This window comes from Amycolatopsis sp. DSM 110486, assembly GCF_019468465.1.
GTDB lineage: Bacteria > Actinomycetota > Actinomycetes > Mycobacteriales > Pseudonocardiaceae > Amycolatopsis.
Genome location: NZ_CP080519.1, coordinates 8086028 through 8201370 on the forward strand (window position 1 = coordinate 8086028; position 115343 = coordinate 8201370).

General features: G+C 69.0%; 90 protein-coding genes and 4 pseudogenes (1 of these 94 cut by a window edge). 54 read left to right on the plus strand and 40 right to left on the minus strand.

Annotation, left to right across the window (positions count from 1 at the left end):
- Positions 1–117: 117 nt before the first annotated feature.
- From lnt to K1T34_RS39280, 4 genes are all read left to right on the plus strand, one after another.
- On the plus strand, positions 118–1581 hold the full coding sequence (gene lnt / locus K1T34_RS39265; RefSeq protein WP_255637880.1) for an apolipoprotein N-acyltransferase: 1464 nt from the start codon (positions 118–120) through the stop codon (positions 1579–1581).
- A 72-nt stretch (positions 1582–1653) separates the two neighbouring features.
- The gene (locus tag K1T34_RS39270) at positions 1654–1848 is read left to right on the plus strand and encodes a helix-turn-helix domain-containing protein (RefSeq protein WP_255637881.1); all 195 of its coding nucleotides are present in this window, start codon (positions 1654–1656) and stop codon (positions 1846–1848) included.
- Complete coding sequence (locus tag K1T34_RS53780; protein WP_255637882.1) at positions 1838–2299, plus strand: hypothetical protein; 462 nt, start codon at positions 1838–1840, stop codon at positions 2297–2299. Before K1T34_RS39270 ends, K1T34_RS53780 begins: the two co-directional genes overlap by 11 nt.
- Before the next feature lie 1113 nt (positions 2300–3412).
- The gene (locus tag K1T34_RS39280; protein ID WP_220239771.1) at positions 3413–3832 is read left to right on the plus strand and encodes an Lsr2 family protein; all 420 of its coding nucleotides are present in this window, start codon (positions 3413–3415) and stop codon (positions 3830–3832) included.
- A gap of 956 nt (positions 3833–4788) precedes the next feature.
- Here K1T34_RS39280 and K1T34_RS39285 read toward each other — a convergent pair.
- Positions 4789–5178, minus strand: coding sequence for an HAD hydrolase-like protein (locus K1T34_RS39285; protein WP_255637883.1), 390 nt, complete (start codon positions 5176–5178; stop codon positions 4789–4791).
- A 260-nt stretch (positions 5179–5438) separates the two neighbouring features.
- Here K1T34_RS39285 and K1T34_RS39290 point away from each other — a divergent pair, with 260 nt between their 5' ends.
- The 7 genes from K1T34_RS39290 (at position 5439) to allB (ending at position 11770) form a co-directional block, all read left to right on the plus strand.
- Positions 5439–6134 carry a GntR family transcriptional regulator gene (locus K1T34_RS39290; RefSeq protein WP_220239772.1) on the plus strand — a complete coding sequence of 232 codons (696 nt, stop codon included), beginning with the start codon at positions 5439–5441 and terminating at the stop codon, positions 6132–6134.
- Positions 6135–6344: 210 nt separating this feature from the next.
- Positions 6345–7145, plus strand: coding sequence for an ABC transporter substrate-binding protein (locus K1T34_RS39295; RefSeq protein WP_220239773.1), 801 nt, complete (start codon positions 6345–6347; stop codon positions 7143–7145).
- Positions 7142–7825, plus strand: coding sequence for an amino acid ABC transporter permease (locus K1T34_RS39300; RefSeq protein ID WP_255637884.1), 684 nt, complete (start codon positions 7142–7144; stop codon positions 7823–7825). Before K1T34_RS39295 ends, K1T34_RS39300 begins: the two co-directional genes overlap by 4 nt.
- A gap of 20 nt (positions 7826–7845) precedes the next feature.
- Entirely contained in the window at positions 7846–8640 is a 795-nt protein-coding gene (locus K1T34_RS39305; RefSeq protein WP_220239775.1) for an amino acid ABC transporter ATP-binding protein, read from the plus strand.
- Positions 8641–8642: 2 nt separating this feature from the next.
- Positions 8643–9548, plus strand: coding sequence for an NAD(P)-dependent oxidoreductase (locus K1T34_RS39310; protein ID WP_220239776.1), 906 nt, complete (start codon positions 8643–8645; stop codon positions 9546–9548).
- A 40-nt stretch (positions 9549–9588) separates the two neighbouring features.
- Positions 9589–10314 (plus strand): SDR family NAD(P)-dependent oxidoreductase, encoded by a 726-nt coding sequence (locus K1T34_RS39315; RefSeq protein WP_220239777.1) that lies wholly within the window; start codon positions 9589–9591, stop codon positions 10312–10314.
- Between the two features lie 49 nt (positions 10315–10363).
- Positions 10364–11770: an allantoinase AllB gene (gene allB / locus K1T34_RS39320; RefSeq protein ID WP_220239778.1), complete on the plus strand. Its 1407-nt coding sequence runs from the start codon at positions 10364–10366 to the stop codon at positions 11768–11770.
- 127 nt (positions 11771–11897) lie between these two features.
- Here allB and K1T34_RS39325 read toward each other — a convergent pair whose 3' ends face one another.
- The 3 genes from K1T34_RS39325 to K1T34_RS39335 are packed head-to-tail and all read right to left on the minus strand — an operon-like array spanning position 11898 to position 15807.
- Positions 11898–13913 (minus strand): ABC transporter ATP-binding protein, encoded by a 2016-nt coding sequence (locus K1T34_RS39325; RefSeq protein ID WP_220239779.1) that lies wholly within the window; start codon positions 13911–13913, stop codon positions 11898–11900.
- A 21-nt stretch (positions 13914–13934) separates the two neighbouring features.
- A complete protein-coding gene (locus K1T34_RS39330; protein ID WP_220239780.1) occupies positions 13935–14831 on the minus strand; it encodes an ABC transporter permease in 897 nt (298 codons plus the stop codon).
- Between the two features lie 28 nt (positions 14832–14859).
- The gene (locus K1T34_RS39335; protein WP_220239781.1) at positions 14860–15807 is read right to left on the minus strand and encodes an ABC transporter permease; all 948 of its coding nucleotides are present in this window, start codon (positions 15805–15807) and stop codon (positions 14860–14862) included.
- A gap of 349 nt (positions 15808–16156) precedes the next feature.
- Between K1T34_RS39335 and K1T34_RS39340 the strand changes: the two genes are divergently transcribed.
- Genes K1T34_RS39340 through K1T34_RS39365 form a run of 6 tightly spaced genes read left to right on the plus strand, consistent with a single transcriptional unit; the run spans position 16157 to position 22016 of the window.
- Positions 16157–17794, plus strand: coding sequence for an ABC transporter substrate-binding protein (locus tag K1T34_RS39340; protein WP_220239782.1), 1638 nt, complete (start codon positions 16157–16159; stop codon positions 17792–17794).
- Positions 17791–18771 (plus strand): Gfo/Idh/MocA family protein, encoded by a 981-nt coding sequence (locus K1T34_RS39345; RefSeq protein WP_220239783.1) that lies wholly within the window; start codon positions 17791–17793, stop codon positions 18769–18771. Before K1T34_RS39340 ends, K1T34_RS39345 begins: the two co-directional genes overlap by 4 nt.
- Entirely contained in the window at positions 18768–19505 is a 738-nt protein-coding gene (locus K1T34_RS39350) for an SDR family NAD(P)-dependent oxidoreductase (protein ID WP_220239784.1), read from the plus strand. The genes K1T34_RS39345 and K1T34_RS39350 overlap by 4 nt, the downstream gene beginning before the upstream one ends.
- Before the next feature lie 20 nt (positions 19506–19525).
- A complete protein-coding gene (locus K1T34_RS39355; RefSeq protein WP_220239785.1) occupies positions 19526–20455 on the plus strand; it encodes a polysaccharide deacetylase family protein in 930 nt (309 codons plus the stop codon).
- Positions 20452–21258, plus strand: coding sequence for a sugar phosphate isomerase/epimerase (locus K1T34_RS39360; protein WP_220239786.1), 807 nt, complete (start codon positions 20452–20454; stop codon positions 21256–21258). The genes K1T34_RS39355 and K1T34_RS39360 overlap by 4 nt, the downstream gene beginning before the upstream one ends.
- Complete coding sequence (locus K1T34_RS39365; RefSeq protein WP_220239787.1) at positions 21255–22016, plus strand: SDR family NAD(P)-dependent oxidoreductase; 762 nt, start codon at positions 21255–21257, stop codon at positions 22014–22016. Before K1T34_RS39360 ends, K1T34_RS39365 begins: the two co-directional genes overlap by 4 nt.
- Before the next feature lie 62 nt (positions 22017–22078).
- Here the strand turns inward: K1T34_RS39365 and K1T34_RS39370 are convergent, their stop codons facing one another.
- Both K1T34_RS39370 and K1T34_RS39375 read right to left on the minus strand, forming a co-directional pair.
- Complete coding sequence (locus tag K1T34_RS39370; protein ID WP_220239788.1) at positions 22079–22801, minus strand: GntR family transcriptional regulator; 723 nt, start codon at positions 22799–22801, stop codon at positions 22079–22081.
- Positions 22798–24120: a dihydroorotase family protein gene (locus tag K1T34_RS39375; RefSeq protein ID WP_220239789.1), complete on the minus strand. Its 1323-nt coding sequence runs from the start codon at positions 24118–24120 to the stop codon at positions 22798–22800. Before K1T34_RS39375 ends, K1T34_RS39370 begins: the two co-directional genes overlap by 4 nt.
- A 108-nt stretch (positions 24121–24228) precedes the next feature.
- Between K1T34_RS39375 and K1T34_RS39380 the strand changes: the two genes are divergently transcribed.
- Both K1T34_RS39380 and K1T34_RS39385 read left to right on the plus strand, forming a co-directional pair.
- A complete protein-coding gene (locus K1T34_RS39380) occupies positions 24229–24993 on the plus strand; it encodes an SDR family oxidoreductase (protein ID WP_220239790.1) in 765 nt (254 codons plus the stop codon).
- A 169-nt stretch (positions 24994–25162) separates the two neighbouring features.
- Complete coding sequence (locus K1T34_RS39385; protein ID WP_220239791.1) at positions 25163–25321, plus strand: hypothetical protein; 159 nt, start codon at positions 25163–25165, stop codon at positions 25319–25321.
- Between the two features lie 443 nt (positions 25322–25764).
- Here the strand turns inward: K1T34_RS39385 and K1T34_RS39390 are convergent, their stop codons facing one another.
- Together K1T34_RS39390 and K1T34_RS39395 are read right to left on the minus strand one after the other, a co-directional pair.
- Entirely contained in the window at positions 25765–27459 is a 1695-nt protein-coding gene (locus K1T34_RS39390; protein WP_220239792.1) for a GAF domain-containing sensor histidine kinase, read from the minus strand.
- 480 nt (positions 27460–27939) lie between these two features.
- Positions 27940–28695, minus strand: coding sequence for a DNA polymerase domain-containing protein (locus K1T34_RS39395; protein ID WP_220239793.1), 756 nt, complete (start codon positions 28693–28695; stop codon positions 27940–27942).
- Here K1T34_RS39395 and K1T34_RS39400 point away from each other — a divergent pair.
- Positions 28673–28837 carry a hypothetical protein gene (locus tag K1T34_RS39400; protein ID WP_220239794.1) on the plus strand — a complete coding sequence of 55 codons (165 nt, stop codon included), beginning with the start codon at positions 28673–28675 and terminating at the stop codon, positions 28835–28837. The genes K1T34_RS39395 and K1T34_RS39400 overlap by 23 nt on opposite strands.
- Before the next feature lie 31 nt (positions 28838–28868).
- On the opposite strand, the gene pip is transcribed toward K1T34_RS39400, so the two are convergent.
- The 6 genes and pseudogenes from pip to K1T34_RS39425 all read right to left on the minus strand — a co-directional run bounded on the left by pip (position 28869) and on the right by K1T34_RS39425 (position 35210).
- Positions 28869–29837 carry a prolyl aminopeptidase gene (pip, locus tag K1T34_RS39405; protein WP_220239795.1) on the minus strand — a complete coding sequence of 323 codons (969 nt, stop codon included), beginning with the start codon at positions 29835–29837 and terminating at the stop codon, positions 28869–28871.
- A gap of 79 nt (positions 29838–29916) precedes the next feature.
- A pseudogene (locus K1T34_RS54785) lies at positions 29917–30081 on the minus strand (hypothetical protein); the annotation flags it as partial.
- Positions 30082–30149: 68 nt separating this feature from the next.
- Positions 30150–30530: pseudogene (locus K1T34_RS53785) on the minus strand (GNAT family N-acetyltransferase); the annotation flags it as partial.
- Positions 30531–31107: 577 nt separating this feature from the next.
- Positions 31108–33429, minus strand: coding sequence for a site-specific integrase (locus K1T34_RS39415; protein ID WP_220239797.1), 2322 nt, complete (start codon positions 33427–33429; stop codon positions 31108–31110).
- A gap of 86 nt (positions 33430–33515) precedes the next feature.
- Entirely contained in the window at positions 33516–34478 is a 963-nt protein-coding gene (locus tag K1T34_RS39420; protein ID WP_220239798.1) for a site-specific integrase, read from the minus strand.
- A gap of 270 nt (positions 34479–34748) precedes the next feature.
- Positions 34749–35210, minus strand: a complete 462-nt coding sequence (locus K1T34_RS39425) for an IS3 family transposase (RefSeq protein ID WP_220239799.1) — start codon at positions 35208–35210, stop codon at positions 34749–34751.
- A 121-nt stretch (positions 35211–35331) separates the two neighbouring features.
- On the opposite strand from K1T34_RS39425, the pseudogene K1T34_RS54790 reads away from it, so the two are divergent.
- A pseudogene (locus K1T34_RS54790) lies at positions 35332–35541 on the plus strand (IS30 family transposase); the annotation flags it as partial.
- Here the strand turns inward: K1T34_RS54790 and K1T34_RS54795 are convergent.
- Together K1T34_RS54795 and K1T34_RS39440 are read right to left on the minus strand one after the other, a co-directional pair.
- On the minus strand, positions 35526–35735 hold the full coding sequence (locus tag K1T34_RS54795; protein ID WP_220247883.1) for a hypothetical protein: 210 nt from the start codon (positions 35733–35735) through the stop codon (positions 35526–35528). The pseudogene K1T34_RS54790 and the gene K1T34_RS54795 overlap by 16 nt on opposite strands.
- A gap of 220 nt (positions 35736–35955) precedes the next feature.
- Complete coding sequence (locus K1T34_RS39440; RefSeq protein WP_220247884.1) at positions 35956–36582, minus strand: hypothetical protein; 627 nt, start codon at positions 36580–36582, stop codon at positions 35956–35958.
- 614 nt (positions 36583–37196) lie between these two features.
- Here K1T34_RS39440 and K1T34_RS39445 point away from each other — a divergent pair.
- Together K1T34_RS39445 and K1T34_RS54800 are read left to right on the plus strand one after the other, a co-directional pair.
- Positions 37197–38630, plus strand: coding sequence for a nitrilase-related carbon-nitrogen hydrolase (locus K1T34_RS39445; RefSeq protein ID WP_220239800.1), 1434 nt, complete (start codon positions 37197–37199; stop codon positions 38628–38630).
- A gap of 368 nt (positions 38631–38998) precedes the next feature.
- Entirely contained in the window at positions 38999–39388 is a 390-nt protein-coding gene (locus tag K1T34_RS54800; RefSeq protein WP_220239801.1) for a hypothetical protein, read from the plus strand.
- 221 nt (positions 39389–39609) lie between these two features.
- Here the strand turns inward: K1T34_RS54800 and K1T34_RS39455 are convergent, their stop codons facing one another.
- Together K1T34_RS39455 and K1T34_RS39460 are read right to left on the minus strand one after the other, a co-directional pair.
- Positions 39610–40530 carry an NAD(P)H nitroreductase gene (locus K1T34_RS39455; protein ID WP_220239802.1) on the minus strand — a complete coding sequence of 307 codons (921 nt, stop codon included), beginning with the start codon at positions 40528–40530 and terminating at the stop codon, positions 39610–39612.
- A gap of 705 nt (positions 40531–41235) precedes the next feature.
- Positions 41236–42177: a S1C family serine protease gene (locus tag K1T34_RS39460; protein WP_220239803.1), complete on the minus strand. Its 942-nt coding sequence runs from the start codon at positions 42175–42177 to the stop codon at positions 41236–41238.
- Positions 42178–42528: 351 nt separating this feature from the next.
- Here K1T34_RS39460 and K1T34_RS39465 point away from each other — a divergent pair, with 351 nt between their 5' ends.
- Positions 42529–42816 carry a hypothetical protein gene (locus K1T34_RS39465; RefSeq protein ID WP_220239804.1) on the plus strand — a complete coding sequence of 96 codons (288 nt, stop codon included), beginning with the start codon at positions 42529–42531 and terminating at the stop codon, positions 42814–42816.
- Positions 42817–43183: 367 nt separating this feature from the next.
- Positions 43184–45910, plus strand: coding sequence for a bifunctional YncE family protein/alkaline phosphatase family protein (locus K1T34_RS39470; protein WP_220239805.1), 2727 nt, complete (start codon positions 43184–43186; stop codon positions 45908–45910).
- A gap of 431 nt (positions 45911–46341) precedes the next feature.
- Here K1T34_RS39470 and K1T34_RS39475 read toward each other — a convergent pair whose 3' ends face one another.
- The 3 genes from K1T34_RS39475 to K1T34_RS39485 all read right to left on the minus strand — a co-directional run bounded on the left by K1T34_RS39475 (position 46342) and on the right by K1T34_RS39485 (position 48061).
- Positions 46342–46857 (minus strand): hypothetical protein, encoded by a 516-nt coding sequence (locus tag K1T34_RS39475; protein ID WP_220239806.1) that lies wholly within the window; start codon positions 46855–46857, stop codon positions 46342–46344.
- A gap of 412 nt (positions 46858–47269) precedes the next feature.
- Positions 47270–47608, minus strand: a complete 339-nt coding sequence (locus K1T34_RS39480) for a hypothetical protein (RefSeq protein ID WP_220239807.1) — start codon at positions 47606–47608, stop codon at positions 47270–47272.
- 9 nt (positions 47609–47617) lie between these two features.
- Positions 47618–48061 (minus strand): VOC family protein, encoded by a 444-nt coding sequence (locus K1T34_RS39485; RefSeq protein WP_220239808.1) that lies wholly within the window; start codon positions 48059–48061, stop codon positions 47618–47620.
- Between the two features lie 690 nt (positions 48062–48751).
- On the opposite strand from K1T34_RS39485, the gene K1T34_RS39490 reads away from it, so the two are divergent.
- Positions 48752–49402 carry a hypothetical protein gene (locus K1T34_RS39490; protein ID WP_220239809.1) on the plus strand — a complete coding sequence of 217 codons (651 nt, stop codon included), beginning with the start codon at positions 48752–48754 and terminating at the stop codon, positions 49400–49402.
- Between the two features lie 533 nt (positions 49403–49935).
- On the opposite strand, the gene K1T34_RS39495 is transcribed toward K1T34_RS39490, so the two are convergent.
- Positions 49936–51075 (minus strand): LuxR C-terminal-related transcriptional regulator, encoded by a 1140-nt coding sequence (locus tag K1T34_RS39495; RefSeq protein WP_255637885.1) that lies wholly within the window; start codon positions 51073–51075, stop codon positions 49936–49938.
- On the opposite strand from K1T34_RS39495, the gene K1T34_RS39500 reads away from it, so the two are divergent.
- From K1T34_RS39500 to K1T34_RS39510, 3 genes are all read left to right on the plus strand, one after another.
- Entirely contained in the window at positions 51074–51493 is a 420-nt protein-coding gene (locus K1T34_RS39500) for an ester cyclase (protein WP_220239810.1), read from the plus strand. The genes K1T34_RS39495 and K1T34_RS39500 overlap by 2 nt on opposite strands.
- Positions 51494–51830: 337 nt before the next feature.
- Positions 51831–52070: a hypothetical protein gene (locus K1T34_RS39505; protein ID WP_220239811.1), complete on the plus strand. Its 240-nt coding sequence runs from the start codon at positions 51831–51833 to the stop codon at positions 52068–52070.
- Between the two features lie 496 nt (positions 52071–52566).
- Positions 52567–53841, plus strand: coding sequence for a flavin-dependent oxidoreductase (locus K1T34_RS39510; RefSeq protein ID WP_255637886.1), 1275 nt, complete (start codon positions 52567–52569; stop codon positions 53839–53841).
- Between the two features lie 4 nt (positions 53842–53845).
- On the opposite strand, the gene K1T34_RS39515 is transcribed toward K1T34_RS39510, so the two are convergent.
- From K1T34_RS39515 to K1T34_RS39535, 5 genes are all read right to left on the minus strand, one after another.
- Positions 53846–54322: a cupin domain-containing protein gene (locus K1T34_RS39515; RefSeq protein WP_220239812.1), complete on the minus strand. Its 477-nt coding sequence runs from the start codon at positions 54320–54322 to the stop codon at positions 53846–53848.
- Between the two features lie 76 nt (positions 54323–54398).
- Positions 54399–57122 (minus strand): BTAD domain-containing putative transcriptional regulator, encoded by a 2724-nt coding sequence (locus tag K1T34_RS39520; protein WP_220239813.1) that lies wholly within the window; start codon positions 57120–57122, stop codon positions 54399–54401.
- 204 nt (positions 57123–57326) lie between these two features.
- Positions 57327–60131, minus strand: a complete 2805-nt coding sequence (locus tag K1T34_RS39525; protein ID WP_220239814.1) for a glycoside hydrolase family 2 TIM barrel-domain containing protein — start codon at positions 60129–60131, stop codon at positions 57327–57329.
- Positions 60132–60691: 560 nt separating this feature from the next.
- Positions 60692–63184, minus strand: a complete 2493-nt coding sequence (locus K1T34_RS39530; protein ID WP_220239815.1) for an FtsX-like permease family protein — start codon at positions 63182–63184, stop codon at positions 60692–60694.
- Complete coding sequence (locus K1T34_RS39535; protein WP_220239816.1) at positions 63184–63930, minus strand: ABC transporter ATP-binding protein; 747 nt, start codon at positions 63928–63930, stop codon at positions 63184–63186. Before K1T34_RS39535 ends, K1T34_RS39530 begins: the two co-directional genes overlap by 1 nt.
- A gap of 134 nt (positions 63931–64064) precedes the next feature.
- Between K1T34_RS39535 and K1T34_RS39540 the strand changes: the two genes are divergently transcribed.
- The 3 genes from K1T34_RS39540 to K1T34_RS39550 all read left to right on the plus strand — a co-directional run bounded on the left by K1T34_RS39540 (position 64065) and on the right by K1T34_RS39550 (position 66641).
- Positions 64065–64757, plus strand: a complete 693-nt coding sequence (locus K1T34_RS39540; RefSeq protein WP_220239817.1) for a response regulator transcription factor — start codon at positions 64065–64067, stop codon at positions 64755–64757.
- Positions 64758–64773: 16 nt separating this feature from the next.
- Entirely contained in the window at positions 64774–66216 is a 1443-nt protein-coding gene (locus K1T34_RS39545) for an ATP-binding protein (protein WP_255637887.1), read from the plus strand.
- A 95-nt stretch (positions 66217–66311) separates the two neighbouring features.
- Positions 66312–66641, plus strand: a complete 330-nt coding sequence (locus K1T34_RS39550; protein ID WP_220239819.1) for a hypothetical protein — start codon at positions 66312–66314, stop codon at positions 66639–66641.
- An 18-nt stretch (positions 66642–66659) separates the two neighbouring features.
- Here the strand turns inward: K1T34_RS39550 and K1T34_RS39555 are convergent, their stop codons facing one another.
- The gene (locus tag K1T34_RS39555; RefSeq protein WP_220239820.1) at positions 66660–67739 is read right to left on the minus strand and encodes a hypothetical protein; all 1080 of its coding nucleotides are present in this window, start codon (positions 67737–67739) and stop codon (positions 66660–66662) included.
- 343 nt (positions 67740–68082) lie between these two features.
- Between K1T34_RS39555 and K1T34_RS39560 the strand changes: the two genes are divergently transcribed.
- Positions 68083–68283 (plus strand): hypothetical protein, encoded by a 201-nt coding sequence (locus K1T34_RS39560; protein WP_220239821.1) that lies wholly within the window; start codon positions 68083–68085, stop codon positions 68281–68283.
- Between the two features lie 14 nt (positions 68284–68297).
- On the opposite strand, the gene K1T34_RS39565 is transcribed toward K1T34_RS39560, so the two are convergent.
- Positions 68298–68513, minus strand: coding sequence for a hypothetical protein (locus tag K1T34_RS39565; RefSeq protein WP_220239822.1), 216 nt, complete (start codon positions 68511–68513; stop codon positions 68298–68300).
- 633 nt (positions 68514–69146) lie between these two features.
- On the opposite strand from K1T34_RS39565, the gene K1T34_RS39570 reads away from it, so the two are divergent.
- Positions 69147–70388: a serine hydrolase gene (locus K1T34_RS39570; protein WP_255637888.1), complete on the plus strand. Its 1242-nt coding sequence runs from the start codon at positions 69147–69149 to the stop codon at positions 70386–70388.
- Positions 70389–70804: 416 nt separating this feature from the next.
- Here K1T34_RS39570 and K1T34_RS39575 read toward each other — a convergent pair whose 3' ends face one another.
- Positions 70805–71185, minus strand: a complete 381-nt coding sequence (locus K1T34_RS39575) for a hypothetical protein (RefSeq protein ID WP_220239824.1) — start codon at positions 71183–71185, stop codon at positions 70805–70807.
- A 3-nt stretch (positions 71186–71188) separates the two neighbouring features.
- A complete protein-coding gene (locus K1T34_RS39580) occupies positions 71189–73051 on the minus strand; it encodes a SulP family inorganic anion transporter (RefSeq protein WP_220239825.1) in 1863 nt (620 codons plus the stop codon).
- 742 nt (positions 73052–73793) lie between these two features.
- On the opposite strand from K1T34_RS39580, the gene K1T34_RS39585 reads away from it, so the two are divergent.
- From K1T34_RS39585 to K1T34_RS39645, 13 genes are all read left to right on the plus strand, one after another.
- Entirely contained in the window at positions 73794–74297 is a 504-nt protein-coding gene (locus tag K1T34_RS39585) for a hypothetical protein (protein ID WP_220239826.1), read from the plus strand.
- 447 nt (positions 74298–74744) lie between these two features.
- Complete coding sequence (locus K1T34_RS39590) at positions 74745–77768, plus strand: DEAD/DEAH box helicase (protein ID WP_220239827.1); 3024 nt, start codon at positions 74745–74747, stop codon at positions 77766–77768.
- Entirely contained in the window at positions 77761–78498 is a 738-nt protein-coding gene (locus K1T34_RS39595) for a hypothetical protein (protein WP_220239828.1), read from the plus strand. The genes K1T34_RS39590 and K1T34_RS39595 overlap by 8 nt, the downstream gene beginning before the upstream one ends.
- 863 nt (positions 78499–79361) lie before the next feature.
- Positions 79362–80444, plus strand: a complete 1083-nt coding sequence (locus tag K1T34_RS39600; RefSeq protein WP_220239829.1) for a substrate-binding domain-containing protein — start codon at positions 79362–79364, stop codon at positions 80442–80444.
- 11 nt (positions 80445–80455) lie between these two features.
- The gene (locus tag K1T34_RS39605) at positions 80456–81289 is read left to right on the plus strand and encodes an ATP-binding cassette domain-containing protein (protein WP_255637889.1); all 834 of its coding nucleotides are present in this window, start codon (positions 80456–80458) and stop codon (positions 81287–81289) included.
- The gene (locus tag K1T34_RS39610) at positions 81286–82542 is read left to right on the plus strand and encodes a sugar ABC transporter permease (protein ID WP_220239830.1); all 1257 of its coding nucleotides are present in this window, start codon (positions 81286–81288) and stop codon (positions 82540–82542) included. The genes K1T34_RS39605 and K1T34_RS39610 overlap by 4 nt, the downstream gene beginning before the upstream one ends.
- A 44-nt stretch (positions 82543–82586) precedes the next feature.
- Complete coding sequence (locus tag K1T34_RS39615; RefSeq protein ID WP_220239831.1) at positions 82587–83723, plus strand: mandelate racemase/muconate lactonizing enzyme family protein; 1137 nt, start codon at positions 82587–82589, stop codon at positions 83721–83723.
- Positions 83710–84681 carry a substrate-binding domain-containing protein gene (locus K1T34_RS39620; protein WP_220239832.1) on the plus strand — a complete coding sequence of 324 codons (972 nt, stop codon included), beginning with the start codon at positions 83710–83712 and terminating at the stop codon, positions 84679–84681. Before K1T34_RS39615 ends, K1T34_RS39620 begins: the two co-directional genes overlap by 14 nt.
- A gap of 59 nt (positions 84682–84740) precedes the next feature.
- Positions 84741–85955 carry an ROK family protein gene (locus K1T34_RS39625; RefSeq protein WP_220239833.1) on the plus strand — a complete coding sequence of 405 codons (1215 nt, stop codon included), beginning with the start codon at positions 84741–84743 and terminating at the stop codon, positions 85953–85955.
- Between the two features lie 287 nt (positions 85956–86242).
- Positions 86243–86440, plus strand: coding sequence for a LuxR C-terminal-related transcriptional regulator (locus K1T34_RS39630; RefSeq protein WP_220239834.1), 198 nt, complete (start codon positions 86243–86245; stop codon positions 86438–86440).
- A 447-nt stretch (positions 86441–86887) separates the two neighbouring features.
- Complete coding sequence (locus K1T34_RS39635; RefSeq protein WP_220239835.1) at positions 86888–90370, plus strand: glycosyl hydrolase; 3483 nt, start codon at positions 86888–86890, stop codon at positions 90368–90370.
- A gap of 52 nt (positions 90371–90422) precedes the next feature.
- Positions 90423–93200 carry an alpha-L-rhamnosidase gene (locus K1T34_RS39640; RefSeq protein ID WP_220239836.1) on the plus strand — a complete coding sequence of 926 codons (2778 nt, stop codon included), beginning with the start codon at positions 90423–90425 and terminating at the stop codon, positions 93198–93200.
- Between the two features lie 78 nt (positions 93201–93278).
- On the plus strand, positions 93279–95843 hold the full coding sequence (locus tag K1T34_RS39645) for a glycoside hydrolase family 3 C-terminal domain-containing protein (protein ID WP_220239837.1): 2565 nt from the start codon (positions 93279–93281) through the stop codon (positions 95841–95843).
- Positions 95844–95904: 61 nt separating this feature from the next.
- Here K1T34_RS39645 and K1T34_RS53805 read toward each other — a convergent pair whose 3' ends face one another.
- Both K1T34_RS53805 and K1T34_RS39655 read right to left on the minus strand, forming a co-directional pair.
- Complete coding sequence (locus K1T34_RS53805) at positions 95905–98958, minus strand: glycosyl hydrolase (protein ID WP_255637890.1); 3054 nt, start codon at positions 98956–98958, stop codon at positions 95905–95907.
- 93 nt (positions 98959–99051) lie between these two features.
- Positions 99052–101133 carry an alpha-L-rhamnosidase C-terminal domain-containing protein gene (locus K1T34_RS39655; protein WP_255637891.1) on the minus strand — a complete coding sequence of 694 codons (2082 nt, stop codon included), beginning with the start codon at positions 101131–101133 and terminating at the stop codon, positions 99052–99054.
- Positions 101134–101574: 441 nt separating this feature from the next.
- On the opposite strand from K1T34_RS39655, the gene K1T34_RS39660 reads away from it, so the two are divergent.
- The 4 genes and pseudogenes from K1T34_RS39660 to K1T34_RS39675 all read left to right on the plus strand — a co-directional run.
- A complete protein-coding gene (locus K1T34_RS39660; RefSeq protein WP_255638827.1) occupies positions 101575–102594 on the plus strand; it encodes a LacI family DNA-binding transcriptional regulator in 1020 nt (339 codons plus the stop codon).
- Positions 102595–102755: 161 nt separating this feature from the next.
- Positions 102756–104066 (plus strand): MFS transporter, encoded by a 1311-nt coding sequence (locus tag K1T34_RS39665; RefSeq protein ID WP_220239840.1) that lies wholly within the window; start codon positions 102756–102758, stop codon positions 104064–104066.
- A complete protein-coding gene (locus tag K1T34_RS39670; RefSeq protein WP_220239841.1) occupies positions 104066–106879 on the plus strand; it encodes an alpha-L-rhamnosidase in 2814 nt (937 codons plus the stop codon). The genes K1T34_RS39665 and K1T34_RS39670 overlap by 1 nt, the downstream gene beginning before the upstream one ends.
- Before the next feature lie 25 nt (positions 106880–106904).
- Positions 106905–107132, plus strand: a pseudogene (locus K1T34_RS39675) (recombinase family protein); the annotation flags it as partial.
- Positions 107133–107178: 46 nt separating this feature from the next.
- Here the strand turns inward: K1T34_RS39675 and K1T34_RS53810 are convergent.
- From K1T34_RS53810 to K1T34_RS39695, 5 genes are all read right to left on the minus strand, one after another.
- A complete protein-coding gene (locus tag K1T34_RS53810) occupies positions 107179–107430 on the minus strand; it encodes a hypothetical protein (protein ID WP_255638880.1) in 252 nt (83 codons plus the stop codon).
- Positions 107431–107515: 85 nt separating this feature from the next.
- The gene (locus tag K1T34_RS39680) at positions 107516–108718 is read right to left on the minus strand and encodes an NAD(P)/FAD-dependent oxidoreductase (RefSeq protein ID WP_220239842.1); all 1203 of its coding nucleotides are present in this window, start codon (positions 108716–108718) and stop codon (positions 107516–107518) included.
- On the minus strand, positions 108715–108903 hold the full coding sequence (locus K1T34_RS39685) for a ferredoxin (RefSeq protein WP_220239843.1): 189 nt from the start codon (positions 108901–108903) through the stop codon (positions 108715–108717). Before K1T34_RS39685 ends, K1T34_RS39680 begins: the two co-directional genes overlap by 4 nt.
- Before the next feature lie 28 nt (positions 108904–108931).
- The gene (locus tag K1T34_RS39690; protein ID WP_220239844.1) at positions 108932–109855 is read right to left on the minus strand and encodes a pyridoxamine 5'-phosphate oxidase family protein; all 924 of its coding nucleotides are present in this window, start codon (positions 109853–109855) and stop codon (positions 108932–108934) included.
- Between the two features lie 30 nt (positions 109856–109885).
- The gene (locus K1T34_RS39695; protein ID WP_220239845.1) at positions 109886–110347 is read right to left on the minus strand and encodes a VOC family protein; all 462 of its coding nucleotides are present in this window, start codon (positions 110345–110347) and stop codon (positions 109886–109888) included.
- Positions 110348–110505: 158 nt separating this feature from the next.
- Between K1T34_RS39695 and K1T34_RS39700 the strand changes: the two genes are divergently transcribed.
- Positions 110506–111078 (plus strand): CGNR zinc finger domain-containing protein, encoded by a 573-nt coding sequence (locus K1T34_RS39700; RefSeq protein WP_255637892.1) that lies wholly within the window; start codon positions 110506–110508, stop codon positions 111076–111078.
- A 339-nt stretch (positions 111079–111417) separates the two neighbouring features.
- On the opposite strand, the gene K1T34_RS39705 is transcribed toward K1T34_RS39700, so the two are convergent.
- Both K1T34_RS39705 and K1T34_RS39710 read right to left on the minus strand, forming a co-directional pair.
- On the minus strand, positions 111418–112731 hold the full coding sequence (locus tag K1T34_RS39705; protein WP_220239846.1) for an MFS transporter: 1314 nt from the start codon (positions 112729–112731) through the stop codon (positions 111418–111420).
- A 34-nt stretch (positions 112732–112765) separates the two neighbouring features.
- Complete coding sequence (locus K1T34_RS39710) at positions 112766–113614, minus strand: sugar phosphate isomerase/epimerase (protein WP_220239847.1); 849 nt, start codon at positions 113612–113614, stop codon at positions 112766–112768.
- A gap of 154 nt (positions 113615–113768) precedes the next feature.
- Between K1T34_RS39710 and K1T34_RS39715 the strand changes: the two genes are divergently transcribed.
- Positions 113769–114644: a LysR family transcriptional regulator gene (locus tag K1T34_RS39715; RefSeq protein WP_220239848.1), complete on the plus strand. Its 876-nt coding sequence runs from the start codon at positions 113769–113771 to the stop codon at positions 114642–114644.
- Positions 114645–114735: 91 nt separating this feature from the next.
- Positions 114736–115343: the 5' portion of an alpha/beta hydrolase gene (locus tag K1T34_RS39720; protein ID WP_220239849.1), read on the plus strand. Its footprint extends 250 nt past the window's final position; only the first 608 of its 858 coding nucleotides appear in the window; it begins with the start codon at positions 114736–114738; its stop codon lies beyond the right edge, outside the window.

Genomic DNA, 115343 nt, shown 5'->3' on the forward strand with positions numbered 1-115343 from the left:
AGGTGCGGTGACCTGGCCCGACCCACGCCTGGCGGGGAGTAGCGTGCTTGTATGCCTGTTGCCGTGCGGGTGCGTCGGTGGGCGGTGCGTGGGCTGGCTTTGCCGTGTGGTGGCGTGGTGGCGCTGGCCTTCCCGGCTGCCGATGCGTGGTGGCTGGGGTGGGTCGGGCTGGTCCCGCTGGTGTTGTTGCTCGGGCGCGCGGGCTCGTACGGTGAGGCGGCTTGGCGGAGTTCACTTGCCGCGGTCGGGTTCTTTCTCGTTGCGCTGCAGTGGCTGCTGCCGAACATCGGAATGCTGGCGCTTGTGGTGGGCGTTGTGGTCGCCGCCCTCTGGGTGCCGTTCGGGCTGGCGACGTATGGGTTGCTGCGAGAACCTTCCGGTGCGCGGGTGGCCTTGGCGGTGGTGGTGCTGCCGTCGGTCTGGGTCAGCGTCGAGGCGCTGCGTTCCTGGGAAGGTCTGGGCGGTGCCTGGGGTCTTGTCGGTCTGACGCAGTGGCAGGTGCGGCCGGTGCTGGCCGTGGCGTCGCTGGGTGGGGTGTGGTTGCTGAGCTTCGTGCTGGTGGCGGTCAACGTCGGGCTTGCTGCCGTGTTCCTTCCCGGCGCCGGCCGGGCAGCGCGATTGCTCGGGGGAGGACTCGCTGTCGTGCTCGCCGCGCTCGCGATCGGCTATGGGCTGCTCCGGCCGGAACCGGTGGTGACCGGCAGCGTCCGCGTGGTGGGGGTGCAGCCTGGCGTCGTGTACGGAGGAGACGAGCGTTTGGCGGCGCATCTGGACTTGACCCACAGGGCCGCCGGTCTGGGGCAGGACATGGTGGTCTGGGGCCAGAGCAGCGTGCCGTTCGACCCGGCTCGCCGTCCCGATGTGTTGGGCCGGTTGCGCCAAGCCTCGGCGATCGCGGGAAGTGACGTACTGGTCAACGTCGACGCGCGAGCAGCGGACGGTCGGATCAGGAAGACGACTCAGCAGTATGGACCCGGTGGTTTGGTTGGTACGTATGAGAAGCGGCGGCTGGTGCCGTTCGGCGAGTACGTGCCGATGCGGCAGCTGCTGGGAAAGGTGCTTCAGGGCACCGCCATCGCCGAGGAAGATCGGGCCCCGGGCCGAGAGCCGGTGGTGCTGCGGGTCGGCGGGACACGGGTGGGCCCGCTGATCTCCTACGAGTCGATCTTTCCCGACCTGCGCCGGGAACTCGTTCGGCTGCACGCCGACGTCACGGTGGTGCAGGGCTCGCTCACGTCGTTCCACGGAACCTGGGTGCAACCGCAACAGGCGAGTGCCGAGGCGGTGCGGGCGGTGGAGTCCGGTCGGTCCGCCGTCCTGGTGGAGCTGAACGGAACGTCCGCGGCGTTCGACGCCCGGGGCAGGCAGCTGGCCTGGATGCCGCCGGACGAGCGCGGGATCTTCGTGGTCGATGTGCCGCTGTACGAGGAGATCACTCCCTACGTGCGGTGGGGCGACTGGGTTCCGCGCACGGCGGGAGCGATCACTGTGATCGGCATCGCCCTGCTGGTCGCGCGCTGGGCGTCGTCGAGAGCGACCGGGCGTCACGGACGACCTTCGTCGACCGGACAAGGGCGTTGACGACCGTTTCGGCCGGCTGCCAAGGTGTGCGCGTCGGCGTGTTCGACGTCGATGCGGCCATTGTGGCCAGGCGTGCTGGCAGAACGGATGTGGTCGCGCGTGCTGATCGGGGGGTTGCTGCAGCTGTCGCCGAGGACGTTGAAGGACCAGGCCGCCGCTGGCGTGCTGCCACATCACCGATTTGGCAAGCACTACCGGTTCACCCGAGGCGATGTTGCCGAGATCGTGCGACTCGGCGAAGCCGGCACGGCGGCGAATGTCCTTTGAGGACCTTGACCGGAAGGCTGCTGAGGGCTGGGGCGGGGAGCAGGAGGCTTTGATCCGGCGGAACCTGTGGCTGGATCCGCGTGATGGCGAGACCGGGTTTGAGGACTTGGCCGAGGAGCGGCTGGATGCTGTGTCTCCACGGCTGGAGCTGAACACGGTCGCCGGCAGCAGCGGCACGAGAACGAATCCGGCGGCCAGAACCGGATCCGGAAAGTCAGTCCATCGCCACCGCGACCCCCGACGGCAGCGCCACGAACCGCCACGGGACCGGGTCGATGTCGACGACTCCGGGGCGGGGGAGCGGCGCCCGGCGATTCTGCCGACGTTCACCTTCCACGAGAGCCGCCACAGAAACAGCACCTGCTTCGCCGAGGACGCGATCCCGGAGGTCACGCGGCGGGGGCGGCGGGGGCATAAGATGAAAGGCATCGCACGGTCTACGAACAGGTGACCCCAGGCGATGGTGAACCAGATCCTCGACGCGCTCGAAGAACGGTTGCAGCGGTAGCTGTACCCGGGGGAGCGGGCGAAGCCGGTGTCCCGCACCTGCGGTCTCGCCGGGGCTCAACCCCGGGTCTGGAGTCCTCGGCCCCGCACGTCTCCGCGGGCATTGTCCACTGCCGACGAACTTCGCAGCACCTACAGCGGCTACGGTAACCGGTTGAGTCCCCGTGGTGGCAGCACGAGACCGCGGGCGTCGCAGGGTCGGCTTCGTAGGCGGTCCGCTCGACTGACCAACCCGGTTTGAGTAGGAAGTCCGCCCCTCGCTGTTGTCCGGAGGGTTCTTGGTTCGAGTCCAAGCGGGGGAGCAAAGCCCAGGCCGGCGGCCTGGGCTTTTTTGTTACCCATGAGTAGGGGCGATTTAAGGGCGACAAAAGCTCCGCGGTCCAGTGCTGGTTTGCTGTTGGTCGCCGACTGGATGTTCGGGCCGACGGTAACGAATGAATACCCCTCTGTGGTCCGCTTGATCCTGGCCGGTGGATCATTCGGCGGGTGCGCCGGGCGGCTGCGTCGGCTGGCCGCCGAGTCAGGGGCGAGCTGAGCTGCCGAACCCGCGGGGGTCCGGTGCCGGCGCTCTTCGCGGCAGGTGTGCCGCGGTCGCCATCAGCGCGATCACGTGTCGGCATCCGGTGATGCAGGCGGTCGCACGGCTGGGTGGCCAAAGTTGGCGTCGTCCGACGCCTCGGCGGTAACGCCGACCGTGTCGTCGATGGCGCCGCCTGCGGCGTTGTCGACGCGGTTGCGTCGCGGACGCACTCCAAGGTGTGCGGGGGTCGGCGCGCCACGCACCTCTCGGGGCTTGGTGTCGGCGAATTGTCTTGAGTACGCCGGTGCGTCTGGGCCGGTGAGCTCGGCCGCCCTGGTGGGCTGCCGAGTGACTGTTGAGGCCTCGGTCTCCGGCGCCGGGCAAAAGTCACTTGGCCAGGTTTACGTTTGGAGTGGTCGAGTTACTGTTCCCTGCTAACGTGGCGCACTTAATGATATGGTGTGGCCCATTGTGGACAATTCTATTATCTAGCCCGGTAGTTCCGGTATTGATGATCTGATCTTCGAGGGGTGTGGTATGGCGCAGAAAGTCTTGATCGAGATGCTCGACGATATCGACGGCAGCGTGGCGAGTCAGACGGTCCCGTTCGATTTGGACGGGGTCGCGTATGAGATCGACCTCTCGGACCGAAACGCTGCTGCGTTGCGCGATGAACTCGCCGGCTACATCGCCGCGGGACGGCGAGCGGGTGGCAGGAAGACTCGCATCGTGGCCGAGCAGTCGACCGGCGTGACTGCGGCGGATCGTGAACGTTCGAGGGCAATTCGCGCGTGGGCTGTCGAGAATGGTTATGCGGTATCCGACCGCGGCCGGCTCTCGTCCGAGATCGTTGCCGCCTTCGAGGCGGCTCAGCAGGTGGCGAACGCGTCGGCTGAAAAGGGTGCGCGCAAGCGTGGTGCACAAAAGAAGGTCGCGGCTGCACGGAAACGAAGCTGAGGTTGGCGTCGAGTTCAGTCCTTGAGCGCCGAGGTTGGCCCGATGAACCGGCGGCTTCTGGTGTTGTGACAGAGCCAGGCTTGGTGGTCGCGCGGGGTCCGCTGAGTTGGCGACCTGAGTGGCTAGGCCGCGGATCATCGTGACTTTTCGAATGACGGGCACGTTTGCATGACGGCCGACCTCGGTGTCTCGGACCTGAATCAGGGCCAGGCAGGCAAGGCGCGGCGCTGGGCTGACGGTACTCCGGCGTAGCTGCCGCGCCATTGCCCCGGCCCTGCGTCGATGCGGCGGTTGACCCCCTCACTGCCAGTGAGGTGCGCTCAATTCGCTGACCTGCGGATACGGAGGAATGCCTGGTCAGCGAACGCAGTTGGCGACAGTTGGGCGCAGTTCGGCGGTGTTGATCGTCGCTGATCGCATGCTTTTGCTCCAGGGCTGTCGGCACTCATGGCAGCTACCTAGGCGGCCCTGCGGACTACTGGCTGTAAGTGCTCAGAGTTCTTGCGGCTCCGCTCCCCGACTTTCCGGGCCGCGACCGCTGGTCCACCTACAGGCCAGATCGGGAAAGTACCTCGTTCCGTCCGCCGGTCGTTATGGCTGTGTACCTTGAGCAACCAGGGATCCGACCTCCGCAATGGCTGATGGTGGGATTCCGCCCTGCATGAACTCCCAGTTCATCAAATGCTGCTCGAACGGAAGTTGGTGGCCTAGGCCACGGCGTGCCTGGGTCGCGAGATAGTTTGGGGAAACGCTATTCGACGGTGGCGTTGGTACAGGAAGCACGGATGTTGGGTACGAAGTGCGGCGATCGTAGTGAGCATCTCGGCGGGACGTCGCCGGCTAGCTTCGAATTGACCATTCGACACCGTGGCGATTATGCCGTGACCCTAGCTGGGGTGGTCACCGCGGATCTTGCGGCTGCCATCATTTTCACTCGTGCCCGTTTGAAGTCGGCTTCACAGCGAGGGAAACTCGCTCAGATTGTGAATGACGTGTGCCGCGCCGGCGGTCCGGAGCTCGTCCGGCGTGCTCTTTCCGGTCGCTACGGCGATGACGTTCACCTCCGCGGCGAGTCCGGCCTTCACGTCGTTGGGCGTGTCACCGACGAGCACCGTGTCGGCGTTCGCGAAGCGTGTTCCCGTGCGCTGTTCGGCCCGCTGCTGTGCAATCGTCACAAACTTGGGCCGCTCAGCGTTGTCATCTCCGAACGCGCTGGCCTCCAGGTCGAGGTACTGGGCGAGGCCGAAGACCTCCAGCTTGATCCGCGCTACCGAGTCGCCGCACTGTTTCCACCTCATGCAGCGGCGCGGCCGCGAGTCTCTTGCCGAACACCTCGCGATGGTCACCGCGACCTGCTCCAGCGAGCCTGGATACGGCTGCCGAGGTCACGCGGCACCACCTGCGTGGTGTCCTCGCCGCGTTGGAAGGAGGAGACGGGCCGACGAGGGCTGGTGGCCCGTTCGGCGTAGTCAAGTGGGTTGTCGGCCACTGCGCTCTCGCGGCCGAATACCACCATGACTGCTGAATATGCAGGTCAAGCTCTCTTGACGGCCGCAGTGGCCGACCTTATAGTCCCGTATCCATATACGAGATACGGATATGGAATATGGAGCCGGCGATGCTTGATCCACTCGATGTGCAGCGGGACAGCATCACCGACCGTGTCTTCGACGAGATCCGGCAGGCGATCGTCGAACGCAGGCTGCAGCCGGGGCAGCGGCTGTCCGAAGCCAGGCTCGCGACAATGCTCGGAGTCTCCAAGACTCCCGTGCGCGAAACGCTGATCCGCCTGCAGCACGTGGGGCTCGTGGAGCCGGCGTCAGGCAGCGGGCTCCGGGTTGTCCAGCCCTCGGCCACGATTGTGCAGGACGCCTACGAAGTGCGCCGCGGACTCGAGTCCTTCGCTGCCGGGCTCGCGGCCGAGCGCGCCAGTGGCGACGTGCGAAGGAAGATCAGCAAGGCCGCCGACGAAGGGCTCGCCTGCACTCTCGCCAGTGACGAACCCGGCCGCCGTGGGGCGGACCGGATCCTGCACACCTTGATCGCGACCGGATCGGGTAACGCCAAGCTCGCGGCCGACATCGAGGACTACTACGTGCTGACGTGGGCTCTGCGACAGCGCGACGTTCCGGAAATGTCTGAGAGTGCCCGCTGCGGCGAACAGCACCAGCGTGTCGCCGCCGCCATCTCCGACGGCGATGCGCCGGCCGCGCACGAAGCCATGGCGGAGCACTTGGACACCTTGCGAGAGCGCGTTCTCGCAGTGCTGGAGACCTCGCAGCCGGCGGCGATCTTCGGCTGAGACCGCGGGCAGCACGGCATCCGCGGTCCGAACCTCCCTGCGGCTCGGTGGCCCTTACCGCGCCGGCTCGGCACCACCCACCCGCGCTGAACCCTGGCGTCTCGAACCTGTCGTGCGCCTGGACGACGTCGGGTGTCCGACAGCTCGAACACTCTCGTTTCCGTTCCCCGTCCCGCTTTCCACCCCGATCCTCACGTCGAGGAGACGACCATGAAATCACGCCGCATTCTTCGGCTCAGCTTCTCGATTCTGACTGCGGGCCTGGCGTTCGCGTCGGTCGCCGGCTGTTCGCCCGGCGGATCGAGCCTTGACGACATCAAGTCCAACGGCGCCATCACCATCGGCACGTCGGGCAACAATGCGCCCACGATCTTCCGTGACCCCTCCGGCGGTTTCGTCGGAATCGACGCCGACTGGGCGAACATCATCGGCAAGAGCCTCGGGGCCAAGGTCGAGTGGAAGACGCTCGACTTCTCGGGGATCGTCCCGGGCCTGCAGGCGAAGAAGTTCGACATCGCCATGTCAGGTCTGCGAGTGACGCCCGACCGCCAGAAGGTCGTCGACTTCTCCGAACCGATCGGCTACGACGACGCCGTGGCGGTGTACCCGCAGAAGGAAACCGGCATCACCGGGCCGGAAAGCATCAAGGGCAAGAGCGTCTGCGTCGTCGCGGGCTCGTCCAACGGCGACGCACCGGTGCAGCGCATCGGCGGCGCGGCGAAGATGACGCGTTACCCCGGACAGGCAGAAGCGTTCTCCGACTTGAAGAACGGCCGCTGCGACCTGATGGTCACCGGCCGGATCCTCGCGCTGTACTGGATCAAGTCGGGTGACGGCGCCGGCTACGCGGTGTCGCAGAACGGCACGGACGGGACGGCGCTGGCCGTGGGCGTGCCCAAGGGCTCCGACGCGCTGCTGCAGGCCGTCAACAAGGCCATCGACGACGCCAAGAAGACCGGCGCGTACGAGAGCATCGCGCAGAAGTGGCTCGGCCAACCGTTCAAGCAGTGAGCGCGACGAAGGGGAAACCCCATGAATCTCGACTTCTCCGTTGTGGCACAGTACTTTCCCTGCTCCTGGACGGTTTGCTGGTCACCGTTGAGGTTTCGGCGATCACCCTGGTCCTCGCGACCGTGCTCGGCACCTTCATCGCCATGGCCCGGATCTCGCACCGCCAGTGGCTCCGGGTCCTCGCGGCGATCTACGTGTGGATCATGCGTGGCACGCCGGTGCTGCTGGTGCTGTTCTTCATCTACTACGCGGCACCGAGTTTCGGCCTGCAGCTGCCGGCGTTCGCCGCGGCCGTGATCGGCATGACGCTGAACTCCGCCGCGTACAAGGCGGAGATCATCCGATCCGGCATCGAAGCGATCCCCCGTACGCAGACAGAGGCCGCCTTCGCGGTGAACATGACCTACGTGCAGACGATGCACCGGATCGTGCTGCCGCAGGCGGTGCGGATCGTCATCCCGCCCTACATCAACAACGCGATCCTGCTGGTGAAGAACAGTGCGCTGGTCTCCGTGATCACTGTGCCGGACCTGATGCTCAACGCGCAGCAGACAGTGTCGAGCACCTACCGCGCCGTCGAGGTCCTCGGCACCGCGGGCTTGCTGTACTTGGTCGTGACCAGTCTGCTGATGCTGGCGCAGCGCTACAGCGAACGACGCTTCGCCCTCCCTGACCGATGAGCCGATCGACCGGAGCAGACATGTCCCAGCAGCCGACCACCGAGGCCGTGCTCCCGCTGTTGCGCATCAGCGGGCTGCGCAAGACGTTTGGTACCACCGAGGTCCTTCGCGGCATCGACCTCGAAGTGCGCGCCGGCGAGACGGTGGCGATCATCGGTCCGTCGGGCACTGGCAAGTCGACGCTGTTGCGAAGCGTCAACTGGCTGGAGAAACCCACCGGCGGTGAGGTCACGCTCGACGGGGTGCGCCTGCACGCCGAGATGACGGGCCGGGAAGAGCAACAGGCCATGCGCGCGCTGCGCAGCCGCGTCGGGATGGTCTTCCAGCAGTACAACCTCTGGCCCCACTTCAGCGTGCTGCGCAACGTGACCGAGGGACAGGTGCGTGTGCTCGGCACGGACCCGCGGGAAGCGGAGAAGAACGCGCGCGAATACCTGGCCCGCGTTCGGATGGAGACGTTCGCGGACCGCCACCCCAGCCAGCTGTCCGGCGGTCAGCAGCAGCGTGTGGCGATTGCGCGCGCGCTGGCGATGGAACCACGGCTGGTGTTGTTCGACGAAGTGACCTCGGCACTCGATCCCGAGCTCGTCGGCGAGGTTCTCGAGACGATGAAGCAGCTCGCCGACGACGGCCTGACCATGCTGGTCGTGACGCACGAAATGGGCTTCGCCCGGCGGGTGGCCGATCGCGTGGTGATGATGGACGGTGGGGTCATCGCCGAAGAAGGACCGGCCCGCGCGGTGTTCGAGAACCCGAGTCACGAACGCACGAAGGCATTTCTGGACCACGTCCGCCGTTCGTCGTGGACCGTGTGACCGTGGCCGGCACGATCGTGACGGGCAGCGCCGGGTTCCTCGGCGCACACCTCGTCCGGGCAGTCGCCGACCGAGGTGGCCGGGTGGTCGCCGCCGACCTGGCGGAGCCACCGGCCGACGTGCTGGCCCTGTGGGCGGGCCGGCCCGTCGAGTACCGGAAGCTCGACGTGCGTGATCCTGGCGCGGTGTTCGCCGAGGTTCGGCCCGAGGTGGTGATCCACGCGGCCGCGGTGACGAACGGGGATCGCGCGACTCTGCGTCAGGTCAATGTGGACGGTACCGCCGCGGTGCTGGCGGCCGCGGGACCGGCGCGGGTCGTGTACGTCTCCTCGGCCTCGGTCTACGCGGACAGCGCCGGTGTGCTCGACGAGGCGAGTCCCGTGCGGACGGACCCCGGCGACTACCCGGCCTCGAAACTCGCGGCCGAGCAGCTGGCGGCCGAAGCCGGAGCGGTGATCGCCCGGGTGGCCGCGTGTTACGGCCCGCTCGAACGGGACACCGGCACGAGGCAGGTCATGTCACTGCCTTACACCGCGGTCCGGGCCGCGCTGGGCGGCAGGCTGGTGCGCGTGGCCGCGGAGGCAGCGGGCCAGTCCTTCGATCCGACGTGGGTCGCAGATATCGCGGAAGGCGTCGCCGCCCTCGCCGGCGCCGAAGGCCCGCCGCACCGGCTGTACAACATCGGTTCCGGCACTGCCGTCACGCTCGCCGAGCTGGCCGACACGGTGAACTCGGTGGTGGGTGCGCCCCACGCCGGCGGGGACCCGTTGCTCCTCCGGCTGCCACCGGGGCACCGCACCGGTGCGCTGGACGTGACCAGACTGCGAGAGCTGTCGGTACGCGAACCGACGCCTCTGGCCGTCGGGCTGACCACCTACCTGGGATGGCTGCGTGAACACCACTACTGAACCGCCGAGGGCGGCCAGATTCGCCAGTCGTCGTGCCGTGGTGACCGGCGGCGCGGCCGGCATCGGCCGGGCCATCGCAGAACGCCTCGCGCTCGAGGGTGCCGCGGTCACCATCCTCGACCGGGACCCCGAAAACCTGCGGGAGACGGTACGAGCGCTGCCTGGCGACGGTCACCACGGCCGGCTGCTCGACCTGGCCGACGGAGCCGCGACGCGGGAGGCGGTGGCGGAAGCGGCCGCACCCGGCGGGCTGGACGTGCTCGTTCACAGCGCCGCGACCTCGGTCGGCGGGACGGCCCCGGAACTCACGGCGCACCAGTGGGCCAGCGTGCTGTCGGTGAACCTCACTGCCGCGTTCCACTTGGCGGCGGCCGCGATCCCGCACCTGGCTCGCGCCGAAGGCGGGGCGTTGCTGCTGATCGCGAGTCAGCTCGGTCTCGTCGGCACTCGCGGTTCCGTCGCTTACACGGCGAGCAAAGGTGGCGTGGTGAACCTGACGCGGTCCCTTGCGCTGGACCACGCGGGCGAAGGCGTGCGGGTCAACTGCCTGTGCCCTGGCCCGACGGACACCCCCTTTCTGCGCAGGAGCTTCGAACGCACCGGGAACGCGGATTCCGCGCGCGCCGCGGCGCTGGGCCGGGTGCCGCTCGGCCGGTTCGGGCAGCCGGAGGAGATCGCGGCCGCGGCCGCCTTCCTGTGCTCGTCCGATGCGTCGTTCATCACGGGCGCCACCCTCGTCGTCGACGGGGGCTATATCGCGCAGTGAGCGCGAGACCTCTTTGCTGGGGACGTTTGCCAAATCGACGAGGAGCATTGTGGATTACGACCTGGTCCTGCACGACGTGCAGTTGGTGAGTGCGCAGGGAGTGCGCCGGGCGACGGTGGCCGTCGCGGACGGAAAGGTGGCCGACGTCCTCGACGCGGGCACGCGGCCCTCCGCCGCCGAACACCTCGACGCCGGTGGGCTGCACCTGCTCCCCGGGCTCGTCGACACCCACGTGCACCTGCGCGCACCGGCTCGGCCCGACCGTGAGACCTTCCGCTCGGGAACCGCGGCCGCGGCGGCCGGGGGAGTCACCACGATCTGCGAGATGCCGACCTCGGAACCCCCGGTCAACTCGGGCCGGACACTCGCGGACCGAGCTGTGCGGCTGCAGCCCGACGCGTTGGTCGACTACGCCCTCTACGGCGGCGCGGCGTGGGAGAACCGCCACGAGATCGCCGCGATGGCCGAGGCCGGCGCGGTGGCGTTCAAAACCTGGCTGCACGCACCGGCGCTCGGCCGGGAGGCCGAGTTCACCGGACTGTCCTGCCCGGACACCGGGCGGCTCCACGAGGTGATGCGGGAGGTCGCGCGCACCGGGCTGGTGCACGCTCTGCACTGCGAACACGAACAGATCCTTGCTGTCGCAGGGGAAAATGCCCGGCACCAGCACGGCGTGCCCGGCGCCGTCCACGCGGCGGCTCGGCCGCAAGTCGCCGAAGACGCTTCCGTCGCGACCGTGCTGGCTCTCGCGGCAGCGACCGGTGCCCGGGTGCAGCCGGTGCACGTGTCCAGCGCCGAATCGGTCGTGCTCGCCGCCGAAGCACGGGCCCGTGGCGTTCAGGTCACCGTGGAGACTTGTCCGCACTACCTGCAGCTGGACGAGAAAACCCTGTTCGAGTTCGGATCCTGGGCCAAGTGCAACCCCCCGCTGCGCAGCGCCGCGACCGTCGAACGGCTCTGGGCCGAGGTGAGGGCCGGCCGGGTCGACGTGATCGGCACCGACCACTGCCCGTATCGGCCCGAGGAGATCGCGGCCGGCGAGCAGGACATCTTCGTGTCACCGCCCGGGCTGCCCGGTCTGGAAACCATGCTGCCGATCCTGCTCACCGCCGTGCACGACGGCCGCCTCACCCTGCCCGACGTTGTGCGGCTGACGTCGGCCCGCGCGGCCGAGATCTTCGACCTCCCGGCGAAGGGCCGGATCGCACCGGGAGCGGACGCGGACCTGGTGCTCGTCGACACCTGCCGGCAGTGGACCTTCCGCCCGGAGGGGTTCTCCAAGGCCGCCGCCAACGCCACGTTCCTCGAAGGAGCCCGGTTCACCGGAGGTGTGGTGACCACCTTCTCGCGCGGGCACCGGGTGTTCGACGGTGGCCACATCGTCGGCGAACCGGGGCACGGCCGCTTCGTACGGCCCGACCGGGCCCGGGTGGCCGGTCGTCGCACCACGACCTGACGCCTGCCACCGGGACGTCGCCGGGGGATCGAGGGTGATTCGGTGCTCCGGCTGGCCGGGATGGATGGCGGTTCTGGCCCGAGTGGGGGAGCTCCGGCCAGAACCGCCGGCTTGGTGGACGCGAGTCCTATTCGGACTTGATCCGCCGCAGCAGGTCTTGCGGGGCGATGTGGCAGCGGTAGGTGTTGCCCTTCCCAGTGTCCTGCCACGGTGGTTCCTGCGTGCGGCAGATCTCGCCCAGCTGACGCGGGCAGCGCGTGTGGAAGCGGCATCCGCTGGGCGGGGCCGACGCGCTGGGGTAGGTGCCGTCGAGGCGGATCCGTTCGCGCGTCTGCCCGGGGTCGAGGTCGGGTGCGGCCGACAGCAGTGCCTCGGTGTAGGGGTGGTGCGGTGGCTGGAAAACGGCGTCGGCCGTGCCGATCTCGACCAGCTGCCCGAGGTAGAGGACGCCGATCCGGTCGGCGAGGTAGCGCACCACGGACATGTCGTGCGAGATGAACAGGTACGCGACGTCCTTGGCCACCTGCAGTTCGACGAGCAGGTTGAGGATCGCCGCCTGCACCGAGACGTCGAGGGCGGAGACGGGTTCGTCGCACAGCACCAGGGACGGCTCTCCGGCGAAGGCCCGGGCGATCGCCACGCGCTGCTTGAGGCCACCGGACAACGCGCGCGGGCGGACGTCGAGGTGCCGCGGCTCGAGGCGGACCGCGGACGTCAGCTCCTCGACCCGGTCTTCGCGGGCCTGCCCGCGCAAGCGGCCGTTGAGGAGGGTGACCGCGCGGCTGATGATGCGGCGCACGGGATGGCGCGGGTTGAGCGCGTTGTCCGGGTTCTGGAACACCATCTGGATCTTCCGGCGCAATGTCCGCTCTTCGCGGCCCGGCCGCTTCGTGAGCGTGACGTCTTCGAAACGCAGCGCGCCCTCCGACGGCCGGGTCATGCCGGCGATGCACTTGGCGATGGTGGTCTTGCCGCTGCCGGATTCACCGACCAGGCCGAACACCTCGCCGCGGTGCAGTTCGAACGACACGTCGGACACCGCGGTGAACTCTCGGCCGCCGGTCCGGTACCGCTTGGTCAGGTTGCGGACCTCCAGCAGGACTTCGGTCTCTCGTGCACAATCCTGGAACCGCTCGACCGCGCGATCCTGCGCCACTTCGTCGTGGTGGAAGCAGCTCACGGCGTGCTCGCTGCCGACGGTCTCCACCGGAGGCGTTTCGGTGTGGCAGCGCTCGGTGGCGAGCTCGCACCTCGCGGCGTACGGACAGCCGCTCAACGCAGTGCCCGGTGCGGGCAGGGAACCGGGGATGGTGGCGAGCATGCCGGCCGTTTTGGTGACGCCGTGGCGAGGCACAGAACGCAGCAAGTCGCGCGTGTACGGGTGCTGCGGCGCGGCGAACAGTTCCGCGGCCGGTGCTTCCTCGACCAGCCGTCCGGCGTAGAGCACGCCGACGCGATCGCAGATCTGCGCGACGATGCCGAGGTTGTGGCTGATGAACAGCACGGCGGTGTGGAACTCCTCGCGCAGCTGCCGGATCAGCTCCAGCACCTCGGCCTCCACGGTGGCGTCGAGCCCGGTCGTGGGCTCGTCCAGCACCAGCAGGTCGGGGTTGCCCGACAGCGCCATCGCGATCATCACGCGCTGCTGTTGCCCGCCTGAGAGCTCGTGGGGGTAGCGGGCGGCGACGGCTTCCGGGTCGGGGATCCGTACCTTCGCGAGCATCTCCAGCGCCTTGCGCTTGCACTCCGAGCCGGACAGTCCACTGTGTACCCGGATGCCCTCGGCGACCTGGGCGCCGACACGCATCGACGGGTTCAGCGACGCGCCGGGGTTCTGGTACACCATCGCGATCCGGCCACCGCGCCACTGGCGCAGCGCCGTCTTGCCCGCTCCCAGCACGTCTTCGCCGGAGAAGCTGATGCCACTGCCGTCGCCGACCGTCGCGTTGTCCGGCAGGTAGCGCATGATCGACATCGCGACCGTGGTCTTTCCGCAGCCGGACTCGCCGACGAGGCCGTACGCTTCGCCGGGGCGGATCGTGAACGAAACGTCCCGCACCACCGGCGATTCCTGTGTGCCCCGGCGGTAGCTGATGTCCAGGTTGCGCACGGCCAGCGTCGGCTGTTCCAGTGTGGTGGTCATTTCGGTGCCTTCCGGGGGTGATCAGGCGTCCAGCACGCGCTGGAGGCCGTCGGCGACGAGGTTGACGGCGACGACCAGCGTCGCGAGCGCCAGCGCGGGGAAGAGGACGATCCATGGCGCGACCTGCAGGTAGACCTGGCCCAGCGAGATCGTCAGGCCCCAGTCGGGCGAAGGCTGCTGGATGCCGAGCGTGAGGAAGGACAGCGTCGCCGAGGTGAAGATGGCGTAGCCGAGCCGCACGGTGCCCTCGACGATGATCGGCCCGGTGACGTTCGGCAGGATCTCGGTGAACATGATCTTCGGGCCCGACGCACCAGCGAGCTTGGCTGCCGCGACGTATTCGAGTTCCCTCTGGGTGAGCACCGCGGCGCGAACCGTTCGGGCGACGCCGGGGACGAACGTGACCGCGATCAGGAGGATCACCGGCAGCTCACCGGAGCCCAGCACCGTCAGCACCAGAACGGCGATGATGACCAGCGGGAACGCCAGCACGGCATCGACGATCCGCATCGTGACGTCGTCGAGCACTCCGCGGTAGTACCCGGTGAACAGTCCGACCACGGCACCGCCGACGAGGCCGAGCGCGGTGGCCGCCGGGGCGACGGTGAGCACGGGCGAGGCGCCGGCCAGCAGCCGCGAGAACACGTCGCGGCCGAGGTTGTCGGTCCCGAACAGGTGCGAGCCCGACGGGCCTTTCAGCGTGTCGGGGAAAATCTGCTGCGGGTCATGCGGCACGAAGGCGTGCCAGAAGATGGCGTCGACGACCCAGAACAGCAGGATCACCGCGCCGATCAGGAAGGTGGGGGACCGCAGCAGTCCGCGGGCGACCTCGCTGCGGCGCGCTTTCGCGGCGGCGGACGCACCACCGGGCGCGGCGCCGCCGATCGCTTGCGTGGGTATCGTCTCCGTCGACGTCATGGGGAGTTCTCCTTCGCGTCCGGCCGGATCAGGCCGCAGCCAGGCGGATGCGGGGGTTGAGCACGCCGTAGAGCAGGTCGGCGCACAGGTTCGCCAGGGTGTAGATCACGGCGATCACGAGCACGGCCGCCTCGAGCACCGGCAGGTCGTGGCCCGTGGCCGAGGTGTAGATGAGCTGGCCGATGCCGGGGTAGTTGAAGAGCTTCTCCACGACGACGAGGCCGCCGACGGCGTAACCGACCTGCGCGCTCACCACGGTGATCGCGGGCAGTAGTGAGTTGCGCAGTACGTGTTTGCCGATGACGCGGCCGGGTTTCAGTCCTTTCAGGACGGCCGTGCGCACGTAGGCGGATTCGAGCACGTCGACCGTGCCCGCGCGCGCCATGCGCGAGATGTAGCCGAAGAGGACGAACATCAGGGGGATCGCCGGCAGCATGAACTGCCGGAACACGTCCACGACATTGGGCAGTGGCACCGAGGACGAGACCGGGAACCACTTGAGCGACACCCCGAACACGACCAGCAGCACGGTGCCGGCGACGAACTCCGGAAGGGCGATCAGCGACAGCCCGGTCACCGAGATCGCGCGGTCGGCGAACCGGTCGCGCCGCAGGGCCGCGATCACACCGAACCCGAGCGAGATCGGCACCGCGATGACGAGTGCGAACCCGCCGAGCATCAGCGAGTCGCCGAGGTGCCCGAGCACGAGACCGGTGACGGGTTCCTGCAGGAGATAGGACTTGCCCCAGTCTCCGTGGAGGAACCCCCACATGTAGTCGAAGTAGCGCACGGGCAGCGGCCGGTCGAGCCCGAGCGAGTGGTTGAGTTGCGCGACCTGGTCGCTGGTTGCGTACGGCCCGAGGATCGTGCGTCCCACATCGCCGGGGAGTACCTGCGAGACGGCGAACACGATGATCGACACGAGCAGGAGCGTCAGCACGCTCAGCCCGAGCCGTTTGGTGATGAATCCGATCATGTCTGAGCCCAGCCCTGTCGTCTGGTGGGGCGCATCCGGGAGAACGCCGGGGAGATGGTCTGCGGGCCGCTCATGCCGACGCCCGTAGATATTCGGTATAGCGTATCTGTCGCGCGAAGGGAAGTTACGTCCTCGCTTGATGTCGTCGTGTTACCGACCTGTCGCTGAGCGTGGAGATTGATGCTGATCAGCGCGTCTGGCAGGGACGAGGGCGATCCGAGGGCGAACGGGGATTGTGCTCGGCCCGTGAGGCGGGTTAGCGTATTTGGAATATCAAATCTCGGCCCAGCGTCTGAGGGTCGGAACCCGGCGGCACCCGTTCGGCGTGTCCCGTGTGGAGGAACTGCCGATGGACGACTACGAATACCACTTGTTCGAAGAGGTGCGAGCCCGGCGCCTGAGCAGGCGCGGGTTCCTGCGCCGGGCCAGTGTGCTCGGGCTCGGTCTGCCCGCCGCCTCGGTCATCCTCGCGGCCTGCGGACAGGGCGGTGGCATCAACTCCGTGCCGGCCTCGGGCCCGCCGCGGCGTGGTGGCACGGCGAACGTCGCGATCACCCGGCCGGCCTCGCTGGTGGACCCGGTGACCCTCTACAACCAGGGCGGTCAGACGACGGCGCAGATCGCCGGTGAGTACCTGTGTTTCCCGCGGGCGGACTACACACTCGACCCGCGGCTCGCGGTGTCCTGGTCGGCGGCCAAGCCGGACACCTGGACCTTCGTGCTGCGCCAAGGCGTGAAGTGGCACGACGGCAAGCCGTTCACCGCTGACGACGTCGTCTACACGATGAACCTGCTGACGGATCCGAAGGTGAACTCCTCGGCGCTGTCGGCGTTCAAGGGGATCTTCTCGCACGGCAACATCGAGAAGGTCGACGACCACACGGTCACGTTCCACCTCGACCAGCCGTTCGTGGACTTCCCGTACCTCGTGTCCGCCTTCAACTTCAACGCGATCATCCTGCCGGACAAGTACCAGATCGGCGATTTCGCGAAGGGCCGCGTCGGGACCGGTGCGTTCATCATGACCGGCTACCAGCCCGAGACCGGCGCCACCTTCGCCCGCAACCCGGATTACTGGGACAAGCGGTATCCGTACCTGGACAGCCTGCGGCTGACCTACTACGCCGACGACAGCACGATCGCGCTCAACATGCAGGGCGGGCGGGAGAACGTGTGGCCGATCGCGCCGCACCAGAGCGCGCAAGCCCTCCAGGAAACCCCGAACCTGAAGATCATCAAGAGCCCGTCCAGCGAGTACCGCGGGTTCCACATGCGAACCGACCAGGCGCCGTTCGACAGCCCGCTGGTCCGGCAGGCGGTCGCCGCCTGTTTCGACCGGCCGGCGTTGATGCAGGCATTGCTCGGGGGTGACGGCGAGATCGGCAACGACCACTCGTTCGCGCCGGTGTTCCCGGTGTCGAAGCAGGCGATCGCCCAAGTCCCGCAACGCAAGCAGGACTACGCGCTGGCCAAGTCGCTGCTCGCCCGCGCCGGGCACGCGGGCGGCTTTTCGGTCACGTTGACCACTGAGCAGTACCTGGAGATCCCGCAGTACGCGGTTCTCGCGCAGCAGGCACTGAAGCCGGCGGGAATCACCCTGCAGCTCAACGTGCAGCAGCAGAGCGCTTACTACGGCACGGGCAACAGCCAGCCGTGGCTCGAAGTGCCGATGGGCATCGTCGACTGGGGTGCTCGCGGGGTGCCGAGCCAGGCGATCCTGCCGGCCTACACCTCCGGCGGCATCTGGAACTCGGCCCACTGGAAGAACCCCGATTTCGACCACGCCTTCGCGGACCTCAACGGCTCGCTCGACGAGCAGACCCGGCTCAAGGCCGCTGCGAAGATGGCCGCCATCCAGCACGATCAGGTGCCCGGGATCATCAGCTACTGGATCAAGAACCTGCGTGTCACCGGCGTGTCCATCGGCGGGCTGGCCGAAGGCCCCGCCAACCACTTCGACCCTCGAACCCTGTGGAGCGCGGTATGAGCACGGCCGTCGGACTCATCGGCCTCGGCTGGATCGGCGAGAGCCACCTCACGGACCTCGCGGCCCGCCCCGACGTCGAGATCAGGGCGGTGCACGACCTGGACACCGGGCGCACGGCCGACTTCGCCAAGCGGTTCGGCGCACGCGGGTGCGCGAACGTCGACGAGGTGCTGGACCAGGGCCTCGACGCCGTCTGGATCTGCACGCCGCCCCAGCACCACCTCGCGCCGGCCCGGCAGGCGTTCGCCCGGGGAATCCCCGTGTACCTCGAAAAACCGGTGGCCCGCGACTTGGCCGAGGCGACGGAGCTGACGCGGCTGGCCGGGGAATCCGGTGTGGTGTGCGCGGTCGGGTACCAGTGGCGCGCGCTCGGGCTTCTCGACCCGTTGCGTGCCGAGCTGGAGAGCGAGAACGTGGTGAGCCTGTCGGGTTACAGCGTCGGCCCGACCGCGGCCCGGCCGTGGTTCCTCGACCAGGCTCAAGGCGGGGGCAACCTGCTGGAACGGGGCAGCCACCAGATCGACCTGGTTCGCGCGGTGGCCGGCGAGGTCGAGTCGGTCCTGGCGGTCGGCAGCACGGTTCGCGTCGATCGGCCCGGCGTCGCCGCCCGGGACATCGACGACGCGCTCACCCTGGTGCTGCGCATGACCAGCGGCGCCGTCGCGACCATCGTGATCGCCTGGACCCCGGCGGATGTCCCCGGCCGCTACGGCCTCGACGTGGTGTCCGGCGCCGGAGTGCTGAGGATGGCCCTCGACCCCGACTTCCGGCTCACGGGTCACCACCGCGGGCAGGAAGTGTCCGCGTCGGTGACCGAAGAACCGTTCAGCGCTTCAAACTCCCGTTTCCTCGCGGCCGTGGGGGCCGGGGACCGGGGTTTGGTGGCGTGCACACCGGCCGACGCGCTCGCCACCTTGCGAGTCGCGCTCGCGGGTGAGGAAGCGCTCGCGACCGGAAGCGCGGTCGTGGTGTCGTGATCGGACGGACGATCGTCGTGACCGGTGCCGGCTCGGGAATCGGGCAGGCGGTGACCGACCTGTGCCTCGCCACCGGTGCTCGCGTGGCCGGGATCGATCTCGACGTCGAGGGCGTGCCCGCCCGGGACGCCGGGAACTTCATCGCGGTGGCGGCCGACGTGGCGGACGAGAACTCGGTGCGCGCGGCCGTCGCCGAGATCGTCGAGAACTTCGCTGACGTCGACGCGCTGGTGAACTGCGCCGGCATCGGCGGCTACACCGGAGACGTCACCGAGACGTCTCCCGAGTCGTGGCGCCGCGTGCTGGACGTGAACCTGACCGGCGCGTACCTGGTCTCCCGCGAAGTCCTGCCGGTGATGCGGCGCGGGTCGAGCGGAGCCGTCGTCCACGTGAGCTCGCAGTACGGCATGGTCGGTGGCGCGGGATTTCCCGCGTACTGCGCGGCCAAGGCGGGCTTGATCGGCCTGACCCGGGCGATGGCGGTCGACCACGCACCGGACGGGATCCGGGTGAACTGCGTGTGCCCGGGACCGACGGACACGCCGATGCTCGCGCGCAGCGGCCGCGACGAGACCGGCGGCCGTGAGGCCGAGCGCGTGCGCGAACGAAACTTGTTCGGCACGCCGGCGCCGGCGCGGAAGGTGGCCGAGGTGATCGGTTTCCTGCTGGGCCCGGGTTCGGCTTCGATGACCGGGGCTGTCGTCCCCGTGGACGGCGGCTGGACCGCAGGGTGAAACACGAGAGGGAGCGGAAAGTGGCAGAGTCCACGCGGCGCGAGCGGGATTTCGTCGGGTACGGGCGGCACGCGCCGCGAGTGCGGTGGCCCGGCGAGGAGAAGCTCGTCGTCAACATCGTGGTGAACTACGAGGAGGGCTCGGAGTACTCCGTGCTCGACGGCGACGACCACAACGACGGCTGGGGTGAGTACGACTACGAAGTCGACCCGGCGATCCGGGACTTCGGCAGCGAGACCCATTACGAGTTCGGCAGCCGGGTCGGGATCTGGCGGCTGGCGCGGTTGTTCGACCGCTTCGAGGTGCCGGTCACGATCGGCGCGTGCGCCACGGCGCTCGAACGCAACCCCGAAGTGGCGCAATGGATCCGCGAAAGCCCGCACGACGTCGTGGGCCACGGTTACCGGTGGCTCGAATACAACCGCGTCGACCGTGAGGTGGAGCGCGAACACCTGCGGCTCGCGATCGCGTCGCTGGAACGCACGACGGGGGAGCGGCCGCTGGGCTGGTACCTGCGCTCGTTTCCCAGTGAGAACACGCTCGAGCTGCTGGTCGAAGAGGGCGGCTTCCTCTACGACTCGGACGCGTGCAACGACGAGTTGCCGTACTTCACGGACGTGTCGGGTCAACAGGTGTTGATGATTCCGTATTCGAAGGTCTACAACGACACTCGTTACCTGCTGAATCCCACGTACGGGTCGCCGGCGCAGTTCTTCGAGAGCATGCGGCTGGGCATCGACTACCTGTGCGACGAGATCGACCACGGGCTGGGTCCGCGGATGCTCACCGTCGGGCTGCACCCGCGCTGGAGCGGGCAGGCGAACCGGGCCAGCGCCGTGCGGGACCTGCTGGAGTACGTGTCGGAGAAGAAGGGGGTCTCGTTCATGCGGCGCCTCGACATCGCGCGCTGGTGGCTGGGCCACCACCACGAGTGGGCGGGGAGCCGATGACCACGGCGCCGCTCGCCGTGGCCAGCGCCGCCTTGCCGGGCCTCGATCCCGGCCAGGTGTGCGCACTCGCCGCGGAGCACGGCCTCGACGGCGTCGAGTGGGGCGTGGGCGTGGGGCAGGCGCTGCCGCTCACGGTTTCCGACGCGCAGCTCGACGACGTGGCCGCCGCGGCCGCGAGCCACGGCCTCGCCTGTGCGGGCCTGGCCGTGCACGAACCCGAGGCGCTGGCTTATCCGGCCGCGTTGTGGCAGCGAATCTGTGATCTGGCCGTGGTCCTGGGAGCTCCGCACGTGCGGGTGTACGCGACCGGGCACGACACCGATTTCGACAGTGGCTTCGCCGGCTTGCGCGAGCTGCTGGCGGACAAGGCGCGAGCCGCCGCGGAGCGGGGGGTGCGGCTGCTGCTCGAACCCGCGCCCGCCACCCTCGTACCGGATCCGGCACTGGCCCGGCGCGCTCTGTCCGGAGTGGACAGTGACCGCGTCGGTGTGGTCTACGACCCGGGCAGCCTGGCCCGCGAAGGCTGGCAGGATCCGTTCCTCGCCACCGGGGTTCTGGGCGTGCTGCTGCGGCACGTGCACGTCAAGAACGTCGCGCCGCGGCGCGACGAGGACGGTTCGTGGGTCTGGCAGCGTACGGGGCTGGACACGGGGATCGTCGACTGGTCGCGGGTGTCCGAGGCGCTGGACGCGGCGGGCTACGCGGGCTGGTTCGTGCTGGACCACCTCAGCTCGCACGAGCCCGGCAGCTTGGCGGCCGACCTCGTTCACCTGAGGAAACTGGCGGAGGTGAGTCGCGCGTGAGTGACCTCAAGGGGCGGGTGGCCGTGGTGACCGGCGCCGCATCGGGCATCGGCCGGGCCATCGCGTTGTGTTTCGCCGACGCGGGTGCCCAAGTCGTGGTGGCGGACCGGCAGCGCGACGCGTGGCACGGTGGTGCGCCGACCGACGAGCTAGCTGAAGGCGCCACGTTCGTCGAGTGCGATCTGGCCGACCCGGCTGCCGTCGCGGCGCTCATCCCGGCGGTGGCCGAGCGCCACGGCCGGCTGGACGTGCTCGTGAACAACGCCGCCACGAGCGTCGGACGGGAACTGCTCGAGACGACCGACGACGACTGGCACCAGGTGCTCGCGGTCAACCTCACCGCGCCGTTCGTGCTCAGCCGGGCCGCCGTGCGCCAGATGCTCACCCAGGAACCCCGTGGTGAGGTGCGCGGCCGCATCGTGAACGTGACCTCGCAGCACGGAATCGTGGCCGCCCGGGAGGACACCGCGTACGGCGTGTCGAAGGCCGCGCTGAGCCAGCTGACCCGGCAGATCGCGGCCGAGTACGCCGAGCGGGGTGTGGTCTGCAACGCCGTGGCACCGGGCAAGATCGAGACCGGCCCCAGCGCGCGCGCCGGAGAACCCGCCTGGTTGGAGTACTGGACCAGCCGCACCCCGTGGCCGAGGCTCGGGCGCCCCGAGGACGTCGCTCGCGCGGCGCTCTTCCTGGCCGGTGACGACGCCACCTACCTCACCGGGACGACTTTGATGGTCGATGGCGGCTGGACCGCCCGCTGAGGCGACGCGGTGGCGCGGCGATCAGCCCGTCGCGCCACCGGCCCACCTCATCCGGGACGCGCTCAGCCGCGCCGCGCGCTTCCCGGATCCGTCAGGTACGCCACCACGTTGTCCCCGACCGACCGCACGTGTTCCTCCATCAGACGGCTCGCCAGCGCGCCGTCGCCGTCCAGGAGTGCCTTCGAAATGGCCATGTGCTGGCTCGCGCACAGCGGCGACGCGTCGATTCCGGGGACATCCCGCTGCCGGAGCGCGACTATCATCGCGTTCGCGTCGTCGATCAGGCGGGCGAGCCGGGTGTTGCCCGTGGCCTTCGCGATGGTCGTGTGGAACGCCTCGTCAGCCGCGCGATACGCGCCGAAATCGCGCTGGTCCGCCGCCACCACGGTGCGCTCGGCTTCGTGGCGCGCGGCGAGGAGCACTTCACGGTCACCGCGTTCGGCCGCCAGGCGTGCGGACTTCATCTCGAGCGCTTCGCGGACCTCGTACGCGTCGCGCAGGCGATCCGCCGACGGCGTCACGATCCGGTCGGCGCGAGGGCCGTCGGACTCGACGAGGCCGACTTCTTTCAGCCGCAGCAGCGCCTCGCGCACCGGGGTCTTGCTGACCCCGAGTTCCTTGGCCAGACCGGCCTCGGTGACCCGGCTCGCCGCGGCGAGCTTGCCGTCGACGATGGCCTGCCGGATCGTGTTGTAAACCGACATCGCGAGGCTGTCCGGACGAGGCGCCAGGCCGAGCGAGGCGTCCGATCCGCTCGTCCCGGTTCTGTGCGTGGTCTCCGTCATCGCGCCTGCCCGTCCCTCTCCGGAATGACTTGCCGCCCCGGTTCACCGGTACCGGTGAACTCCCCTTCGCGTACCAATTCCCGCCCCCGCGCCCACACCGAGCGGATCACACCCCGCACGGGTGTGCCCGAGTACGGACTGATGCCCGTGCCGTCGGCGAACGAGCTCTCGTCCGCCACCCAGGTCTCAGCAGGATCCCACAAGACGAGATCCGCGTCGGCGCCCGGCGCGATCCGGCCCTTGCTCCGGTGGCCGAACGCGTCGGCCGGCCCCGTGCACAGCACGTGCACGAGCCGCTCCAGCGGGATGCCGTTGTCCAGGCCCCACGACAGCAGCAGCGGCAGCCGTGCCCCGATCCCGGGGATGCCGTAGTGGGTGTCGCCGCACGGCGAGATCCGCCGGTCGACCTCGGTGCGTTCCTGCGAGTGGTCGGAGCCGACGGTGTCGAGCGTGCCGTCGCGCAACGCCTCGCGGACCGCGGCCACGTGGTCCTGCGCTCGCAGCGGGGGTGCCACCAGCAGCGTGTCGGCGCGGGGACCGTCGTACTCGTCGTCGGTGAGCAGGAGGTGGTGCAGGCAAGCCTCGGCGGTCACCACGGTCTCGCCGGCCGCGCGGGCCATCCGGACGTGGTCGATCGCTTCGCGGCTCGACAGGTGCGTCACGTAGAGCCGCGCGCCGGCCAGCCCGGAGATGCCGAGCGCGCGGCGCACGGCGATCTCCTCGAGCACGGGCGGGCGCACCCCGCCGAACGTGCGCGCCCCCGTGCGCCCGCCGGCCGAAGCCTCCTCGACGAGCGCCTCCACGACTTCACCGTCTTCACAGTGCACCTGGACCGGCAGGCCGACGGCTTTCGCCGCCAGCATCGTGCGGTACAGCCCGTCGCCGGTCGCCATGATCCCCAGCTCCGGGTAGGCGAGGAACACCTTGACCGCGTCGGCGCCGAGCTCGGCCAGCTTTGTCAGGTCTTCGGTCGTGAGCTCGTTGGGGCGGTAACACATCGCGTGCAGGCCGACGTCCACCGCCGAGAGGCCCTGGGCGACGAGGTCCCGGGCACGTTCGAACGCCGCCACGGTTTCCTCGCCGTCGTCGGGCAGGGAGAACGACAGGGCGGTGGTGGTACCACCGAGCGCGGCGGCGCGCGTCGAATCGGCCAGACCGGCCATGAGGTGGCAGTGCGGGTCGACCCCGCCCGGCAGGACGTGGAGGCCGTCGGCGTCCACAACCTGCTCGGCGCTCACAGTGCCGGGCGCTTCGATTCCGACAATTCGCCCCTCGGCGACCGCGACGTCGGCCCGCAACGTGCCCGTGGGCGTAGTCACGAAACCTCCGCGAAACGCGAGCTTCACATCGTGCACCACCCAAGGCTAGCATGACGGAACTTCATACAGCGAATATGTTATCCGCTGTTCTCTACCTGAGAGGTGCCCATGGATCTCGGTCTTGCGGAACGCGTGTACCTGGTGACCGGCGGTACGAGCGGGCTGGGCTACGCCACCGCCGAAGCGCTCGTCCGGGACGGGGCGAAGGTCGTCGTGTCTTCTCGTGACGAGGAAAAGGTCGCGAAGGCCGCCGCATCGCTGGGGGAGGGCGCCACTGGCGTCGCGGTCGACAACGCCGATCCCGAGGCTCCGCGCCTGCTCGTGGAAGCCGCGCTGGCCGCGTTCGGCCGAGTCGACGGCGCGCTCGTGAGCGTGGGTGGCCCGAAGCCAGGCGTCACCACAGCGGTGTCCGACGAGGTGTGGCGGTCCTCGTTCGAGAGCATCTTCCTCGGCACTGTCCGGCTCGTGCGCCACCTCGCTCCGCTCCTGGCCAAGGGAGACAATCGCGCCGACGGCGGTGCGATCGCGTTCGTCCTGTCCAGCTCGGCGAAGACGCCACTGCCGCGGCTGTCGGTGTCCAACGGACTGCGCGCGGGACTCGGGATGCTGGTGAAGGACTTGGCCGACGAGCTCGGGCCGCAGGACACCAGGGTGCTCGGTCTCCTGCCGGGCAAGGTCCTCACGGATCGCACCCTCGCGCTCGAGAAGGGTGATCCGCAGGCGCGCTCCCGGGCGGAGGCGGCCATTCCGCTGCGCCGCCTCGGCGATCCGGCCGAGTTCGGCCGGATGGCCGCGGTCCTGCTGTCGCCGGCGGCGTCCTATGTGACCGGAAGCCTGGTCTCCATCGACGGCGGGGCGATCAGGGCCCTGTGACCAGCCGACGGCTGCGATGTCGCCGTCGAGGAGGGCTCGTGCTGTCGGTGGTGTCGTGGGCGGGGACGGATGAGTCGCGCTGAGCGGTCACGGCGTGGTGGGCGGCGCCGGCGGAAGGCGGCCTCTTGATCCAGCGCCTTTCCGCTGGTCCCGGATCATGTGAATCCTGATGATCGGCACGGCCAATGTCGGCCACTTCCGGTCGATGGTCGCCTATGCCTATGCCTATGCCTATGCCTATGCCTATGCCTACGCCGCGCCGAGCCGGTTACAAGGTCGCGTTCGCCATGCCGGAATCCTTCTGACAGAACCGCTTTCGTCAACATAAGCTGACGATCTTTGCGCGGCGCGATACCGGGCAAAAGCACGAGGCAGTAGAAAATCGCCCCGCGACGAAACACTCTTCGCGGTGCGCGACCCGGCTGGACGCGACGACTGATCGGGGACCGCAGCACGGCTTGGTGTTCGGCGGCCCGGAGACCTCGTTCACCGTGGTGCTCGGTGAGGCTCGTGCTCACCTGGCCCTTCACCGGGGCCGAGCGCCATGCGCCCGCGTGACTACGACGCGCCGAACACTGGCCTGTAGCCGGTACGCTCTTCGGCATGGCTGGACCGGCTGCAGGCCCGCCTGGCGGCCCTGGAGACGCAGGTCGCCGAGCTGGCCGATCGGGTGCGTCACAGCGAGCAGGACGCCGCCGCGGCGCGGGAGCTGGCCGGCGGAGCCGACCGCGACGTCGTACTCGACTGGCCCCGGCGATGTGCTTCTCCGGACTAAGATCGATCGTCCTTGATCGCTGACATGCTCACAGCTGGTCGGCTTCGCACGTGTTCCACCGGGAGCTGAACCTGAACGGTGGTGCCGTCTCCGGGCGGGCTGTGCAGCGTCAGGCGGCCGCCGAGCGCCTCGGCCCGATCCTTGAGGCCGGCGAGACCGGAGCCGTGGGTTATGTCGGCCCCGCCGCAGCCGTCGTCGCGGACGCGCACGTGCAGCACGCTTTTATCGGCGGCCACCTGGACCTCGGCGGTGGTGGCGTGCGCATGCTTGGCCGCGTTGGTCAGGGCCTCGGCCACCACGTAGTAGGCGGCGGTCTCGATCGGCTCGGCCAGCCGCCCCTCCACCCGGACATCCAGCCGGACGGGGACCGCGGAGCGGCGGGCCAGCGCCTTCAGCGCGGAGCGCAGTCCGCGCTCGGCCAGGGTGGCCGGGTGCAGGCCGTGGGCGATCTCGCGTAGCTCCTCCTGGACCTCGACCAGCCCAGTGGCCACCTCGTCCAGCTGCCGCATCAGCTCGCCGGTCCGGGGTGGCGCGGCCAGCTGCGCGGCTCGTAGCTGCAGGGCGAGCGAGATCAGGTGCTGCTGGGCGCCGTCGTGCAGGTTGCGCTCGATCCGGCGGCGGGTGGTGTCGGCGGTGGTCACGATCCGTGCCCGGGAGGCGGCTAGCTCTGCATGGGCCTCGGCGTTGGCGATGGCGGTGGCGGCGAGCTCGGTGAACTCGGCCAGCCGCGTCTCGGTGTCCGCCGGCAGCGGCTCCTCTTGCGTGCATGACACGACCATGACGCCCCACAGGCGGCCTTCGACGCTGACTGGCACGCCGACGGCCGAGCGGACGCCCAGCTCGCTGGCGATATCGCAGTCCGGGCCCGAGGTGCCGGTGGAGCTGTCGATGCGCGCGGGGCGGCCGGTCTGGAACACCAGCGTGTACGCGTTTCGCCCTCCGGGGGGCAGCCGGGTTCCGGCGGGGACGGCGGCGCCGGTGCTGCTCCACGTGGCGATCAATCTTGCCGCGCCCTCGGGTTCGTAGCGGGTCATCCACGCGTGGTGGGCGCCCAGCAGCCGCCCGGCTTCCTCAGTGACCGCGGCAAACACCTCCTGCGGCGGAGGCGCCCGGGCCACCAGTGTCGCCACCCGCCGCAGCGCCGCCTGCGCCTCGGCGAACCGGCGCAGCTCCACCCGCGCCTGCGAGTTGGCGATCGCGGTGGCCACCAGCTCGGTGAACCCGGCCAGCCGCGCCTCGGAGCCGGCCGGCAGGGGCTCCCCTTGCGAGGATGCGACGACCATGACGCCCCACAGGCGGCCTTCGACGCTGACCGGCACGCCCACGGCCGCGCCGTAATCGAACTTGCGGGCGAGGTCGTCGGCGGCGAGGCCCGGGGTGCCGGTGGAGTGGTCGATGCGCGCGGGACGGCCGGTCTGGAACACCAGCGTGCGCACGTTCCGCCCTCCGAGGCTCAATCGGGTCCCGGCGGGGACAGCGGCGCCGGTGCTGCTCCACGTGGCGACCACTCTTGCCGCGCCATCGGGGTCGTATCGGGTCATCCACGCGTGGTGGGCGCCCAGCAGCCGCCCGGCTTCCTCAGCGACCGCGGCGAACACCTCCTCCGGCGGTGTCGCGCGGGCCACCAGTGTCGCCACCCGCCGCAGCGCTGCCTGCTCCCTGGCGATCCGGTCGCTCCGCTGAGTAACCATCAGGCCTCCGCTCCGGCGGCAGCCACGCCGCTTCCTCACCAGACGCCCGCCAGCGCCCGCACGCTCACAGCCAGAAGGCTGGCCAGGAACCGTCCGGGTGGACATGCCCAGCCACCCACCGCCACTAGCCGGATCCGGCCGCGCCGATCACCTCGCCACAACCGGCCTGACCAGCGGTGATTACTCCAACATAACCCCGGACTGTCCGGGCGGGAAGTCCGCGGGAAGTTGCGGTCGCGAGCACCCGGTCCGCACGATGTGGAGGATCGCGTCCACCAGTGCGCGGCGGGATGCCTGTCCGGCTGGCACCCGGTCCTCACCTCCGGTAGCAGCGGCTCGGTCAGAGCCCGTTGTTCGGTCGCTGGTGTGCGAGGAGTACCACGCGTCGTGCAACTCCGGCGCTGTTGATCACCTGGCCGACAAGGCCACGCAGGCACGCCAAGCCTTCTCAAACACGCTCTAAGTCCGGTGAGTGCAGCTTCACCGGCTTGGCAGCGCGACGCGGGTGGCGTCGAGCTCGGCGAGCAGGTCGCCGTGGTCGTCGACGCGGTGCAGGACGTCGTCGGCGGTGAAGGTGAGCTCGGCAGGGGTGCGGCAGGCGCGGACTTCGTCCCAGGTGATCGGGGTGGAGACGGTGGGGGTGGCGCGGCCGCGCAGCGAGTACGGGGCGATCGTGGTCTTCGCGACGTGGTTCTGGCTCCAATCGATCAGCACGCGGCCCGTGCGCAGGTTCTTCGCCATCTTGAAGACCACGAGGTCGGGCATCTCGGCGGCGAGCTGTTCGGCGATCGCCTTGGCGTAGGCGGAGGTCCGCTCGGGCCGGCGGACACGGACACCGCAGGACACCTGCAGGCCTTTCGAACCGCTGGTCTTCGGCAGCGGAGTGAGCCCGTCTGCGGTGAGCACCTCGAGCAGGCGCTCGGCGACACGGCAGCACTCGACCACGCTGGCGCCCTCGCCAGGATCGAGGTCGAACACGAGCTGGTCCGGGGCCAGGCGTTTCGGGCCAGGCCCGACGGTCCACTGGCGCACGTGCAGCTCGAGCGCGGCGAGGTTGGCCGCCCACACCAGGCTCGGCAGATCCTCGATCAGCGCGTAGGTGATCGTGCCGGGGCCGCGGCCGCCGCGGGATCCAGAGCTGGGCAGCGTCACGGTCTGGACCCAGTCGGGGGCGCCGCGCGGGAGGTTCTTCTCGAAGAACGCTTCCCCGCCGGTGCCGTCGGGGAAGCGCACCATTATCCGAACTAGTGCAGGCCGCCTTCCAACCAGCGAGAACATCAACTTCTTCGGCGCCATCGAGGTCGACATCGAAGGCGAGCTGGCCCAGCTCGGCCCGACCGGCTACCGGCCGCTACGTGTGCGCGACACCTTGTTTTGACCTGACGGCGCGAGCAGGAACGCGGCACTCGTCAACGTGCCTCGATACGATCGGCGTGGCGGTCATTGGCCGAGCGCCACGCCGTCACCATGAGCTCGCCGCCATGGCCTTCGCTCTCTTCGATGATCAGCTCGCTGCCGGGCCAGGCACGGTGCAGCAACCAGGGGAAGGCCGCCGGGCCGCTGACGTCGCGCCGACCGTGGATGAGGGTGGCCGGGATGCCATGCAGGCGATCCATTCGCTGCAGAATCGGCGGATTCAGGAACGCGTCGTTGGCCCAGTAGTGCGTGACGAGCGTGGCGAAAACACGGAGATCATCGCTCCAGTCGGTGCGTGGCGGGACATGGCCAGAGCCGATCGAGATGTGGTGGTCTTCCCAGTCCATCCACGCTCGGCCCGTCGCGTCACGAACCTCGGGGTCGGCGTCGGTCATCAAACGGGCGTATGCCTCGATGAGACGGCCCTCGTGTCGGCGATAACCGATGCCCGCCTGCTCGGCATGCGTCGCCAGCCGGTCCCACGCTTCGGGGTAAACAGCCCCGACTGTCTCGGTGATCCAGTCCACCTGAAACCGGTCGGTCGTGGTGACTGCCATGAGAACAACGCCCAGCACCCTTTCCGGATGATCCTGGGCGTAGGCAAGGGCGAGCGTAGAACCCCACGAAACACCGTTGAGTAGCCACTCGGCGACGTGAAGGTGCTTCCTGACCCGTTCGATGTCGGCAACAAGATCGGACGTGGTGTTGTCTTCCAGCCGGTAGCCGGCCGCCGTGGCAAGAGGCGTCGAACGTCCGCAGCCTCGCTGGTCCAGACCGATGATGCGGAACCGCTTCGGATCGAGTTTGTTCCGGTATTTGCCGGTGCCGAGCCCGCCACCCGGGCCTCCGTGCAAGTACAGGGCAGGGATCCCGTCAGGGTTCCCCGACTCCTCCCAGTAGATCTCATGCCCGCCACCAACCGGAAGAAGCCCGGAGGACCGCACCTCCACGTCATCGATCACGAGCGACGACATTAGCCGAAACGACCGGCCAGCGACGCCAGACCGTCCATCGATCGCGCACTTCCCGGCGTCGGCAGCGTCACCAACTACAGCTACGGCGACGACACCACCACCAACGGCCACGCCACCACCTACATCTTGTTAGGCCTGCGCCGATGACGTCGAATCGGCCGGGTCGGTAGCCATCGGCGATGACGCCCCGGAGCAGGGCACCGGCGACGAAGACTCCCCCGTAGACGGCGACGTGGTGTAGAGCCATTTGTGCCATGGATCGGCGTGGGGGTCCGCGCCAGAGCGGAGCATCGCCGCCATCATCGGGTGGTTGTCCACATCGACCAGGGACAGCACCGCCGCGAAGCCGCGCGCGCGGGCGGCGCGGTAGGCCGCGAGCAGGAGTTGGTCCACGTAGCGGTGACCGCGCTGCTCAGGTAGGACACCGATGAGCACGATCATGCCCACCCCTGGATCACCTTCCCGTTGGGCCAGGCCCACGAACCCGACCGGCACACCGCCGGTCGTCTCGGCGTACAGCCACGACTGGGCGTCCGCGGCAGAAGCGTGGTGGTCCAGGAACGTGGTGACCCACTGCTGGGGCTGGTGCCGGCCGAACACCAGGGCGTCGGTTCGGTCCAGGGTCTGGACCACGCACCGCCCGATCACGGATATGAACGCCTCCTGCCCGATCCGCGACATCGGCTCCAGTCGCAGGCCGACGGGCTCGGGCAGCGCTTGGCCGGTATCGGCCCACCGGAAGCCCTCTTTCTCCTGGAACAACTCGAACCCGCACGCCTGCGCGACGTCGCGGCGAGCGGCGTGGTCGGAGCTCACCGCGACGGGCAGGTAGACCGAGACGCCCTGCGGAGCCGCGTCCACGGCTGCGGTCACCGCGGCCCGTGCGGCACCCAGCCCGCCCTCTGCCCAGGACAGCCGAGCCACCGCGTACTCGAGGGGCTCGCGCTCGAAGATCTCCGCCCGCCCCAACACCGCCGACGCCTGTTCCACACCGTCGCGCTCCACCACAAAACGCGCGATCGGCCTCAACGTCGATCCCGGACTGACCTGCGAGGGATCAAGTGTGACCCGACGAACCTCACCCACTGCACAACCCCCGTCTCCTCATGCGCCAACCGCGACTATTCAACACATGCGCAGTCAAGCGTCACAGTCTCCTTCGTCCCGGCGTCGGGTCCTTCTGGTACCGGCCACACGGAGATCTGGTAGTCCTCGACGGGGCCCCGACGTTAAGATCGGGGCGATGTCGCGGCCGTCGTCATTCCAGTGACGGCGAGCGTCCCAGGGCGGGCATGCCGATCGTCACCGGCTCGCTGTTGAGGTGGCGATTGCGGGTGCGGTCGAGGTCGGCCAGTTTCGCTGTGGCGGCAGTGAGGCTGGTGGTGAGGCCTTCGACCTCGCCGAGCCAGCCGTTGAGGCGCGCTTCAGCGATGCGGTCGCGCAGGTTCGCCACGATCTCCACAAGCCGGCCCCGCTGGCGGGGATCGACGTGCAGCATCGGGCAGCGAACGCAGGCGTGTTCGTGCTGGCAGGGTGTGCCATAGGGTCGGCCGCAGTCGCCCAGTTCAAGTTTGCGCAGCTGGAAGTGCTGCTGGAAATCTGCCCATTCCTGCTGCGTGGGTTCGCGGTACTCCGCCTGCGGCCTCGTCGCCCGGCGTTTGTCCAAATAGGATCGGTAGGAACGCACGATGTCGTCGTTGAAGACGGCGAGGTAGCCCTGGGTGGTCTGCAGGTTCGCGTGTCCGAGCACGCGTGAGGCAATGTGGACGGGCAGGCCGCCGGTGACCGCGTCGGTGGCGAAGATGCGGCGGAAGTCATGCGGCGTGTACTGCAGAGGCTGGCCGGTAGGATCTGCCAGCCCGGCGCGGTCGAGTGCGGCCTGCAGCAGCTCTTTGATGGTGGCTTCGGAGAAGGTGTGCCACTGCGATCCGATGCGGTGCTGGAACAGGTGCGGCAGTCGGGGCCCGACGGCGCGTTCCTTCTTGTCGTAGCGCGAAGTCAGGGGCACGGCGCCGTCGTTGTCGCGGCGGAGCCGCGTGATGATGGTGGCCAGCACTGACGCCAGCTCCGGGCTCACCAGCAGGAGACGCTCCTCGTTGCTTTTCGAGGGCACGATCTGCAGCATCGGCACCGTTTCGCCGGTGTCGGGCAAGGTGTAGGCGATCAGCGCCAGGTGGCTGATCTCGAGCAGCTCTTCGACGCGTACGCCCGTGTGCCGCAGGGTCTCGATCACCGCCCAGGCCCAGAACGCGTCGTGTTCAACGCGGTCGAGGTCGATCACGGTGTCGTCGCCGGTGCGCTGCACGCGGACACGAGGCACCAGCGAACGGTCGTGCCCGCCGATGTAGGACCGGGGAAGCACACGGCGATACGTACAGCCGAGGTGATCGAACAGCCCGTCGAGGGGCACGGACGTCGCCGCGTCGCGGAACGCGGTCTGAGCCAGGCGGTGCTGTTCGGCGGAGTCGACGAGGTCCGGCAGGCGCGGCAGCCGCTCCTGCACCCGCTGGTGCATCCGCGCTGTGGTCTGCTTTATCTGCTTGCCGAGCCCGGCAAGATCGCTGCGGCGGATCGGGCTGGGGACGCTGAACGCCACCCACGCCGGGTCGTCGTGGGCCCATTCCTGCAGGTCTCGGTAGAACGAGCGCACGTGGTTGAGCAGCGCAAAGTAGTCCTGGCGGGGCCGGCTACGGCCGTCGCGGCCGGTGACCGTCTTCAGACGGTGCTTCCACGCCGCGGCGACTTCGTTTGACAGCTTCAGTGAGTCGACCTGCGGACGGTGGCGTTCGATGTCGGCCCAGAACCGTCCCGCCAGGCTGCCGGTCAACATTCGGAAGCTGGCGTAGTCCAGCGCCGGGCGCCGCTCGTCGAGGTAGCGCACGAGCACATCCCGGACGGCGCGGGTGCGGATGCCGTAGCCGTCGACCAGCTCCGCGGTGGGGCGCTGCCCGGCTCGTAGCGCGTCCTTGAGCGTCAGGTGGTCTCCGAGGTCGGCCACCTCGCGCAGCAGCACCCAGCTCAACGCGAGCCCGCCGATCCCGCCGCTCGACCGGCCTTGAGCCTGGCCACGACGCCATGCCCGGTAGTTCAGGACGTCCTGCGCGGTCAACTGGTCGACCTCGCGGCCGGTGTGCAGAACGATCCAGCTGAGCACGGTCAGCGCGTTGGCCACCTCTTCGCTGCGGGTCGCCAGTTCGTTGCCGCGTTGTTGCAACTGTGCGAACAGCTCCGGGCGGCGTGACTGCCGGATCCAGCGCGGCAGGCTGGTGAGGCGGCAGGCGTGAATGAAGGCGTAGCTGGGTCGGATCAGCTGGCCCAGCAGCAGGCTGCTCAGCCCGCGGGTGAGTTCGTCCCGGGCGGTGTGCGGGCGGCGGCTATCGCGCGCGACCATCATCTCCACCCACGCGATGTCGCGGTCGGCACCGGACACGAGCCAGCGTTCCTGCCAGGTCTCTCCGGGATGCTCGGCGAGCCAGTTCAGGACCTTCCGGCCACCGTGGATGTGGCGGACACGAGCATCTTTGCTTGCGTCTGAGGGCCAGTTCGCCAACGTTGGGAACCGCGCGAGGATGTCGTTCACGAGCGCACGATCGTCCGGTCCTTCGCGGTGATCGGCAGGGGTGGGCACGGTGTCGGCGGTGGCTGGTGCGGTGGGAGCGGGTGTGGTCACGACAGCCCCGTCTCGAAGAGGATCTCCAGGTCGTTCGCGCGGTATTCGCAAGCCGGTGCGGGCGGCGCGGCCACCGACCGTTGCCGGCGTTCATCGAGGTGCTCGCGGACACGGTTGATCACCTGGGCTTCCTCCTGGATGAGGTAGACGTCCGCTGTGGTCGACAGGTGGGCGTGGCCGAGGATGGTTTGCACGTCGATCAACGACAGGCTGGTGTCGCCGGCCATCCGCAGGGCCGCGGTGTGGCGCAGGTCGTGCATGGTCCAGTTGGTGCCCAGCTCGGTGTTGACCCGCCGGAACACCGCGCGCAGCGCGTCGTAGCGCAGCGGTTGCCGTTGCAGGCCATCGCCGTGGTCACGGCGGCGCCGCGTCCACCACAGCGCATCCTGTGGGAGCAGCGGTGTCTGTAGCTCGGCGAGGTAGAGGCGCAACCAGACGAAAAACTCGGCGCTCGCCGGAAGCCACTGCTCCGCACGGGACCCCTTACGCACGACCCGGACCAACTGCTCACCCCAGTCGACGTCCACCCCTCGAAGACCCAGGGCCTCCTGCGCGCGGGCGGCGCAGCTGACCGCCAACGCGAGCAGCGCCCGGTCTCGATGCGAGCGCAGCGCGGTGAAGACCTGCCGCCACTGCTCGTCGGAGAGGGCCCGGGGTCTGTGCCGCGGCACCTTCGGGTTGTACCGCAGCCGCCCGCGCGGCTGCCCGAGCTCCGTCGGTCTCGGCCACGTTCCCGAGCGGCCCCGCTGGTCCAGCTGCACAGGGTTGATCAAAGGGCCTTCGCCAAGGTCGATCCAGTAGGTGTAGTAGCTGCGCACCACCGCGTTCGAGTGCCGGATCGTCCGCGGCTCGTACTGGGCACGAGGTGACGCTTCCGCGTGATCGGGTTGATCGTCCCCGCCGTCGCAGCAGATGCTGACCGGCGCGGCGCCGACGGCTTCGTCGCCTGCTTCAGCCACAGAACGAGGTCGCGCGCTTCGGCCGAGCCGGCTCGATCCCACGCCACATCGACCGCGTGTAACCACCGCCACCACCGCAACAACGCGTAGGCGTAGCTGCGCACAGATCCCGCGCTGTTGTCTCGCGCGACGAAGTCGAGCAAGAACAGCCGGACCGGTTCAACCGGCGCGCCTCCGTTATCGACCACCAGCCACGGCACGAGACCGTCGGCGGGAACCACCCGCCCCCACCGCGGCAGCCGGATCAACCCGACCTCCCGGTGTGCACCACTACCTTCGATCACCTGCACCGCCGGCGGCGGTGCGCACGTAGGTGATGTCCGCGACCCACATCTCGTTCACGCGCCTGGCCGTGAAGTCACGTTTCACCAGGTCAGCCGGTCTGCCTGTCTCCGGCGCCGGCCGTGTCGTGCGCGGGCCCTTGTCGCGGCGCAGGCCCCGCAGCCCGATCTCGCGCATGAGCCGCTCAACCGTGCACCTGGCCGCATCCACGCCATGGCGGTTCAGCTCGGCCCAGACCTTCCTGGCCCCGTAGACGCCGTAGTTGGCCTCGTGCACCTGCTCGATCTTCTCGGCCAGCACCTGGTCGGATGCCGCGCGGGCGGACTCCGGACGGGACTTGGCCGCGTAGTACGTCGACGGCGCGATCTCGGCAGGCGTCTGCTTGAGTGCCTCCAGGACCGGCTGGACACCGTGTTCCTCCGGCTGGGAGTCGACGAACTCGACCTTCATCGCGACGGACGGTCCAGCTCCGCTGCGAAGAAAGACGCCTTAGATTCAACCGGTCGGTGCATCGGGGCTGGTTGAGGAGGGGTTTGTGGCGCGTCTGGGTCGGCCGGGCATGTCGGATCCGATGAAGGAGGAGTTGTGGGGGCGGTGGAGGGCCGGAGAGTCGATCAGCGTGATCGGACGTGCACTGGACAAGCCGCCTGGGTCGGTGTTCACCGTGCTCAAGCATCATGGCGGGATCGCCCCCAAGCGGCCGGTTTCCCGAGCGGACCACCTCAGTGTCGATGAGCGCGAGGTGATTTCGCGTGGAATCAGCGCTCAGTTGTCATTCCGGGCGATCGCGGCGAGTCTCGGGCGGTCGGCATCGACGGTGAGCCGGGAGGTCCGGCGCAAGGTTTCAGCCTGCACAAGCATGAGAAGCGCATCGGCAGCGCGGCTCGAGTCCTGCGGCGTCCAGGCCTCAGAGGGGTCTACGTGTTCGGCCTGCCGTGAATACTCTCGGGCAAGTTCGATGGTGTCGTTCCACATCGGGTCAGATCCTTTAGGGAATCCAGTAGGTGGAAATATCATCAACGCAGGTCTGGTTCGCCGCTGCGCCAGGTGCCGGCGCCACTGCGCGTGCGCGGCCCTCGACGTGCTGGGGCTCATCGCCGACCTCGCCCAGCGGTCGCCGTGCGCGCCGCTCGGCCTCGCTGGCCTGGTACCGCTCGGTCACGCGCTCCCAGGTGGAGCCCCGCCAACCGGGTGGTCAGTACGACCATTCCCACCCGACGTTGCCGTTCGGGAAGTAGCCGGAGCTCTGGGTCACCTGGACCTTGCCGGTGTTGTATGGCGTGGCGAACGCGATCTGCCCCGTGTAGGCGTGGCCAGGCACGTAGGTCGACGGCAGCTTTTTCGGCGTCGTCACGCACTTGTCCGTCTCGATCACTCTCGTGCCGACAGTGCCAGTGGTCGACAACGAGAACGGGTTGATCCTGCCGGGCAGGACCGTGAACGGGCTTAAGCGCTGCCCCGCGACCTTGTCGGTGTAGGTCTTCACGGTGATGTCCAGGACGACCGTGTCCCTGTTCGCCGTGCGCTGGCTGTAGGGGTCGCACTTCGGGTCCACGCTGATCTTCGTGATCCAGAAGTCGACCGCTTTGCTGCCGTCCCTGTTGGTGATTCCGACTCGTTCCCCGACCTTCTTCGCCAGGTAGGTGGCCGCCGCCCCAGGCGCCGGTGCGGCCTCCGGCGGTGTGATGGGCACGATCTCAGCATGGGCGTGGGGCGTGGTGGCGGGCGGCGCGTGGGTGGCGGGCGTCGCGTTGGTGCCGCATGCGGTCAGGCCGAACGCGGCGACCGTCGTGGCGGTGAGCAGGAGGAAGCGCCTGGACAAGTCATAATCCCTTGGTCGAGTGTGCTGGTGGTAGCCGGGACTGCGGGCCAGACGCCCGCCCGTAGCCGATCCGCATGGTCCAGGCCGTGACCCCCCGAGAACGTGACATTGGCGCGGACACGGCAACCTTTACAGATCGCTCCTGCGGAAACGCCGATCAGCCGCGTGTGTCTCGCGAACGATCGTTTCTGAGACCCGCCCCGCCGCGAGGGTCGCAGCGGCCAGCAACGCGCTGGCGGTCACCATCGAAGACATGCCGTAGGTCGAGGGAACACCATCGCCCGCATCGTCGCTGGAAGCGTGCTCACCGGCTTGCTCGGCTACGGCAGCGTGAAAATGCACCGGTGCCGGGCCCGTCGAGCCGTTCACCCGCGATGCCGGTGTGACCGCGTCAACTGCGTTTGCCGCGCCCGACGTTGTTCACAATCACCGATCGGGCCTGGACCCGCGGCGTGCTCTCTGTCTCGCGGCGATCCTGCTGACGAGCGGTTCCTGGTCGTCGGCGCCTGGCAAGGCGCGGAGGTGGGGTTGGCCCTACCCCGATTCCTCCGGTCTGGCCCAGTGCCCAGCTGCCGGGCTGCTGGGAAAGTCAGCGGGAACTGAGAGGGGCAGGGATGAAGTCAGCTTTCGCCCTCCTGGCCGGATTGGCAGGCTCCGCGGCTCTGTTCTACTTTGGCACCGGGCTCGCCCCGGTTGCCGCGCTGACCTGGCTCGCGCCATTGCCGGTGCTGCTGCTCGCCCCGCGCGTGCGGCAGGCGAGCGCGCTGGGGGTGGCGTTCGGCGCGTACCTGCTCGGCACGAGCAACAGCTGGGGATTTCATTTGCATTCCCATGACGAACCGATGCTCCCGGTCGGCCTGATGATCATCTTAGGCATGTCGCTGACGTTTATGCTCGTCGTCTGTCTTTTCCGCGCGCTGGTGGTGCGTGGCCGTACTCTGCTGGCCGCAGTGGCCGCCCCCGCCGCGTGGACGGGTGTTTTGTACATCGTGTCCGTCACGAACCCGATGGGGCTGGTTGGCACCCGCGCCAACGATCAGGGCGACGTGCCGTTGGTACTGCAGACCGCGGCCATCGGTGGGATGTGGATGGTCGAGTTCCTGGTGATCTTCGTGCCCTGCGCGGTCGCGGTGCTGGCGGCACCCGGTGTGCTGAGAGGAGCCCGCCTGCGCACGGCGACCGTGGCCGTGGTGGTCGTCGTGGCCGCTCTCGGGTTCGGTGCACTGCGCCTGGCGGGCACGGGTGGCGCACCACAACGTGTTGCGGCCATCGCACCCAATCAATACTCCTGGGCGCCGCCGGTCAGCGAAGCGCTCGTAGCCGGTTATGTCCGCGAGGTCGAGAACCTGCCGGCGGGGGTGCGGACCGCGGTGCTGCCGGAAGGTGCGTTGGGCGTGGAAGGGGCTGCCCCCGCCCCGCTCATCGAGCCGATGCGCCAGGCCGCTCAGGCGCGCGACATCGACATCGTGCTCGGGTTCGTCCAGACCGAGGGGCACGCGCATGACAACTTCGCCCTGGTCTTTCCCGCGAATGGCGGGAACCCGGTGCGATACCTCAAGCAGCACGATCGCGTAAACCCGCACGGACATGATCTGATCTTCGCTCCGGGAACCCGAACAGGTATCGAGATCTGTGCCGACCTCGACTTCTCCCAGCCGAGTCGCGACTATGGCACGGCGGGCACCACGCTGCTCGCGGTTCCCGCCTCGGACAACAACGAGAACGGTTGGCAGCACAGCCGCACCGGCCTGCTGCGGGGCGTGGAGAACGGGATGCCCGTGGCATGGACGGGCCAAAATGGCTCGCTGATGATCACCGACGGTTGGGGACGGGTGCTGGCGCAAGCACACACCGGCGGGCCGGCCGCGTTCACCACCATCGTGGCTGACGTCGCAGGCCCGGCGGCGACGGCCTACAGCCGTCTCGGCGATTGGTTCGCCTGGCTCTGCCTCACCATCGCCCTCGGCGGCCTGATCGCCGCCCTGCCCATCACCGCGAAGCTCGGGCGCGCTCGCGATCATCGGCGAGGTGTTCGGTCGGCAGCTTGAGGTTGCGAGGGAGCTGGTCGGAGCGCGGAGCCGAGGTACGGGTCCCCGCAGTACCCGCCGAACCAGCAGTGATCAGTTGTCGGCGGCGGTGGTCTGCTAGGAGGTTGTGGACAGTGCCGACGGACACCGGGTTCTGCCCTGCGGATGCCGGCGACCAGCCAGCTCGCCGCGCTGTACGCGGTGGCGTTCGGCGGGTTCGTCGCGTTCAGCGTCTATTTGCCCACCTATCTGGTCACCTCGTTCGGTCTCGACCGTGGAGACGCAGCTCTGCGCACCGCCGGCTTCGTAGTGCTCGCCGTCGCGATGCGGCCGGTCGGCGGCTGGCTGTCCGATCGCGCGGATCCGGTGAAATCCTCGTCGCGGCCTTCGTGGTGGTCGGCATCCTGGCGCTCGCCGCCGCGTTCGAACCGCCTCTTATGCCGGTCGGCACGCTGCTCTTCCTCGGCATCGCCGGTGCCCTCGGCACCGGAACCGGCGCGGTGTTCGCGCTCTTGGCGCGATTGGTCGCACCGGGCGAGGTCGGTGCTGTGACCGGACTCGTCGGTGCAGCCGGCGGCCTGGGCGGCTTCTTCCCGCCTCTGGTCATGGGCGTCGTCTTCGGCGCCACCGGCTCCTACCTGCTCGGCTTTGTGTTGCTCGCCGCGACCGCTGCCGCAGCCGCAGCCTTCACTGCGACCGTCGTCCGGCGGCGAGCTCAGTGTCCGGCCGCCGAACACGCCTCGCCGGACACACCGCCACAGACCGGGCACAGAGCATGATGGCGTAGCCGCTTCTTGCAGCTCGCCTTGGTGCTGGGGATTTCCTGGACGCATATCCATGTCGTTGCTCCGCCGGTGAGCGCGACGCGGACCCCGGCCGGCGCGTCACTTGAGCCGGTTGATGCCACATTTCATTGTCTGCCGCTGCTGGTCGATCACAGGGGCGAACGACAGTGGGCGACCGCCCTTCAATCCTTCTTGTGGCGCGGTGGGCATCCTGGTCAGCACGGAGGCGCTTCGAGTGGTTGCAGGACGTCGGTCAGCGCGCGTCGTGATGTCTGTGGCAGCGCGGCGGCGGTGAGCGGCGCCCATCCGAGGCGCAGCAGTACCTGGGGACACAGGCTTCCGGTCACGCGGGCACTGACCTCGCTACGTGTTGCCGCATTGCGCAGCGGCTGGGTGAGGGCGCAGGAGGCGAGCCCGAGCGCGGTCGCGGCGAGCAGCGCAGCGCTGGTGGCTTCGCCGGCGCGTAAGCGCGACCTTCGATCGTCACCAGGAGTGCTCAGGACGAGCAGCACGGCGTTGTCGCGTTCGGTCCGAGCAGACAGCCGCGTTCCTGCGGCGGCACCCGCGACGTCGGAGCTGAGGGCGACGACGGGTCGTGGAGTTACACGCTCTGAAGGAGGGTCCGCCCAAGCCGTTTCGATCGCCTCGGCCAAGTGGCGCAGGGCCGCCGAGCGGGCCATCTTGAGCTGCGCGCCTTCCTTGGCCACCGTGGCCGCGAGCGTGTCGAGGTACCAGGGTGACAGGGCCGGTCCGGTGTGAGTTCGGCGATCGCTGCGCCGCTGGAGGATGGCTGCGGCCAGGGTGAGCTCGTTCGCAGTCGGATCACTCGGATGCGGAGTGACGACGGCCAGGTGGTCGGGTTGTGCTGGGTCGGGTATCCGGTCGACGTCGGTGGCCCAGCCGAGGGCTGCGAAGGCGACTCGGAGGTGGTGCAGGGCCGCGCCGCAGCTGAGCACCGTGTCGCGTTCGTCGGCGTCTGTGGTGGGGGAGTGTCGGTGCGGGTCGGCGAACAGGTGCAGTGTTCGGTACCCGATGCGCCAGGACCACGGCTGGGTGTTGCGCGCCGACGGTGCGCGGACGGCGGCGGCCACGGCGGTCTTGACCGTGACGGCGTCCGGAATTCGTCGCTCAGGCATGGCCCCCCTCACCCTCGTCTCGTTCCCTCGACTCGAGTGCACCCCGCCCGGACGGAAGAACGAAAGAGTCGAAAGACCATGCCATCGGTCACGACGGGGCTGGCGTCACGTATCGCTGGCTCGGCTGCGGAAGCCCAGGACACCGTGCTGGCTCGGGTCGGTCGTGTGGCCGGCAGGTGCGGGGCGCGGCCCCTGTCTGGGGTCCACGACGCGGCGCCTCACCCCCTGCCTGCGCGGGGAGGAGGTGGCCGCCCGCGCGGGCATCTGCACCGACTACTACACCCGCTGGAACGGGCCCGTGCTCCGAAACCGACGTCGTCGGTACTGCGCGGCCTGACCCGCGCGCTGCGCCTGAAACGCGCGCTGCGCCTGAAACGCGCGCTACTACAGGTCACGGGCTCGTGTTGCTCCCGTCGGGGCAGCTTTGGTGCTGTCGCCTTCGCTGGCTACGAGCAATCGGATTAGGCCCGGGTTCGTTTCCCAGAGCGCAAGGGCGTAACGGCCCTCGTCGGTCGTGCTGCTGATCTACTCGCGGTAGGTGAACGGGTAAAGGGTGCGTTCCGCTGGGGTCGCGCGCACGAGGTTGAGCCCCCTCGTGCCGGAGTAGATTCTCGGTGAATCGGCCGAGCCCGTCGCCAGAGGACGTTGTGCCGGTCTCCGTGTTGATCCGGCACCTCGTGAGTGGTCGTCCCGTGCTCCCCGGGGTCAGTCCGGGAGTTCGGCGGGTACGGCGATCACGTCGACGAGAGCGCCGTTGCGGAGGACGGTGACTTCCATCTGCCGGCCGATGGCGTCGGAGAACAGGCGTTTCTGGAGTGATTGGGCGTTGGGGAGCTGGGTGCCGTCGACGGCGAGGACCAGGTCGGCGGGCTTGAGTCCGCTGCGTGCGGCGGGGCTGTCTTCTACCACCTCGACGATGCGCAGGGCGGTGCGCTGTGCGAATCGTTCGGCTTGGGCCGGTGTCAGGGGTGCCGGGGCGGTGACCAGGCCAAGGTAGGCGCGGCGGACTCTGCCGTCGTGCATCAGTGCGTGGACGATGCGGTGGGTGGTGGCGTTGATGGGGACGGCCAGCCCGAGACCGAAGCCTGCGACGGCGGTGCTGATGCCGATGATCCGGGCGTGGCTGTCGGCCAGTGCGCCGCCGGAGTTGCCGGGGTTGAGCGCGGCGTCGGTTTGGATGACGTTTTCGATCAGCCGTGCGGCGGTGCGGGTGCGGGCCGGGATGCTGCGGCCGAGCGCGCTGACCACTCCGGCGGTGACGGTGCCGGCCAGGCCGAGAGGGTTGCCGACGGCGACGACGAGGGAGCCGACGAGAAGGTTGTCGGCGTCGCCGTATTCCGGTGGGGCGGGGATTTCCCGGTCGGCGCGGATCACGGCGATGTCGGAGAGCGGATCGCTGCCTACGACGTCGAAGCGTGCTTCGGTGCCGTCGGCGAATTCCGCGGTGCCGTGGTTGCCGCCGGAGATGACGTGGGAGTTGGTGATCAGGTGGGATTCGGTGGTCAGCACGACGGCCGACCCGGTGGACTCTCCGCTGCGAGAGCGGACGGTCAATGCCGCGACGCGCGGTGTGAGCTGCGCGGCGACGGAGGTGACGATGGCCGAGTAGGCGTCCAGTGGGTCGGGCTCCGCCTTGTCGTTGTTCATGCTCTACCAACGCGTCTCGCCGCGTGTCCGATTCCGTGGTTCACCGTCAGCGAACTGTGCCTCGCGGTCAGTGGAGGCCCGTGTCTCCTCCCTGCCGCAGCGCCGCGGGCGACACGGGCCACCGGCCTGGGTCGCCGTCCTGAGGGCCGACAGGGCCCAGCGCCGGCGATCAGACGGTGACCGGAGCATCTGCTGGCGGCCCGCGCAGTTGGGTTTTGGCGCCCACGAACCCCGCGACGTTCTGTGCGAACAGCGTCTGGATCGCCGAGAACGGCGCCTCGACCACGCGATTGTCGGTCGGGTGTCCTTGCGTACGAACAGGCGCACGGTCGCCCCGGGCAGCACGCTGATGTGGTCGGCGAAGCCTTCGATCGCGTGGGCGGGGCGGGGTGGGTGTTTCCCCAGCTTGGTGTGGCCTGCTGCAGGGCAACAGCGGGAGAGGTCGTCCCTGCGGTCGGCTTTGTGGTCGGCGACGGAGCCGAGGCAGGCGACGCGGTGAAGCCGGCCGTCAGCAGCAGCGCGGCCAGCATCGCGCCGCACGACACCTTGAACGCCTTCACCTGCTGCTGCGGCGGCAAGCCGAACACGATGCAGGCGATCAGGGAGGTCAGTTTCGCGATCGTCGTCCGGCGGGCCTGAAGCCGCCAGCGACCAATCGCCGAAAAGCAAAGTGATGAGTTAAACAGGTAATCCAGAAGTTAACCAGGTAAGCTATGGGCAAATTGCTAGCTCGTCGAAAAAGTTGTGGACGGGCACTGTGCTCGATCGGCGGTCGAGTTCACATGGGCAGCGGACATACCTAACGGGAATCGTCGATTTAACCGTATTGTTTGGTTCGTCGCCTTTGAATGTGACAGGTGCTCGTCTGACCCTGTTCTGATGGCATCCCGTAACCCGCTGGCCATCCCTTTACTCCGCCAGGGCAATCGCGCGTTCGGTGCGGCGCCGTCTTGGGGTTGTTTAGTTCCCGGAGTCCCCTCCGAACATTTGTTCTGTGAAAGGATCGATGGTGCAAGTTCAACGACGACGGTCTGCCGCGCGCAAGCGCTGGACGATCGCTGGCTCTGCCGTGGTCATGCTCACGGTCGGCGGCGTCGCGTCCGCCGCGGTGGCCCACGTCCCGGACAACCCGTTCGGTACGAGCATGCTCGGCCAGCACGACGCGGCCGGGCGGATCCTGACGTCGGACAACCACTGGATCTCCCCGTTCGGAGCGCGTGCGGCCACGTTCTCCGCGCAATCGATCGGTAGCGCCATCAGCCCGGACGGCTCGAAGGTGGCGGTGCAGACAGGCGGCACCAACTCCGGCACGCCGTCGATCACCATCCTTGACGCCGCAAGCGGTTCGGTGCTGCAGACGTTCGGGGGCACCGGTGTCGCGGCACCGGTGTACTCGCCCGACGGCTCAGCCCTGTATGCCGCCACGACTGCCAGCGTCCTGAAGTACGCAGTCGGCTCCAACGGCATGATCACCAACCCGACCGCGCCGGCGAAGCTCGCGCTGCCGGGCGGGTCGCTGCCGTACGGGCTGACGCTGTCGGCCGACGGCGGGAAGCTGTACCTCGCGCTGAGCGGCAGCAACAAGCTCGGCGTGGTCGACACCGCCACGAACACGCTCACGGCCCAGGTGGCGGTGGGGAATGCGCCGCAGGCCGTCACGATCGCCGGGAACAAGGCGTTCGTGTCGAACCGCGGTGGCCGTACCGCCGTCGCCGGCGACACGACCAACAAGTCCGACGGCACGAACATCGTGTCCGACCCGGTGACCGGCGCTTCGGCGACGGGTACGGTCTCGGTGGTGGACCTCGCGACCAACACGGTCGTCGACACCGTCAACGTCGGTCTCCAGCCGACGTCGCTGACCCAGCACGACGGCGCGGTGTTCGTGACCAACACCAACAGCGACACCGTCTCGGTGATCGACGCGGCCACGCACAAGGTGACGCAGACCGTCAACGTGGAACCGCTGCCGGGTATTCAGGTCGGTTCGTCGCCGAACTCGATCGCGTTCACCGACGCGAAGCACATGCTGGTGAGTGTCGGCCGCGACAACGCGCTCGCGCAGTTCGAATACGACGGCCCCCGCAGACCGGTGAAGTACCAGGGCCTGATCCCGACCGACTGGTACCCCAACCAGGTGCAGTTCGACGCCAGGCTGGGCAAGGTCATCGTCAGCAACCAGCAGGGCATCGGCACCGACGGCGCTCCGCAGAGCTATGCCTACAAGGGCACGCTGACCTCCTTCGCCATGCCGGACGGCCGGCAGCTCGCCGACACGACCCGGCAGGTGTTCAGCAACAACGCCTGGGACCGCCCGGCGCAGGCGGGGAACGAGCAGTCGGACGCCAACGGTCACGGCCGGCTGACAGCGATCCCGCGGCAGCACGGTGAGACGTCGCCGATCAAGCACGTGTTCATGATCATCAAGGAGAACCGGACCTACGACCAGATCCTCGGCGACCTGGGCAAGGGCAACGGCGACCCGTCGCGGACCAGCTTCGGCGCCGCTGTCACGCCGAACGAGCACAGCATGGCGAACACGTTCACGACGTTCGACAACTTCTACGACAACGGCATGCTGTCGGCGGACGGGCACAACTGGCTGACGCAGGCCGAGCCCAACGACTACCTGGCACAGGACGCGGCCAGCGCCTGGGCCCGGAGCTACCCCTACAACGCCCGGGACGCGCTGGCCTACCAGCGCGACGGGTTCATCTGGGACGCCGCCGCACGCGCCGGCAAGTCGGCGCGCAACTACGGCGAATACGAGGCCATCGCCAGCGGAACCCCCGGCTCGTGGCAGCAGTACTACGCGGACTCGCAGATCCTCGAGGGCAAGGCCACCGGCAGCCTCCCGGTGGCGATGGACGCGTACAAGTCGTACTCCGACGTGCCGTCGAACAACGCCATCAGCAACCCGAACTTCCCTCAGTTCAACCTGGCCATCCCCGACCAGTACAAGGTCGACGTCTGGGAGCAGGACTTCAAGAAGGCCGAACAGACTGGTGATCTGCCGGCTCTGACGACCATGTCGCTGCCCAACGACCACACCGGTGGACCCGCGACCCCGCGGGCCCAGGTCGCCGACAACGACCTGGCCGTCGGCCGGATGATCTCCGACATCTCGCACAGCCGGTTCTGGAAGGATTCGGCCGTGTTCGTGTTCGAGGACGACACCCAGGCCGGCACCGACCACGTCGACGGGCACCGTGCGCCGTTCTTCATCGCCAGCCCGTACGCCAAGCGCGGCGTCGTCAACAGCGAGTACTTCACGCAGGTCAACGCGGTGAAGACGATCGAACAAATCCTCGGGATGCAGCCGCTGAACCAGGAGGACCGCGCCGCGACGCCGATGTTCAGCGCGTTCACCGACACGCCGAACGTCACCCCCTACACCACGGTGGCCAACCAAATCCCGCTCACCGAGGGCGTGAGCAACCTGATCCCGGTGACTCCGGCCTCGGGTTCCCCGTCGGCTCAGGCGAGCGTGGCCCCGGCCGCTCCCGCCGACCAGCAGCAGACGGCGGATGCCTGGGCCCAGTGGCACCAGAACGTGGCGATGCCGAAGCTGACCGGAGAACACGCTCAGGTCGACGGAGTGAACCAGCCGCAGCTGGGCCGGTACGACTGGTACACCTCGACCGGGTGGATCAAGCCGTTCCCCGGCGACAACAAGATCCTGCGGCCTGACGAGGTTCCCGGCCGCTACCTGTTCAACGACGACAACCAGTAAATAGTCTGCCGTAACTGGGTGTCGGCCGGGGCCCGCAGGTGGGCCTCGGCCGACACCTCCGCGCACAACGAGCAGTGTGCGTGACGTCCCATCTCGCGAGGCGGCGCTCGATACGGCCGCCGAGACGATCGAAGCCCGGCCCGCAAGGGAAGGGGATCGAACGCACTGTGTGCGATTCTTCTGATGAGGCGGACGAGCAGGTTCCCTCGTCGCGGTCCCATGAGGGCCGTCCGGCACATCCCCGAGCTGGCGAACCGCCTGGCCGACCGGGCCGATCCGTTGGCGCGGCAGCTGACCGGCGTGTTCCGCGAAGAGATCCCGTTCTATCGGCCGGCATCAGTCAGTGGCATCCACAGCGCCGGCACCGGTTCGGGCGGCCGATGTTGCGGTTCGTACTGGCCACCACGCGGAGCGGTGCGGCCGCGTCTTGTTCAGCCAGGGATGGGAAGGCGCGGGTGTCGCTTGAGAACGTGGGGTTCGGCGACGGGGCCGGGCCAAAGGACGACGTGGTAAGTGTCGTCGCCGTGGATTCGGTCGTCGGAGATGGTGTCGAAGCCTTTGGCGTAGGTGTGGGCGGTGTAGTTGCCGGGTGGGACGGCGGTGCGGGGAGTGGTGGGTCGGTAGTCGAGTTTGGACACGACGATGCGGCCGCTGGTGATGCGGAGGCCGGCTTCGGTGACGTGGTCCCAGTCGTCAAGGTTGTCGTCGGGCGGGGTGGTGCGGACGTCGAGGATGACGGGCAGGGTGCGGCGGCGGGCGGTGCCGACGCCGATGGCGCCGTCGGTGGCGGCGACGAGGTTGTTCATCAGGTCAGTGATGAAGGCGCGGTTGGTGTCGGGGCGGGCGGTGTCGTCTTGGACGAGGAAGCTGCCGTAGTCGGCGAACACGTCGAGCTCGACATAAGCGAGCCACGTCTCGTCGGCGCTCGTGGGTGACTGGTCGGGCATGAGGTGGACCTGGGCTCCGTCGGGTAAGTGTTGGATGGTGCGGGCGAGGGGACCTCCGGCGCGCATGGCAGGTGACGGCGTCCTTGGCGATGAGATGCCAGGCGCCGGCGAAGGCCTGGGCGCCGCGGACGTCGGGGTCGGCGAGCAGCCAGGCGGTCCAGTGCTCGAGGCTGGTGCCGATCTGGGTGCGGTCGGCGGTTTCGGGTTGGGCCGGCCGCCGGCGAGCTCGGCGACCGCGGAGATGGTGGTGCGAACCGGGCCGAGGCTGTCGTGCAGCTGCGCCGCGGCCTCGGCGACGCGCGTGCGGGTCGCCAGCACATCGTCGTCACGTTGCCGCGGTCGTAGTTGCGCGGTCGCACTGCCTGCCGCCACGCGTAGGCCGGGGCATGCTGATTGCCCTGGCCGGGATCGTTCATGCGGGAAGGGCGTCTCCGGGGAATCCGTGGCACGGGAGAACCTCGCAGCGCATCATCCCGGCTCGCACGCAGGGGTCCTTGGCCATGATCTCCGTGGCTTCTTCGGCCGGCACGGTCATGATCGCGACGCCGGCCATGGTGTCGGAGGCGACCGGGCACAGGATCGCGATCACCCCCTCAGCGCGCAGCGACACCATCCGTCGCTGGTGTTCGAGTTCGATCGCGTCCGCGCCGTCCGTGGTCCGCTCCGGACCCCACTGAAGGAGCACCAAGCTGTAGGGCTTCGCGGTCGCGGCCAGAGCCTGGATCTGTTCGTCGGTCACGGTCGTGCTCATGATGTCTCCTTACTTCTCGATGCGCTCGGCCAACGAGACGATGATTCCTTCGGGCCCGCGGATGTAGGCCATCCGCCACACGCCCTCGTATTCGCCGATGCCGCCCACCAGGCCGTAGCCGTCGGCTGCGGCCTGGTCGACTGCGGCGTGCAGGTCGTGCACCTCAAAGGCGACGTTGCGCAGGCCCAGCTCGTTGGCCGGCGCGGCAGGCGAACCCGGCAGATGGTCCGGCCGTGTGAAGCTCGAGAGCTCCAAGGTCGTACCTCCGCCGGGCGGTCGCAGCATGACGATCTCGGTGCGGGCGGCGGTCATGCCGATCACCGTGTCCAGGAACTCGCCCTCGACGGCCATCTTCGGGTCGGCCTCCAGCCCGAGGCCGACGAAGAACGCGGTCACGGCGTCGAGGTCGGCGACGGTGATGCCGACATGGTCGAAGCGCCTTACGAAGGTCATGGGAGCCGATCGCGACGTCATGACCACCACCCTAACGAGGATTGAGGACTGGTGAGGGCACCTGCCACGATTTGTCCATTGGGGACGCCCGGTCGCCGTCGTTCATTCGCTCGACTCAGGTGAAACTCGCTTTGCGCGGTGGTGCGGCCACTTTGGTCGCGGGCGTGTGTGCGGAACGCGGCCTCGAGGACGCCGTCGCGACGGGCCGAACCGCCACTTCGGGGAGATCGCGGCGACCAGTTCGCTCGCGCCGACGACACGGAGGGCTCGCACGTGCACCCGCAGCCGGGGCGCCAGCTGCTCGACGGAGTCGGCCGCGGTATCGGCGGGACGCGTGCGCAGGGCTCCACTGTGGAGCAGCAGCTGGCGGAACAGGCCTTCCACCGGAGCCGATCACCCCGCGAAGACCGGCGGCGACTGTGCCTGCGGAGTCCCCACCCAGGGTGACACGGGCAGGGTCGCCACAAGCGACATACAACCGCGGCACTATGTCTGCTTTGTCGCGGTAGGCCGCTGACCTTCAGCAACACCGAGTCTGCCGAACGGACCAACGGCTGTTCCGGTTGGTTCAGACCGTCCACAAGACGTTACAAAGCCCCGGTAACGAACATCAGCCGTCCGTCGATTCAGTGATCGACATCGCCGTTGTCTCTTGAAGGATTGCTCGTGACCGAGGATGTACCGGAACTCGTGGAGACACCCATCGTCGCCGCACCACCGCGTCGCTCCCGCTGGAGTTTTCTGGCGATAGGCGCTGCGATCGGTCTCGTGGTCGGTGCGGCCGGCGTTGGCGTGCCGTGGTTCCTGAGCGCGCACGACTCCGGCGTGGTCAGCGGACTGCCGCTCAAGGCGCCAGACACGCTGGGCGGCGTCGACCGGGCAGATGTCTATCCGGTCAAGGTCAAAGACGACTACGCCCACCGCCAGTTCGCCCAGCGCAACGCCACCAACGACCGGGAGAACGGCAACCGCATTTCCGTCGCTTACGGTGCGCCGGCGCTGGTGCAGACCTACACCGCCGTGGACTTCACACACTCGTTTCAGATCACCGCGGTGCGGGCGCACGCCCCGGGACTCGCGATCCCGTACGAGGACAAGAACAGCGGCCTCGCCGGCCCCATCAACGAACTCCGCCAAGTAGGCGACGTGTCCTGCGTTCTGCACAACAACCTGGCGCCGTCCGAGCAGCTCTCGCCGGACAAGACGTCGGTCGTGGTGTGCCAACGAACGGATGCCGTCCTGACGATCCAGCTCAAGCCCCTCGGCGACGACACGAAGGAATACAACGACCCGGCGGCGTGCGCAGCGATGATCAACGAAGCGTGGGCCAAGCTGCACTGAGGGTGCCACGCATCGGCAATCGCTCGGTTACCACGGTGGTCAACGCCTCGAGCTGCTCCTCATGAACTCCAGCAGTCTTCAACGACTATCCACGCATTCGATATCTGCGGTCGGAGACGTCCGACCCACCGCGCGCCCTGCAGCTGCGATCGATCAGCATTGACCTCAGCCGCCCCTCGGGCAGCGAAAATGTTCCAATGCGCTGCGCAAGCTTGACCCGTCCCCCAGCACACCGCGGCGCCCATCAACACGTCGCTATTCCCGATTCATGATCAATATCGGTGAGAAGTGGTCGCGTTGGCGGTTCGGTGGGCGCCGATGTCAGTATCGGTCATGGCCGGTAATCCGTTGTGCTCGATTTCCTCAAAACCCGGGCTGCGGTCGCAGTGCCGATGGTGGTCGCCGTTGTGGGCCACCGACTGTCGCGGCGACTCGAGTTGTGGGAGGCCGGCGCGATGGCGAACTCAGGAGCTGATCAAGGCGCGTCGGACGGAGCGTGAGGGGTTCGTCGATGGATGCACGCGATGGCCCGGTCAGGGCGGTGGCGGGCTCAGCAGGAGGGCGACGAGGTCGCGTCGGCTGCGGACGCCGGTCTTGTCGAAGACGGCCTTGAGATGATCTTGCACGGTGTGCGCGGAGATGTGGAGGGTCGCGGAAATCGTGCGGGTCGGGTTGCCGCGCAGTACGAGGGTGGCAACCTCGGCCTCGCGTGCGGTGAGTCCGTGCGCAGAGAGCATGAGCGGCACGGCGGCGCGGGGCTCCACGGGTTCCGCGACGACGGTGATGTGCGCGGCGTCGGGCGGCCCGGCAAGGCGGGAGGCGTGCAGGTTGAGCCAGGGTCCGGCGCGGGTGCGGACCCGGGTGCTGGGTAGCGGGCCTGCGGGGTGCCGCTCGAGGCCGCGAAGGGCCGCCGCGACGCCGTAGACGGCCACGGGCAGCGGCAGCTGGCCGGGCTCGAGCAACGAGAGCAGGTGCTCGGCCTCCGGGGTCATAGCGATCGTGCTGAGGTCGTCGGCGAGTAGCACGACTCCGGGCCGTAATGCGGGGTCGGCGGCCGGGGAGCCCGGCAGCAGCATGGTGTTGCGCAGGGCCTGGGCGATGTGTGGGGAAACGCGGGCGAGGGTGGCCGCTTCTGCCGCGGTGAAGCCAAGTTCATGGTCTTCGCGATGCAGGCACAGGTAGCCCCAGCACTGGCCACCCGCGATCAACGCGGACCGCAACTCATCGCCGAGACCGAGCGGGCGCATGATCTCGCGGTAGCGTTCGCTGGCCGGCCGGTCGCGGCGGGTCGTCGAGTCCAAGCTGGCCACCGGCCGCGCGGCGGTGGCCAGGGTGGCGAACTTGTTCACGTCGTCCCGGCCGAACTCGTTATCCAGGAACAACTGCGTCACCGTGCCGAGCGGCTCGTCCGGCCATGCGCCTGTGAGCAGCAGCGTCTCCGGATCCGCCGTCGCCAGGAATGCCGCGTCGTTCGGGATCAGCCGGCGCAGCGCCCGGAGTACCTCGCGCCGCACGCCCTCGCGGTCCATGCCACCGTGACACAGCCGAAGGAGGTCCTGCTCGGCGCGGCCGGATCTCGCCATGTCCACAGTGTCACTCGCGAGCGGCGGAAATGGAAATCCCAGATCGTTGGGATGGTTTGGGTACCGGTTGGGCCAGACGATGAGCGGCATGACTACAGAACACAGCAAGCATCTTGTAGACGCGTTCATCCAGGAACTGTTCACCAAGGGCGACCTCAGCGCCGTCAATCGCTACCTGGACCCCAGCTTCGTCAACCACGACCCGCCGTTCCCCGGCGCCCCGGAGGGACCCGAGGGCATGCGCATGGCAGCCGCCATGTTCCGGCAGGCCCTGCCCGACTGGCACAGCGACCTGGACCGGCTGATCGCGGAGGGCGACATCGTGGTCGAGGTGTTCACCGCGAGCGGCACGCACCGTGGCGAGCTGATGGGTGTGCCCGGCTCCGGCAAAACCTTGACGCTGCGCGGCATCAACGTCTTCCGGATCTCGGGTGACCGGATCGTCGAGCGCTGGGGCCGGCTCGACGACCTCGGGCTTCTCCGGCAGCTCGGGCTGGCTGACGGGTAACAGACGAGGCCGAGCTGGTGAGCGGCGTTCCGAAGCTCAGACAGTTCGACAATGCGGAATGGCGCCGGGACCGCGCGAACAGTTCGCACCGTCGGCCGAACACGTTCGGCGTGGACGCGGTCGAGGTACCGGACGAGCTGGACGTCGCCGGCGACACGCAGCGGGCGTTCGCGGCGAAGCCCGGCCGGCTGAGTATCCGCTCGGTGTAGCACGCGCTGAGCCGGATCCGTTCCCATTCGGTCACCGAGAGCGGCCCCGGCTTTGTCGAGGCCGCTCGCCGGCACGCCGTGCAGGCCGATGTTGTGGAGGGGCCGGCCTTGCGCAGCGCCGTCACGTCGTGGGCCGGCAGCCCCATCGCCTGGGCGGCTCGGCCGGGTGGCTCGCCGACCGCGCGGGAGTGCCCGCCCCGCCGCCTGCTGCGCAGATCCGTGAAGTCGGCCGGGTGACGTTCAACCTCGATGCGCTAGAGCTGAACCAGGGCAGTTGCGGTGTACCCGGGGAGCAGGCGAAGCTGGTGTCGTGGTTCCCGCAGCGGCTCGACCGAGGCTGTGGCCATCGCCATTTGATCACCATCTGACGACAGAAACTCTGCCCCGCATGCAGGAACAGGGCTTCTGACCTTCGGTTTCAGTCGGCGCGCGGTAATGGGCTGGCACTAGTGACCGCTTCCGTGTCAGGGAAGTGCGGCACATCGCTTGACCTGGCCGAACGAGCGCCATCGCAGGTCATGGGTTCGGGTTCCTCCCGTAGGGGCGGGTTCGGCGCTGTTGCCTCGGGTTGCCGTCGCCGGGGGATCGCCACGTTTTCTGGCGGGCCGGGTGGTGCACGCCATCGACGGGCTGCTCCCGCCGCGGGTAAGCCGCCGGATGTCTTCCAGACCTGCACGGCATCACCATTTCCTGGCCGGACGGAGCTCCGGCGAGCCGCAGAGCCCCACTCGAATGGCCCAGCGATGCCCAATCTCCATCCAACGGCCCATTGATAGCCAAGATCGTTGAGATTTGGTCCCGGGAACTCGACCCGCCACCGCACCACCACCGCTCGGGGGGTGGTGCGGATCTCCCGTCTCCGTGATGCTGGCACTCGGGGTCGAACCAGGGGAGGTGGCCGTGAAGGTCGTCATCGTCGGAGCGGGGGTCGGGGGGCTGACCGCGGCGTTGCGGCTGCACCACGAGGGCATCGAGTGCGTCGTCCACGAGCAGAGCGAGCGGATCTCCGAGCTGGGTGTCGGGATCAACGCCTTGCCTCACGCGGTCAAGGAGCTCGCCGCGCTGGGGCTGCTCGACGCGCTGGACGAAGTCGGGATCCGCACCCGCGAGCTGTTCTACACCCATCGGCTCGGGCAGGTGATCCTGCGCCGGCCGTGCGGGCTCGACGCGGGCTTCACGCTTCCCCAGTTCTGCCTGCACCGGGGCCGGCTCCAGGGCATGTTGCTACGCGCGGTCCGGGACCGGCTCGGCCCCGACGCGGTGCGGACCGGGCACCGGCTGACCGGGTTCGACCAGGATGCCCACGGCGTCCGCGCGCATTTCGCCGACCGGCGAAGCGGCACGGAGATCACGGTTCCCGGCGACATCCTGGTGGCGGCCGACGGAATCCACTCGGCCGTGCGGTCGCTGCTGTTCCCGGCGGAGGGCCCGCCCCGTTGGAACGGCGTCATGATGTGGCGCGGCGCCACAGACTGGCCGGAGTTCGACGGCGGACGATCGATGATCGTCGCCGGCGGCACCGCGGCGAAGCTGGTGATCTACCCGATCGCCCCGGGCCTGAGCACAGGCACCCGGCTCACCAACTGGGCCGTCTGCATCCGCACCGGGCAGCCCGGTGCCGCCCCGCCGGAGCGGCAGGACTGGGCCAAACCCGGCGACCGGGCCGAGCTCGCCCGCTACCTCGGACGATTCCGGTCGCTGGTGGTCGACCACGTCGCGCTGGTCGAGGCCACCGAGGAGATCTTCGAGTTCCCGATGTGCGACCGCGACCCGCTGCCCGCCTGGTCGCACGGACGCGTGACGCTGCTCGGCGACGCCGCCCACCCGATGTACCCGATGGGCTCCAACGGCGCCGGCCAGGCGATCCTCGACGCCACCAGTCTCGGCCACAACCTGGCGCGGCACGCCGATCCCGCCGAGGCGCTCGCGGCGTACCAGGCCGATCGCCTCGCGGCCACCGGCGAGATCGTGCTCCGCAACCGCCAGGGCGGGCCGGAGAACGTGATCGACGAGGTCGAACGTCGCGCTCCGGGCGGCTTTTCCCGCCTCGAAGACGTGATCGACGCGGCGACGCTCGAGGCGATCGTCACCGGCTACGCGCAGGCTTCGGGTGGCTCGCAGCAGCAGGTGAACAAGTGAGGGTTCAGGCGCCCTCCACCGAACCCGGCGGCAGGAAGTTGACATCGTGCAGCGCCGACACCCGGACGACCTCGGCCGGGTCCTCGAGGTTGTGCAGCTTGTCGAACAGTTCGGCGAGCCGCCCGGCCGGGCTCACCCAGAACAGTCCGCGGGTGATGCCTTCGCTGCGGTTGTAGTACGCGTGGGGCAGGCCCCTGGGCATCCGGACCGTGTCGCCGGGGCCCGCGGTTTCCCACGCGCCGTCGAGGTAGAGGGTGAACACGCCTTCCAGGATGTAGATGTGCTCGTCCTGCGTCGGGTGCACGTGCGGCGGGACGCCGGTTCCGGGCGGGTCGAGGGTCTCGAACGCGAAGCTCGATTCGCTCGCCGCCTTCATGGAGTAGGTGTGCCCGAGCACGTTCCACACCTTGTCGCGCATGCCCTCCTGGGCGAGCGTGATCCCCTTCGGTAGGGGACCGAGCACGATTTCCTCGCCGGTCATGACACCTCCTGGCCGATGGTTCGTCAGCTACGCACTCTGCGCCACCGCGGTCCCGATGTACAACCGCCGGAGGGATCTACCGGTCGTGCTCGGCGTCGGCCAGCCGCTCCTGCACGCGGGCGTGGCGGAACTGGTAGACGCCGCCGGCCTGCCGCAGGACACCGCGGCGGTGGGCGTCGTCGAGGAAGTGCATGAGCCGCCAGGGAAGCCGGCCGGTCGTGGCGAGCCAGAGGTGGTGGACGAAGTAGTTCCCCCAGGCGCGCGTCACCAGCACCGCCAGGCCGATGCCCCCGCCGAAACACACGCCGACCACGAACGGCAGCACCGGGTCCGTCGCCGGAGGGAACACCTGCCCACCGGCGATCGCGCCCGCGAGGCCGTAGCACACAGCGGCGACGCCACGGGCCATGAAGAACCCGAACAACGCTCCCGCCAGCCCGCCGGCGATCGCGAGCGCCAGGTCGAACCGGCCGCCCAGCACCGGCAGGAACCGCGTCTGCGCGGTGAAGGCGAACGCGATCCCGTCGAACAGCCCCCCGGACACCAGGAAGGAGACGGACAGCGCGATCGCACCGGTCCGTTCGTTGCGCAGGATCGTCGCCGGGCTCGACACCCGGCTGGCGTCGACGGGTTTCGCGAGCCAGACGTGCACCGCGAACACCACGCCGAACACGAGCGCCAGGAAGACGACCAGCCCGGGGGCCAGCGACCAGCCCAGCCCGAGCAGGACGCCCACCACCGCGCCGACCGCGAACCGGCCGGCGAACTTGCCCGCGGCGCCGGCGAAACGCAGTTCGGTGCGCAGGGGCTCCGGCGGGCGCCCGAAGCGGTGGGTCAGGTAACCGGCGCCGCCGAACGAGAGGGCGTAGATCGCGGCGAGCGCCGGCCCGTCGGACAACCAGCCGGTGGCGAGGAAGAACAGCGCGATCAGCACACCGACCAGTCCGGCCCGGGTCCCGGCGGGAACCGCCCGGTGGAGCTGCCACCAGGCCAGGTCGCGGCTGCGTGCCCGCTCGAGGTGCCGGGCCAGGAAACCCAGCCAGCGGTTCGCCTGTGCTGCCGTGTACCGCCCGGACGGGCTGGTCTTCGGGTTCCGCCCCGGCGGCTGTGGCACCTGCGCGTAGGCGTGGGGGAGGAACGAGTCGAGCAACTGCGCTTCCAGCGCCGCCGCGTCTTCCGCGGCGAGCAGTTCCGCGGGATCCTCGCCGGGGCGGCCGTAGCCGATCCGCGCAAGGTCGACCATCAACGGTGTCCGCAGCACGCGCCCCAGCGGCCCGTCGGGGTCCCGGCGCAGCCGCTCGGCCACGGGACGCCAGCGGTCGGACCCGGCGCTTTCCCGCGCGGACAGGTAGGTGATCGCCTCCTGGCGGCTGACGGGTTCGAGCCGCACCACGGTGGCCGAGCTCATCACGGTGCCGGACTCGCGCGTCACTTGCTCGTACTCGGCGGAGCGGCAGGTCAAGACCAGTGAGCGGCCCACGGCCATGGTCTGGTCCAGTGCGTCGAGCGCCGCGACGCGCAAGTCGGCCGGCATTTCGTCGAGCCCGTCGAGGACGGGGACCACGTGGCCGCCGAGGACGAGCCGGGTGGGCGCGTCGGGTCCGTACTCGCGGGCGTTGAGCAGGGCCGGGTGGTTGTCGGCGAGCCGCCCCGCCAGCCACCGGTCGAGGTGTTCGCGCCGCGGGTCCCACGAAGCCAGCGACAGCAGGACCGGTACCGGGGCGTCCGGGGCCCGGGTGCGCAACAGCTCCAGCGTCAGCACCAGTGCGAGCACCGACTTTCCGGAGCCGGGATCGCCGAGCACGACCAGCTGCCGCACCGGCAGCTCCGAATAGGTCTCCGCGATGTCGTCGAGGTCGCCCCGCAGAGCCGGCTTTCCCGGCCGCGTGCCCGCCGACCACCGCAGGGTGATCGGCTGCGGCCGGTGCAGTGAACGCAGCTCGGCTTCGGCCCGCCACTGCCACGTGACGGCTTCGGCCAGCTCCGTGACCGCATGGCCGAAGTGGTGATCCGGCGGGGATTCCGGCTCGGGCTCGGGGACGGGAGTGACGGCAATCGCGGCGGTGGGCGTGGCGTCGGCCAGGATCTGCTCGTGGAGCCGGCGCAGGTCGGGGTTCGGGTCCACGCCGAGCTCGTCGGCCAGCCGCCGGCGCAGGCCGTGGAACAGCGTCGAAGCTTCGGCGTAGCGGCCTTCCTCCGCGAGCGCGCGCATCAGCAGCAGGTGGGACGATTCGCGCATCGGGTGCTCACCGCAGAACGCGCTCAGCTCGCGGACCACCTCGCCCGTTTCGCCGAGCCGCAGCTGCCATTCCGCGCAGAGCTCGACGGCGTCGGCGCGCTGTTCGTCGAGCAGCGCGGCCCGACCGGCCAGCGTGGTCGTCCGCAGCCCGTCGAGCGCCGGGCCACGCCAGAGGGCGAGCGCGCCGCGGATCTCCTCGACGGCGTCGACGAGCTTCACCTGCCCGGCGAGCCCCCGCGCGGTCGCGACGTGGCGGCGGAACCGGAGTGAGTCGAGGTCGTCGGCGTCGGTCTGCAGGCGGTACCCGGGCCCGTCGGTGACGATCACCCCGCCGGTCTCACCGAGCCGGGCCCGCAGCGCGGAAACACAGTTGCGCACCTGCTTCACCGCCGTCGTCGGTGGCTCGTCCTCCCACAGCGCGTCGATCATGCGCTCCACCGGAACGACCGAGTTGGGACTGAGCAGAAGGGCGGCGAGCGCCCGCTGCTGACGCGGGCTCACCAGGAGGACCCGGTCCCCGTACGCCCGCACTTCCAGCGTCCCGAGAATCCGGAACCTCATGCACATCCCCCCTCGGTCTCAAGGCTAGCGCCCGGCGCCCGATCCGAAACGCGCAGGTTGGAGCCGCAGATATCAAGGCGAGGACGAAACGAGGACGGCGTAGGCGACCCTGGGGTCACGGCGAACGAGGGGGAACGCCGGGGGAGACCCGGTGGCGGGCGCGTCGTTTTGGGGGTCGCGCCCACCACCGGGACCGTCGGACGGTTACCGGCCGAAGGTGTTCTTCGACGGGTGGGTAGACAACGCCGCCTGGTTGAAGGTGACTGCCACGCCGTGGCCCCGCAGCCGCGAGGCGCGCTGGTCGATCTTCCAGCCGTCGACCCGAACGCCGACGGTCCGGTGCTGGGTCTGCTCGTCGGTCAGCCGCACCCGCACGGACCTCGACTCGCGGCCCGCCAGGTTCAGGTAGTTGTCGCTGAAGGTGGCCGGGAGCACGCGTTCGCCGGTCCGGGTGTCGTACACCTGGAGGTGCACCATCAGCGCCACGGCTTCGCCGATGTTCTCGACCTCCACCGTCAGCTCGAGGCCGTCGCGCCCGTGGTCCGCGTCGGCCGTGACGGAGACGGCGGCGGCGGGGGCGTCGTCCAGGCTCGTGAATCCCGCGGGCCGGGCCGGGTTCTCGAGCCAGTAGAAGTTGCGGACCAGTTCCGCGCCGCGCGAATCCTCGAACACGAGCCGGACGAAGGCGATGTCGGAGGGCGTGCCCTTGAGCTGCTCGGCGATGCCGCCGATCACGGTGTGGTCGGACGCCGCCGCCCCGCCGACGCGCAAGGACGTGCTCGCGAACTCCGCGCCGGTCAAGTCGTAGAGAGTCGCGGCGACGGTGCCCTTCACCGCCGTCCGGGTGTGGTTGGCCACCACGACGTCGAGGGTCTGGCTGTCGAGGATCACGTTGACCCTGCGGCACGCGTGCTGCACCGCGTAGAACGACGAGTGCGCCTCGAGGTCGTGGCTGTACATCTGCCAGACGAAGCTGGGCTGCGCCGGGTTGGTCATCCACATGATGACGCCGGTGCGCGGGTACGGCTTGCCCGGCGCGGCACTGGCCATGTTCGCGGCGTGCGCCTCGTAGATCGCCTTGATGCACTCGTAGTTCATCAGCTGGGACTTGCGGGCGAAGTCCGGGAGGTTGCGCAGTTCGCCGTAGCGCTGGGCGGTGAGCTGGAGGTACCCCGCGCCGCCGCCGTTGCCGCCGTTGCCGTTGACGTCGCGATCGGCCCAGAAGTCGTCCGGGTGCTCCCACGACGCTTCGGGGAGCATCTTCTTGATGAACTCCAGCGTCGGGATCGAGTACGAGCCCACCTCATTGTGGAACGGCGGCCAGCGCGTGCCGTCGTTGAGGGAGAAGTGGGTGCTCGGCGTGACCCAGTGGTACGGCCCGCCCGAGCTGTACCCGCCGATGGGGTCCTTGCCGGTGTCGCCGGCCGAGCTGGTCAGCGAGGCGCGCTGGGGGTCCAGCTCGGCGACCAGCGCGTCCAGGCCGTCGATGAGCGGCTGCGGCGGCGGGCCTTCGTTGCCCCCGCACCACAGCAGGATCGACGGGTGGTTGCGGAACCGCACGATGCAGTCGCGGATGTTGTCCAGGTCGCGGGCGAAGTTCTCCGGCGGCGGGCCTTCGGTCGAGCAGAAGAAGTCCTGCCAGACGAGGATGCCGAACTCGTCGCACGCGTCGAAGAAATCTTCCGTGCTGCTCTGGCCGTTCCAGTTGCGGATCAGGTTGAGGTTGGCGTCGCGGTGCAGCCGCACCTGATCGCGCAGGCGTTCGCGCGGGATGCGCTTGAGTGCTTCGTCAAGGCCCCAGTTGCCGCCCATCACCATGATCGGCTGGTTGTTGACGGTGATCGCCAGGCAGTCGGCCGGCGAACCGGACGGTGACTGGATCGGCTTGGTGTACTCGATCCGCCGGACGCCGAAGTCCACCGTCCGCTCGTCGTGGACCTGACCACCGGCCTCGACGGCGATCGTCAGCCGGTAGCGGTGGGGGTCGCCGTACCCGTTGGGCCACCACAGCTTCGGGCGGCTCAACCGCAGCGCCGCGATGTCCTTCGACGTCAGCGTGACCGAGGACGCGCCGGCCGCCGCGGTCACGGTCTTTTCGAAGTCGCGACCGTCGAGGGATCCCTTCACCACCACGGTTTTCGACGTGCCGAAGGCGCTGTCGAGGCCGAGGTCGATCGTGATGTCGGCCGTGCCCAGGTCGGCCGAGAGAGTGGGGTCCACGCGCACGTCGGTCAGCCGGACCGGGCCGGTGGTGGACCAGGTGACCGGCTGCCAGATGCCGAGGTCCCGGTCGGGGATGGTGGGCAGCCAATCCCAGCCCGCCGCGCAGAAGAATGTCGGCCCGTTCTCCAAGGTGATCCCGGTTTTGCCGCCGTTGCGCCCGCCGCGGGTCACGCCGCTGGCGTAGCTCGGCAACGACGGCTGTTCGGAGTGGTCCAGCTTGCCGACGAGCACCGCGAGGTGCGCCGTGCCGTCCGCCTTCGCGACGATGTCCGTGACGTCGAAGACGCCGCGCTTGAACGCGCCCTCGACGGTGCCGACCTCGGCGCCGTCGAGCCAGATGGTGCCGAGGTAGTTGATGCCGTCGAACTGGAGCCAGAACCGCTGGCCCGGCACCAGCCGTGGCACGGGGAACGCGACCCGGTACCAGTAGCCGGTGTCCTTGAGCGTGTCCGGGACCGTGTCGGTCACGATGTGGCCGTAGAGCGGATCGGGGTACTCGCCGTTCGCGATCATGCTGGTGAGCGGTGTTCCCGGCACCACGGCCGGCTTCAACCCGGCGACTTGCCGCCCGCTGGCCAGCTGCGCCCCGGTCACCGGCGTACCGTCGGCCGCCGCGAAGCTCCAGCCGCCGGTGATCTCACGCCCGTCGACGCGGAACGGATGGCCGCCCGCGGTCGCGCCGGGAACAGCACCGGCGACGCCGCTCAACCCGAACGCCCCGAGCACACCCCCACCGGCGACGGCGATTCCACCGGACAGGAAACGTCTGCGATTCACCTGGGTCACGTCGCTCCCGATGCGTTGTGTTGACAACGTTGTCAGTCGTGTTGCGAATTCCATCGTCGACAGACGGTGGTCTTCTGTCAACCGACCTTGGGAGGGTTGTGGGCGTTCGGCTAGTAGTCTACGCAAACTGCCGCCGTGCAGGTGGGATTCATGCTCTGCTTGCTCGGCGGGGGCCTTTCCTGCCAGGTTAAGCGCGACATTGTTCGGGATTTCGACGCATTATCTCCGCTTGGTTTTCGTGTGGTGATCCGCGCCGATTGAGCGTGGGGGCAGGGTGTTTACGGTTACCCAAGGCCGTGTGGTGTTTCTATGGTCTCCGGTCATGATCTTGAATATCGTCCGACAGGCCGTTGGCTTTGGCGCCGGCGAAGAGGTGCGCCGCGTGTAGTGGCCCGCGGCGGTGAAACCTCCGTGTCCGGCGCCGTGGACTGCGTGTCGTTCGCCGGATCTCCCTTATCGGACACGGGGAATCCGCCGGCGGGCCGATTTTCATGGGCGGCGCCTTCCCGATTTGCCGCCGGCGGGCGTAAAAAACGGACGTTCTCAGTGGACAGCGAAGGTCACTGCTCGGCCATCCCGGCGATGAGCGAGCCCCGGGCGGCGCGCCGGGCCGGCAGTGCCGCTGCGATCGGGGCCGCGAGCACGGCGGCGGCCAGCAGCACCGCGAGGCGGGCCCAGGGCAGCGTGAAGAGCACGGGCTCGGCGTCGGTCGAGGCCACGCGGGCGATCAGCCACGCCGAGCCGATCCCAAGCAGCAGGCCGCAGGTCGCGCCGAACACGGCGACGAACACCGACTCGGCTGCCAGTGCCGCACGCAGGCCGCCCCTCGTCAGGCCGAGAGCCCGCAGCAGGGCCGATTCGCGTGTGCGTTCGAGGACCGAGAGCGACAGCGTGTTGGCGATCCCGGCGAACGCGATCAGCACGGCGAGCGCGGTCAGCGCCCACAGCAGGTCGAGCGTGCTGCGCAACGGCGCCGACAGCTGGTCTTCCAGGTCCGCGACCGTGTTCAGCTTCGCCAGCGGAGTCGGTTCCAGCGCCCGATCCAGCGCGGTCCCGACCTGGTCGGCGTCGGCGTCCGGAGCGAGTTTCACCAGCACACTGCCGTCGTGTTCGCTGTCCGGCATCGCGATCTTCGGCAGCTCACCCAGGTCGACGAGCGCGAGGCCGAGGTCGGCGCCCGGCGCGTCGACGCTGTCGTAAACGGCCACGACCCGCAGCGACGACCCCGAAGCCGTGCGCACGGTCGCGCCCGCCGCCAGCCCGGTCTCTTCGGACAGCTGCCGGCTCACGGCCAGCTCGCCCGGGCCGAGCCGGTCGAGTGCACCGGAGACGACCACCGGCCGCAGCAGCGTGCCGAGCGAGTCGCCGCGCACGGCGGTCATGCCGTAGCCACCGAGCGAGCCGAGGTCGCCCGTGAACTCGGTGACCGACGTCGTGGCCGCGACCCCCGGCACCGCCGCGAGCGTCGCAGGCAGGGTCGCGGGCAGTCCTTGCCCGTTGACCACCGACGTCACCGTGAACTCTGCTCGCAGCTGCTCCTCCACGCCTTGGCCGCGGCCGGCCTCGACGCCCGCGGTCACCGTGGTCACGAGCGCGACGACGGCCAGCCCGATGGTCAGCGCCGCAGCGGTTGCGGCCGTCCGACGGGGGTTGCGATCGGCGTTGAGTGCCGCGAGCTTCGCCGGCTCACCCAGCACCGGAGAGGTGACGGCGCCCAGCGCTCGCACGGCGGGTCCGGCCAGCAGTGGCCCGACCGCGAGCAGCGCGCCGAGCAACGCGACCATCGCGGCGACGGCCAGCACCGCGCCGTCCTGGGCCTCCGCCGCGAGCGCGGCCACCGCCGCCCCGATTCCGGCCACGAACAGCACGGCCGCGACGATCGCTCGGGGCCGTCCCGCGCGGGCCTGACGCCCTTCGACCGGCTTTCGCAACGCCGCCACGGGCGCCACCCGCGTCGCGGCCCGAGCCGGGGGCACGGCCGCCAGCACCGTGACCAGCACGCCGACGACGAGCGCCAGCACCGCCGTCCGCGCGGTGAGCGGGACGTACACCGGCGCCCCGGGCGAGCCTGTGATCACCTGCAGTGCGGCGGCCACCCCGAGTCCGCCGAACAGGCCCACGACGGACGCCACCACCCCGACCACGGCCGCTTCGGCCAGCACCGCGCCGAAGACCTGCCGCTTCCCGGCGCCCACGCACCTCAGCAGCGCCAGCTCGTTCGCGCGCTGCGCGACCAGGATGGTGAACGCGTTGGCGATCACCATCGCGGCCACGACCATCGCCAGCACGGCGAACGCGGTGAAGAACTTCGTGAGCTCCGCCGAATCGGGCGCGGTCGTGCTCAGCAGTTCGGCCCCGGCTTTGCTGCCGGTGGTCACAGAGATCCCGTTGCCACCGACCGCCTGGTCGAGGTCGGCGACGAGTTGAGACGGGGCGACCCCCTGCGCCGCCCGCACCACAATCTCGTCGAACTCCGCGCCGGGTGCCACCTGGCGCAGCCCCTCGGGTGTCAGGACCAGGTCGTCGGCCCCGATCCCGGCGTCCGTCGGCCGGCTGAAGGTGCCGACGAGCGTGTAGGCGTGTTCTTTGCCCTGCTGATCGAACAGCGTTACCTGCTGCCCGAGCGAGAAGTCTTGGGCGGTGGTTTCTTCCATCGCGAGCTCTCCGGGCTGCTGAGGGAACCGGCCACCGGCCAGGTCGAACGGCCGCAACGCGGCGTCGGCGGGCAGCGCGGTGGCGGCCGCGTCGGTCGCGTGCCCGGAGGCGTCGCGGATCGGCGCGCTCACGGTGACGCGGCCCTCCGCCGCTGCGACGCCAGGCGCTGCGCGCACCTTCGCGAGCAGCGCGTCGTCCAGGGCCGCGCCGCGGGTCTGGCTGACGACAGCGTCGACCCCGCGCAGGTGGACGGATACGGCGTCGCGGAGCCCGGCTCCGACGGCCCCGGACAGGATGAACGAACCGGACACGAACGCCACGCCGAGGGCGATCGCGACGGCTGAGAGCAGCAGGCGCAGGGGCCGGGCCCGGACCCCCGCGGCGATGACGCGCAGCATCACACCCCCAGGCCGGTCAGCGCGGCCAGCACGGAGTCGGCCGTCGGACGGGGCACGTGGGCGGCGACGCGACCGTCCGCCAGCAGCACGCCGTGGTCGGTGTAGGAGGCAGCGACGGGATCGTGCGTCACCATCACCACCGTCTGGCCCAGCTCGCGCACCGACGCGCGCAGGAAACCGAGCACCTCGGCACCAGAGCGCGAGTCGAGGTTGCCCGTGGGCTCGTCGGCGAACACGACCTGCGGCCGCCCGATCAGCGCCCGCGCGCACGCCACGCGCTGTTGCTGGCCGCCGGACAGTTCCCCAGGGTGGTGGCGCAGGCGTTGCCGCAGGCCGAGCGCGTCGACGACCACACGCAACCACGCCGGGTCGGGCTTGCGGCCGGCCAGGCGCAGGCCGAGCAGGATGTTCTCCTCGGCCGTCATGGTCGGCAGCAGGTTGAACGACTGGAACACGAACCCGACGTGGTCGCGGCGCAGCCGGGTGAGCGCCGAGTCGGAGAGCCCGGTGAGCTCGGTCCGTCCGATCCGGACGCTGCCGGCGTCCACGGTGTCCAGTCCGGCGAGACAATGCATCAGCGTGGATTTGCCGGAGCCCGACGGCCCGAGCACGGAGGTGAACCGCCGCGCCGGGAAGTCGAGGGTCACGTGGTCCAAGGCCCGCACCGCCGTGTCGCCGCGTCCGTGGATCTTGACGACCTGCCGCACTCCCGCTGCGACGGGACTGTCCACTGTGTCTGGTTGCATCCGCTCTCTCCCCGGCCTCGTCGCGCCGCACTCGGCGCCTCGGCACGAGCTTGGCGAGGCCGTGCTGAAGCGGTCCTGAAGAACCCTGAAGATCGCTTCAGGTACCCGCGCGGGCTTCTGGGAAGATCGGGTTCATGAGGGTGCTCGTGGTCGAGGACGAGAAGCGGTTGGCCGAGACGCTGCGGTGGGGGCTCGAGGCCGACGGGTACGCCGTGGACCTCGCCCACGATGGCGAGACGGGGCTGGAATGGGGGCAGCTGCACCCGTACCAGGTGATCGTGCTGGACATCATGCTGCCGAAGCTCAACGGCTACCGGGTGTGCGCCGCGCTGCGCGAGCGCGGGGTGACGACGCCGATCCTGATGCTGACGGCCAAGAACGGCGAGTACGACGAGGCTGAGGCCCTCGACACGGGCGCAGACGACTTCCTGAGCAAACCGTTCTCCTACGTGGTGCTGACCGCCCGGCTGCGCGCGCTGGTCCGCCGCGGCCGGGCGGGCGCGGCGGCGACGCTGACGTTCGGCGACCTGGTGCTCGATCCCGCGAAACGCACGTGCCGGCGCGGCGGCACGCCGGTCACGTTGACCACGAAGGAGTTCGCCGTGCTCGAATGCCTGCTGCGCCACGACGGGCACGTGGTGGCCAAGCACGAGATCCTCGGGCAGGTGTGGGACGTCGCGTACGAGGGAGATCCGAACATCGTCGAGGTCTACGTGAGCGCGTTGCGGCGCAAGCTGGACGCGCCGTTCGGGCGGCGCACGATCGCCACCGTGCGCGGCGTGGGGTACCGGCTGGTCGCCGACGGACCCGGCGCGTCGCATGAGTAGGTGGTGGCCCGAGTCCGTGCGGCGGAGCACGGCGCTCGCGGCGGTGCTGCTCAGCGTGCTGGTGTTCGGGCTGGGCTGGTGGGGGATCCGCCAGTTCGTCGCGACGCAGCTGTCGCGCAACGCCGTGCAGGCGACCCGGGCGCAGCTCGAGCGCGTCGCCGACGCGTACCACCTGGGCGTGATCGACTCGGCGGCGCTCAACGGCGACGCGATGTTCGAGGTGGTCGCCGACGACGGCCGGGCCGTGGTCCACAGTGGCAACCTGACCCGGCTGGATCCCGCTTGGCGGCCGCTGCCGCCGGCCCCTCGCGCCGCGCCGCACGGGTGGACGACCACCACGACCGCCGCGCTGCACCCGGGCACCCACCCGCAGTGGCGCGAGTACCGCACCTACACCGTGGTGGGCACGGTCGTCGACGATGTGCCGGCCGCCCTGGTGGAACCGCTCGGCCGTGAAGGATCCACTGTGGACACCGGCTTGTCGCGTGCCGCCTCGAGCACGCACTACCGGTTGACGCTTTACCTGTTCGTGCTCCCGTGGGACACGCTCTCCACACTGACGCTGTTCGACGACACTCTCGAGGTGTTCGTGCCGCTGGCCGTGCTCCTCACGGCGCTCGTCGCTTGGTTCGCCGCCGGGCGCGCGCTGCGGCCCGTGGAGGCGATCCGCGGCGAGCTCGCCGAAGTGAGCGGCAGCCAGCTCGGCCGCCGCGTCCCGGTGCCGCGCTCGCGTGACGAGATCGCACGCCTGGCGCACACGACCAACGCCACGCTCGACCGCCTGCAGCACGCCCACGAGCAACAGGAACGATTCGTCGCCGACGCGAGCCACGAGCTGCGCAGCCCCCTGGCGAACCTGCGGACCGGCCTGGAGGTCGCCCTCGCACACCCGGAGCGCGCCGACTGGCCTGCCGTCGCCGAACGCTCGTTGCTCGACGTCCGGCGCCTGCACCGCATCACGGCCGACCTTTTACAGCTCGCCGTCGACCCCGGTCGCCTCGCGTCGGTGGAGGTCGACCTGGCGGACGTGGTGCGTGAGCAGGTCGCCGAACGTTCGGCCGCGCCCGGCCGCCCGGCAGTGCGATCCTTTGTGGACGGTCCCGCGCGAGTGCTCGGTGAACCCGTGCAACTCGAACGCCTGCTGCGCAACCTCCTCGACAACGCCGTCCGCCACGCGACCTCCGCCGTGACCGTCACCGTGGGTCGCGACGGCACCTCTGTGGTGCTGGAGGTGCTCGACGACGGCCCCGGCATTCCGCCGGCCGATCGGGAACGCGTCTTCGACCGCTTCGCCCGCCTCGACGACGCCCGCACCCGCGACGCCGGTGGCTCCGGCTTGGGCCTCACGCTGGCACGGGAAATCGCCCGCCGCCACGGCGGTTCCCTGGTGGTGGCCGACTCGGAAACCGGCGCCCGCCTGGTCGCGCGACTGCCTGCGGCGGGACAGCACGTTGATTGAAACCGACCGTTGCCGCGCCGCCGGTCCGACCAAAAGGGTGGACCGGTGGCAGGCCGACCACGGCAGGAGCATCCAGGTCATTACCGCCCCGACGGATGGCCACAGTATGCCGGATAGATGAGCTGGCGGGCTTCGCCTCGGCCGGTCGGACGTGGGGCTGGCCGTGTGCCTGGCCGATGGGCGACATCGACGCGATTCCCTTCGAGGACCGCAACGCACTCGTGCAGTGTCTGCTCAACCCGGCCTGGCGCGCGCGAATCCCGGACGGGGACAAATACGTGCGGCAAGCCGTGGCGGAGTTCCGAGCGGCCATGGCCGCACACGTGTCCGATTCGTCCTCGAAGTCGGTGGTGAAGCGGCTCAACGCCGAATCTCCGTTGTTCACGTCCCTGGTCAGCCAAGTCCGCGCGAGATCCCGTCTATGAGACGCCGACCCCAGCGGGTCAAGCGGTCTGACTGCTCTCTTCTGCGGATTCGGCTGTGTTGGACTCGTGTGCTTGTCGCAGTACCGAAGCGGCCACCATGACGGCGATCACAGCGTTCTCGGGGGTGTACTGGACCGACCCGACCGCGTGTGCGGTGGCATGCCGGTTGAAGCTGCTGGGAAGGGGTTCTGTCGTTCCGTCGAAGTTGGTCAGCGCCTCGAGCACAGGCCAGTGAGTGACCGCCCACGAAAGCAGCGAGAGCGGGGCGGACTCGATCGTCTGCCGCACCTTGGCGTAGTACCTGCTCTTGACAGGTTTCTCAACCGCAGACCGGAGAAGAGTGTCCAGCAGATTCGCGCTCAGCGCGTGGGCCGCGGCGGCATGGCCGGCATCAAGGGCATCGATGGCTTGGTGAAGGAAGCCGGCGTGCTCAGCGAACGCGCCTACGTGAGTGCACGCCACGGCGGCGCGGCAATCATCCAGGAGGTCCTGTGCGTGGGCCAGGATCACGCGGCTTCGTTGTCCCTCGTCAACGGCGAGTAACTCCGAAAGGATCGCAGCGCGGGGTACCCACGTGATCGGGATACCCGCCTGTGCCAGTTCCAGCAGTGAAGGAATTTGGTCGTCGCGAAGGTCCACCCAGTTGTCTGGCGCGCCATCGCGGAGAACCTCGATGCGCAGCGTTCCGATCGACTCGAAAACCTCGCTGACCCGTTCCGTGAACGGCTTCAGCCATGCATCGAAGGTCGAGAACCGAAATTGCTGGCCGAAGTCGATCGCCGGAATGTTGATCGTCGGACCCCAGTCGACGCCTCGTGCGACCGTACGCAGCTGCTCTTGGATCTGTCGGTTCTGCTCAGCCAGGGCCTCGGCCACCGACTGCGCCGCACGCACAGCGGACGTGTTGAGCTGCAGGTTTTCAGTGATGGCACGCTGGTTTTCGCCGATGGCACGCTGGATCGCAGCGCCGATCTGCGCGGCGTCGGTGGTGGAGAATTGCGGCATCAGTCGTCGCCTTGGGGCGCCTGCGGCGGGATGGTCTGACTCCGGATTCGTGGCGTCGGGCCGGCCGTCTTCCGGGTTGTCTTCATTCGCCACCGGCAATCTCCGATCTCTGCGCTCGCAAGCCCTGCTGTCGCTCACGGAAGCGTGTTCTGTGAACAATCACGAGTCGTGTCCGGCGGATGGTTCGTTACCGACCAGCCCGACTACCCCGGTGTCGCAGGTGACCGGAGCGGAGTCGCGGCGGTCGTTGCGAGGTGCTTACCGAGAGGGTTGCTGTCGGAAATCGACGTTCTCGGCCCACCCGCCGGATCGGCGTGATGCCACACCGGCGCGGCCGTACGTAATTTTTGGGTAGTACTTCCGAAGCGAACCCCGAGGTCCGCGGGCCACGGTGAAGGGGTACGAAGCACCAGCGCACGAGGAAGGAAGACCGACGGTGCGCAACACCTTGAGTGAACTTGGCGCGCTGCACCTGACCCGCCCGGGTGCCGGCGCCGCACCGGGCATGTGGGCCGCCTGGCACGAGCGCCGCGCGCTCGTGCTGGACGCCCTGGCCGCCGAAGGCAGCGCGCTGGCATCTGATGCCGCCGCTGTGGCGCACCGCAAGGCAGCCGCACTTTTGAAAGCGGCCGGCTGAACACCGCGCCAGGTTCAGTGAATCGACTGGGCGTCCGGGTCGCGGCCGTAGCCGCGCTGTTTGTGCAGGTCGGCCTGGGATTTGTGCTCGCTCAGCCCGGCACAGAACGCCGTGGGGTGGTAGTAGCGCGTGAACCACACCGACGCGTACACCAGCAGCGCGAATGACATCGAGTGGGCCTCGGCGACGCCCCAGGAGTGGAAGCCGCCGCTCGTGGCTATTTGGTGCACCTACGCGACGGCCTGGGTCACGCGAAGCACCCAGTACGGCCTCACGATCACCACCTCCGAGAAGACCGCGCTGAACGCCACGCTCGACCACGGCCCGGCCGGTGCCCTATGCGCGCCCGCATCGCCGAAGTCCGCGACTCCTTTCACGGCACCTTGCCGCTGCCCCGACTACAGCGGCGGCCGTCGCACCAGTCACGTGTGCGGTGTACGTGCTGGTGTACCTGCAGTGCACTCCTGTGCTCTCCTGGATGGTGCCCTGAGCCGGACGGCGCGGGGCCGCGTTGCCAAGGTCGACCGCACCCGGCGGCGTGAGCGGCCAGGCATTCACCACCGACGGGCCTGCCGCGCGTGAGCCGGCGAGCTCGTCGTGGTGCCCGGCTTCGGCGCTCCCGCCATGATTTCACCTGGGATTGAGCGCGGAAAGCCTGGCCTGATAGGCTTTTCGGCTTCTACTACGGCCACCGTCCGGTGCCGACAGCATCGGCGCGGTACTCGAATCCCGGGGCTGAGGCGGTGATACCCACGATGAGGGTATGCCGAGCGCATCCGGCACGGAGCTGGCGTGACGCAGGAATTCCCTGGAGGAAGCGGAGATCCTGGCGCGTCGCCGGGCTCGCGTCCGCTGTTGTCCTGATGATCGCGGGATGCACCCCGTCTGCACCGACGCCGCCGCCCGGCACGTCGGCGGCGCCGGGGACGACAACCAGTTCCGCACCGGCGCAGTCCGCGCTGAAGCCCATCAACCCGGCCGCGTTCCAGGCGACCGTGGCGGCCGCTGCCAAGGAGCTGCTGGTTCCCGGGGCCGTGGTGCTGCTGCGCACGCCGCAGGGCACCTACACGGCGGGAGTGGGTACCACGCAACTGGGCACCACCACGCCGCCCGATGCGGACACCCACTTCCGCGTCGCCTCCAACACCAAGACCATGACGTCGGCGCTGATCGTGCTCCTCGCGCAAGACGGCAAGCTCCGGTTCAGCGACCCGGTGTCGCGCTACGTCTCCGGTGTGCCCAACGGCGACAACATCACCCTGGCGCAGCTGCTGACGATGCGTAGCGGCCTGTACGACTACACACAAGCGCCCGAGCTGTCCGCGGCCCTGGACGCCGATCCGGCGAAGGTTTACACGCCTCAGGACGTGCTGGCCATCGCCTTCCGGCACCCGCCGGAGTTCCCGCCCGGCACGGCGTACCAGTACAACAACACCAACTACGCGCTGCTGGGCCTGGTGGCCGAGAAGGTCGATGGACGGCCCTTGGTCCAGCAGATGCAGCAGCGCCTGTTCGGCCCGTTCGGCCTGCGGCAGACTTCGCTGCCCGCGGCCACCGACACCTCCATCCCGGACCGCTACTCGCACGGTTACATGTACGGCGGGTCCAGGTACGCGTTCGTCGACCTGACGTACCCGCCCGACCTGCAGGCCGCCGCCCGGGCCGGAACACTCCAGCCCAACGACTACACCCGGCAGAACCCCTCGTACGCCACCGCCGCGGGGGGAGTCATCTCCACCTCGGACGACTTGGCGACGTGGATCCGGGCGCTGGTCTCGGGCAAGGTCTTCAACGCCGACTTCCAGCGGCAATGGCAAGACAGCCTGCAAGCCGAGGACCCGAACGCGCCCGACGGGCAGAAGTACGGGTACGGCATCTCCTACCAGCGCTTCGCGCCGAACGCCGCGATGTGGTACCACGGCGGTGAATGTCCCGGGTTCAACTCGTTCATGGGATACGACCCGACCAACGACGTCACGCTCATCATCTGGGCCAACTTGACCTTGGCCCCGGACGGCCGGACCACGGCGGTCGCCTTGCTGCCCACCGTCCTCAACCAGGTCTACACCGGACTGTCGCTGCCGCCTGCGCCGACCCCGACGTGAACCAGGTGATGAGGTCGGCGCCGGACGGCGGTCCGGCGCCCGCTGGTGACACACGCGATATTGAGCTCCTCGGCCAGCTGCAGGCTGCAGGAGGAGGGGCGCGTGTTGCGACAGCACTCACGCCGAAACCATCGAGCAGTTAATAGTCGAGCCTCCCCGTAGGCCTCGCGGATGCGGTCGGCGAGTTTGTCGCTGAGGTGGTTGACGCAGCCACCGCCCGCCGACGTGGAATGCATCGCAGCCCACGAGCGTCCGGTCCACTCGCGATGGCTTTCGCCCCGCTCGGCGGCAGCGGTTGGTACCTGCGCTAATCCTGACGGACACGCTGACCCGCACCCGTGCGCGGCGTGATCGAGCTGATGGCCGGCGGAGGTCACCCGGCCATGATGACCCGCCTCGTGATTCGCGGCTCGCCGTCAGGCGGCCGAGGCTATTCGGCAGGGAATGTCGGTGTTCTCATCCGTGTGGTAGCTCGCGCACACCCGGTGATAGCCGTCAGCGATCTCCAAAGCGATACCGAGGCGCAGGTCGCCGCGCACCAGCAGGATCGGCGAGAGATCCTTGTGGTCGTGGATTTTGCGCAGATCGGAACTCACGTGCGGGTTGTCGACCGGCAGCAGTGCCAGGCGCGCGGCGCGCAGGATGTCCTTGGCTTTGAAGAAGGCGGCGTTGCGGCTGTCCCGCAGCTCTTCGATGAGGTGGTCGACGAGGTCGGTGCCTGCGATCAGGGTGAGATAGGAGGCGGCGGCCGGGTAGTCGTGGTGTTGGGGTCCGTCGAGCCAGGTCACGGTGGTCATGTGTCAGGCCTTTCGATTGTCGAACGCGTCCAGAGCCGCCCCCGCGGTGTCGAAGTAGCTGTCCACGCCGATCGTTCGGGTCAGTCCGTACCGGTCCAATTGCGCGCGGACCTCGGGCAGGACGCCGGAGAGCACGAGGCGGGTGCCGTGCGTGCCCAGGCGTTTGGCGACCGTGGACAGGACGCCTGCCGAGGTGTAGTCGACGTCTCCGACGGCAGCGCAGTCGAGGCAGAACCAGGTTACGGTGCGGCCGCCGGTGAGCAGGGTGGTCACGTCGGTGCCCAACCGCATGGCGTTGGCGAAATACAGGCTGCTGCCGAAGCGGTAGACGATCATGCCTTCGGTCGTGCGGCGGCCGGGCGTGACAGCCTCGGGTTGCCAGTGGCCTGCCGGTGATTTGACCAGAACGCCGCTGTGCGGGCGGTAGCTGTGCCGGAGGTGATCGACGACGGACACGATGATGGCCAGTACGACGCCCTGCTCGACGCCGGTGAAAACCACGGCGGCCGCGGTCAGCAAAGCCACCACGAATTCCGCCCGTCGAACCTGGAAGATGCGGCGCATCCCGGCGATGTCGATCAGGTCGACGCCGATCAGGAACACCACGGTTGCCAGCGCCGCCAGAGGCAGCGCGCCCAGCGGACCGGTCAGAAAAACGAGCACCACCACGGCGATCACCCCGGCGGCCAGGGGAGCGATCTGGCTACGGCCGCCCGCGCCGTCCACGATCTGCGTCTTGGTGGGGCTGCCGTTGACGACGAAGGTGCCGGTGAACGCCGCGGCCACGTTCGCGGTGCCGAGGCCGACCAGGTCGGCGTCCTCGTCGACGGTTTCCTCGTAGCGGGTGGCGTAGGCGCGTGAGGTCGCGGAACTCTGGGCGAGGATCACCACGAACATCGACACCGCGGTGCCGAGCAACGTGGACATATCGTGCAGGTCGAAGGTGGGCAGCGCGACGTGCGGGATGCCCTGCGGAACCGAGCCCAGCACGGCGACCCCGTGCGCGGACAGGTCGACGAGCTCGCTGACCACGATCGCGCCGATGACGGCGATCAACCCGCCCGGCACCTTCTTCGCCACGAGGCGGGTGCCGACGACCACGACGACCACCGCCGCGGACACCAACGCGGTCGCGGCGTCGGTGTGGCCGAGCGCGCGAACGAGGTTGACCAGCTTGGGCACGGTCTCGTTGCCCCCGGCGGGCACGCCGAGCATGTCGGGCAGCTGGCCCGCCGCGACCTGGATGCCGACGCCGGTGAGAAAACCGACCAGGACCGTGCGCGACAGGAAGTTGGCCAGGAAGCCGAGCCGGATCAGCCGGGCCAGCAGCAGCATCGCGCCGACCAGCAACGCGGCCGTGCCGGCGAGCCGGACGTAGGCAGCCGAGGCGGGAGCGGCCAAACTGGCCAGACCGGCCGCGAGGATCGCCGCGGTCGCCGAGTCCGCGCCGACCACCAGGTGCCGGGACGCGCCGAACACCGCGAACAGCACAACCGGCGCGAGCATCGTGTACAGGCCGGTGACCGGCGGCATTCCGGCGATCTTGGCGTAACCGAGCACCTCGGGGACGGCCAGCGCGGCCAGCGTGACACCGGCCAGCGCGTCGGAACCCAGGGCACGCCGCCGGATCGGCAGGATCCCGGCCAACAGCGGGACCCGTCGTGCGCGGCTCGGCACCGGCGCGTCCTCATGGGTCATCTCCGCGATTGTGGCATGCGGGTTGGCGCGATGAGGAAGATCTTCGCGGCCGCCAGGCGGCCTCCTATGGCGGTCTTTGCTCCGGAGCGCACTGACTCGACGCACGCGCACCGCCGCCGCCGACGCCGGATCAAAGCGTTGCTGAGCGCCGATGGTCGGCAACCACACCGCGCAGAGAACCTTCCGACCTGCCGCATGGGTCTGATCGAAGGGGTTTCAGCCCTCGGCATCGTGGACCGCGGCTCTGACCTGCGGAGAAAGATGCAGTTGAGTAGGCGCCACGCTCGAAGAGCGACTCTTGTTCAGCGGCGCCGATCGCGGCACTTGCCGCCGCGACTGGTCCGGCGGAGCTGACGACGAGGATGACCTCACCGGTGGCGGCCCCGCGGCTGCGTGGGCCAGCGCCCGGCTGGTGCGCGAGGTGAACTGCGCCCATGACTCCGGCCACTTGCCGTCGGGGTCGGTGCGCCCAGAGACGAGGCTTCAGCGCGGTCTGACGGCCGCCATGGCCGAGGACGACACCACCTGGGACCGGCAGCCGACCTATGGTCACTCCGGTGTTCTGCCATCTGCTCCACGCATGTCAGGATTCGAGTGGATCATGGCCAAAACTAAGTGGCGCGGGTTACGGATTCACCGGCAACCTGGGAAGGGCAACATTTACCCACGGCATCGAGGGAGAGTAAAGAATGACGACAGTCAGCGTTCCTTCTGTGCATCAAGAATGCCTCTGAAGATCAGTGCGAGTTTCCGTTGAGGCAGCCTGTCAATTGCGCGTTCGGCATTATTATTCCGTCCGTCGATAATATTTTCGCGCGCTGAATGTCGATGGTGTCCATAAATCGTTTACAGGGGAGATCGAATGGGGTTTTCGCAGGCTACTGAACAAACACCGCGACGGAGAACGCCGATGGCCTTCTCCCCGAAATCGATCGCGCAGAGGGAGCGCGTATGGTCGACCGCGACGGTACTCGTCCGCCTCGCCTTAGCCGCGGGTTTCTTGTCGGCCGTTGCCGATCGCTTCGGCTGGTGGGGCGCGCCTCACACCGGGACTGTGGCGTGGGGCAACTTCGCGGCATACACCGCCTATACCCAAACCCTCACGCCGTACCTGACCGGAGCGCTCCTTGATGCCGCTGCGTGGGTCGCGACCGTCGCGGAACTGGTGCTGGGCCTGATGTTGCTGGCCGGTCTGCTCCTCCGTTGGACTGCTTGGGCGGCGAGCGCTGTGCTGCTGGTGTTCGGGCTGTCGATGGCACTGTTCCTCGGCTGGGAAGCTCCACTGAGTGCATCCGTCTTCGCTGCCGCGGCTGCCGCTTTGCTGCTGGCCCTCTCGCCTGTCAGTTCCTTTGCATTCAGCTTCGACCGGCTCTTCGATCGGACCCGGAACGATCGCCTCGAGCCGCAGCGCTAAGGCGTGGCTGACGCCGCAGTGAGCCAAGTGCTCATCGCGTACAGGAGCACTATGCCAGCCTGATGCGCCGTGGGGGTCAAGCGGCCGGAAACAAGGCGATCGGAGGCTTCCTTCAAGTGGCCGATCGCCTCGACTGCGGCAAGAAGGTGTCGTTTCACCCGACCTGCGTACTCCTCCCGGGCGGGCAGCTTCGTCGAAGTTGCCTCGGGTTGCGGTCGCCGACGAATCGCCAGGTTTCAGGCACTGTCGATCGCGAATATGGTCCACCTGACTGTATAACGGGGTAGTCAGCGAGTGCTGGATTTCGGCGTTTGTCGCCTCACAGGGCGACGCCCTTGATCCCTCACTGCCAGTTGGGTCACCGCCGCCGTGGTCTCGGGCGGGACCTCTACGCCTGCCGTGCGACGATCTGCGGGAAACCCGGATCGGACGAAGGAGCCACAGACCTTGCCCTTGGTGCACGCTCTGTGGTCTCCGGGCCGGGGTCTGCTGCTCTGGGCGGAGCACGACCGAGGCCCGGCCGGCACGTCGAGCCGTTCGGCGCAGATCGCGCTTCCGCATCCGTTCGCGGTCTCCAGCTCGAAGCTGACCGCTCTGCATCCCGGAAAGCCCACGTCGGTGACGTTGCTGCTGCCGTCGCGGGCGAACCGGCCGCTCGCCTCCTCCGAGACGGCGGCGGGCGTCCGGCGGCGTGGCTCGGCGCCGTCGTTGCGGCCGTGGTCGGTGCCGGCGTTGATCGTGGACACGACCGAACTGGACGACCTCGACGACTCGGCCTCGTACGGCGCTTCGGTCACCTACCTGCGGGCGGTGGCCCGCCTGGCCGCGGATCTGGTGCGGCGCGGGCGGGTTCTGCCGACGCTGGTCCGCCAGGGCGATACGGCGGAGGCCCGATGGCGCCCGGTGCTCCAGGGCGTGGATTTCGTAGCGTTCGACGCACTGGTCGCGGCCATGCCGCCGGTCGGGCGGGCCGAGCAGATCGCGCCGCTCGCCGGGGCCTCGCCCCGCGCGCTCGTCACCGATGCCCTCCACGCCCTGGTCGACGCGGCGGTCCGGGACCGGCTGGCGCGGGCGGATCCGCCCGTCGACCTGCGCGGAGGCCGGGGCGTGGCCGGGGTGTGGCTGTCCGCTTTGCAGGGCGGCGTTGCCCGCGTCGAGCTGCCGCTGGGTGAGCTCGGTGTCCTGGCCGACGCGGTTGCGAGGTGGGACGAGGTCGCCGATACCGACGTCGTCGACGGCCGGGCGTGTTTCCGGCTGGCCGAAGTCGGCACACTGGGTCAGCCGGCCGAGGACGATCCCGCCGACCAGACCGGCGACGGCACCAAGTGGCAGCTGCAGTTCCTCCTGCGTGCGACGGCCGATCCGAGCTTGCTGCTGTCGGCGGAACAGATCTGGTCGGGCCGGGCGACCGGGCTGGTGAGGGATCCGCAGGGGCTGTTAACCGCCGAACTGGGCCGGGCCGCGCTGGTGGAACCGATGCTGGCGCCGGCCTTGCGCAGGACCCAGCCGTCCGAGTACGACCTGACCGTCGAGGAAGCCGAACAGTTCCTCACCTCGGGCGCGACCCGGCTGATCGAGGCCGGGTTCGAAGTGCAGCTTCCGGCCACCTGGGACGGCAGGCGTCGGCTCGGGCTACGGCTCTCCGTCCGCAGCACGCCCTCCGAGCAAGTCGTCGCCCGCAGCCGGGTGGGCCGCGACGAGCTGGCCGGGTTCCACTGGTCGATCGCGGTGGGCGACGACGAAATCGGCGAGGACGAGCTGGCCAGGCTCGTCGCGGCGAAGACACCGCTGGTGCGGCTGCGGGGCAGGTGGATCAGCGTCGACGCCGACCGGCTCCGCGCCGGTCTCGAGTTCCTGCGCCGCGACCCGCACCGGCACACCCACCGACCCACCGCGGCCGAGCTGCTGGAGCTCGTCCACCTCGCGCAGGAGACGCCACTCCCGGTCACCGAAGTCAGCGCGGACGGCTGGGTCGGGGACGTCCTGGCCGAGCGGGTCCACCAGGCCGTGGCGCCGGTCGAGTTGCCGCCATCGTTCCGCGCCACGCTGCGCCCCTACCAGCAGCGGGGTGTCGCCTGGCTGGCTTTCATGTCGGCGCTGGGGCTCGGTGCGTGCCTGGCCGATGACATGGGCCTCGGCAAAACCGTCCAGACGCTGGCCCTCGAGGTCGTCGAGCGGGCAGACCACGATCACCGGCCGACGCTGGTGCTGTGCCCGATGTCGCTGGTCGGCATGTGGCAGCGGGAGGCGGCGAACTTCGCCCCGGGACTCCGGGTCCACGCCCACCACGGCAGCGCCCGGGCGCACGGAGATGCGCTCGCCGAGCAGGTCGCCGCGGCCGACCTCGTCGTCACGACCTACGCCACCGCCGCCCGCGATGCCGACGAACTCGAGACGTTCGCCTGGCGACGCCTGGTGCTCGACGAAGCGCACGCCATCAAGAACGCCGACACCGCGACGGCCAAGGCGGTGCGCCGGTTCACGGCCGGGCACCGGCTCGCGCTGACCGGCACTCCGGTGGAAAACCGGCTGGCGGACCTGTGGTCGGTGCTGGACCTGCTCAACCCCGGGCTGCTCGGCAGCAGGTTCGAGTTCCGGCGGCGGTTCGCGGTCCCGATCGAGCGGCGGGGCGATACCGCCACGGCCGCCGCTCTGCGCCGGCTCACGCAGCCGTACCTGCTGCGCCGGGTGAAGACGGACCCCGCGATCGTCCCCGAGCTCCCGGAAAAGATCGAAATCAGGCAGGAATACCGGCTCACCCGTGAACAGGGCACGCTGTACTGCGCGATCGTCGACGAGATGATGAAGAAGATCGAGAACAGTCAGGGCATCAAGCGCCGCGGCAACATCCTCGCCGCGATCACGAAACTCAAGCAGGTCTGCAACCACCCCGCGCACCTGCTGCACGACGGCTCCCCGATCGGACACCGCTCCGGCAAGGTCATCCGCCTCGAAGAGATCCTGGCGGAGATCCTGGCGTCGGGCGATCGAGTGCTGTGCTTTACGCAATACACCGAATTCGGCCACATGCTCGTGCCCCATCTGTCGGACCGGCTCGGCGCCGAAGTCGCGTTTTTGCACGGCAGCCTGGCAAAAGGGTCGCGAGATGCGATCGTGGAACGCTTCCAGTCCGACGACGGGCCGCGGATCCTCTTGCTCTCGCTCAAGGCAGGGGGTTCCGGGCTCACGCTGACCGCCGCCAGCCAGGTCCTGCACCTGGACCGCTGGTGGAACCCGGCCGTGGAGAACCAGGCCACCGACCGGGCGTTCCGGATCGGGCAGGGACGCAACGTCCAGGTCCGGAAGTTCGTCTGCCCGGGCACCATCGAGGAACGCATCGAAACCCTGATCACCAAGAAACGCGCGCTCGCGGGAATGGTCGTCGGCGAGGGCGAAAGCTGGCTCACCGAACTGTCCACGGACGCGCTGCGCGGGGTGCTCACCCTGGGGGAGGACGCGATCGATGACTGAGCCACTCCCTTGGTGGCCGACCCGGTTCATCCGGGCGTTGACGGCGATCGGTGTCCTCCTGCCCGCGCGCGGCCAGGGGCGCGTCGTGTCCTTGGAGGTCGGTGCCGGGCGCGTCGACGCCACGGTGCAGGACAGCCGGCCGCGCCCGTACCAGGTGAGAATCGGACTGACGGCGTTCGGGAAATCGGACTGGGCGGCGATCACCCATGCCGTCGCCGCGAAAGCGTCGGCCACGGTCCAGCTGCTCAGCGGCGAGCTGCCCCGTGAGGTCGAACAGATCTTCAAAGCGCTCCGGCTGCCCTTGTTCCCGTCGTCGGCGCGGGAGGTGTCACTGGACTGCACCTGCCCGGACGTCGAGGTTCCGTGCGGCCACCTGAACGCCGTGTTCACTGCGCTCGTGGCGCAGGTCAGCGACGATCCGTTCACCATCCTCGCTCTGCGCGGCCGGGACCGCGAAACCCTGCTCGAGGAGCTGAAGAACCGGCTCATCTCCGCCGAGCCGCTCGATCCTGACGACAGGTCTCCCGCCCTGACCGAAGTCATGGACACCTTCTTCGACTGCGGTCAGGCCCCGGGCCTGGGCGGCGCGGCGCCATTGCACGGGCCGCGAGCGTCGTTCGACGCGCTGCTCGACCAAGCCCCGCCGTTCGCGATCACGGTGGGCGGTGAAGACGTCGCCGAGCTGCTTCGGCCGGTGTATCAGGCACTCGCCGGAGAGCACGGCAGTTAGCTGTACGTGCCTTAGCTGAATCCGCGCGGGTCAAGGTCGTCGCGTGGACGAAGAAGCTGTTGTAGTCGGCAAACACGTCGAGTTCGGCGTACGCGAGCCGGTCTCGTCGGTGCTGGCGGGTGGTTGGTCGGGCATGAGGTGGACCTGGACTCCGCCGGGTAGGGGCGGCCCAGTGCTCGAGGCTGGTGTCGATGGGGGTGGGTCGGCGGTTTCGGGGCGAAGGTGACGATGTCGTGGTTTCCGGTGATGGCGAACTGGCGGCCGAAGAGGTCCTGCGCGATGCAGAACACCCGTCGGCTTGCCCGGCGTAGGTGTCCTTCCAGGTGCTGGCGGTGTTCCAGTGCTGCAGTTCGGGGCCAAGACCTTCTCTTTGGATACGGTGATGCGTTCGGAATGGGGTGGCAATGCCATCAGTGCTGAAAAAGACCCGGGGGGTCGATGTTTCCTGAATGCGCAAAGCTTGTTCGAGGTAATCAGTTTTGGCGCGCTTCTTGTGATTCGCTCATTTGCGCGATCGGCTCGTCGGCGGCGATCCGATCATCGTAGTTCACGACCTGATGTTGACCTGAGACTTGCGACGCGGGCGACCTGAGATTGACGACGTCATCTGGTCCCCAGGTCCGTCGATCACGCTCGGAGAGCGTGATCAGGGGGATCTCGCCGACCGTCTAGTTAGCTGTTTCTGTTCACTCATGGTCCAATCTGAACAGAAGTGGCGAATATTCTCGGATGAGGTCCCATATTTCTGTTCGGTAGTTGACAGAACTGGCCTCGGCTGATGAAACTGTCCGGCGAGCAGGGCCGTGCACGAATCGACGCGCGGTTCCCCCTAGCAGAGCATGCGCCAGCCAGAGGAGCTGTCAATGAAGAGAGCCTGCTTGTCCACGGTGTTGACGGCGTTGACCGTTGCGGTGGCTGCGTCGGCGTGTGCCGCTGAGGTGCAGCCGTCTCGGTCGAGCGAGGGTGGGTGCACGATCGCGTTCTTGTTGCCGGAGAACACGACTCCGCGCTACGAGGCAAAAGATCACCCGCTGTTCCTCGATGCCGTGAAGGCCCAGGATTCCAGCTGCAAGGTGCTGTACTTCAACGCCGCGAACGCCGCGGACAAGCAGCAACAGCAAGCCGAGTCGGCGCTGGCGCAGGGCGCGCAGGTGCTCGTGCTCGACGCGGCGAATGTGAACAGTTCGGCCGCGATCGTGCAGGAGGCAAAGGCCAAGGGTGTGCCGACGGTCGCCTACGACCGCACGGCCGGTGGCCCGCTGGCGTATCGCACGGGGTTCGACAACATCGAGGTCGGCAAGACCCAGGCGAACGCCATGATCAAGGCGATGCAGGGGGCCGGCCACAGTTCCGGCAACATCGTCATGATCAACGGCGCGCCGGACACCACGGGAGCGTTCTTCAAGCAGGGCGCGCACGAGGTCTTCGACAAGTCCGGGTACAAGATCGCCGCCGAGTACGACACCGACGGGTGGTCGCCGACCAACGCCACCACGGAGATGACGCAGGCGATCGCGAAGATCGGCGCCCACGAAATCGTCGGCGTCTACGCGGCGAACGACACGCTGGCCGGCGCGGCGGTCACCGCGATGCGGCAGGCGAACATCTCGCCGATCCCACCGGTGACGGGTCTCGACGCGACCGACGAGGGTCTGCAGCGCATCGTGCTCGGTACCCAGTACATGACCACGTACAAGAATCTCAAGGCCGAGACGGATGCTGCGGCCAAGATCGCGATCCTTCTCGCCCACGGCAAGCCGCTGCCGCCCGCGCCGATGGTGAAGAACGTGACCGGCGACGAAGTGCCGACGCAGCTGCTGCCGCCGATCGCCGTCACCGTCGACAACATCAAGTCGACGGTGATCGCCGACGGGTTCGTGACGTCGGCCGAGGTGTGCGGGGGCGGCGCGGCCGACGCGTGTGCTCGGGCCGGTATCACAGGGTGAAGGAAGCAGCTGTGACAACGGAACACGAAAACGGGCAGGGCAGGGTCCTGCTTTCGCTGGCGCACGCCGAGAAGTCCTACGGTGCCGTGCACGCCCTGCAGGATGTTGCGTTCGAAGCGCGGGCGGGGGAGATCGTCGCGCTGGTCGGCGACAACGGGGCCGGCAAGAGCACGTTGATCAAAGCGATCGCCGGGGTGTCGCCCGCGGACTCCGGGCAGATCACCTTCGAAGGCAACCCCGTGACGGTGGCGACACCGCAGGACGCGGCCAAGCTCGGGATCGCGACCGTCTATCAGGATCTGGCTCTGTGCGACAACCTCGACGTCGTCGCCAACCTCTTTCTCGGCCGGGAGCAGATGTTGACGGGTCCGTACCGGACCGCCAGGTTGCTCGACAAGATCGACATGGCGAAGCAGGCGCGAGCTCTGCTGGCCGGCCTCGGCGCCCGGATTCCGAACGTGCTGGCCCGGGTCGAGGACCTCTCGGGCGGGCAGCGGCAAGCCGTCGCCATCGCGCGAGCGATCCTCGGCGAGCCGAAGGTCGTGCTCCTGGACGAACCGACGGCGGCCCTGGGAGTGGCCCAGACCGCGCAGGTGCTCCAGCTGCTCAGGCGGTTGAAGGCACGCGGCCTCGGCGTCGTCGTGATCAGCCACAACCTCGCCGACGTGTTCGCCGTCGCCGATCGCATCTGCGTGCTCCGGCTGGGCCGCAACGCGGGGGAGTTCTCCACATCGGAGGCCACCCACGAGCAGGTGGTCTCCGCGATCACCGGCTTGACCTCGTCCGCGGATCTCGGCGCCGGCCGGGAGCTGCACGGCATCACCTCCGGAGGTGACCTCGCATGAGTCCGGAAAGGACAGTCGAAGAACTCCCACAGGCCGAGACGACGGCCGCAACGTCAGAGCCGGCACCGCTCGATCAGGCCGCGCCGACGCTGGGGGAACTCATCCGCGCCAGGGTGAAGCAGATCCGCAAGGGTGACGTGGGAAGCCTGTCGGTCTACCTCGGCCTCGTCCTGATCTGGATCGTCTTCCAGCTCGTCAACAACCGGTTCCTCTCCGACGACAACGTTCACAACCTCGCGCGCCAGATCTCCTACGGTGGCGTGATTTCACTGGGCGTGGTCATGGTTCTGCTGATCGGCGAGGTCGACCTGTCCATCGGCTCGGTCTGCGGTCTCGGCGCGGCCATCCTCGCCGTCCTCGTCCAGAACAACGGCTGGAACCCCATCCTGGGGATCGTGGCGACCGTCGCGGCCGGGGGAGTGCTCGGCTCCCTCCAAGGATTCATCCGAACACGGCTCAACGTCCCGTCGTTCATCGTGACACTCGGCGGTCTGCTGCTCTTCCTCGGTCTGCAACTGCGGTTCCTCGGTAAGACCGGCACGATCCTGTTCCCCTTCGGCGGCACCATCTCTCAGCTGGAGGGCCGCAGCCTCGCACCAGTGGCCGGCTACGCGCTCGCCACGGTCGCGGTGGTGTGCTTCCTGGCGCTGGGGCTGATCAGCAGGCGACGGCACGTGCGCGCCGGGGTGAGCGCACCGCCGCCGGGCTTGCTGGTGATCCAGGTGGTTGGTCTCGCCGTCGCGCTGTTCGTCGTGGTGTGGGAGCTCAACCGAGCGGTCGGTGTCCCGTTGGCGCTGATCATCTTCCTGGTGCTCGCGGTCTTCTTCTGGGTTTTGATCACCCAGACCCGATACGGCCAGCGCGTGCGCGCCGTCGGCGGGAACGCTGAAGCGGCACGTCGCGCCGGCATCAACGTCGACCGGATCCGCGTCTCCGTCTTCGCCATCTCCGGCGCCATGGCCGCGGCGGGAGGCGTGCTGTCTGCCTCCTACGTCGGAGCCGCCTCTCAGGACCTCGGGGGAAGCACGTTGTTGCTGTACTCGATCGCCGCGGCGGTCATCGGCGGCACCAGCCTGTTCGGCGGCCGGGGCAGCGCCTGGTCCGCGGTCATCGGCTGGCTGGTGATCGGTTCGATCTACAACGGCATGTACCTGCTCAACCTCGTGTCCGATCTGCAGTACATGGTGATCGGCGCCGTTCTGGTCGCGGCAGTGATCGTCGACTCGATTTCCCGCCGGCGCGCGACCACCTGATCGCGGAACCGGCGAACTCCAGCAGCAAGTCCAGGGAGGACCACGTGAAGATCACCGACATCACCGGCACCGCAGTCCGGGCCGACTACCGGCCTGAGTACATGAAGGACAAGCGGTACTACGTCAAGGACGAGACCCAGGTCAACGTCATCGTGCAGATCCATACGGACGAAGGCGTCGTGGGCATCGGCGAAGCGGCCCACTGCCCCGGGCTCTACGGTGAGACTGCGCCGTCGACGCTGGGTGGCATCAACCTGCTCAAGCCGGGGCTTGTCGGCCTCGATCCGTTGCAGCTGACCAAAGCGAACACGCTCATGGACCGCTACTCGCCGGCGGGCAATGTCGCGGCGAAGGCCGGCATCGACATCGCGCTGCACGACCTGGCCGGCAAGATCCTCGGCATTCCGATGTACCAGCTCCTCGGCGGCCGAATGCACGACGGCGTGCCCACCCACATCACGCCGGCGACCTACGAGGACACCGCCAGCGACATGGGCCGGCTGATGTCGCAGGGCTACCGGTTCTTCAAGCAGAAGATGAGCGGCGACACCGAATACGACCTCGACATCGTCCGGTCCTTGCTGCCGGTGATCGGGGATCTCGCGACGCTGAGCCTGGACGCGAACCAGGCCTGGTCGGTGAACCAGACGCTCCTCATCGCCGAAGTCCTGGAGAGGGAGGTGCCGCTACGCCAGAAGGTCATCCTCGAGCAGCCGGTGCTGGCCAACGACTTCAGCGGCCTGGCCAAGATCCGGCGCTCGACCCGGTTCCCCGTGATGGCCGACGACGGCATCCGCACCGTGGCCGACCTCAACCGCGTCATCGAGTCCGAAGCCGCCGACATCGTCAGCCTGAAGATCAGCCGGGTCGGCGGCGTTCAGAAGTGCCAGCAGATGATCCGGGTCGCCGAGGCGCACAACGTCGACTACATCGTCGACGAGATCAACGAGATGAAGGTGGCGAACACGGCCGTCGCCCACCTCGCGGTGGCTTCGCGCAACCCGCTCTACACGGGCGTCGCGTGTCACACGCTGTTCGAACAGGACATCGTGGCCTCGGGCGGCGTGACGATCGTCGACGGTGTGGCGAACGTGAGCGACCTTCCGGGCCTGGGGATCGGATCGGAGTCGGCACTCGGTGTCGACGTGGAATCGACCGCGGTGCGCTATGAATACGCCTGACCGAGCCGGCGGGTGGAACCGCAGGCTGACGATCGCGGTGATCGAGAAGAACCGCGGACCGTACTGGGACATGGTCAACGCCGGCTGGCGCGACGCCGCCGAACGGTGGGGACTCGACGTGGTCTTCGAGGCCCCCGAGTACGAATCGGTCGACGACCAGGTGGAGGCGATGCGACGCCACCTCGCGAAAGGTGTGGACGGGTTGGCTTTCGTCGCGACCCGCGAGTCGGCCTTCGACACCGTGGTCGCCGAGGCGACCGGTGCCGGGGTGCCGGTCGTGACGTTCGACCTCGACGCACCCGGCTGTGGGCGGGCGCTGTACGTCGGCATGCCGACGCCGGTCGAGCTGGGCCGCCAGGCCGGTCGTTTGCTCGCACAGCGGGTGCCGGCCGGCGCGCGTGTTCTTGCGCAGACCGGCTCTACCAACGCTCATGGTGCGGCGGGGAAACTGCGCGGGTTCCGCGAGGCGATGGCCGAAGCCGGCATCGAGGTGGTCGGCGGTGACGACGACGGCGAACACATCGACGTCGCTGCCGCGAACGTCCGCAGGCTGCTGGAGGAGTACCCGGATGTCGCCGGTTGCTACGGCGTCTACGGCTACCACGCCGCCGTCCAGGCGGCGGCCGTCGAAGACGCGGGCCGTGCCGGCGAGGTCGCGATCGTCGGCAACGACATGCTGCCCGAGACCGCTGCCGCGATCCGGCGCGGATCCGTCTTCGCGAGCATCTGGATCCGTGAGTACTACTTCGGCTACTACGCGGCCGCCGCGATCGCGCTCGCCGCTCGTCTCGGGACCGCGGATGCACTGACGCTGCTGGGCTTCGCCCCGGCGGGCCTCGAGGGAAACCAGCGGCGACTTCAGCCGCAGGTGATCACCGTGGACAACCTCGCGGAGTTCGAGCAGTGGGCGCGAGCTCGCGGGGTGTTCGAACGGACGGCCGCCACGGCGAATACGTGACCAATCGATCCGCGTCGCGGATACGCTGGAAGATCGGGGAAGCCAATGGGGGTGGAGAGGTGACCAACGGACCGTCCCGGGCATCCGGCCCGGCACCGAGCCCGTCGCAGAGGGACCACGTCCTCTACGCGCTGAGCCGCTACGGTCCGATGAGCCGAGCCCGGTTGCGCGAGGTCACCGGGCGTTCGCGGACGTCGGTGTGGGCGGTCGTGAGCGATCTCGTCGCCGACGGCACCGTGGTCGAGGACGTGCCCGATCCGGACGCCCGTGGTTCGCACAGCGGCAGGCCGCCCGGACTCCTGCGGCTCGCCAAGACCGCCGATGCGGTGGTCGGCGTCGATTTCGGCCGGACCCACATCCGAGCCGCGCTGGCCGACCTGTCGGGCCGGATCCTCGCCGAGCAGCAAGTGCTCATGCAGGTCGACGACTTCGCCGCGGAGTCGTTGTCCGCGGCCGCCAAGCTGGTCACCGAGCTGACCGCCGAGGCGGGGATCGATCGGGAGGTGGTTCGGCAGGTGGTCGTCGGGCTGCCCGCCCCGGTCAATCGCGCGACGGGGAGCATCACCCTTGGCCGCGTCCTCAACAATTGGGCGGGCGTGGTCCCGGCGACCGAACTCGAAGAACGCATCGGCATGCCGGTCTGGCTCGAGAACAACGCGAACCTCGGCGCCCTCGCCGAAGCGTGGGAAGGCGTCGCGAGCGGAATCGACAACGTCCTCTACGTGAAGGTGTCCAGCGGCATCGGCGCAGGGCTCGTTCTGAACGGGAAGCTCTACAAGGGCGCCGCCGGGATCGCCGGCGAGATCGGCCACGTCCTGGTCGACGAGGACGGTGCCCTGTGCTGGTGCGGCAGTCGTGGTTGCCTCGACACGCTCGCCTCGGGCCGGCGCATCATCGAGCTGCTGCAGCCGACCCGCAGCGAACCCCTGACTCTCGACGGGGTCGTTCAGCTCGTGCGCGACGGGGAACCGCTGGCCTGCCGGATCGTGTCCGACGCCGGGCGGACACTCGGCCGGGCGATCGCCGACCTGTGCGCGAGCCTCAATCCCGGGGCGGTCGTCCTCGGTGGCCTGGTCAGCGCCGCCGGTGACGTGCTCGTCAACGCCGTCGGGGAAAGCGTGCGGCGGTACGCGCAGCCGGCGATCACCGATGGCCTGCAGCTGTTGCGCTCGTCTTTGGGGACGCGCGCCGAGGTCGTCGGGGCGGTCACGTTCGCGCTGGACTCGACCAGGCGGCGGCTTGCCGACGATCGCGGTTTGTCGGGATTCGACTAGATTGTGCGATGTCTGCCGGGCGGTCGATCGCCGGTCATGTGCCGGTGGTATTGAAACGTCATAAGTCGCATCTGCTTCGCCGGCACGGCCTTGCGCGCGTGATCTTGGCACTCGTTGACGGGGCTCGCGGGCCCATAGTAGCGTCACACCGCCAGGATTGGTGAAACCTTTCAATCCGGAGGTCGCGATGACGCGCCAGGATCCGAGCGGGACGCCTCAGTCGGCGGGCTCAGGCGGACGGGGACCTCGCGCGTTGTCGTCGCGGAGTGGCAGAGGGCGGTGATCCGGTGAACGCCACGCTCGAGCGCGAGGAGCTCGACTTACTTGCACTCTTCGCAGAAGGGCTGCCGCTGGACAGCATCGCTCGCCGGCTGGAGCTGTCCGACCGGACCGTTCGCCGGCGGATGCGCTCGATCTGTGATCGCCTCGGTTTCGCCACTCCCATCCAGGCTGTGGTGTGGGCCGCTCGGCGTGGCCTCGTCTGAACGTGGTCGACGCTGCGGCTGACCGAATCCGGACAAGCTCTTGTCCCCCAAGGGAAACCCTCGTAACGTTCCCGTGAGGTAAAACGATTCATAGACGAACTCAGGCTGTACCCCGCCGGCCTCCGAGGAGCTGCTGTGCGCCATAGATCCGGCCTCCACAGGTCGCCTCCCCGTCCCACGGGTTGCTGGGACTGGTCGGCGCTGCCTCGTGTGCGGTACGCCGCACCGCGGCCGGGTTTGTAGGGCGCGGCAGCACCATCGCGACACCCCGATACCGCTTTGCTCAGGCAGGCGGCGGGGTGATGTTTTCGTGCGCCCAGCACGCGGTTTTCGACGCGTACTCGTTGGCGTACAAGCGAAACTCGGAACTTTCGCAGGATTGTCGGCGGCGCTCAGTCAGGTCTAGATTCGCATGAATCGTTTCAGCTCGACGAAACGAGGACAGTGATGTCAACGAGCAGGCGAGGGTTTCTGCGTGGCGCTGCCGTGGTCGCGCTCGGCGCGGCGGGCGCCGCGGCGTTGCCAGGCACCGCGGCGGAGGCGGCCGGAGAGCTGGAAGCCGCGACCGGACTGCGCGCCGCTGAGGCAGGCGGAGTGGAGCCGGCGCGTCTCGCCGTCCCCCGGCTCGCTTCGGCACTGGACGGTTCGGACGTGCTCGGCGGGTTCAGAACGCCGCCCGCGGAGGTCCTGCCCCGGGTGTGGTGGCACTGGATGAACCAGAACATCACCCAGGAGGGCATCAAGGCCGACCTGGAGTGGTTCAAACGCGCCGGGATCGGCGGGATGGTGAACTTCGACGGCGCGGGCCGGGTGCCCGTGGTCGTGCCGAATCCGTTGCCGTACATGTCCGACGGCTGGAAGTCGGCCTTCCGCTACGCGATGCAGCAGGCTGACCGGCTCGGCCTCGAGGCCGACGTCGCTTGCTCACCGGGGTGGTCGGAGACCGGCGGACCCTGGGTGACGGCCGAAGACGCGATGAAGAAGTACGTGTGGACCGAGACCTGGGTCTCGGGCGGGCAGGGCCAGGTGAAGCTGCCACAACCGCCCGCGGTTGCCGGCCAGTTCGGGGATTCCGCGGCGGCCTCGTCCACCCCTACTCCGCTGCCTGCCTTCTACCGGGACGCGCGCGTGTTCGCCTACCGCGTCCCGAACGGAACCCAGAACCAATCGGCTCTCGTGCCGAAGGTCTTCGCCAGTGGGCTGCAGGCCGACCCGAAAGCGGCCCCGACGTCAAATGGCGACCAGGGTGTCCCGCTGGACGTCGCCAAGCTGTCGAACGCTTCGGTCGCCGACGCCCAGTACCTCCCCGCGCCGGGCACGGCCGGAACCTGGGTGCGCTTCGAATACGAGCGCCCGGCCACGGTCACCGGGGTCACGATCGCCGCGGGTGCCGCGTTCAGCGGGTGGAACGACGTCGTGGAATACGGGCCGTCGGCGCAGGTCTACAGCAGCCGCGATGGCCGGCAGTGGACGCTGCTGGCGCAGGGCGTCTACAGCGGGGTGCAGCGCACGCTGTTCGTTCCGCAGACCACGGCGAAGTACTTCAAGGTCGTGTTCGGGCAGAGCTCCACCGCGCCGTCGTCGGCTCCGATCGCCCTGTCGAGCTTGATCCTGCGCACCGTCGCGACCGTGCACGAGTTCGAGGTGAAGGCCGGGTTCGGACAGACGGCGAACTACTACCACGTCGCCACCCCTTCGCAGGGTGGCGCAGCGGCGGTCCGGCGGTCCGACGTCGTCGACCTCACCGGTCGGATGGCCCCGGACGGGACGCTGAACTGGCGGTCGCCGGCCGGTACGTGGGTGGTGGTTCGCCTCGGGTACAGCCTCACCGGTCACCAGAACGGCCCGGCGTCGACCGCGGCCACCGGTCTGGAGGTCGACAAGCTCGACGCCGGCCGCGTCCGCAAGTACCTCAACACCTACCTTGACATGCTCGCCGACGCGGCCGGCAAGGACCTCTTCGGCCGCCGCGGCCTGACCGGCCTGCTCAACGACAGCTACGAAGCGGGCTACCAGAACTGGACCGAGTCGCTGCTGGACGAGTTCCGCAAGCGCCGCGGTTACGACCCCGCTCCGCACCTGCCGGTGCTCACCGGAGTGCCCGTCGACAGCGCCGCCGACGCCGACAAGTTCCTGTGGGACTGGCGGCGGACGCTCAACGAGCTGCTGGCCCAGAACCACTACCAGGTCATCCCGGCCGAGGCGCACAAGCGCGGCATCCAGCGCACCTACGCCGAGGCGCAGGAGGACAAACGCGGCTGGTTCGGCGACGACATGGAGATGCGGCAGTACGCGGACTTCCCGATGGGCGCGTCGGGGGAGGCGTTCGCGCCGGGGGACCAGTCGTTCGAGACCTACCGGGTCGACACCCGTGGTGCCGCGTCAGTCGCGCATATCTACGGCCGGCCGCACGCGGCGGTCGAGGCCTTCACCTTCACCCCGCAGGGCTTCACCCCGAAGGATCTCAAGCCGCTGGCCGACGAAATGCTCGCCCAGGGCGCGACCCGGTTCATGATCCACACCTCCGTGCACCAGCCGCTCGACCGCGGTCCCGGCGTGACGCTGAACGGCATCGGGTCGTTCTTCACCCGGCTGGAGACCTGGGCCGAGGTGGCGAAGCCGTGGACGACGTACCTCTCGCGGTGCAGTTGGCTGCTGTCGCGGGGCACGCACGTCGCCGACGTCGCGTACTTCTACGGACAGGAAGCCCCCGCGACCGGCGTGTGGGGCCGCAGCTTCCGGCAGACCGACCAGCCGATCGGCTACGACTACGACTTCGTCAACGGCACGGTCATCCTGAACGAGATGTCGGTGCGCGACGGCCGGATCGTCACCCGCTCCGGCCAGGCGTACGCGCTGCTGCAGCTCGGCGGCGATGCCCAGCGGATCACGTTGGCGGTGCTGCGTAAGCTCGCCGGGTTCGTGGATGCCGGCGCGGCGATCGCCGGGCCGAAACCGCTCGGGTCGCCGAGCCTGGCGGACGACGACGCGGAGTTCCAGAAGCTGGCCACGCGTTTGTGGGGCGACGGCGAGCAGCGTGACCGCGTCGTCGGCGCTGGTCGGGTTTTCAGCGGCGTGACGGCGGCCGAGGCGCTCGCCGAGCTCGGGGTCACGCCCGACTGGACGTACCGGCTCGACGCCATGGATCCCTTGACCGCCAATGATCCTCTGTGGCTCACGCATCGCCGTACCGACTCGGCGGACATCTACTTCATCGTCAACCGCCGCAACGTGCGCACCACGATTCCGCTGACGCTGCGGTCCGCGGGCAATGCGGTGGAAACCTGGGATCCGGTGTCGGGCCAGACGGCCGCCGTTACGTTCGACGCCACCAGCGGCGCCACGCAGCTGACCGTCGACCTCGGACCCGCCGACTCGATCTTCCTTGTCGTCTCGCACGGCAAGCCCGGGTCGAAAACCGTGGCGGTGGCCGCGGATCGGCAGATCGGCGCGGTCGCCGGCGCCTGGCAGGTCGACTTCCCCGCCGATCGGGGCGCGCCCGCCAAGGCGAACTTCGCGTTCCTCCGCTCCTTCACCGAGGAGACCGACCCCGGAATCAGGTACTTCTCGGGCACTGCCACGTATTCGACGACGTTCGACGCGCCGGCGGAGTGGGCCAAGGTCGGTGGTCGCGTGATCCTCGACCTGGGGGAGGTGCACGACATCGCCCAGGTCACGATCAACGGTGCCGACGCGGGCATCGCCTGGCGGGCCCCGTACCAGCTCGACATCACCGGTGCGCTTCGCGGCGGCCGGAACACCCTGCAGGTCAAGGTCACCAACAGCTGGTTCAACCGGCTGGTCGGCGACCAGCAGCCCGGAGCCACGCCGGTCGCGTACGTGCAGCCGCCGCTGAAGAACATCTCCGCCGGCACCGAACTCAAGCCTGCGGGCCTGCTGGGGCCGGTCCGGATCGTGAACCGTGCGTAGCGCCGCAGGACAAGAACCCGCCCGTCCCCACTTCCGGCTGAAAGGACTTCCGATGAACCGCCGGCGCCCTGTCCTCACCCTCCTCGCCGTCGCGCTGCTGGCCGTGTCCGGATCGGCAACCGCTGCCGCCGCACCGAGCAGCTCGGCGAAGCCGACCTCACTCAAGACTGAGAACTTCGCCGACCCGATCGGGATCGACGCCGGCAAGCCGCTGCTCAGCTGGCTGCCCGGGAAAGGCTCGGCGGGCCAGGCGGCCTACGAGATCCGCGCGACCCTCGAGTCACCGTCCCAGCACGGGAAACGCGACCTGTGGGACAGCGGGAAAGTCCGTTCCGCGAGCACCTCGAACATCCCGTATGCCGGCCCGGCCCTGCACTCCCGCGACCACGTGAGCTGGCAGGTCCGCACGTGGGACGCCACGGGGCGGGTCTCGACCTGGAGTGATCCGTCGAGCTGGGAGATGGGGCTGCTGTCCGCCTCCGACTGGTCGGCGCGCTGGATCGAGAACCCGTCGTACGACTACACCCAGCCGGACGGCAAGGAAACTCCGCTGCCCGTCTTCGGCAAGTCGTTCGCCGTGCACGGTGCGGTCAAGCAGGCCCGCCTCTACACGACCGGGCTCGGCATGTACGCCGCGACGATCAACGGCCGGCCGGTCGGCGACGCCGTGCTCGAACCGGGCCAGACCACCTACTCCGCCGAGGTCGACTACCGGACCTACGACCTCACCAGCGCACTCCGGTCGGGCACGAACACCATCGGCATGCAAACCGGCAGCGGCACCTACCAGCGCGTGAAGACGCCCGGGCGGTACTTCTTCGGCGGCACCCTCGAGCAGTACACGGTGTACGGCGAACCGAAGGTCATCGCCCAGCTCGAGATCACCTACCAGGATGGGCACCGGGAGATAGTCTCCAGCGACGGCACCTGGCGGACGGCGCTCGGCGCCACCACCTTCTCCTCGTGGTGGAGCGGCGAAGAGTACGACGCCCGCCGAGCGAGCCAGTCACCGACCTCGGCCGCCGCGCTGACCAACGCGGGCTGGCAGCAGGCGAGCCCGGTCACGCTCACGCAAGCCACGACGCCGCGCGACACCACCCCGTTGCGCGCCAACTCGCGCCCGCCGGTCACCGTCGCACAGACCGTGCGGCCGACCAGCATCCGCAAGCTCGCCGACGGCTCGTACATCCTCGACTTCGGGGCCAACCGTTCTGGCTGGCCCAGCGTGTCGGTCTCCGGACGAGCGGGTGACACCGTAACGATGATCCCGGCGGAGAACCTCGCCGCCGACAGCACCTTGGACGTCGCCAGCACCGGCGCGAAACCGGGCAGCCAGATCGCCTACCGGTACACGCTTTCCGGACACGGCAAAGAAACGTGGCACCCGCAGTTCACCTATAGCGGCTTCCGTTACCTTCAGGTGAGTGGTCTGCTCACGGCGCCGACCAAGGACACCGTGACCGTGGACGTCATCCACGCGGCGAACCCGAGCGCGAGTGACTTCACCTCGTCGAGCGACCTGCTCAACCAGATCCACACGATCACCGAGCGGGCGATCCAGAGCAACATGATGTCGGTCATGACCGACTGCCCGGACCGCGAGAAGGGCCCGTACACCGGCGACAACCTCCAGAACCTCGACGCCCTGCTCACCGACTACGACATGTCGGCCTACGAGCCCCAGCTCGTGCGCAACATGGCCACCGCGCAGCGGCAGCCGGGTGACGTGTCGCCGGGCTTGATCGCCAACATCGCCCCGGAGTTCCACCGCGTCGCTCCCACCACGCAGACGAAGCCCCAGGGCACCATCGAGTTCCTCGACGAAGTCAACTGGGGCGGTGCCGTCATCCGCATCCCGTGGCAGCTCTACCTCACCTACGGCGACACCCGGACGATGGCGACCTTCTACGACAACATGGTGGCCTGGCTCGACTACGAAGCGAAGAACAAGGCCGCGAACAACGGTGACATCCCCGGGCTCGGGGACTGGTCCGCGACGGACAACACCACGCCGATGCAGCTGGCCATCCTCGCCGGCTACTACACAGCGGCGAGCAACATGGCCGGTGTCGCACAGGTCCTGGGCAAGACCGCCGACCACACCAAGTACACCGCGTTGGCCGCCCAGCTCGCCACGGAGTTCACCACGCGCTTCCGCCACGTCGACGCGACCGGCGTCTACTACGGCAGTGACAGCGAAGCCTCCAACGCCATGGCCCTCGACGCCGGGTTGGTCGCCCCGGCCGACCGCACCGCGGTGCTCGATCGCCTTGTCGCGTCGGTGCGCAAGGCCGGCAACCACATCACGACCGGTTCGGTCGCCCTCGGGCCGCTCTTCCGGGCGCTCGAGGCGGGGAACCGTGACGACGTCATCTACGACATGGTCGTCAACCCGACCTCGCCCGGCTACGGGTACTTGATCGCCAGCGGCCACACCACGCTGTCGGAGAGCCTGGACGGTGGCGGCTCGCAGAACCACCACTTCCTCGGCGCCGTCGACGCGTGGTTCATCCGCGGGCTCGCCGGCATCCAGCAGACAGACGGTTCGGTCGGCTACCGCGACCTCACCATCGCGCCCGCGATCGTTGGTGGCCTGACTCACGCAGAGGGCAGCTACCAGACGCCGTACGGCACGGTGAGCAGCGCCTGGACGAACTCCGCGCACGGGTTCCGGCTCCTGGTGACGGTTCCGCCGGGAGCCACCGCCACCGTGCACGTCCCGGCCGCGGCCGGCAAGAACGTCCAGGCCTCCGGACCGGGTGCCCGCCGCATCGCCGAAGCCGTCTACACCGTCGGTGCCGGTCAGTACACCTTCACCGCCACGAGCTGATCGGCTGTGTCCGATGTGGCCGACCGGCCACATCGGACACAGCTCTCCCTGGAAACCCCACCCCGAAGGAGACAATCGATGGACGTCACCCGTCGTTCGATGTTGAAGTGGTCCGGAGCGGGGGTCGCCGCCGCCGGTGTTGTGGCAGTGACCCCCGCCGGCCTGGCGGCGGCCGATCCCGCGGCCACGCCGCCGGCCGGCTCGCTCGCCACGCCACCGCCCGCGTCGCCTCAGGCTCAGGCGGCTGTGAAGAAGGCCCGGCAGCTCGTGGCGAAGATGACCCTCGACGAGAAGATCGCCTATTGCCACGGAATTCCGGCCACGAAGGGATTCACCGGGCACATCCCCGCCAACGACCGGCTCGGCATCCCGGCCCTGCGGCTGGCCGACGGGCCCAGCGGGGTCGGCAACGGATCCACCGGCGTCACGCAGTGGCCCGACTCCAAAGCCTTGGCCGCCACCTGGAACCCCGCCACCGCGACCGACTACGGAAAGGCCTACGGCGCCGAGCAGGCGGCAAAGGGACACAACATCGCGCTGGCGCCGTGCATCAACATCCTCCGCCTCCCGCACTGGGGGCGCTCGTTCGAGACCTACACCGAAGACCCGTTCCTGAACGGGCAGCTCGCGGCCGCCACCATCCGCGGCATCCAGACCAACCACGTCATCTCGACGGTCAAGCACTTCGCCGCCAACAACCAGGAGATCCTGCGCAACTCGATCGACGTCGTCGTCTCCGCTCGCGCGCTGCAGGAGATCTACTACCCGGGGTTCCGGGCCGCCGTGCAGCAGGGCCAGGTCGGCGCCGTCATGACCTCGTACAACAAAGTCAACGGCACCTGGGCCCACGAGAATCGCGTCAACGTGCAGGACACGTTGCGCGACGCGTGGGGCTTCGACGGCATGGTCATGTCGGACTGGGGCGGCACGCACAGCACGCTCCAGACTGCCAAAGCCGGCTCCGACACCGAAATGCCCGGTGGGACCTACCTCGGCGACGCGCTCAAGACAGCCGTGCAGAACGGCAGCGTCAGCGAGGCCCAGCTCGACACCATGGTGACCCAGGTCCTCACGGCGATGGTCCGCGTCGGGCTGTTCGACCACCCGTTGCCGGACCCGGCCACTGTCGTCGACACCGTGGTTTCCACTCCGGCGCACCTCACGCTGGCGCGGCGCATCGGCGTCGAAGGCAGCGTGCTGCTGAAGAACAACGGTGTGCTGCCGCTGGCTCGGCCCCGCGGCATCGCGGTCATCGGCAACGCCGCCGACGCCGGCGCGCAGACCCACGGCGGCGGCTCGGGCAGCGTCAACGCCAACGGCACGGTCGTGACGCCGCTGGCCGGGATCCGCGCGCGGGCCGGGTCCATCCCGGTCACCTACGCGCAGGGCACCCTCGGCATCGCCGCGCTGCCGACCGTGCCCGTGGCGGCGTTCGGCTCCGGTCTCAAGGCCACCTACTACGCGGCCACCGACCTGACCGGTGACCCGCTGGGAACCGAGACCGTCTCGGCCCTGAACGTCACCGCGACTCCGGCGGCGGTCGCGGCTCAGACGGACGGCTGGTCCGCGCGGTACACCGGCACCTTCAACGCCGCCGAAGCCGGCGGTTACCGCTTCAGCCTCAGCGTCGGCGGGGTGACCATGCTGAGCATCGACGGCAAGAACGTCCTCACCGCTCTGCCCGGCCGCGAGGCCGTCCAGAACGGCCTGGTCACCTTGACCGCGGGCAACCACACCCTCGAGGTCACCTACGTGTCGGCCGCGCCGGCCGGGGGCCGCGCGCCGCGCACGTCGCTGGTGCTCGGCTACCAGGCCGGCTATGACAAGCTCCACCAGGCGGCGGCCGACGCCGCCCGCGCTGCCGACGTGGCGGTGGTGGTCCTCGCCGACCTGACCAGCGAGGGCATGGACCGCTCGACACTCGCTCTGCCCGCCGACCAGAACGAGCTGGTGGCCGCGGTCGCGAAGGCCAACCCGAACACGGTGGTCGTGCTCAACACCTCCGGCGCGGTCCTGATGCCGTGGCTGGGCAGCGTCAAGGGTGTCATCGCCAACTGGTACGCCGGTCAGGAGCAGGGCAACGCCCTGGCCGCCATGCTGTTCGGCGACGAAGAGCCGGGTGGCCGCCTGCCCGAGACGTTCCCCGCCTCCGATCAGCAGGGGCCCGCCAAGACCACCGTCGAGTTCCCCGGCGACGGTGTCCAGGTGTACTACGACGAAGGCCTGGCGATCGGCTACCGCTGGTACCAGCACTCCGGCGAGAAGCCCCTGTTCCCCTTCGGCTTCGGCCTGTCCTACACCACCTTCCGTCTGGGCAACCTGCGTCTTTCCCGCACAGGGGGCGGACTCCAGGCCCAGGCGACGATCACCAACACCGGCCGGCGGGCCGGTTCGGAGGTCGTCCAGCTCTACGTCGCGGCACCCGACGCGGCACAAGAGCCGGCGCAGCAGCTCAAGGCGTTCGCCAAGGTGACCCTGAAGCCGGGCCAGAGCACGACCCTGACGCTCGACGTCCCGCGCGACGAACTCGCGGTCTGGCTGAGCCCGAGCACGGGGTGGACCGTCGTTCCAGGCAATTACACCGTCGGTGTAGGCACCTCGTCGGCTGACCTCCCGTTGCGCGGTCACATCACGGTGTCCTGACCGTCCGAGCAGACAGAAGCGGCGCCGAGGAACTTCCTCGGCGCCGCTTCTGTTTCGTGGACTACTTGCCGCTGTACACGACGTAATCCTGGTACGGCGTGAGCGTCACTGGCCCGCGAAGCCCATAAGGCTGGCTCGCTGTCGACTTCTTGTTGTACTTCGACACTGCGTTGCGCAGCGTCGTGTGCACCGCGATCTGGACGGTGTTGGTGCCGGGGTGCAGCCAGCGGGTGATGTCCCACTGACGGCCGTCTGTGATCTGCGTGCCGACGACCTGGCCGTTGACCGTGATGTCGGCGGTTCCGTCGACGTGGCCGAGGTTCAGCTGCACACCTTCGGCGGCGTTGGCGTGCCAACCGTCGGGCAGGATGGTGTTGGCGGTGTAGGTGCCCACGCCGGACTCGCCGTTCAGCTGGGTGATGTCGCGCCAGTCCTTCATCTTGAACTGCTGGAACTGCGAATCACCGAGCCCGCTGGGAATCGACACCGTCGCGCTGCCCGTCGGCGTCACCGTCTTCACGGTCAGCCCCCACGGGCTCCACTGGTCGATGGTGGAGGGTCGGCTGGACGGGATGCCAGACAGCGGCTTGTCATCGTCCGTGCGCACCACGGCGTTGACGTCGGTCTTGCGGCCGTTGGACAGCTGGAACGTCTGCCCGCCGGATTCGGTCGCCCGGAACACGATCTTCCCGTTGCTCACGAGGAAGTTCCCGTCCTCGGGCAGGCTTCCGGTGACGTGGACGGCCGGCTTGGCGTTCGTGTTGATCGCTACGACCTCGGCTTGACCACCCTGCAAGGTCACCGGAATGCTGGTGCGTCCGTTGCCGGTGGCGTACTGGGCGATCGGCGAGATCGAGCCGTCCCAAAGGTTCATCTCCGCCGGCACACCCTGGACGCCGAACGACGGGGTGAACGTGACCGGGTGGTCGGACGGGTTGTAGAGGTAGACGTACGCGCCACCCTTGACCTCGCGCCACTGGGAGAGGATCTGGGTGCCGCCCGACGAGACCCGCGGAACGAGGCTGAGCCGCTTCAGCGCGCCGGCGACGTCGTTCTGGGTCGCCACCTTCGTTGCCGACGGCAGCTTCAGCGTCGCGGCGACGTTGTTCTTGACTTCCGCATCGCCCTTGGCGCCGCCGGCGTACGTGGTGTCGTGGTCGGGAAGCGAGCCCACGAACACGACGCGGACGCCCGCCTTCGCGGCCCGCAGCACGGCGGCCGAGGCATCGTGCGTGATCGACCGCTGATCGATCACCAGCGCTCGGTAGCCGCTGGTGCCGCCGAACAGTTCACCGTGGTCCGGCCGGGAATCCTGGGCCAGGCCCTGGGGGTCGAGGTACTCGACGGAGTAGCCCTGTTCTTCGAGCCGCTGGGCGTCGAACGGAGACTGGTGTCCGCGCGGGGAGAGGAAGGAATCGCTGTAGACCGCGACGTCGGTCTTCGCGGTGCCCGTCTCGAGAACGCTGGTGCCGCGCGCGAAGTAGCTGTTCAGCGCCGACCAGCTCGACCACTGCGGGAAGTTCTTGTCGTTCCAGCTATCGGTGACCGACTCGTTGAAGCGCGTCGTACCAGGCCACGCGGCGTCGGGCGCCTGGAGGGCGAAGCCGTGGATGAACGGCTGTGACACACCCGCGGCCCACTCCTTGCCCATCAGGTCGCGGTAGTCGTCGAGGTTCATGCTGTACGCCGGTTTGAAGAACGCACCGAGCTCCACGCTCAGCAGGTCACTGCCTCCCTGGTGCACGCCGGACGCGATCGTCTGCTGGAACGCGAGGGAGTTCCGCCAGGCGGGGTCGTCGGGCGAGATCGGCAGGTTCTCTCCGGCGTCGAGGGACTCCGTCTCCGACCTTCCCCCGAAGCTCTGCAACGAGCGGAAGCTGCGGATCGGTTCGAGGTCCTGCAGATACGCGGCCTGGGCCTTGTACTGCATGCCGTACTGCTTCGCCCAGTCCTGGAACACCTCGAGGTGATCGGCGATGTACAGGTCGGTGAGCGTCTCGTAGTAGTCGTGGCGGACCTTGCTCGCCGAGCCGTCGGTGAGGGAGAAGTCCGGTGTCGGCTCCTTGGGCGGGACGGGGAAGTCCGACTCGCCCTGCACGAACATCAGCGGCAGGTACTTGGCCATGTCGTAGCCGCGGCGGCCGCGGAACTCGCTTTCCATCTTCGGGGTCCAGAAGATGGAGGTGGCGTGCAGTTCGAGCGAGTCTTCGAAAAGGTCGGCGCCGGATTTCTTCAGCTTCGGCGCGTTGTCCTTGCCGATCTGGATCTGATCGAGGTCCTGCGTGGCCTTGCGTGAGGCGTCGGCGTCGAAGGGGTTGGTGTAGTTGCCCTTGTTCTCACGCGACCAGAACGCGAACAGCTCCCAGTCGCCCGCGGCGGGGGCTTTCCACGTGAGGGCACCGTTTTTCACCTGGGCGGTGAGGTCGGTCAGGGACTCGGGATTCAGCACCGTCGACTTCGCCGGCGGCTGGCCGGGTGTGGTGACGTCGGGCCCGGCGGACACGACGCGGGCCGCGGTGACCGCGACCAGCTGTGCGGGCTGGGTTTGCTGGGTGGCGTCGATCGCGGGAGGCACCGGCCCGGAGAAGCTCTGTCCGCCGGTGACGTGAGCTCGGCCGTACTGCAGTTCCTGCGACGCGAACCCACTGCCCACGCCGGTGCCGGGGGTCTGCACGGGCCATGCGGCGCCCATCGTCATCGACACCTTGATGCCGAGCTGCGTTGCTTTGTCCAGCACGTGACCGAGGATCGTGCGCTGCTCGTCGGTGGCCCAAGCGCTGGAGGAGAACGCGATTTCGACTTCGCCGAATCCGGCGTCGGCGATCACTTGCAGCTCGCGCAGGGCTTCGGTGTCGTCGAGCGGCTTCTGCCACCACCAGCGCATCGCCGGCTTGAACCGCGTGTCCGGGTGAGCGAACTGGGCGGTGGAGAGGCCGCCCGCCAGAGGTTGCAGGCCGTCGGTTCCTTGCGTCAGCTCAGTGGCCACCTGTGCGGCACTGCGCAGGTCCGACTGGGCGGTTCCGGTGGGCGCGAGAGCGACCAGCGCGGCAGCGGTCACCGCCGAGACGCAGATGGTCAGCAACGGCGACGTTCTTTTCGGTGGTTTTGCGAACACTTCACACCTCCATTGGTGCAGTGGTTTCGGCGTGGAGCGGGCCGTTGCGGAGATCGCACTCCACAACGGCCCGCTCGGATCGAGAAGGATCGATCAGCGCTGTGTCACCGTGATCTGGTATGTGCCACCAGGAACGGTCAGGACCACGGAGCCGTCGGACGTCTTCGCCCGGGAGCCGAGTTCCTTGGCAGCGCGGCCGTTGACGGTGATCACCGAATTACGGCCGACCGGAACCGTGATGGTCCCGGTGGTGTGCGCGGGAGTCTGCGCGGTGAGCGTGAACCGGCCGGACTTCGGATCGGAGGTCCACTCGGTCTTGATGGTTCCGTAGGCGGTCGGCACGGCGCCGCTCGCCCAGCGGACCGTCCCGGGGCGCGGGGCGATGCTCCAGGACTGGTAGCCGGCACTCACGGCAGTCACACCGAGGAGCTGCTCGGTCAGCTGCACGGACGGCGACGCGGCCCACCCGTGCGCGAGGCTGGCCGTCGCGCGGTTGACGCCACCGGCACTGTTCTTGAACTCCCAGAACGCACCGGTGTAGAGGGGGTTCTTCTTGTCGATCATCGGGCCCCACGTGCGCCGCATGAGATCCAGCGCGCCGGCGGTGTCACCGGCGGCGAACCGGCCGGCCGTTTCCATCCCGTTGGCGAACGGCTCGATGGTGTGCCCGGTCGGGTCCTGAAGCCCGGGGCCCATGATCGCGCCGTACGGCGTCCACAGTGTCTTCATGGCCGCGAGGACACCGGCTTCCTTTCCTGCCGGGACGAAGCCGTATTGCAGCGCCAGTGCGTTGGCGTCTTCGACGAGGACGTCGGGCTTGCTGCCGCTCTGGCCGTACGCGCCCAGCGTCGAGTTCCACAGCTTGCCCATGACCGCGATCTTGATGGCGTCCGCCTTCGCGTCATCGGCGTCTGCGAGGGCGGCGGAGCCGGCAGAGCGTTCGAGCCACGCCATCTCCTTGAGGAGGATGTAGTAGTCGATGCTGTACTTGGTGACTTCGCCGGTCTGGCTTGCCTGCCAGTAGTCGCGGTCGTTGGAGACCACGAGGTTGTCGGCCGTGAGGAACGTGTCGTTGTAGGCGAGTTCCTTGCGCAGCGCGGGAAGCGCCGCGGTGATGTAGGCCTTGTCCCCGGTGTAGCGGAAGTAGTCGATGAACGCGCGAGCCCCGTACCCCGAGTAGTTGTTCGAGTAGAACAGGGGCGAACCCGCGGGCGAGGTGCGCTTCGAGAAGTCCGGTGACCCGGGGAACGCACCGTCCGTACGCTGGGTGGCCAGCAACGTGTCGAGCGACGATTTCACGTACGGCGCCCCTGCGTTGCCGAGACTGGTCAGCAGGGTGGGGATCTGCACGAGCAGGTCGCCGGTCCAGACGCTGCGGTCGCGCTTGGCGCCGTCGTAGATGCGGGCGTCGGGAAGGCTGTTGAGCCCGGGCGCCTTCATGTTCATCTGCAGCGTGTACGCGCCGGAGTACCACATGCGGTTCAGCTGGTCGTCGCTGGAGAGGAACCAACCCTGGTAATCCGCCGGCGTCGCGCGGAACGCCTGGAAGTTCACGCCGAGGGAGGAGAGGCTGACGCTGCCGGGGGAGGAGACGGTGAGCAGGGCGAACCTGAAGCCGCCGTGGAATCCGCCCGTGAGCCGTCCCGCTCCGGTGGGCTGGAAGGTGTCCGGACCGCCGACGCCGGCGAGGCCGCGGGACTCGTCGGAGCTCGGCGCCCCCGGTGAGGTGGAGACGGCGGTGCCCGTGGCGAGATCCGACGGCAGCGCGGGTTTGACGGTCACGGTCCGGGCCGTGCTGTCGAAGGCCGTGATGGTGCGGGTGACGGGTTTGCCGCCGGCCGTGGTGAAGGTGATCGTGTTGCCGACCTCGAGGTTCGCTGCTGAGGCCAGGGTGACCTGGGTGGCCCCATCGGCCGCAGCCGTGGACACCGTCGTCGCGGCGGGCGTGCGGATGTACTGCCGGGCCTCGGACGTGACCAGGGTCAGGGTGGGGGAGCCGGTGACCTTCGTGAGATCGAGATAGGGCGTCCCGCCGACTTCCTTGCCGAAGTCGAGCAGGATGGACGCCGGCGCGCCGCCTGCCTTGGTGGTGAGCGTCGTCGCCGGGCCGTGCGCCTTCAGCAGGGACTGCGGGTGGGTGACGTCGCCGCGGCCTTCGGCCTGGACCGGGTGCACGTCAGGCGTCGATGGGCCGAGAACGTAGGACTTCCAAGCGGACGTGTTCAGACTCGGTGCGCCGTCGGTGTGGAAGCCGGTCGCAGACGCCTGACCAGGGGTGGTGACGAGCGCGGGGGTGACGGCGGCGAGGACTCCGACGGTGGCCCATCGGCAAAGCAACGACGTTCTCGATCGAGTGAATCGTTTCAATTCGACTGCCTCTTTCTCCCCGTTGAGTGGAGGGATCGGTGGGGACGGTACGAACGAGCCGCGCCCTGGTGCGGGCGGACAGGGGAAATCTTGAGGACCGTCCGGATGAGGAGCAAGGATTTGTCCGGATCCGGACGCAAGCTCGGTCCGGCCGACCTGGTGTGGGGCGAGCCGGCATCACCCGCACCTGCACTAACATGGACTTGAAGGTCGTGAGGGGAGAGGAACAGTCGGCTGAACAGGATCACCATTCGGGACGTCGCGGAGCTGGCGAGGGTGTCCCCGGCCTCGGTCTCGAACTACTTCCACCGGCCGCGGAAGCTCTCCGAGAGCACGCGGCAGCGGATCCGACAGGCGGTCGACACGCTCGGCTTCGTACCCAACGACGCCGCGCGTACCCTGCGGACCGGCGTCAGCCCGGTCATCGGTTACATCGCGTTCGAGCTCGCCGGCGCCACCACCCCGGAGATCGCCGCCGCCATCGAGCGGCGGGTGTCGGCCGAGGGCATGTACATGCTGATGGCCAACGACACCGGGTCCGAGCAGCGCGAACGCAGCTACCTGCAGCTGTTCGCCAAGCAGCAGGTGAGTGGCGTGATCATCGCCCCCGTGGGCAACGTGGAGGCCGAACTGTCCCGCATGCGCGCCATCGGCATCGCGAGCGTGCTCAGCGCACGCAGGGCAGAATCCCCGGCTCAGGCGTCGGTTTCGATCGACCACGTCGCCGGCGGCCGGCTGGCTGCCGCGCACCTGATCGAGCAGGGACGCAAGCGCATCGGCTTCGTCTCCTCGTCACTCGAGCTCAAGCAGGTGGCCGACCGGCTCAACGGCGCGCTGTCCGCCGTCCATGCGGCGCCCGGCGTCACGCTCGAGGTGATTCCGGTGCCGGAGCGCTCGGTCGAAGCCGGGATCGCCTGTGCGGAGGCGCTCGTGAGACGCCCGGCCACGGAACGCCCCGACGCGTTGTTCTGCGCCAATGACCTGCTGGCCATCGGCGTCGTGCAGGCCTTCGTCGGGGCGAACGTCGTCCGTGTGCCGGCCGACATCGCCGTGGTCGGGTACGACGACATCGAATTCGCTCGGTCCACGATCGTGCCGCTGACCACGATCAGCACTCCGCAAGCGGAGCTGGGGACCGCCGTGGCGGACTTGCTCTTCTCTGAGATCGACGCGCTGAACTCGGCCGGCAACGCGCCCGGCGGGCTACCCCGGCCGCAGATCGAGTTCTCCCCTGAGCTGGTCGTGCGGGCGTCCACCGTCCCGCAGTGATGTCCGCCTTCGGGCAGTCCAGCCATCGCGTTATTGAATCGTTTTACCTCATCGTGCTCTCCTGCCTTGACGGTACCCAGAGGTCATGTGGTGTGATGCCTCCCGCGCCGAGGTAAAACGTATTACCAACAGCGTGCTGCTTCGACGAAGAAGGAGATCTCATGGCCGAGAACAGCGCCGCAGGAACCGCCGTGCTGCAAAGCAGACACTGGATGCTCGCGGTCGCCGCGGGAATGGCGTCGCTCCTGGACTCCGGGGCGATCATCTCGGTGGGTTTGGGCCTGGCGCTGTGGAAGAAGGCGTTCGATCTCGACGTGTGGACGGTCGGGGTGCTCGGGTCCGCGTTGACGCTGTTCATCGCCGTCGGCTCGCTGACCGGTGGGCGCCTGGCCGACCTCGTGGGCCGCGGCCGGATGTTCTCGCTGACGATCCTGGTGTACGCGGCCGCGGCGGTGACCGTGGCGCTGGCGCCCAGCGCGCCTGTGCTCGTGACAGGCGTGATCGTGCTGGGCATGGCCGCTGGTGCCGACCTGCCGACCTCGCTCGCCGTGCTCTCCGAGCGGGCTCCCGAAGGAACGCAGGGCCGTCTCGTCGCCTTCACCCATGTGATGTGGACGATCGGCGTCGTGATCGCGACGCTGCTGGGCTTCGCCGTGTCCGGCCTGGGTGTGCCCGGCATCAGCCTGATCTTCGGCATCCTCGCCGTGCTGGCAGTGGCCACGTTCGTGTTCCGCTCGTTCTACCCGCCCTTCCGCCGGCTCGAGCAGGAGGCGCAGGTCCGGTACACCACCGCTGGCGTGGACCCCGACAAGGCCTTGCCGGTCGGAGCCTTGCTGCGCAACCGGACTTCGCTCCTGCTGATCGCGCTGACCGCGCTCTTCTACCTGTTCTTCACGTTGGTGGCCAACACCTTCGGGTCGTTCAAGACCTACTTCCTCGTCACCGTCGGCGGTACGACCCAGACCGTCGCGACGGGACTGTCGTTCGGCACCACCCTGGTCGGCCTCGTTGGCACGATCGTGTTCACCCGCATCGCGGACACGAAGTGGCGCAGCCGGTTCTTCGCCACGGGCGTGGTGGTCTTCATCGCCTGCCAGCTCCTGATCGCCGTCACCGGCGGCGTCGTGTTGCCGGCGATGATCGCTGCGTTGGTGCTGTACAACGTCTCGTTTCCCTTTGTGGGGGAGGCGCTCTACAAGATCTGGACCCAGGAGTCGTTCCCGGTCAACGCCCGCGCGACGGTGCAGGGCTTCACGATCGCGATCGCCCGATTCATCGCTGCGGCGTTCGCGCTCGTCACGCCCGCGCTGATCGCGTGGAGCCCGGCCGGCCTGTACTACCTGCTCGCTGTCTTCGCGCTGGTGTCCGGCCTCGTCGGAACGCTCATCATCCGCCGCCTGCGCACCGGGTCCGGCCCAGCGCCGGCTTCGCCGTCCAAGACCAGTGCCCTCACCGCCAAGGAGGCTCTTTGATGACGAGTGACGCTCCCGTCACTGTCAACGCTCCCCGCATCGGCTCGTCCGCCGAACCGTTCGTGGCGACCGCGTCCCCGCGGCTGTCGTGGACGGTGATGGCTGGCGCGGGCAACTGGGTCCAGGCGAGCGCGGAGGTCGAGCTCGCTCTCGGCGGCGCCCGCACCACGGCGACGATCGAGGGCGACGAATCGGTCTTCGTCGCGTGGCCGTTCACGCCGTTGCATCCGCGCGAGACCGCCGGTGTCCGAGTGCGGGTGCGGGGAACCGACGGGTCGGTGTCGCCGTGGAGCGCACCGACCGAGGTGACAGCGGGGTTTCTCGGCTCCTCCGAGTGGCGTGGCCAGTTCGTCGGGTCCGGTTCGGACGAACCACACCTGCTGCGAACGAGGTTCGAGGTGCGTGGCCCGGTCCGGCGGGCCTTCCTCTATGCGACAGCCTTCGGCGCCTACGACGTCCGCCTCAACGGCACCGTCGTGGACGAGGCGGTGTTGAAGCCGGGGTGGACGAGCTACCAATGGCGGCTGCTGTTCGACGTCACCGACGTGACCGCCCACCTGCGGCAGGGGAGCAACACCGTCGGAATCGAACTGGCCGGTGGCTGGTACACCGAGGCGTTCGGGTTCCGCGATCGTGCCCGGCGGTTCTACGAAGGCAGCCCCGCGGCGGCGGCTCAGCTGGTGATCGAGTACGAAGACGGCACTGCCGACACGGTGATCACCGACGAGGACTGGCGGTGGTCGTTCGGCCCCGTTGTTTCGGCGGGCATCTATCAGGGCGAAACCTACGATGCGCGGCTATGCGAGCCGGGTTGGGCGAGCTCCGCAGCGGAAGGCGACGACGCGTGGAGCCCGGTGGCTCTCGTCGCGGTCCCGGACGTGCGGCCGGAACCCCGGACGAGCCCGCCGGTGCGCGTGATCGAACGACGCGACGTGGTGCAGGTCATCACCACCCCGGCTGGGAACACCGTTCTGGACTTCGGCCAGAACCTCGTCGGATGGGTGCGGCTCACCGTTTCCGGACCTCGCGGGCACACCATCACCCTGCGCCACGCGGAAGTGCTCGAGCACGGTGAACTCGGTACGCGGCCGCTCCGCAACGCCGCCGCCACCGACCGCTACACCCTCCGGGGCGACGGCGAGGAGACGTGGGAGCCAAAGTGGACGTTCCACGGGTTCCGGTACGTCGAGATCCACGACTGGCCGGGCGAGTTCTCGCCGTCCGCGATCTCAGCCGCAGTCGTTCACACGGACATGCGGCGCACCGGCGGCTTCTCGACCTCGCACCGCCTGCTGAACCGGCTCCACGAGAATGTCGTGTGGGGGATGCGCGGCAACTTCCTCTCGATCCCGACCGACTGCCCCCAGCGCGACGAGCGGCTCGGGTGGACCGGAGACATCCAGGTCTTCGCACCGACAGCGTCGTTCCTCTTCGACTGCAACGCGTTCCTGCAGTCCTGGCTGGAGGACGTGTGCCTGGAGCAGAAGGCGGCCGACGGCGTGGTCCCGATGGTGGTTCCCGCGGTGATCCCCCAGGTACCGGGCCAGCTGGAGCCGGTTGCCGCGTGGGGTGACGCGATCACCGTGGTGCCGACCGTCCTCAGTGAACGTTTCGGCGACCACGGTGCGCTGTCTGATTCCTTCGACGCCATGAAGTCCTGGGTGGACACGGTCACCGCGCGCACCGGAGGAAGTCCCTTGTGGGAGAGCGGAGTCCAGTTCGGCGACTGGCTCGACCCGGACGCCCCACCGGACCAGCCTGGCCGCGCCAAGACGGACCCCGGACTGGTCGCCACGGCCTACTACTTCCGGTCCGCCGATCTCACCTCGAAGGCCGCCGCGGTGCTGGGCCGGGTCGAGGACGCAGGCCGCTACGGCGAACTGGCCTCGCGCATCGGCGAGGCGTTCCGCGCCACCTACACCACGGCCGTGGGGCGCATGATGTCCGACGCGCCGACCGCCTACGCCGTCGCGATCGTGTTTGGTCTCGTCGAGGGCGAGCAGAAAGCCGCGATGGGAGAGCGGCTGCGCCACCTCGTGCGGGCGTACGGCTACCACGTCGCGACCGGGTTCGTGGGCACCCCGATCATCTGCGACGCGCTGACCGCGACCGGCCACGTGGACACCGCGGCGCGCCTGCTCGCTCAGACGGAGAGCCCGTCCTGGCTCTACCCCGTCACGATGGGCGCCACCACCATCTGGGAGCGATGGGACTCGATGCTGGAGGACGGCTCGATCAACCCGGGCCAGATGACGTCCTTCAACCACTACGCGCTCGGCGCCGTCGCGGATTGGCTGCACCGCGTTGTCGCCGGCTTGGCACCGCTGGCGCCCGGATACCGGCGCATCCGCATTGCGCCAACGCTGCTCGATTTCCTGGACGACGCGTCGGCCTGGCACGAGACGCCATACGGGCGCGCGTCTTCGGCATGGCGACGGGACGGCGAGCTGGTGCGGTTCGACATCGAGGTGCCCGCCAACGCCCGCGCGGTCGTCCGGCTGCCCTCCGGCGCCGAACACGAGGTCGGCAGCGGCACCTACACCTGGACCGAGCGGCACCCCCGGCCCAGGCGGACCCGCACCGAGCTCGGCCTCGACAGCGATCTGGCCACCATCGTCGACGACGTCGAGGCGTACCAGGCGGTGCTGGGGGCGATCAGCGCGATCGATCCCGCCCGAGCCGCCGCGTTCCGGCGCGCCACGAGGTGGACACCGGGGCGTTCGCTGCGCGATCCGCTCAGCCACACCCCGCTCGACGTGGTGGACGCCATCGAGAAGGCGCTTGCGGCGCTCCCGGTCGGCGAGCTGACGTGACATCGGGGTTCGGTGGCTGGTCCGTGTGCTGGATCAGCAGGCGTGTCCTTCGGAGTGTCGGCCAAATCAGAACCGACACAGGCTTGCCGATGGCTGGCAGGGCAGCACCATTCGTTCGACCCTGGAGAACCCCCGCTACACCGGGTACGCGATCTTCGGGCGCTGGACCAAGCATGAAACGTTGCTCAAGCTCGACGATGTCGGTGCCGGGCACGTCGTGCGGTTCAAGCGCGCGGATCCCGAACGCGTTGTCCGGTCACGACGACCTGCGCATCCTGAGATCGTTTCCGTGGAGACCTTTACGCAGGCGCAGTTGATACCGCCGGTCGCGTGCGGCCGGCGGTATGGGCGGCATTGCGAAACTCGAAGGGAACCGCAGCGCCACCAGGCACAGGTACCTGCTGAAAGGCACGGTGGATGGTGCGGCGCCCGGCCTGCAGGTCACGCGCGGCGACGCCGGCGGTGAGCAGGGCGAGGATCTCCGCGATCGCGCCGCCGTTGGTGCGGCACAGGATCGCGTCCGGGTCCTCGACAGTGTCCAGCGAGCTCACGAGCGGGCTGACGATGCCCGCGGCGCTGCCAATGGCGGCGAGCTCAGCGAGCGCCCCGCCCGGTGCCGGGCCGGGGCGCTCGGCCTCAGGGCGCGAACGCCTCGCTCGCGGCGTGGAGTTCGCGGCGGTACGCGGTGAGGCTACGGGTGCGGTTCACCGTCAGTGCACCGATCAGGCGACCCCGGCGAAGGTAGGTCACCTTCAGATGTCTGCCGGGCAGGTCGTGTTCGTGCACCAGCACCTCGTCGGCGAGGGTGGGGAGGCCAACGGACCGGATTCGCGCGCCGTGGAGGTCGGACCAGAACGAGGGTACCGCGGTGTGCGGCGCCGAGGTCGTGGGATCCAGCAGCGTGCGTGCGGCGGTGATGGCGTGCTCGGTGGCCGTCGTCCAGTGGCCGAGTGCGATGGCCTCGCCGCCGGCCAAGGGCTGGGGTACGCGGGCGACATCACCCGCCGCGACGACGCCGGGTACGACCGCGCCGGCCGGGTCCAGGGCACGGAGCCGGCTGTCGCAGCGGACGCCGTGGCCGAGGTCGAGGCCTGAGCCGGCAAGCCAGCCGGTGGCCGGCGTGCCGCCGAGAGCCAGCAGCACTGTATCCGCGGCGTGCTCCGTGCCGTCGGACAGCGCGACGGCACGCACCCGGTCGCCGTCGGCTCGGAAGGCGGTGACTGTGGTGGCGGTGCGGAGGTCCACACCGCTTTCCCGGTGCAGGCCGGCGATCCACGCACCCGGCGCGGCTCCGATGGCGCGTTCCAGCGGCTGGCGAGAAGCTTCCACGAGGGTGACGTGGGCGCTTCGGGCACGGGCCGCCGCGGCGAGCTCACCGCCGAGGAATCCCGCGCCGACTACGACGACCCGCCGTCCCGGGCGTAGTTCGGCTCGCACCCGCAGCGCGTCTTCGCGCGTGCGCAACGTGTGGATGCCTTGCACGGGACGGGGTTCCGGCCAGCCGCGCGCTCCGGAGCCGGTCGCGAGCACGACGCCGTCGTAGGGGAGGCCGGTGCCGTCGTCGAGGAGAACCACGCGTTCGTGCGGTTCGAGCCGGACCGCGGAGCGGCCGAGTTTCCACTGTGCGCCGAGGAGCTCGGGGACGGGCAGTGCCGGGTCCGGTGCCGTTTCGTCCGTGAGGACCTGTTTGGACAGTGGCGGCCGGTCGTAGGGCGGGTGCGGCTCGTCGCCGACGATCGTGAGGCTTCCGGTGAAGCCGTGGTCCCGCAGCGCCGCGGCCGTGCGCAGCCCGGCGAGCGACGCGCCGACGATCACCACCCGCGCGAGTGGTGCCGTCATCCGGCGATGGTGATCGCGCGGACGGGGCAGCTCGCTGCGGCCGCCGTGACCTTGTCGCGCAGTTCGTCGGAGGGTTCGGCGTCGTAGTGGAGGTAGTCCTCGTCGTCGAACGAGAAGACCTCGGGCGCAGCGAACACACATTGGCCGTGGCTCTCGCAGACGTTCATGTCCACGGTGATCCGCATGGAAGACTCCTGTTGTCGTTGGGCCCGGTCAGCGCACGGGCGGGTTGAAGCGGGAGTACGCGGGCGTGCTCCACCGCAGCGGGCTCGAACCGAGGACCTCGCGCACCGACTCCACGGCGAACTCGACCACCCGCTGGGCACCGGGGATGGCGCTCGCCACCGCGGGATCCCAGACGGTGCGCGCGGTTCCCGTGAGGTGCAGCGCCGAACCGGTCTCCCAGCCGGGGAAGAGCAGCCCCGCTGCCGGGTGGACGAGCAGATTGCCGAGCGTGAGGAACATCGCGTTGCCGACGTAGTCGGGCCAGCGCAGCAGCCGAGGGGACACGACTTCGACGAACCCCGGGTTTCCTCCTCGGTGCGATGCGTCCGCATCACCGGAGTCCGAAGTGGACGCAATGAAGAAGGTGTCCGCTTCACGAACGGTCTGCTGCTGCGCCGGGCTTAGGGAAGCGCTTTCGCAGACTTCGCGCAGGACCATGGAGTCGGTATCCGGGTCGAGGAATCGGTAGGTTCGCTTCTGCAGGTACTTGGGGCAGTTGGCGATGACCTGGTCGAGGTCGACCCGCAGGCCACTACCCGCCGCGACGGCGCGGCCATTGATCCGCATTCGTCGACGCGTGGCGGGCTCGAGCGCGATCATCCCGAGCCGCGCCGGTCGCCCGGAGGCGGCGGCCAGGATGTCGGTGAGCGGGTCACCGGGCTCGGGCAGCGCGTTGATGGTAAGCACGTGAGGGGTCGGCGCCTGCAGGAACCCCGGTGGGCCGGTGAGCTGGCTCGCCCAGACCCGGCCCGCCGCGTCCTGGCCGCCGACGAAGATCGCCGGTTGTTCCGTGAGGAACGCCGCGGCCACCTCGGGTACGGCGCTCCCGATGCCGCCGAGGGAGAACCGCGCCTGCTCACTGAGCTCGGCTCGGTCCTGCACCGCGATCTCCCCGGTGTGGTAGGTGGCCACGGCAGTCCTTTCTCTCTAACTGGGGGCGGCTCAGAAGAAGCCGCAGGTCGGGGCGCCTGCGACCGGGGCGGCTGCGGGGTCGGCGCCGGAGGGCGCGTAGATCTCGAGGCGGGTGCCATCGGGGTCGGCGAAGAAGATGCCGCCGGAGGTGCCGTTCTCGCCGTGAGGGACCACGCCGTCGTAGGTGAACTCCGCGCCGAGGCCGCGCAGGATCTCGGCCTTGGTGTTGACGTCTTCGATCGAGTCGACCTGGAACGACAGGTGGTGCAGCCCGGGGGTCTCCGGGCTGAAGGTGCCCTCGCTCTGCTGCCACAGAGTGACGAGGAGCTGGTTGTCGTGGCCGAGGAAGGCCCAGCGGCGGTCGCTCTCCTTGCCCTCCGCCATCACCTGGAAGTCGAACACCTTGCCATAGAAGGCGAGGGAGCGCTCGAGGTCGGTCACGTTCAGTCCGATGTGGCCGGTCGCCAGCTTCGTGGCACTGCTCAAAGTCATCACTTTCCTCGGGGTAGACATCGGAGCGAGACGAGCCTCGCTACCGGTGAAAGTGACATTAAAGGTTACAAGTCCTGGGTGTCAACCACTGATATCTGAATGAAGGGTTAGACTGCGTGTTGTAGCCCGCACGACCCGACCCTTGAAGGACCCTTGTGGTGACGCCAAACCCAAGCGCCGACCCCCGCCCGCTCGTCGGCGAGCCGATGTCGATCGACCTGCACAACACCCGCTGGCTCGACGACGCGGGGAACTATGACCTCCTGGACGGGGTCGACGGCATGGCGTCGTGGTTCACCGCACCGCTGGTGCGCCAGGCGCTGGGCAAGGTCGAAGTGCAGGTCGATGCCGCTACGCTCGACCGCTTGCTGCAGGCAAGGTCGGCCCTTGACGGACTGCTCGCGGCCCTGCCGAACCTCGATGCGGACGCGGTTGCCGGGGTGAACGCTGTGCTGGAGCACGGCCGGCTCGTGCGATCGCTCTCACCGGACGGCCCGGTGAGCACGCTCCGGCTGGACGATCCATCGTGGGGCCCGGCGTGGGTCGCCGTCGACGACTACCTCCGGCTGCTGGGGGATCGGCCTGAGCGCATCCGGCACTGCGCCAACCCGGAGTGCGTGCTGTATTTCTACGATGTGTCGAAGAACGGCACCCGTCGCTGGTGCTCGATGTCCGGCTGCGGCAACCGGGCGAAGTCCATGCGGCACTACCGCCGGGTGACCGGAAAGTGAGGCGTGACTAGCCGCGATCGCCGAGGTCGGGCAGGTGCCCGCCGCGTGCGATGCCGAGTAGAACTGCGCGCAATTCGGCCGAAGCCGCGGCGCGGAAGCGGCTTTGCGCGGCAGTCGATTCGACCGCGTGCTCGCGGGCCTGGCCCGCGACGCGGTGCTGCGGAGCACTGGCACCCGCGCCGGCGACTTGGCCGCGTGCCAGGCTCCGGCTGTGTCCGGCTGCTGCTGCGTGATCACAACCGGCTTCAGTGGTGCGGTAACCGGGTCGCCCGCTACCAGTCGCGGTTGCGCAGCGGCGAGCCGTCCTGAGCGCCAGGCGGCCAGGACAGCTCAGGCATCTCAGGCTTGCGCGCGCCGCAGTTCGCGTTCCGGGTTGGCGACGCAGGCGAAGAGCACTCCGGCCAGCGCCACGAAACCGCCGAAAAGCAGGAACGCCGTGGTGTAGCCGCCCTGCGGCGTGTCGGTGGCGTCGAGGATCACGCCGGTCACGAGTGGGCTGACGATCCCCGCGGCGCTGCCGATGGCGGCGAGCACGGCGAGCGCACCGGCTCGGCGCCGAGCGGGAGCGATTTCGGCCACGGTGGGCAGTGTGACGGTGTTGACGACCACGGACATCCCGTACCCGAACACCAGCAGGAGAATGGCAGGCAGCGCCGACGTCGTCCACGGCAGCAAAGTCAGCAGCAGCCCCGCGACAGCCACCACGATGCCGCCACTGATGCCGCGCACCTTGCGGGAACTGGTGCCCCGCCTGAGGAACCGGTCGGACACGGTACCGGCCACGAGTAGCGCGATGATCGCCATTCCACTCGGGACGGTGTACAGGAATCCCGATGCCGCGGCGGAAAAGCCGAGGCCGTGCTCGAAGTACGACGGCAGCCAGGTGTAGATCACAGAAGCGAGCGCGTTCTGGGCGAAGTACACGATGGCGGCCACCACGAACGTCGGGCTCAGCAACAGCCGCTTCCACGAGAGACCCGGACCGGCCACTGTGGTCTCGGCGGCCGGTTCGTCGGTCGTGTAGGGCCCGACCCGGCCGGCGAAAAACCAGACGACGACCCAAACCAACGCCAGGATTCCGACGGCCAGGAAGCCGCTGCGCCAGCCCAGGCTCACCACCACCACGGTCAGGATCGGTAGCAGCGCGACCTTCGCCAGCGCCGCGCCGCTGGTGATCAGCGACGCGGGGAGCCCCCGGCGATCGTTGGGGAACCACGAATACGCGACCGTGTGCGACAGCGGCACCACCGGGCCCTCGGCTGCGCCGACCACGAGCCGGCTGAGCACCAGCAGGAACCCGGCCACGGCAAGGAAAGCGGGAACCTGGCCGACCGCCCACAGGACACCGCAGATCAGGAGCACCACTCGCGGCGAGAGCCGGTTCGACAGCAGGCCGATCACCAGGCAGGCCGCGACGAGCAGCACGTACGACGCGCTGCTGATCGTGCCGAACTCCGTGGCGGTGAGCCCGAACTCCTTCTGCACGGGCGTGGCGACCAGGCCGACGAGCGCTTTGTCCAGAAAGGTCACCACGGTCGCGCCGACCACGGCAGCCGTGGTCGTCCAGGCACGCAGCCGGCTGGGAGCCGCGGGGTCCGGCGTGGTCAGTGGCGGGTGGTCGGTCTCGCCGGTGGCGGGACTGTTCAGCGACATGGGTCGCGGCCTCCTCGTTGAGGGAACGAACGGATCAGAGCGAGTGAGCGGCGGACTGCCGCGCGGCGAGATCGGTGAGAAGTTCCGCGTTGAAGCGCGCGGTTTCGGTGGGCGGGCGCAGTGTGCTGAAGTCCTCGAGGCTGACCCAGCCGTCGTAGCCGACGTCCTGCAGCGCCGTGAGCAAACCGGCGACGTCGACCACACCGTCGTCCAGCGTCGACCACCGCGACTGCCAGGGACCGCCTTCGACCGGCCGGGTGTAGGCGACGTTCTTGAGGTGGACGTGCGCGAGGTGCGGACCGAGCAGGTCGAAGGCAAGGCGGTGGTCCTCGTAGCCCTCGATCGCGAGGTTGCCCGCGTCGTAGATCACGCCGAGCCACCGGGGATCGAACTCGCCGACCAGGCGGTGGCCCAGCGACGCACTGGGCGCGATCGATCGCTGGTGCAGCTCGAGCAACGCGCGCACGCCGTGGTCGCGGCCCAGCCGCTCCAGTACTGCGAAGAAGCCGAGTGCTTCGGACAGCAGTTCGCGGTAAGGGCGGCCGTCGCGCCAAGGCGCGCGCACGCGGATCCAGGGCACGTCCGCGTCGGCCGCCAGCTCGAACGCGAGGTTCGCCCCCTCGTGGTCGCCGGTGTCGAGGTAGGTGTCCAGGCCGAGCACGCTCAACCCGGCCGAGTGGCTGAGCTCCACGGCGCGGGCCACGTCGTGGAGCGTGGGCGCGACCGTGCACCGGTTGTAGCCGAAAAACGACGGCGCACCGGCGGCAGCTCTGTCCGGCGCGATCCGCCACTCGATCCCGGTGTAGCCGAGGTCGCGCACCGCGCCGACCGCCTGCTCCGGGGTTAGATCCGGGAGGCAGACCGAGCAGATGCCCATCTTCATCCAGGTACTCCAACGGGTTATCCCCATCGACCGAATCCGGTCTGGGGGCAGGGAAATGTGATGTGCAAGCCAGTACAGTCGCGCAGCCCGGCGGATGTCCAAGACTCTGTCGACATGGCTGGTTATGCTTCTCGGGCATTGATCGGAGGCGTCCGTGGAACTACGACATTTGCGCTACTTCCTGGCCGTGGCCGAGGCCGGGTCGTTCAACCGGGCAGCCGCGCAGCTGCTCGTCGCGCAGCCCTCGCTGAGCCGCCAGATCAGGGCGCTGGAACACGAGCTGGGCGAGGAACTGTTCGCGCGCACGCCGCAGGGGGTCACGGTGACCGCCGCCGGGCAGGCGCTGGTGGGGCACGCCCGGCACCTGCTGGCCTTGCAGGCGGCCACGCGCGAGATCGTTTCGCAACACGAAACCCCGCACGAGCGGGTCGCCCTGGGCATCCCGCCCGGTCTGTCTGCGACGTGGCTGCTGCAGGTGGTCCGGGAGGTCGGCCGTGCGGTGCCGAGGTGTTCTCTCGACCTGGTGGAGGCGAGCAGCGCCCGCCAGCTCCTGTTACTGCGCGAGGGCCGGCTCGACGCCGCGATCGTCCACCAGAGGCCGGCCGAAGGCGTGGTCGGCCGGATGGTGTGGCAGGAGTCGTTCGGGATCGCCGTGCGGCCCGGGCATCCGCTCGAGGCCGCGGCGGAGCACCGGCTCGCCGATCTCGACGGCCGGCGGGTCCTGATCCATTCCCGCGAACAGGTACCCGGCCAGCAGGAAAGCCTGCTGGCCGCGACGCTCGCGGCCGGAGTGCATCCGGTGTGGCTGTTCGGCGAGTTCGTCGAGCACGCACGCGCGTCCGCCGAGGCGGCGCGCGCCGAGGTCGCCGTGGTCAGCTCCTACACCGCGGGCCAGCAGCTGCCCGACTGGCCGTGGGCTCCGCTGCGCGATCTCCCGATGGCGCTGACCACGTGGGTGATCCGCCGCACCGACAGCAGGCTGATCGTCGGTGAGGTCATCGAGGTGATCGCGGACCGGGAAGTCGGCTGACCACGCCTTTCCGCCCGGCGGAAGCCGTTCGTGACGTCTCCGGCAGGCGAGTCCTAACGTCGGCAGTGAACCGAGACTGGAGCAGGCGGACATGGTCGAAACCCGATATGCGGACCTGGACGAGGTCCGGCTGAGCTACCGGACGATGGGCGAGGGCCCCGAGCTGGTCGTGCTGCTGCACGGCTGGCCGCAGACCGGCCTGTGCTGGCGGCATGTCCTGCCGGCGCTGGCCGAGCGTTACACGGTCGTCGTCCCGGACCTGCGCGGCTACGGTTCTTCGGGGCTCGCGGCGACCGGGTACGACAAGCGAGCGACAGCTGCGGACCTGCATCAGCTGATCGTCCACTTGGGACACGGCTCGGCGCTGGTGGCCGGGCACGATCGCGGCGCGCGGGTCGCGCACCGCTGGGCGCTCGACCACCCGGGCGACGTGCGGCGGCTGGCATTGCTCGACATCCTGCCGACCCGCGAGGTGATGACCACCTACGACCGGCGCTCGGCGACCGCCATGTGGCACTGGTTCTTCCACCTGCAGCCCGAGCTCCCCGAACTGCTGCTCGCCGGCAACGTCGAGCCGTACTTGAACTTCTTCTTCCGCCGTCCCCGGGCGTCCGGCGCGATCGACGACGAGACCTTCGAGGAGTACGTTTCGGCTTTCAGCGAGCCCGGGCACCTGCGGGCGTCGCTCGAGGACTACCG

Coding starts and splice junctions, on each gene's coding strand:
- K1T34_RS53780 (WP_255637882.1), top strand. CDS start 1,838: ATGTCCTTTGAGGACCTTGACCGGAAGGCTGCTGAGGGCTGGGGCGGG.
- K1T34_RS39280 (WP_220239771.1), top strand. CDS start 3,413: ATGGCGCAGAAAGTCTTGATCGAGATGCTCGACGATATCGACGGCAGC.
- K1T34_RS39290 (WP_220239772.1), top strand. CDS start 5,439: ATGGAGCCGGCGATGCTTGATCCACTCGATGTGCAGCGGGACAGCATC.
- K1T34_RS39295 (WP_220239773.1), top strand. CDS start 6,345: ATGAAATCACGCCGCATTCTTCGGCTCAGCTTCTCGATTCTGACTGCG.
- K1T34_RS39305 (WP_220239775.1), top strand. CDS start 7,846: ATGTCCCAGCAGCCGACCACCGAGGCCGTGCTCCCGCTGTTGCGCATC.
- K1T34_RS39325 (WP_220239779.1), bottom strand. CDS start 13,913: ATGACCACCACACTGGAACAGCCGACGCTGGCCGTGCGCAACCTGGAC.
- K1T34_RS39330 (WP_220239780.1), bottom strand. CDS start 14,831: ATGACGTCGACGGAGACGATACCCACGCAAGCGATCGGCGGCGCCGCG.
- K1T34_RS39335 (WP_220239781.1), bottom strand. CDS start 15,807: ATGATCGGATTCATCACCAAACGGCTCGGGCTGAGCGTGCTGACGCTC.
- K1T34_RS39340 (WP_220239782.1), top strand. CDS start 16,157: ATGGACGACTACGAATACCACTTGTTCGAAGAGGTGCGAGCCCGGCGC.
- K1T34_RS39345 (WP_220239783.1), top strand. CDS start 17,791: ATGAGCACGGCCGTCGGACTCATCGGCCTCGGCTGGATCGGCGAGAGC.
- K1T34_RS39360 (WP_220239786.1), top strand. CDS start 20,452: ATGACCACGGCGCCGCTCGCCGTGGCCAGCGCCGCCTTGCCGGGCCTC.
- K1T34_RS39370 (WP_220239788.1), bottom strand. CDS start 22,801: ATGACGGAGACCACGCACAGAACCGGGACGAGCGGATCGGACGCCTCG.
- K1T34_RS39380 (WP_220239790.1), top strand. CDS start 24,229: ATGGATCTCGGTCTTGCGGAACGCGTGTACCTGGTGACCGGCGGTACG.
- K1T34_RS39385 (WP_220239791.1), top strand. CDS start 25,163: ATGATCGGCACGGCCAATGTCGGCCACTTCCGGTCGATGGTCGCCTAT.
- K1T34_RS39390 (WP_220239792.1), bottom strand. CDS start 27,459: ATGGTTACTCAGCGGAGCGACCGGATCGCCAGGGAGCAGGCAGCGCTG.
- K1T34_RS39395 (WP_220239793.1), bottom strand. CDS start 28,695: ATGGTGCGCTTCCCCGACGGCACCGGCGGGGAAGCGTTCTTCGAGAAG.
- K1T34_RS39425 (WP_220239799.1), bottom strand. CDS start 35,210: ATGAAGGTCGAGTTCGTCGACTCCCAGCCGGAGGAACACGGTGTCCAG.
- K1T34_RS54795 (WP_220247883.1), bottom strand. CDS start 35,735: ATGTGGAACGACACCATCGAACTTGCCCGAGAGTATTCACGGCAGGCC.
- K1T34_RS39445 (WP_220239800.1), top strand. CDS start 37,197: ATGAAGTCAGCTTTCGCCCTCCTGGCCGGATTGGCAGGCTCCGCGGCT.
- K1T34_RS39455 (WP_220239802.1), bottom strand. CDS start 40,530: ATGCCTGAGCGACGAATTCCGGACGCCGTCACGGTCAAGACCGCCGTG.
- K1T34_RS39460 (WP_220239803.1), bottom strand. CDS start 42,177: ATGAACAACGACAAGGCGGAGCCCGACCCACTGGACGCCTACTCGGCC.
- K1T34_RS39470 (WP_220239805.1), top strand. CDS start 43,184: ATGGTGCAAGTTCAACGACGACGGTCTGCCGCGCGCAAGCGCTGGACG.
- K1T34_RS39475 (WP_220239806.1), bottom strand. CDS start 46,857: ATGCCCGACCAGTCACCCACGAGCGCCGACGAGACGTGGCTCGCTTAT.
- K1T34_RS39480 (WP_220239807.1), bottom strand. CDS start 47,608: ATGAGCACGACCGTGACCGACGAACAGATCCAGGCTCTGGCCGCGACC.
- K1T34_RS39485 (WP_220239808.1), bottom strand. CDS start 48,061: ATGACCTTCGTAAGGCGCTTCGACCATGTCGGCATCACCGTCGCCGAC.
- K1T34_RS39500 (WP_220239810.1), top strand. CDS start 51,074: ATGACTACAGAACACAGCAAGCATCTTGTAGACGCGTTCATCCAGGAA.
- K1T34_RS39495 (WP_255637885.1), bottom strand. CDS start 51,075: ATGCCGCTCATCGTCTGGCCCAACCGGTACCCAAACCATCCCAACGAT.
- K1T34_RS39510 (WP_255637886.1), top strand. CDS start 52,567: ATGCTGGCACTCGGGGTCGAACCAGGGGAGGTGGCCGTGAAGGTCGTC.
- K1T34_RS39515 (WP_220239812.1), bottom strand. CDS start 54,322: ATGACCGGCGAGGAAATCGTGCTCGGTCCCCTACCGAAGGGGATCACG.
- K1T34_RS39520 (WP_220239813.1), bottom strand. CDS start 57,122: ATGAGGTTCCGGATTCTCGGGACGCTGGAAGTGCGGGCGTACGGGGAC.
- K1T34_RS39530 (WP_220239815.1), bottom strand. CDS start 63,184: ATGCTGCGCGTCATCGCCGCGGGGGTCCGGGCCCGGCCCCTGCGCCTG.
- K1T34_RS39535 (WP_220239816.1), bottom strand. CDS start 63,930: ATGCAACCAGACACAGTGGACAGTCCCGTCGCAGCGGGAGTGCGGCAG.
- K1T34_RS39540 (WP_220239817.1), top strand. CDS start 64,065: ATGAGGGTGCTCGTGGTCGAGGACGAGAAGCGGTTGGCCGAGACGCTG.
- K1T34_RS39550 (WP_220239819.1), top strand. CDS start 66,312: ATGGCCACAGTATGCCGGATAGATGAGCTGGCGGGCTTCGCCTCGGCC.
- K1T34_RS39570 (WP_255637888.1), top strand. CDS start 69,147: ATGATCGCGGGATGCACCCCGTCTGCACCGACGCCGCCGCCCGGCACG.
- K1T34_RS39575 (WP_220239824.1), bottom strand. CDS start 71,185: ATGACCACCGTGACCTGGCTCGACGGACCCCAACACCACGACTACCCG.
- K1T34_RS39585 (WP_220239826.1), top strand. CDS start 73,794: ATGGCCTTCTCCCCGAAATCGATCGCGCAGAGGGAGCGCGTATGGTCG.
- K1T34_RS39595 (WP_220239828.1), top strand. CDS start 77,761: ATGACTGAGCCACTCCCTTGGTGGCCGACCCGGTTCATCCGGGCGTTG.
- K1T34_RS39600 (WP_220239829.1), top strand. CDS start 79,362: ATGAAGAGAGCCTGCTTGTCCACGGTGTTGACGGCGTTGACCGTTGCG.
- K1T34_RS39610 (WP_220239830.1), top strand. CDS start 81,286: ATGAGTCCGGAAAGGACAGTCGAAGAACTCCCACAGGCCGAGACGACG.
- K1T34_RS39620 (WP_220239832.1), top strand. CDS start 83,710: ATGAATACGCCTGACCGAGCCGGCGGGTGGAACCGCAGGCTGACGATC.
- K1T34_RS39635 (WP_220239835.1), top strand. CDS start 86,888: ATGTCAACGAGCAGGCGAGGGTTTCTGCGTGGCGCTGCCGTGGTCGCG.
- K1T34_RS39640 (WP_220239836.1), top strand. CDS start 90,423: ATGAACCGCCGGCGCCCTGTCCTCACCCTCCTCGCCGTCGCGCTGCTG.
- K1T34_RS39645 (WP_220239837.1), top strand. CDS start 93,279: ATGGACGTCACCCGTCGTTCGATGTTGAAGTGGTCCGGAGCGGGGGTC.
- K1T34_RS39665 (WP_220239840.1), top strand. CDS start 102,756: ATGGCCGAGAACAGCGCCGCAGGAACCGCCGTGCTGCAAAGCAGACAC.
- K1T34_RS39670 (WP_220239841.1), top strand. CDS start 104,066: ATGACGAGTGACGCTCCCGTCACTGTCAACGCTCCCCGCATCGGCTCG.
- K1T34_RS39680 (WP_220239842.1), bottom strand. CDS start 108,718: ATGACGGCACCACTCGCGCGGGTGGTGATCGTCGGCGCGTCGCTCGCC.
- K1T34_RS39685 (WP_220239843.1), bottom strand. CDS start 108,903: ATGCGGATCACCGTGGACATGAACGTCTGCGAGAGCCACGGCCAATGT.
- K1T34_RS39695 (WP_220239845.1), bottom strand. CDS start 110,347: ATGACTTTGAGCAGTGCCACGAAGCTGGCGACCGGCCACATCGGACTG.
- K1T34_RS39705 (WP_220239846.1), bottom strand. CDS start 112,731: ATGTCGCTGAACAGTCCCGCCACCGGCGAGACCGACCACCCGCCACTG.
- K1T34_RS39710 (WP_220239847.1), bottom strand. CDS start 113,614: ATGAAGATGGGCATCTGCTCGGTCTGCCTCCCGGATCTAACCCCGGAG.